Below are 83,347 nucleotides of genomic sequence, written 5' to 3' on the forward strand. Positions count from 1 at the left end.
ACACTCATCATTTTAACAGAAGGCAGAAGGGTGTTGCTTTGCTTAAGCATTGAATCCCACCCGCATAGCGGGCGGTTTTTTGTTCTCCAGGCTAAAACCATGCCAGGAGAACTTACTGAAGTATAATTAATAACCTCCTGTTAGGAGGTTATCTGAGTTTAATTTCTTTTATGTCCAGGCTTATGTCCAGTGACTTTACCGAGTGGGTCAGCGCCCCGGAAGAGATCAGGTCTACTCCGGCCTCAGCCGCGGCGCGGACGTTTTCCTCAGAGATCCCGCCCGATGCCTCGGTCAGGGCGCGCCCGGCTATCAAACCCACGGCTTCCCGCATCCTCCCGGGAGCCATATTGTCGAGCATTATTATGTCCGCCCCGGCAGCCAGGGCTTCTTTAACCCCGGCCAAATCCTCCACTTCGACCTCGATCCTGGCCGTATGAGGGCTCCCCAGCCTTGCCGCGTCAACGGCTTTTTTGATTCCCCCGGCAATTTTGATGTGGTTGTCTTTAATCAGCACAGCGTCAAAAAGGCCGAAGCGGTGGTTGTGCCCGCCGCCAACCCGCACCGCGTACTTCTCAATCATCCTCAGGCCGGGAGTGGTCTTTCTGGTGTCAACAATACTGGATTTATTACCCGCCACCAGCTCCACCAGACGGGCTGTCCTGGTGGCGATGCCGGAGAGGCGCTGGAGCAGGTTGAGAGCAAGCCTTTCCCCGGTCAGGATTACCCTTGCGCTGCCGGATACTTCAGCCAGCACCATGCCGGGTTCGATTTTTTGGCCGTCCCGCGCCAGCGCCCGGAATTCAATAGTGGGATCAAGTATTTGAAAAACCATTTCAGCCAGCGGCAGTCCCGCCGCAACACCGTTTTCCCTGGATATGATATACCCGTGCGAGACGGCGTCAGCAGGGACAATGCTGTTGGTGGTAATATCTCCGGACCCTATATCCTCGGTCAAAAATCTTTCTAATATTTTTCTCAGTTCCAGTGGGTTGAGGTCCACGCTATCTCCCTTCCTGCGATGCTATATGCCATATTTTTGTTCAAGAAACTGTACCGTGAAGTCTTCCAGGGAAATTTTTTGCGGGTCAAAACCGTCCACCAGGGCCTGGGCATATTCCCGATCAAAGATAAATACGCCTTCCCCCACGTCATTCGCAATGCCCAGGCGCACATTCAGGTAGCGGGCAAAGCCTTCTGTCAGGTTCTCTTCAATCCAGCCTTCCCATGTGTACGGCACATCTTCATTGAACTTGTCCATTAACTGATCGTCTTTTTTTAATTTCCCCGCCAGCAGCTTAAATGACCAGCCGCCTGTGAAGGTGCGGAAGAAAGGACGGCTCAGTTCGTTGAAAGCGATGGCCCAGATTTTATCCGGCTGGTCGCTCCAGCGGATGCCATAGAGCGAGTCTTTGTCCCGGCTAAAGCCGGAGGCTCCGATCAGCCGCATGTTGAGCAGCAGTTCGAGAGCTTCAGGTTTTTTCTTGAGGTTAACCCCCGTCTCTTTCTCCATAAACCCGACTATATCAAACCCGCTTTCCACTTTGCCGTTCGTAACTTCAACCTTCTGCTGCAGCGACGGTACTATCTGGGCATAGTGCGGCAGGGCGTAATTACTGCCGTACCAGGTATAAAAATCAACGAGAGTGCTCCTGTTTTTGGCGTAAGCGCGGTCATCTTTCATGAATTCTATTATTTCATCCAGCCCGGCGCCCTGCCTGCCTTCCTGGATAAGCTTCTCCGCCATGGGCTGGGGGTGGTACTCCAGCATTATTTCATGAAGCTGCGCCTTGCGGTTTTCATCCCAGCTGTTGTAAGTGTCGTACAGCCATTTGTAATGCGGCGCGTACGCCGGGTCCCTGTCAGCCTGTTCTTTCAGCCCGGCCCACATAGCGGGGCTTTTTACATTAGCCCGGTAAATTTCCTCTGAAGACTCAAAAAGAAACACACTGAAGTCCTCAACTTTTATAGTCAGAGGATTGGGCTTTCCATTAGTCTTGCCAAAATCTAATATTCCACAGCCGGCAAAAAGAAAAACAAGCGCTCCGGCAAGTAAGGCCAAGCCGGTAATTCTTATAAATTTTCTTTTCAATCCGCTCACACACCCCCTGAACGGCTAATTCCAAAAATCGTTAACTTATTTATATCCAAAATGGAAAAATTTAAAAGACAACCTGCTTTAATGTCCTTATTACATCCCATTTCTCACTTTTGGCATTAAAAAAAAGAAGCCAAATGTGGCGGTAGTCAGAAATTGGAACCCTAATATAATGTTCAAAACGGTCAAAATCATCTGTTCCAAATACAGGCGACGCCACTCTCACCAGGAGCGAGAGCTTATGGTTATGATTATAACCTCTCGCTTTTTGAGCCTTTTGTTCCAATAAATCATTAAGTTTTTCAATTAACTCAATTACTACAATGTCATTGTCCGGCCTGCTGTTGCTTTCATCAGACTTTCCCAGCAGTTCTTTAGCCTCATCCCCGTTGTAAAATAAATGGGTAACCTCAATCCCAATGGTATCCCCTGATGCGAGATCCCTGATAATTACATCGGGCTTGTCCGAGTGCTCAATAACTCTATAAGAAGTGGCATACAACTTGTTTAACGCGGCAACGAAATGCTCCGCGGCAGCTTGTTCCAGGAGCCACTTCTCATCCAAAACAATCACCCCGATAATTTAGATGATAAATATAAATTAAACCAAGTTAAACAATCTCCTGCTTGAAATATTAAAAAGATGTCCATATGTCATATATTCTCATATATTGTCGAACAAATATAGCGCGGTTTCTTAAATAAGGGCATACATGTACTCTTACAAAGGAAATTATAAAGAATTGTAGAAGAATTTTGATCAGATATTCTCAGCTGGGCTTTGCAAGGGACAGCTATCAAGGAGGTCCAAAGTGGCAAATTTAAAAGAAGTACTCCAGCTGGCCGAAATCCTGGGGGAAAGGCTGAAGGATGAGAAACCGGACGAGAGATTAATCTTAAGGTGCGTGGAGGCTGTATGGCCTTATATCTACCCTTACGGTCTCCTTTCCTATATGCAGAGCCATGCTGAAGATCCTCCCGAAAAAGCAGACCGCCTGAAGTCGGATAAGATTTTAAAAGCCGTCACCGGCTCGAGGAGGAAATGGCGCAGTTTTATCATGGGGATCTGCTACACCTACCGGGAAAGGCACAGCATCAAGAGAGCCCGGATCAGGCTGGTAAACAAGGCGATCAAAAAGGGGGCCCTGATGTCTGCGGCGGAACTGGAGGACCTGGCGGAAAGCTTTCGCAAACAGGCTTTGGAATGTGCCCGCATGTTAGAAGAGCTGAAACTGGACTTATTTCTTGACATGGGGGCGGCAGCCGAAAAGTCCAGGCTGGCAAAATCAATGCGTAATGATGGAAATATCCCCCGTTTCCTGCGCCTGAGTCGCTATATTGATTGCGGTTCACTGCTGCAGACGCTTCCGGCGGAAATTATGAAAGAATTAGAGTCCCGGTATGAAAAACCCACCTCCCGCACGCTGGTTTTTGATGCTCTGCAGGAATATATCGCCCTGGACGACGTGCTGTGGAAGCAGTTTAAAGACCGCCTGACCGAAAAGTTTAAAAGCATGAGTTAGCAGTACCGCGAAACATAATGCGTGAAAAAAAACTGTAACACAAATGTTACAGTCCTTTGTCCATATCAAGGTAATTAACTTTAACTACTGAGGATTTCTCTTTTAGTAGCTTCTGTTTTTGTTGAAACAGTCAAAACAGTATACCGGGCGGTCGCCGCTGGGCTTGAAAGGCACTTCCGTTTCGGCGCCGCAGCCGGCACAGACAGCGGGATGCATTTCACGCGGGGGACGGGCTCCCCGGTTACCAAAGCCGCCTCTGTTGTTTCTCTGCTTGCGGGCCGCCCTGCACTGGGGACAGCGGCCGGGCTCGTTGGTAAAGCCCCTTTCAGCATAGAACTCCTGCTCGGAGGCAGAGAATTCAAAATCAGAGCCACATTCACGGCAGGTCAGGGTTTTGTCTTGATACACGAAGATATCCTCCTCAATTTTAGTTTGCTCAATGGGGATTCACTTATCTTTGATCTCCATCACCATTAAGCGGCTAAGAAGGATAAATGAACTGGGCCTGACGGACCTTTTTATTGAGCTTATGTTATATTTTACCCTTAATACCCCTGAAAGTAAAACTAATTGTTTAATTATTTCATAATTTTAATATTATTGATCAATATTAAGTTATACAGGTGCTATAATTTGAAATTCTGATACATAACTGCGGGGAAACAGGAAGGGAGAAAAGAAAAGTGGAAAAACTGGTGAAGGTCGCTGCTTTTCTCGATGTCAATGAGGCTTACCTGGCTAAAGGGCTGTTGGAAAGTGAGGGCATAGAGGCCCTCTTGTTTGACGAACATTCAGCGGTAGTGGTATACACGCCTTATGCCCTGGGAGGATTAAGGCTGATGGTGAAGCAGTCTGACCTGGCCAGGGCAAAGAGTATACTGCCGTGCAAAGATCAGGCTGCAAAATAACTGCCGGGGCATATTACAAAGTCGTTTCTTCAAACGGCTCAATTTTCCGGGGCGGGCGGGGGCCGTAGTACTGGTAGTAGTTGCACTGGATCCGCCCGTTGTACAGCTTCCGTTTCTTGTCAGGCTTTCTGCCGAAAAGACGCTCAAAGTTGGGGTGGGCGGCAAGTATGTAAAAAGACCAGGTATCGAGGGCCTTAAAGGTCTTACCCGTCTCCCTGTACAGATCCTCTGCCTGTTTTGTATCACCAAGGCGTTCCCCGTAGGGAGGGTTGCAGATAATATAACCGTACTTGTGCTTTGAGCGAAGCCCGGAAACAGGGAGTTTTTGAAAAAACACTTTTTCTTCAACCCCCGCCTGCCGGGCGTGGTAGCGCGCCAGGCTCAGCACTTCGCCGTCTATGTCGGAACCTATTATATGAAGAGGCTGGGTGTAATAAGCCAGCCCTTTTGCTTCTTCCCTGGCTTTAGCCCACAGGGCTTTAGAGATAACGGGCCATTTTTCAGAGGCGAAGGCCCGGTGCAAGCCGGGAGCCAGGTTGCTTCCTATCAGTGCCGCCTCAATAGGGATCGTGCCCGAGCCGCAAAAAGGGTCGATCAGGGTATGTTCCGGGTGCCAGCGGCTGAGCAGGACCATGGCTGCGGCCAGGGTCTCCTTCAGGGGCGCCTGGCTGCCCAGCTTACGGTAGCCCCGTTTATGCAGCCCGGCGCCGCTGGTGTCGATGGTCAGTGTAACCATATCCTTTAACAAGGCGACCTCAATGGTGTACTGGGGCCCTGTTTCCTGGAACCATTCCCTTTTATACTTCTGTTTCATCTTTTCCACAACCGCTTTTTTAACGATAGCCTGGCAGTCCGGAACGCTGTGAAGCTGCGATTTGACAGACTTGCCCTGGACCGGAAAAGCGGCGTTCTCGGGAATCCAGTCCGGCCAGGGGAGGGCCCTGGTCTTTTCAAAAAGCTCATCGAAGGTAAGCGCCTTGAATTCGCCCATCTTTAACAAAACGCGGTCCGCTGTGCGCAGCCACAGGTTCGCTCTGCATACCGCAGCCTCGTCTCCCGCAAATGTAACCCTGGCGTCTTCCACCATCAGGTCTTCATAGCCAAGCTCTCTAACTTCTCTCGCCACCACAGCCTCAAGGCCGAAAGTCGCGGTGGCGATTAGTTCGATTTTACTCATAGATAATCCTCATATTAGTGTTATCTAATAAAATGACGGGTATTTACCCGTCCTGATATTATGGGATGCCCAAAACAGCCGATGTATATTCTATCTTGTAAAGCTTACCGCCTGAATATAATATGCTTCTGCCAGCGCTGGTACGTATCCGGGCAGTCGACCCGGTAGTGCCCCCCGCGGCTTTCCCTGCGGGCCAGGGCCGCTTCAGCCACCAATTCCCCTACCTGGAGCATATTTTTGACTTCCATCTGCTCAGCGTTATCAGCCCTGTGCCGCTTGAGGTAGCTCCATTGATCGAAAAATACCAGGGCTTCTCTCATTCCTTCGCTGCTGCGCACCGGACCCACCTTCTCGCCCATCAGCACCTCCAGTTTTTTGCGCAGGGCCGCGTAATCCGTTTTGGCCGGTTCAAGCAGCCAGTCGCAGGCAAACTCCAGGTGGCGGGGGTTGTAATCCTTTAGGAAATGTTTGGTCTCCTCTACTATCCTCCCGCCAAACACCAGTCCGTCCAGCAGGGAATTGCTGGCCAGGCGGTTGGCGCCGTGGACGCCGGGGCAGGAGACCTCGCCGCAGGCATAAAGCCCCCTGATGCTGGTCTCGCCCACCAGGTTTATCTTAACCCCGCCCATCATGTAGTGAGCGGCTGGCGCCACCGGAATGCGGTCAACTGTGATGTCCAGCTTGTACTCCGAGCAGGTCTTGGAGATATTGGGAAAGCGTAATTTTACAAGCTCAGGCTCCAGGTGGGTCAGGTCTAAAAATACCTTGTTGGAGTTGGTCGCCGCCATTTCCTTTAAAATAGCGCGCACTACTATATCCCTGGGAGCAAGCTCCGCCAGGTCGTGATAACGGGGCATAAAACGCTGGCCGCGGATGTTGCGCAGGTAAGCGCCCTCGCCGCGCACAGCCTCTGAAATTAAAAAGCGCGGGGCTCCCGGGAGATTCAATACTGTCGGGTGGAACTGGATAAACTCCATGTCCATGACTTCCGCGCCGGCCCTAAAAGCGATCGCTATACCGTCACCTGTTGCTATTTCAGGGTTGGTGTTGTGTTCAAAAATACGTCCCAGGCCGCCAGTGGCCAGGACGACCACCTTACCCCGGAAAACCCTGTATTCCTTGTTCTGCCTGTCATAGGCCAGTACTCCGTAACAGGTGTTATCCCGTACCAGGAGGTCGACAACATAATGGTTTTCCAGTACATTAATCTTATCGTCTTCCCGCACACGCTGGGTAAGTACCCGCTGTATCTCGGCCCCGGTAGCATCACCGCTGGCATGGAGAATACGCCGCTGGCTGTGCGCCCCCTCCCTGGTCAGGGCCAGGCCCTGGCTGTCACGGTCAAAGATGGCGCCCAGCCCGATCAGCTCCCTGACCCTGTCAGGACCTTCGCTCACCAGTGCCGCCACCGCCTCCGAATCGCACAGGCCGGCCCCGGCCACCAGGGTGTCTTCCCTGTGCAGCGCCGGAGAATCAGCGTCCCCGAGCGCGGCCGCGATACCTCCCTGAGCTTTATCCGTACCGGTATCCATCATGGTTTGTTTAGTCAGTACCGTTACCGATCTGCCTGCCTGGGAAGCTGAAAGGGCCGTATACAAACCAGCTATGCCGCTGCCCATGATAATATATTCTTCTTCCACCTGGGGCAGTTCCCGTGTGTCGAAGTTTACCATATAGTTGTCTGGCAAAAAAACCTCCCCCTTTAAGCCCAGCCGATAAATAAGTATGTAATTATAAAAATTTTTGCGCATGTTTGAAACGCGCGATGTCTTTATTATAACGGAATTAGACAAAAAAACAAGGAAGATCACACACAGCTCTGAGTTGCGGCGGTTTTTAAAGTAACTTTCTCCTTTAAATCGCCGGGTCAAACGCTAGCCTATATCGCCGTGGACTTCCCCATGTTTAATTTCAGTTATTTTGTTTTCGCCGTCAACCATTACGACAGTCGGGCTGTATGTTTTAGCCTCATTGCTGTCCATCATGGCGTAAGAAATAATAATTACCACGTCTCCGGGCTGCACCAGGCGGGCGGCGGCCCCGTTCAGGCAGATCACACCGGAGTCGCGGGGACCTTTGATCACATACGTTTCAAAACGGGCGCCGTTGTTGTTGTTGACGATCTGGACCTTTTCATGGGGCAGGATCCCGGCAGCCTCTATCAGCGCCTCATCTATGGTGATACTGCCCATATAGTTCAGATCAGCCTCTGTTACCGTAGCCCGGTGAATTTTTGATTTAAACATTGTCAGAAACATGACCCTCTCCCCCAATTTACACATGTAAAATAATATTGTCGATCAGCCTCGCCCGGCCCATCTTAACAGCCAGGGCCAGGAGCGCGGGGCCTTTTATGGCCTCCACCGGCTCCAGGTCCGGATGGCTGTATATTTCTACGTAATCTATCTCAGCCAGGGGCTCGGCTTTAATTATATCTATAACCAGTTGCCGTATTTTCGCTGCGTCCCTTTCTCCGGCCCTGACCTCCGCCGCCGCCCTCTTTAAACTCCTGTTAAGGCTCAGGGCGGCCTGCCGCTGCGCAGGATCCAGATAAATGTTGCGTGAGCTCATAGCCAGGCCGTCACGCTCCCGCACGGTGGGCACTGTTACAACTTCCACTTCCATGTTCAAGTCAGTGGCCATCCGTTTTATTACCAGTACCTGCTGGGCGTCTTTCTGCCCAAAAAACGCATAGTCCGGCTTCACTATGTTAAACAGCTTGGTGACCACTGTGGCCACACCGCGAAAATGGCCCGGCCGGGAAGCGCCGCAAAGCCTGTCCGTGATGCGTTCGACATCGACGTAAGTGCAGTACCCGGACGGGTATATCTCTTCCACGCCCGGATTGAAAATAGCGTCCACCCCCACCGTCTCGGCCATTCCGGCATCACGGTCCAGGTCCCGGGGGTAGCTTGCCAGGTCCTCTCCCGGTCCAAACTGGGCGGGGTTCACAAAGATGCTGATAATAACAGTGTCGCATTGTTTTTTGGCCTGGCTCATCAATTCGAGGTGCCCTTCGTGCAGGTAGCCCATGGTCGGGACAAGGCCAATGCTGTGTCCGTCGGCCCTAGCCTGCCGGACAAACTCCCGGATTTCCGCGATCGTGTGAAAAATGCGCATTTTATCCTCCAATATTAGTCGTGGGTCTTGGGACGTGAGTCGTGAGCATCACAGGCATTCCTTGTAGGGCGGGATTTATCCCGCCACAGGTTGTAGACAAAGTCTCCATGGTGTTGAATCCGCTTGGCTCCGTGCTTCGCGCCGAGTAAACTTAGCGCTTGCTTCGGGCTCAAATGGGCCGGCCTTCAACTCGCCATCCGGGCGATGAAGGCCTTTAACGTCCATGTCAGCTCACCCAATTTCACAACCTCAGCTTCGCTTAGTTTACTTACGACGCTGTCGCAATGGAGCAGTCGGTTTCAACACCATGGATTATCCAGTATTATTTTGTCAACACTCTGGGGCGGGATTTATCCCGCCATTCCAACCGGGGACATTCCTCGCATGCAGGAATGCCTGTGAGAAAGGGGTGTCACCATTCCGCTGAACGGCTGAAGCCGCACCTACCGCTCTGATGTATCAATTCTCACGTCCCACGTCTCATTTCTCACGTCTCAATACAGTTTCTTCAGCACTTCCTCGGACATCCCGAAACTGTGCTCGGGCCCGGGGAAAGTCCTCGCTGTTACCTCTTCCTTGTACTGTTTCAGCGCGGCGTCCATATGCTCGTGCAGGTTGACGTATTTTTTTACGAATTTCGGTGAGGAGCGGGGGTACAGCCCCAGCATGTCGTGGATTACCAGCACCTGCCCGTCACAGTGCGGACCGGCCCCGATGCCTATGGTCGGGATACTCAGAGACTCGGTTATCAGTTTGGCCAGCGGCGTGGGCACACATTCCAGGACCAGGCAAAATGCTCCGGCTTCTTCTATAGCCCTGGCGTCAGAGATAAGTTTTTTCGCCGCGGATTCATCTTTGCCCTGCACCTTGTACCCGCCCATCTGGTGGACAGACTGGGGGGTCAACCCCAGGTGGCCGACCACCGGTATCCCCGCGTTAACTATGGCGCGGACGGTTTCGGCAATCTCCCGGCCGCCTTCCAGCTTAACCGCCTGGGCTGTAGTCTCCTTCAGGAACCGCCCCGAGTTGCGCAGGGCTTCTTTCTTTGAAACCTGATAGGACATAAACGGGAGATCCGCCACTACCATGGCCCGGTCGGCGCCACGGCAGACCGCCTTGACGTGGTGGACCATCTCGTCCATGGTCACCGGCAGGGTGGAATCATAGCCCAGCATAACGTTGGCCAGCGAGTCACCCACCAGGATCATATCAATACCCGCGTCATCCACAAGCTTGGCCATTGAGTAGTCGTACGCCGTGAGCATGGTGATAGGTTTCCCTTCACTTTTCATTTGTCTTATGGTGGCTGTGGTAACCTTGCCGCTCATATACAACCCTCCCTGAAAATATCGTCTAATTTTTTCGCCTCTTCGGCGTTAATGCTTCCTTTTTCCAGGGCCACCCTGACTGTGAAGAGGCCAAGCCTGCTGTATAAATCAAGCTCCTGCTCTCCCACGTCTTTTAATGCTTTCAGGTGCCCCTCCAGGGTCGGGCCGTCACCCCTGGCCACAGGCCCGGTCAGGGCTTGCGGCGGTCCCACCTGGCTGATGTTGTTTATTGTACCCCTGACCAGGGGCAGCAATGCTTCAAACGACTCCGCCCGGGTAAGGCCGAAACGGCTGTAGAGCCCTGTGGCAAAGTGCATCAAAGAAACCAGGTAGTTTGAAGCGATACAGGCAGCTGCGTGATACAGAGGCTTATCCTCGGCAGCTATGGAAAAGCTTTTGCCGCCCAGGTCCCTGACAATCTGCCCGGCCAGGGGCAGCGCCCCCGGATCCCCCTCCAGGGCAAAATATGAACCGGGCAAATTTTCCATGGCCATCTTGATATCGGCAAAAGACTGGAGCGGGTGCAGCGAAGCGGCCAGCGCGCCTGAGCGGCGCGCGGCGCCCACCTCATCGGCTGAATGGGCACCGCTGGTATGAAAAACAACCTGTCCCGGCCTGAAACCTCCCCGCGCGGCGATCTCTTCCGCCACACCCGCAATCACGCGGTCCGGGGTCGTGATAAAGACAACATCCGCGCCGCTGGTTACTTCCTCCGGGTTAACAGTGGCAGGCGCCTTTAATTCGTCAGCCACGCGCCTGGCCGAATCAATGCTTTTGCTGGCCACTCCGGCCACCGGGTAACCCTGCCGGCTTAAAAGGAGCGCCAGGGCGGAACCAACCTTTCCGGCACCAACCACTGCAATTTTAGGTTTAGACACGGATATTATCTCCCTACCATAAGTTTGTGCCAAAACAAAAAGCCTTCCGGGGAGAAACCCGAAAGGCGTGAGTTATCTAACCTCCGTCTCGGTCCGTCCCGGCTCCAAGCGGTTAAATACCATAAATCAAAAAGCAATTTCACAACATACAGGTGCGGTTCACAAAGATACCACCCTGTTTCGGTTACATTTTAACATAGTAAATAATGCGGGGCAATTAATTTTTAAAAAAATTTAGAATAAAACCGGCTGGAATGGGACATGGCTGTTATCCAGACATGTAAAATAATGTTATAATAAGGCCGGCAATTCTTTTAACGGAGGAATAGTCATGTTTTTCGAGGAAATTTTAGACGCGATTGCTGCTCTTGCCTCGGCTAAAAACAAAAAAACATACCTGGTGGGCGGTTTCCTGCGCGACCTCTACCTGGGAAAACCGGGACGCGACCTGGATTTCGCGGTAAGCGGAAATGCCATGAGCCTGGCCCAGTCTGTTTCCGAAGTATTGAAAGGCGTGTATATCCCGTTGGACAGGATTAACAGAGTAGCCCGTGTAGTAGTGGAGCCCCACGGGGAAAAATGGCAGATTGACTTTTCCTCCTTCAAGGGGTTAAGCATAGAAGAAGACCTTTCCAACAGGGACTTTACCATCAACGCCACCGCCCTGGAACTGCCCGCGTATATCAAGCTGTCAGGGGAGAACGGCGGCCTGGCGGCCCGGCGCTCGGAGCGCTGGCGCTGGCATGAATTGCTGATGGACCCCTACGGAGGACTGGCTGATATTGAGAATAAAACCATCCGGGCTATTAGCAAATATGTTTTTGAGGCAGACCCGGTCCGCATCCTGCGGGGGGTGCGGCTGGCCGGCAAACTTGGTTTCAACATCAAACCGGAGACCCTGGACTTGATGGAGCAGAGCCGCTGGCTGCTGCAGGAGGTATCGGGGGAGCGGGTTTGGGAAGAATTATCGGCTGTTCTCGCCCTGCCGCAATCTTACCGCTGGATCACTGTTTTAGACGACATAGGCGCTCTCTCCGAGCTGTTTCCCACTGAAGAAATCATGAAGGCAAGCAGCCAGGACCAGAGCAAGGACAGTGCCTGGGCGCACAGCCTCAGGACTTACCAGCTGCTTGAAAAGATCTGCGGTGACCCCGGCCCGGAACTCCCGGCCACCGGCAGGAGTGAGGAACTGCGGGAATTGATCCTGCGGCATTTGGGACAATCCCTCACCTCCGGGCGCAGGCGCGTCCAGCTGCTAAAAATCGCCGCGCTGCTTCACGACCCCGGCCAAGCGGCGGCAGCCGTGGCCGCTGATGGCGGGGAGGATGCTCCTCCAGGCAGTTCAAAGGCGGGGCTGGCATATGTGAGCGAGTTTGCGCGGAGGTTGAAAATAAGCAGGACAGAGGAATCCTACCTGAAAAAAATCGCAGGCGGCCACGTATATCCTTTCCGCCTTTTTAAAGACATGCCCGCGGGACCGGCGGCCATCCACCGCTTCTTCTCCAAACTGGGCAAGGAAGCGCCCGATACCCTCCTGCTTTCCCTGGCCAATGCCTGCTCGTATGGCGGCGGTGGGGAAGGAGCGTTCGATCTCCCCGGTTACCGTGCGTTTATCGGGGACCTCCTCTGCAAATATTACTTTGAGGCAGAGGCCTACGTCCACCCGCCCGCCCTGGTAAAAGGGGAGGAACTGATGGCAGCGCTGGCTCTCCCGCCCTCAAAAAAAGTGGGCGAGCTGCTGGAAAAGATCACCGAGGCCCAGGTCAGCGGGGAGGTCGCAAACAGGGAGGAAGCCATAGCCTACGCCGCCGGCCTTTTGGATGATAAGGCCGGGGAGTAAGACAAGGGTTAAACAAGGCAGTCTAATATCTTATCTTAATTTATCTGTTTTTTTATACAAAATACTCAACCTTCGCTTCAGGGAAAAATTCCTGCGCCTGGCTGTGAAAATAATCTTTTACCTCGTTGAAAAGCTCCTTGGGATAGACGTACTTGCCGTAGCCGAACTGGCCGAACTTAAAAGTCCTGGACTTTTCCTCCAGGTCTAGGCCCGTGTTCGGGAAGACTTCCAGGATCGTGTTTTTAGCCCTTTTGGTAAAACGGTGGGTGATGAACTCAAAGGTGAGGTCGGCGGCATTGCCGCCCAGATCTGCCGCGACGGATTTAAATAAATCCCTGTAACTTTCCTTCCATCCCTCTTCCGCTATAATTGGCGCCACCAAAAATCCCAGCGGGTAGTCGGCCCTTGCCACTTTCTTAGCCGCCGCCAGCCTTTCGGCGAGGGTTGGGGTGGCGTGCTCGTACCGCCTGATCACCTCGCCTGTATTGATGCTGAAGCGAAAGCGGGTATGCCCATTGTGGGAAACAGGCAGCAGCGTATCGACGTCGGTAAACTTGGTGACGAACCGGAACCGGGCGAGTTCCTGCTCCCCGAAGAACCCGATTACCCTGGCCAGAATACCGGTGTAAGGCTCCACCGGGATCGGGTCAGAGGTGGCGGCTCCTTCAAATACTGTTATCTCGGGCTTCCTTTTTTCAATGTAACCGGCGGCGGCAGTTAAAATTTCCTCAGTATTAACGTATATGCGCACGTACGGCTTACTGCCCAGGTTGGTTAAAAGGTAGCAGTATTCGCACTTGCCGGGGCAGGAGGTGACCAGGGGCAGCTGATAATGGGCCGACGGTTTACATGTTTCAAAGTTCCTGGTGCGGCGCACTCCCACCACCAGCGTCCTTTTCCCTTCAAAATATCCCTCCGGCCGGGTCCTGCCAGGAATAGAGGTGACCCTGTTGTGGGAAGCTGTGAAACTGGTTTCAACTCCCTTCCCGTCAAAATATTTCAGAAGCCTGTCTCCCAGGGGATATTCCAGGGCTTCCCGCTCGAAAATTACTCTCTTCGGCTCAAATACCATACATACCACCCGCGCTTTTTCTTCTATTATGTCCACTAAATGTCCACAAAAAAAGAAGGCCTCCGCCTCCAAACCTTCTACCTAAAAAATTAATTATTTTTTATCCAATATTGATTCAACAAATTTTTTCAACTCTCTGATCTGTACTTAGAAGCCGGGCCAGCTCTCCCGCCCTCCCCCGGCCGGGCACGCAAAGTTGGGGGGCGATTTCCGCCAGCGGTACCATGACGAAAGCGCGCTCAGTCATGCGGGGATGGGGAACACACAGGTCGGCACTTTTAATTTTATCGCTGCCGTAAAGCAGAAGGTCCAAGTCTATCGTCCGCGGCCCCCAGCGCACGGTGGGCGTCCGTTCAAGCTTCTTTTCCGTTTCCTTTAACAGGGATAACAGCTCATGGGCGTTTAGACTTGTCTCAATCTCCGCCACTGTATTAAGGAACCAGTCCTGCTTGGTCACATAAAGCGGCGCGGTCTTGTATAACGAAGCAACTTTTATCACCTTAACAGCGGGGACTTCCCCCAGCAGTTCCAGCGCTTTTTTTATATTGGCCTCTTTATCGCCCAGGTTGCTGCCCAGGCCGATATAGGCTGTAGTCGGCATTGTATATCCTCCAAAGCATTTAGTACTATTTTTTATATAACACTTTATATTATTATACATTATTTCTGACCGGAAGGATTTGTAACAGGTTAAAAAGTTCTTTTCACTGTTTTTAAAGGCTGTCCTTCCCCCGCGTTATTTCCACAGCCACCCAGGTGAACCGGCCCGGAACGGGGGCCTGGGGCTTTTTCACGTGCACCTTGACCTGGGCCGCGGGGAACTGCTCCAGCAGGGCTTTGGCGACTGCCTCCGCCAGGGACTCGATCAGCTGGCGGGGACGGCCGCATACAATTGACTGTACCGTTTCAAAAACCCGGGCGTAATTAACTGTGCGGTCCAGGTCATCGGAAATTCCCGCCGGCCGCAAGTCCAGAAAAAGCTCAACATCCAATATAAATTTCTGCCCAAGCGTTTTTTCCTCGGGCCTGGTTCCGTGGTAACCGTAAAATTCCATTCCTTCGAGTATGATCTTATCCACGTTACCCCCTCCTTCATCAGGACACTCCCCGGCTCTGTAGGGCGGGTTTAACTTGCCATTACAATCGGGGACATTCCTCGGCCCATGAGCTAAGCTCCAAATAGAGGTGTGTCCCCTTTCTGCTGAACGGCTGAAGCCGCACCTACAAGTGATACGTCCTCATTCTATGTTAAGGAAAGAATTCACTACCCCTGATGGAAGCAAGATCGAACCTAAATATCCAAGTTCACTCGGCCCATAATGGCGTCGGCCATGCGGGCCACCCTGGCCATCTCTTTCACATCATGCACCCGCACAATGTTCGCGCCGTTGGCGATGCCGACCGCCACAGCTGCCGCTGTCCCTTCCACCCGCTCTTCCACCGGCAGGTTCAATACTTTTCCGATAGTGGACTTGCGCGACGGGCCGATCAGGACCGGCTGTCCCAGGCAGCGCAGCTCTTTCAGCCGCCGCAGCGTCTCCAGGTTTTGCGCCGCGTTTTTACCGAATCCGAGCCCGGGGTCAACAATGACCTTTTCCCGGGCGACTCCGGCCGCCATGGCAATACCCACGCTTTCCCGAAGTGATTCAGCTATATCACCGAGGAGGTCCCGGTATTCAGTACCTTTCTGGTTATGCATCAGGACCAGGGGAGCGCCGTACTTCGCGGCGATTCCGGCCATGGCCGGGTCGCCCCGCAACCCCCACTGATCGTTAATAATGCCGGCGCCCTCCTCCAGCGCCCGCCTGGCCACCTCAGCTTTGGTCGTATCTATGGAAACCGGCACAGTTATCTCGTTTACCAGCCTTTTTAACACAGGTATGATCCGGTCCAGTTCCTCCTCAACCCCTACCGGCGCGAAGCCTGGCCGCGTGGATTCACCGCCCAGGTCTATGATGTCGGCGCCGTCCTCCACCATCACCCTGGCTCTTTCCAGCGCCCGGCCAGGGTCGTGGAATTTACTCCCGTCCGAGAAAGAATCGGGCGTCACATTAAGGATCCCCATCACCAGCGTTCTTTCTCCCAGAATTATTGTCCTGCCGCGGCAGTCCAGCGCGTAAGGGGTAAAGCCCTCCTGCCCGTCCAATACGCCCCTGATCCGGTCAGCTAAAGCGGGCAGCCCGAACGGCTGGCTTTTTAGTTTGGCCAGGAAAGCCTCGTACTGCTTCAGTGTGCCCATCAGGAGCACCCTGGTTTCGGGGACGGAATTATCAACCACGCCCCGGGCGACAGCAGCCTCCCCGCCCTTGCCGAGCATTTCCTGCTTCATAATGTTGGCCTGTCTCGGCTGCACTCCGTCCAGCATTACCAGACGGTGCACCGCTTTCGGCGCCATCCACGCGCAGCCTGATTTGTCCGCGCCAACGGAAGCGACAGCCCGGTAGGCCTCTTCTTTATTTTCAACCATGACGCTGTAGACCCTGATCGCCAATCCATTACCCCCCGGATAAATATGCCGCCGCGCTGCACAGCTTGTCAAAATTATAAAGCGGCTGGCTTAGAAAATCAATCAAACCGGCCGCTTATGTGGATAAAACTTGCATTAATCTAAAATAATACTTTAGAGAATAAAAGAGGAGGCCGGAGCGATGCCAAAACGTGAGACTATCACTGAAGACGGTTTCAAGCGCCCTGAGCTGCCCGGAGACAACCACCGTCCGGCGGGCGTCCCCAGACCCCGCGAAGCAAAGTCACAGGAGGCGCAGCTGAAAAGCGTACACAAGCACGGCACTGATAAAGGATATAAACCGGGCATATCCGGAAAGCTTGGCCCGGCCAAGGGAAACTTCACCCAAAAGTAATGCGGCGTAAAACGCCGCATTTTTTTAGAAAAGCCCCCTCACATTGCCTGTATCAGTGTCCACGTCAATTCGCCTGTAGGCCGGGTCAGACCCGGTTCCGGGCATAAGCTTGATCTCACCGGCCATCGGGACGAGGAATTTTGCGCCGCCGAAAACCAGGACGTCGCGGATCGGGAGTATCCAGCCCCTGGGGACCCCTTTAAGGCTTGGGTCATGTGAAATGCTCAGGTGGGTTTTCGCCATCATCGTAGCAAAGCCGGCATAAGCGGGTTCTGACTCGAAACGCCTGGCCTTTGCCTCGGCTTCAGCGCTCCAGGCTACCCCGTCCGCGCCGTAAACCTCTCTGGCGATAACCTCGACCCTCTGCCTGAGCGGCATTTCCAGCGGGTATAGGTATTTAAAATCATCCTTATCATTGCAGGCGTCAACAACGGCGTCCGCCAGTTCCAGGGCGCCCTCCCCGCCTTTCATCCAGTGCTCTGACAAGGCGCAGCGGGCGCCGGCCTGCTCCACCAGGCGGCGGACGGCGGACACCTCTTCCCTGGTGTCGGTGTAAAACGCGTTTATGCAGACAACCGGTTTCACCCCGGCTTTTTTAACAATTTCAATATGGTGCAGCAGGTTGGGGATGCCTTTTTCGAGGAGGCCCAGGTCTTCCCTGGTGTATTCGTCCGGCAGGGGACGGCCCGGAACCACGTTCGGCCCGCCGCCGTGCATCTTCAGCGCCCTGATGGTGGCGGTGATTACAGAAACACTCGGGACTAACCCGCTTATCCGGCACTTGACGTTCCAGAATTTTTCAAAGCCGATATCAGCGGCAAAACCGCTTTCTGTGATATGGTAGTCAGACATCTTTATGCCGATGCGGTCAGCTATCACTGAAGACTGGCCGATAGCGATATTGGCGAAAGGACCCGCGTGCATGAACACAGGCTGGTACTCCACAGTGCTGACCAGGGTCGGGTTGATCGTATTCCTCATATAAGCAGTCATGGCCCCGGCCACCTCCAGGTCCGAGGCGGTTACCGGCCGGCCCTTTTTGTCATAGGCGACAATGATATTGCCGATCCTCTCCCTGAGGTCTTTCAGGTCCCTGGTAACTGACAGGATCGCCATCAGTTCGGAGCTGGCCGCAATGCCGAACCTGGATTCCATTTGGAAGCCGTCCATTTTGCCGCCGATGCCCATAATAATTTTACGCAGGCCCTGGGCGCAGAAGTCGATGATCCAGCCCATCTCAACCTGGTCCGGGTCGACATCCAGGCGTCTTAAATTGCGTTTGGCCAGTTCCCCGTCATCATAGTTCCTTTCGTGCTGCATCCTGGCGTTCAGCGCTACCATAGCCAGGTTATGGGCGTTCATGATGTCGTTTATATCCCCGGTAAGCCCCAGGGAGATCTCGGTCATGGGGATAACCAGGGCATTACCGCCACCGGCCGCCGAACCCTTGATATTCATGGTGGGTCCGCCTGAAGGCTGGCGGATCGCGGCGCTCACGCTGCGGCCCCTTTTGCTTAACCCCTCCACCAGGCCGATAGCGGTCGTTGTTTTCCCCTCACCAAGCGGGGTAGGGGTTATCGCTGTGACGTTTATATACTTACCGTCCGGCCGGTTTGAAAGCCGCTTAATGATCTTCATGCTGTCCAGCTTGCAGATCCTGCCGTAGGGTATTACTTCGTCTTTTTCCAGACCAAGCCTTTCCTGCCAGTCAGCCGGGGACGGCATGTTTTTTACCGCCGCCTCTGCAATTTCAAAGTCCTTCATCCTGGTAGGATCGTAAGGCATACAACTATCTCCTCTCATTTCTACCTTTGTGTTTAAAAAAATTTTGCCTATTCACTTTGTTAAAAACGTGTCAAGAGAACCGTCCCCTTGACACGCTAGAATTAACAAAACGTGTCAAGAGAACCGTCCCCTTGACACGCTTTTAACTTTTTACTCGTAAATCCAGCAGTCGATTTCCCGGCTGTAATCCAGCAGTTCTTCTTCCTTGAAGAACAGGGCTATTTCCCTCTGGGCGCTTTCCCTGGAATCGGAACCGTGGATGACATTCCGGCCTATATCTATGCCATAGCTGCCCCTGATAGTGCCCGGCGCAGCTTTCAGGGGGTTGGTCGCCCCCATCATTTCCCGCGCCGCGCTGACGGCATCCTTGCCCTCGATTACCATGGCCACAACCGGGCCGCTGGTAATGAAACCGACCAAGCCTTCAAAAAAAGGTTTGCCCACATGTTCGCCGTAGTGCTTTTCGGCTAGTTCCCGGCTGATCCGGAGCATCTTCAGGGCTGCGATTTTAAAACCCTTCTTTTCAAACCTCGCTATGATTTCACCGGCCAGACCGCGCTGCACGCCGTCAGGCTTAACCATAAGGTATGTACGTTCCATTATAAACCTCCATAGATTTATTTTTCAAAAAAACCCGCAGCTAAAGGCTGCGGGTTTATAAACTATATTATCCCGTTGGTCCGCTCTCCTTCACCCGCCTGCTTCATCAGTTCGGCAAACTCGGCCGCTTCAATTGTCTCTTTGTCAAACAGCGTCTTTGCCACCAGGTGAAGCGTCTCGATATGTTTTTCCAGAAGTTCTTTGGCCAGTTTGTAAGAGCGGTCTATGGTCTGCCGCACCTCTACGTCAATGGCGTTTGCCACTTCCTCGCTGTAATTCCGGTCCCTCGAGAGGTCCCTGCCGAGGAAAGGAGTGTCGGTCTTCCGCCCGTAAGTCATCGGCCCCAGGTCGCTCATACCGAATTCCATGACCATCTTTCTGACCAGGTCGGTGGAACGCTCCAGGTCGTTTTGAGCCCCGGTGCTGATTTCTTTCAACACCAGGTCCTCGGAGACCCTGCCGGCCAGGAGCATGGTCACCTGGTCAAGCAGTTGGGACTTGGTGGCGTAATAACGGTCTTCCTTGGGAAGCAGCAGGGTGTAGCCGCCTGCCCGGCCTCTTGGAATGATTGAGACCTTGTGCACTGGGTCCGTGTTCGGCAGTAAAAACCCGACTACCGCGTGGCCGCTTTCGTGATAGCAGACCAGCCATTTTTCCTTCTCGCTTATTACTTTTGACTTCTTCTCCGGCCCGGCTATTACCCGCTCAATAGAATTTTCCAGGTCCGCCATGGTTATTTTCTTGCGGTTCTGCCGCGCGGCTAAAAGCGCCGCTTCATTGGTCAGGTTGGCCAGGTCGGCCCCGGTGAAACCAGGTGTCCGGCGGGCCAGGACTTCGAGGCTTACGCCTTCTTCCACGGGCTTGCCGCGCATGTGCACTTTAAGGATTTCTTTCCGGCCGTTGACATCCGGCGAGTCGACCACCACCTGGCGGTCAAAACGCCCCGGCCGCAGCAGGGCCGGGTCCAGGATATCCGGGCGGTTGGTGGCCGCCAGGATAATTATTCCCTCGTTGGGCGCAAAGCCGTCCATTTCCACCAGGAGCTGGTTGAGCGTCTGCTCACGCTCGTCATGGCCGCCGCCAAGACCGGCGCCGCGCTGACGGCCCACCGCGTCAATTTCATCCACAAAAACTATGCAGGGAGCGTTTTTCTTGGCCTGGTCAAAGAGGTCGCGGACCCTGGAAGCTCCCACACCGACAAACATTTCAACAAAATCAGAGCCGCTGATGCTGAAAAAGGGCACCCCCGCCTCGCCTGCCACCGCCCTGGCCAACAGCGTTTTGCCTGTGCCGGGCGCGCCGAAGAGAAGCACGCCCCTGGGTATCTTGGCGCCCAATTCCTGAAACTTTTTCGGGTTTTTCAGGAATTCAACTATTTCCTCCAGCTCTTCTTTAACTTCATCAGCACCCGCCACATCGGCGAATGTAACCTTCTTCTTTTCATCGCTGTGCAGCCGGGCCCGGCTCTTGCCGAACGACATGACCCGGTTGCCGCCGCCCTGGGTCTGCTGCATCAGGAAAAAGAACAGGATTACAAAAAGTAGTATAGGCAGCAGGGTTGTCAGGAGACCGGTCCACCATCCGGGCTGGGGAGGCGGCTCACTGCTCCACTCCACTTTCTTGTCTCTCAGAAGTTCGTACAGCGCGGTGTCTTCAGCGGGACCCTTGGTTTCAAACTTTGCACCGTCGACTTTCTCACCTGTTATGGAATTGGTCTGGCCGTCTGACTGGATGGTAATGGATTTAACCTGTCCCTGGTTCACATCTTCATAAAACTTGCTGTAATTGACCGGTTCAGGGAGAGTTCTCGTGGGCGTCGTATATTTAAGCAAGGCGATAATAACCAGAACGATCAGCAAATATATGCTAAGGTTCTTTATTACCTTGTTCACTAAACCATTCCTCCTAAATAAATGCAATAACCCATAACAAACATTTTAACATATTTCAGTACCTGTTACAATCAAAAGCCAAATCTCCCGGAATTAGTTTAAGATGCAGCATTTTTCTGGTGCTGTCGCTAACTTTCCACTTCTCACCTGTCCTGATACCGCCTACCCAGATTATTTCCTTCGGTGTGCATACCAGGGGCAGGCGTTCCCTTTCTTCACGCGGTATTTTCTGCTTAATCAGGAAGTCCTTCAGCTTTATCTCTGAAACTTGGCCGTAGGGATGAAAAACATCGCCTGCCAGGCGGCGCCTCACATATACTACGGGCGGCAATTTATCAAAGTCCAGCAAAGCCTCGCTCCCCGGCAGGCTGCGCGGATTGCGCTCACTCTCTCCGGAGGATAACTCAGCGCAAACAGTGGCGCCGATCTCCGGTATATAGGTCGCACCCGGCACCCGCAGCTCATATATGTAGCCGGGCAGGGCCTTTTTCAGCGGAGCGCGCTTCAGCTCAAGGGCCGTATAGGTCCTGACGGCAAACACATTGCCGGGCATGACCGCCTGTGCGCCGGTGGCGCCGCTGCTGACCAAATCGAGCGCCGCTTCGGCATGCTGAAAATCTAAATGCCCCGCGCCGCCGGACACAACCTGCCAGGCCCGGCGCAAAACCCTGCGCCTGACTGCCAGCGGTGACTCAACAAGACGGTCCAGGCTTAGTGAGACAAGCCCGGTGTCTGATTTCAGAAGCGCTTCCTGAAGAGCTTTTTCCGCCAGGTGATCAAGATAGCTGTCTTCTTCCCGGCATATTTCGCCAAGCCTCATTAAAGCCGGGACAAGTTCCGGGTTGTATTCCTTTTCCAGCAGCGGTACCAGGTTTAACCTGATCCTGTTCCTGGTATAAACGGGCTTTAAATTGGAAGAGTCATGGCGGAAAGCCAGGTCCATCTCGCTGCAATAACTTTCGATCTCGGAGCGCCGCACGTTTAAAAGGGGCCTGATATAAATTCCGTCGCGCACCGGCAGGATCCCTTTCAGTCCTCCCGTGCCCGTTCCCCTTAAAAAATTAAACAGGATCGTCTCGGCCTGGTCGTCCGCCTGGTGGGCGAGGGCAATTCTGGACGCTCCCACCCGGCCCGCGCACTCAAGCAAAAATTTGAAGCGGACTTCCCGGGCCGCCACCTGGTTGGACAGGCGGCGCCGGGCCCGGTATGACGGCACATCGACAGATTCCACCGTGGCAGGCAGGCCATAACGCTGCGCGGTCTCGGCAACAAAAAAAGCGTCCTTTTCCGACTCTTCCCCTCGAAACATGTGGTTTAAATGCGCCACATGCAGGGATATACCCAGGTCATCCTTTAATTGATACAAGATATGCAGGAGAGCTGTCGAATCCGGTCCGCCGGACACAGCTACCAAAACCTTATCGCCGCGCTCCACCATCCGGTGCCGTGATATATAATCGCTAACCTTCTGGAGCAGGTCCATCTATGTTTACCTTTCCCATGAATAACACCTCGTTATTCCACACTGCCGTAAGCTTTTCCTGCTGTATTTCTTTAATCTACTGGCAAAATTACCTGCGGTCTCCAATAAACTTTGTCTTTTTTTATAATGAGCCGGTCTTATATGTAGTTTTACCGGTTTGCCGGATGATTTCACCTTTTATTATTGATACTTTTCCAGCGAACAAAACGGCTGCCAGCAGGCAGCTGATGCCGCCCCACATGATGGTGCCGGGCGCGCCGATGCGGCTGGCCAGCGCCCCCGCCAGCAGGCTGCCGAAAGGCGCCATGCCGAGAAACGACATGGTGTAAAGGCTCATCACCCGGCCTCGTTTATCGTCATCCACAATGGTCTGCAAAATGGTATTGTTGGATGCCATTTGGATCATCATGCCAAAGCCTGTCAGCAGCATCAGCGGCAGGGATATCCAAAAAACACGGGATTGCGAAAGCGCTGCCAGACCCAGGCCGAAAACACCCAAAGCTACCGGCAGCAGGTTGCCCAGCCCTTCCACGCTTTTGCGGACAGCAAGGTAAAGGGCGCCGATCACAGCTCCTATGCCTGAGGCTGTTATTAGAAATCCATATGTATCCGCCCCGCCGTATAAAACATCCCTGGCTATCACAGGTATCAGCACGGTATAGGGCATGCCGACGATACTGAAAGTCGCAGACAGGAACAAGATCGTCCGGATCGACCCGGAATTATAAGCGTAGCTGATCCCTTCCTTTAACTGCCGGAAGATGTTTGAACCCTGCTCCTCCCTCTTTCCGATATTTATTTTCATCGCCAGCAGGGCTATAATCACAGCTATATAACTGACAGCGTTAATTAAAAAACACATGCCTTCACCCAGCAGCGCGATCAGTATGCCGGCGATGGTGGGGCCAACCAGGCGGGCGCCGTTAAAAAGGAACGAGTTCAAGGCAATGGCGTTGGGCAGGTCCTCTTTTTTTTCCACCATTAAGACCACCAGGGACTGGCGGGCCGGTATGTCAAAAGAGTTCACCAGGCCGAGGAAGATACTTAAAACAATAAGATGCCAGACGGTTATCACGCCGGTAAGGGTCAGCCCGGCTGTAATAAAGGCCTGGATCATTGCGAGGGCCTGGGTCCCAATCAGGATATGGCGGCGGTTCCACCGGTCCGCCAGGACGCCGGCAATAGGGGCGAAGACAAAACTCGGAATTTGACCGGCAAATCCGACCACGCCCAGAAGAAGCGTGGAGCCGGTGAGGCGGTAAACCAGCCAGCTCATGGCTATCGACTGCATCCAGGTCCCAATTAACGAGATGCCCTGGCCGGTGAAAAAAAAGCGGTAATTCCTGCTGGAAAGGGCCCGTATAATATTTGTATTTGGAAGTGCCATTAATAACACCTTTAGTATTCTGTTGTTTTTTCTGCTTCTTTATTAATATCATAAAAACGCCATGGATTACAGGTGTTAAAAAAAGAAAGGACCCACCCGGTGAGACATATGAGGTGGGAGATGAGACGCGGGAAAAACTGAAACATGAGAGCTGTATTATTTACAGCTTTGGCAGCCATTAAGACGTGTGACCATGGAATGAGAGGTGAGATGCATACAAATAAAACATACAATGTCAGTGGAAAGGGGACGCACCACGTTGCAGGTGGCTTCAGCCGTTCAGCGGAATGGGGACACCCCTTTCTCACAGGCATTCCTGCATGCGAGGAATGTCCCCGGTTGGAATGGCGGGTTAAAACCCGCCCTACAAACAAAGAGGAATGGCCCCGCGTGCTAATTTTTATATTTTAGGTATCTCTGCTTTTCCACCCTGGCCACCAGGACGGTCATATCGTCCGGAGCCCTGGCAACTCCTCCGGCCCCGGTCTGGGCCAGCTTCAAAAAGAGGTCCGCTATCTCCTGCGGCTGCATATCATTAACGTCCGACAGTATCCCGGCCAGCCATTCTTCCCGGTCGCCGGTTCCCTTATAGGAGTCCAAAACCCCGTCGGTTACCATTACCAGCAGGTCGTCCGGCTCTAAAATCCTGCCTATGGTGGCCACTTCTATATCATCTATAATACCTACCGGCAGGGAGCTTGCTTTAATCAGCTCAACCTGCCCGCCGTGGACAAAAAATGTTGAGACAGCCCCGATTTTTACAAAATCAGCCTGCCCGCTGCACAGGTTGATCACAGCCATGTCCACCGTGGCAAAACTCTCGCCGGGCGAGCGTAAAACCAGGATTGAGTTAATCGTCTTTATAGCCAGGTCCTGCCCGAAACCGCATTCAAGAAGATGCCGCAACAACAATAAAGTCGTGCCGCTTTCCAGGGCCGCCCGCGGGCCGCTGCCCATCCCATCGCTCAGCGCCAGGGCAAAACGACCGCCCTTGAGGTGGAAAAAAGCGTAACTGTCTCCGGATACAATGCTCCCGTTCCTGCCAATTCCCGCCACCCCCAATGTAAGCCGGTAATTGAGGTCCGGATAAAACCTCAGGTGGCAGGAAACCTCCCCTCCCCTGGCGGTGCAAATGGAAGCGGCGGAGTAAAGCGGCTGTTCCAGCGCCCTTGACAGCAGCGGCATTATTATGTCCTTGCAGTTCATCCCCCCGCCGCATGACTGCAGCGCAAGGGACACCTCGATCCCTTTGCCGTCCTGGCGGTGTATTGACAGGCTGTCCACCTGCACTCCCGCCTCTTTCAGTTTTCTGCGCAGGGCGGGCTCCAATCCCCCTGCCTCAACCTCAAACTCGAGTTCCGCCGGCAGGCCGTCAATAACTTCGGAGATGCCCCTGAGCTGTTCAGAAACGACCTGCCTGCTTTCCATCAGGCGGTGAGACCAGTAGCGGTTCAGGTTGTAAGTTTCATAGAGGCAGCTTACGGTGATGGCCAGCTCTTTGGTCCGGGAGCAGCGCCTCTTGATCTCCTCCGGCAGGTTGTCAGGCGAGACCTGTCCAAACAGTTCCACCTGGGCCAGGAGATCAATCAGGCCCTGGTAAGTCTTGTAAAACTCCCTTTCCCAGCAGGTGCGGTAGAATGAACAGCTGCTGCATACCTTTTCGCTCACCAGGTTCAACAGTTTTTGTAGGTTTTGTTCTTCCCAGTTCTGGCCGGCGGTAGACGATACCTGTTCAAAAGTCCTTGAAAGCTCGTTGAATACCCTCGCCCAGCCCGATATCCGCTCCTTAAAAATTTCCTTGTAATAACCTTCTTCCGGGTGGCTCTCGGGCTTTTCCGCCGCCAAGCCCAGGGTGGATTTCAGATCAGTTATGAAAAACATGGGCACCAGTAAAAAAAGCAGCGTGGCGATACCGGTTTCCAGCAGCATGGCAACCATATTTTCGTAATCGTTGATAAATACGGTAAGAATAATATTGCCCAGGAGAAATCCCGTGGCCACTCCCGCTTTGCCGAAATTCTTGCAAACACCTGCCAGCAAACCGGCAAATGAATAGGCGCCTACCATGACCGGCCCATTTACATAAGCCAGGCCCGGGACAGTCCCCATGACAGCGCCGGCGGCCGCGCCGGAGCCGGCGCCGCCGATAACCGCCACCATCAATATGGTAAACTTGCTCAGGGTCCCCTTTAAAGTTACCGTTTCATAACTGAGATCACCAGTCCCGGCAATAATACCTCCGAAAATCAGCAGGATGCAAAATATTTCTTCCCCGGACAAGGGGCGCGAACTGTCGGGCTTCCGTTTAACAGCTTCAATACCGTGTACCATAACCGGGGCCAGTACCGCGGCGAATACAGCTTCAAACAGGATGCTGAAATAACCGTAGGAAGAGGGCGAGTTAAACGTTATCAATGATGTTTTTACCACCACAATCACGGCCAGCACCAATGACGGCAGTACCAGCCACGGCCTTTTTACATCCGGGGGGATCGACCTGACTAAAAACCAGAGACAGAGTACGGAAATGACCGATCCGGCCAGGGGTATGCCCCGGCTTACGGTAACAAGACCCAGGATTACGGCCGGTATCGCCAGGACCCCCCCGCGGCCGCAGGCCCTGACCGCGGCTGCCACCAGGGCCGTCCCAAAGGGCGACAGCTCGCCCAGCAAAACCGCCCGGCCCAGGAAAAAACCCACGCAGGCAAGAGCCATCGCTTCAGCGGTAAAGATCTCCACCGCCTTTTCTCTTACCTGGGGGAGACGCTTTTTGGCATTGTTTATACCGGCCCAGCGCCGGTGTTTCTTTTTGCCCTCCGGCACGCGGTGGTATGGATAAATATCCGGACTCTCAAACAAAAAATCACCCGCTTATACTATTTCTACAATATTATTATAGTATAAGCGGGTGGAAATTTTTGTCATCTTTGGTACCTTATTAATTATTTATTCCGACCTCTTCCAACGCTAAACCGTAAAGAATGTCGCATTCGCTGACAAGCATCGGGGAAAGGCCGAGGTTTTCCATGATTATCCTGACAATATTTACTCCCGCCACAATTATATCAGCCCTTTCAGGCTGGAGCCCCGGCACTTTTTTTCGTTCCTCAACAGTCATACCCTGCAGCATTTTCAGGATCCTGCCCACGCTCTGTACGCTCAGGCGATAACCGTGCACCCGTTCCGGGTCGTAAAGCGCAAGCTCCTGGTCCATGGCGGCCAGGGTCGTGATTGTCCCCCCCACCCCCACCAGGCATTCCGGTAAACAGCTCTTGACTTCCTCAAGGGGGGTCCGCAGGATATTATATGTCTCAGCCTCGTCCGCGCCGGCAGCTGTGAGCCGTACCGCCCCGGCTTTTACACTGGTAAGGTTAAGCCGGCCGCCACACATCCAGATGAATTCCGTGCTGCCGCCGCCGATATCAATGACCAGGGTGGAGCATGGATCGACTTGCAGGCCGGAAAGCACTCCCCGGTAGCTCAGGGCAGCTTCCTCCTCACCGCTGAGCACCCTTACCGCCAAACCAGTCCTTTTCTTAACCAGCCCCAGAAAATTCTCCCGGTTGGAAGCGTCACGCACGGCGCTGGTGGCCGCGGCCACCACCGCTTCCGCCCCCAGGTTTACTGCTTTTTGATAAAAAAGTCCAACCGCGTCAGCGGCAGCCAGCATAGTTTCAGGCAGCAGCTTCCCGCCGGCCATACCCTTGCCGAGGCGGGTGGTGGCCAGGCCGGTCTCAATTCTGTTTAATCTACTGCCGTTATATTCGGCTACCAGGAGCCTGGTTGAATTTGTCCCTATATCAATAGAAGCAACCCGCTTTATTATAAAACATCACCCCTTAAAATAATAAAAGCAATTCCGCGTGAGAATTGCCTCGCATATTTTTATTCCGTTTTTTTGCCGGAGCCGCGCCCGCCCCTTTTTGATTCCGTGTTTCTCTTCAAGACCTGCTGGCGCTCCTCGCTCTCTTTCATGAACTTGGCCAGTCTCTCTTCAAAGGAGGGCTGAAACTTTTTCTTCGGAGCACGAGCCGAAGGATTTGCCTGCTTCATCGAAAGCCCTATCTTGCCCTTCGGATCTACCGAAATCACCTTTACCGTGACTTTATCGTTTGCTTTTAGAAAATCATTTACGTCCTTGACATATACCTCGGCAATTTCTGAAATATGGACCAGACCAGTCTCTCCGCCGGGCAGCTCAATAAATGCACCGAAATTCGTAATTCCGGTAACTATGCCGTCCAAGACGCTCCCCAGCTCAATCGGCATAACTGACAAAATTCCTCCTTAAGAACTTCAAAAACCTAGTGTAATTATATGCGAACCGACTGGATAGTGTCAAGAAACATCTGGCTTATCACTGTTTAACTTTAGTCAGCTATTATATTTTCTTCGGAAGGGGCTTCAACCTCCTGGAGCTTGGTTCCCTCAGCAACGGTAACGATCCTGGTTTCACCCGGTTTGATCAGGCCGATTTTCTCCCTGGCAGTCTTTTCTATGTAAGCGTCGCTTTGCGCCAGGCGCAGCTCTTCACGCAGGGCGGCGTTTTTCTGCTGCATTTCCTGCACTTGCAGCTGTATGTTATGCACATCTCTCTGCATAACGTAAAGCTTGCTGAACTGGGAGCAAAACGATATAACAAGGTATACCAAAAGAAGGGACAGCACCACGGCCGGGAGCCTGCTTCTGGAGATGTTGAATGATTTTTTGGCCCTGGCCCTTGGCCGGGGGATTTCCGTCTCTTCTTCCCGGCGGGAATAAAATATGTCTTCTTTCCTCAGCGGCTGGCTCATGCTTTATCCTCCTCTTCCTCATCGATGCCAAAGAGGGCCAGGTTCTGACCCGGTATAATGATAACGACCTCGTAGCCTTTGGTCCTGGCCCGGTTATATAAAGTTGATACGGTACTGGGGCTTAGATTCAGCTGTTTGGCAATCTTGTCCGTCGAGTAGCCCATTTCTTTCAATGAAACTACCTGCCGCTCGCGGAAACTCAGCCTTTCGACGCCCCTTATTTCAATTTTCATAACCGCCGGCTCCTGCCTTTAATTACAAGCACACTACAAAATGTGTACAAAGTAATTACAAATCTTCTACATAAGAATAAGAATTCCTTCACGGTCAAGAAAAAAAATTATTTCGGTACCCGGTACCAAGTTAAGTTGGGCGCCTGGCTCTTAACTTATTCTGCTCCTGGTAAACACATTGACAGGATTTACAGGATTAAAAGAAATTAAACATGATAAATGTAGTAATAATACCTTGTCTTTTCTGCGTTTAGCGTGGATGTCCAATTTGTTAGAGGCAAAAAAAAGTGAGACAAGAAAACTCTTGTCCCATCAGTAGGTCGTATCCTGTTAATCAATTTAAATCTTGTTAATCCTGTCAAATTGTTTTTACGCCGCGTTAGCGGCATAATGCCTAATCAGTTGTAAAACGCCATTCGTCCCCGGCGAGACCGCCAAAATCTTCCCCTGAATCATCATCTTCCAGAAAACCCGACCTGATGGTTACTTCAAAAGTATCACCGGCGCCCAGTTCGTCCTCCAGGGTGATGATAAGGGTATCCTCGTCGATCTGGACTTTATCGACTTCCTCATAGCGGTCGCGGTCGACGTTGTATACCCTGACAGCGTCCAGCAGGCCCTTGCCTGAGACTGCGCTTATGTCGTTGTTAAAGGCAGCCCTGAGTACTCTCGTGTCCGGGTCCACATTGTCCTCCCCGTCTTCGGGGTCAAGGCTTTCCAGGTCCAGTTCATCGCCGTCGTAAGTACTGAACTCCCACTCGCCGCTGCTGATTCCGTCAAAATTCCATGCCGAATCATCTGACTCAATAATGTCCTGTTCAATTGTCACCCGGTACTGGCAGCCGTCTTCCAGGGGATCGTCCAGCCTAATTGTAAGCCTGTTATCGTTAATGGAAACACTGTAGATATCAACATAATCCCCGTCAGTTACATTCTTTACTTTAATTCCTTCTTTTACATCCTGCAGATCTTCAACCGCCTGAATGTCCATATTAAACGTGGCTACAAGCTGATTTGTATCCGGGTCCACATTGCTGTCTCCATCGTCCGGATCAAGGTTGGTCAGGTTTATTTCACTTTCATCGTAAGTGCTGAACTCCCACTCGCTGCCGCTGATCCCGTCAAAGCTCTCGTCCCCGTCTTCAGACTCGATAAGGTTTTTCCCAATTGTTACCCGGTATACACAGTCATTTTCCAGGGATTCTTCCAGCTCGATGGTCAGCCTGCTGCCGTCAATGGACACGCTTTCGATGTCGATATTTTCATCGTCAGTCACATTCTTTACTCTTATTCCCTCTTCTACGTCTTCCAGATCGTCGACAGCCTCGATATCCATGTTAAACCTGGCGACCAGCACATTGGTGTCCTGATCCACATTATCCTCCCCGTCTTCGGGGTCAAGGCTTGACAAACTGAGGTCGCTGTCATCGTAGTAATCCGGATATTCACTCATCATCCGGTAAAGGATCATCGCCATTTCAGCCCTGGTCACCGGCTTGTTGGGCTGGAAAAAGTTGCCGGGGTACCCGACCATGTATTTGTGCTTGAACATGACGCCGATATAAGGCCGCGCGTCCGCCGGTATATCATATATATCCTGGAATGACAGGTAGTCGCCGTCATCATCCAGGCCCATCGCCCTTATTGACCACACCGCCACTTCATAACGTTTGGCTGGCTTCCAGCCTGCAAAGTCTTCATCTTCACCAATAATACCCTCATCAAGGGCAAATTCGATACAGTCTTCACAATTCTGCTGCCATGACTTGTCCGGATCCGGGTCAAAGCCGGCAGCCCTGCTTATCATCATCAAGGCTTCGTACTTGCTCACAGGGGCGTTTGGAATATATTTCTTGTCGGGATAACCGGAAATAATCCCTATTGTACACATGTGCCGTATCGGCTTTTCCGCCCAATGTGAGTTGATATCAGTCAACTCAACTGCTTTCCAATTTTTTTTAGCCTTAAAATTCCACCCCTTGTTATTGCCCTTACCCGGGTTGGCGGATGCCGCCGCGGTGAGCCCCAGGATCAGAAGCATGACTAAAACTACTGTAAACGCGCTTTTCCTGAACAATAAATTAACCTCCTTTTAAGTGATATTTATATAAAAATTTCCATCACCACCCACGCCTTCAAATATATCCTAATTATATATACGCCCGCTTAAAAAAATATAGGGGCTGATCCAGGCCGGAATTCTAAATTTTTATTTCTGCGCAGCGTTAATGTTTAATGGCAGCTGGCAATACTATAGCTAGTTAACAACGATAAAATGAATTGGGGAAATGAACAGTGAAGATCAAATTTGCAGCGTTAATGGCCGGCCTTGTCCTCCTTACGGCTGCCTCACTGGCATCAGGCCTGAGTTATAAAGATACTGAAACGGTATATGCGCCCGAAAGCCTGATCAGGCTGCATGTGGTATCAAACAGCGACAGCAGCGAAGACCAGGAGCTTAAAAGAAAGGTCAGGGATGAAATCGTTACAGCTGTAGGCCCTGCATTTACAGAAGCCGAAAATATTGCCTCCGCCAGGTATATAGCTGAAGCTAACCTTGACCACATCCGCGAAATTGCCGCTCTCAAGATCCGGGCTGAAGGGAAAGACTACCCGGTTCAAGTGGAATTGAACAGCTTTTCTTTCCCCACCAAACATTACGGGCCTTTTATTCTCCCCGCCGGTGATTATGAAGCCGTGCGGGTGACTATCGGCGCCGGATCCGGGGCTAATTGGTGGTGTGTCCTCTACCCTCCCCTGTGCTTTGTGGACATGACCAGGATGATGGAGAACAGCTATCTGCCGGACAGCGCAGCTGCCCGTACTGATACCGCGCCGGCCAGCATGGATACCGGCAGCCAGCCTTCCGCCGTGGCTGTCCTGCAAATAACAACCAGCGGCAGTGAAGAAGAATACGCTGTTGCCGAAGAGCAGGTGACCGTGGAATACCGGTTTAAAATACTGGACTTCTTCAAAAGCATTGATTATTAAATACGAATACAAAGTTACTAATAAAAAGCCGTGACAACCGGCCGAATGCCGAATTAATTAAAACCTATTTTCAACCCCAACTGGGAAAAACCCTCCCGGTTTTTTCTTTTTTTTCCCATGCCTGTTTTAAGCTTTCCGTAACACTCCTTACAGATATACATAATCTATTATATGAGAAAGTTTGGTAAAAAAGGAGGTAGTTACATGTCCAGATGGAAAGCCCAACCGTTTTACAGGCAGACTGCCGAAAAAGCTGTTGATGTTAAAAATGAGCAGGCGGCCGAAAGTGTAAAGCTTGAAACTGCCCAGGACATCCAGGCGGCCGGGGTTTACCCGCCTGCCCGCCTGGCCCAGGCTTATGTAATATGGCAGAAGTACGGCCCTACTTTCAGCCCCGCGGAAGCATTGGAAAAGGGCACGCTTTTCCCGGAACTTTACAGCCCTTACCCTTACTAAAAAAGAGGTGAACTATGATATGAATGAAAGGTTAGTAATGCTGAGAGAGATACAGGAACTCGAGTTTACAGCGATTGAGCTGAACCTTTTTCTGGACACACACCCCCAGGACCGGGCCGCGCTGAGGGACTTCTACACGGTCAGAAACCAGCTGATGGAGGCCGTCAGGCGTTATGAGGAGATCTACGGGCCTTTGACCGCTACCGGCTGCAGCCCTAAAACCCAGCAATGGCTCTGGATCGAGAGCCCCTGGCCCTGGGAAATAGAATACGAATAAGAAAGGACTACCGATTATGTGGATGTATGAAAAAAAACTGGAATACCCTGTGCGGGTTTTCAGAAATGACATAGGCATGGCAAAATTTCTGATGGCCCAGTACGGCGGGCCGGACAGCGAGCTGTCCGCCGGGGTCAGGTACCTGACCCAGCGTTACACCATGCCTACCGACAAAGCTAAAGGGCTGCTTACCGATATAGGCACAGAAGAGCTGGCCCACTGGGAAATCGTCGCCACTATGATTTACAAGCTGGTCAAAGGCGTACCGGCCCAGCAGCTCAGGGAAGCCGGCCTGGGCGCCCACTTCGCCCAGCATGACCGGGCGGTCTACCCGGCTGACGCTGCCGGGGTGCCCTGGACCGCGGCTTACATCCAGGCCACCGGCGACCCTATCGCCGACCTGCACGAGGACCTGGCTGCCGAACAAAAAGCCAGGACAACCTACGAGCACCTGATACAGCTCACAGACGACCCCGGCATCAAGGACACCCTGCGGTTTTTGAGACAGAGGGAAGTAGTCCACTTCCAGCGCTTCGGCGAAGCCCTCAACGACATCCAGGCGATTATGGACAACAAGAAACTCTACTAACCTGCCGTTTTAGTGTATGAATGCATTAATTTTATTTATGAAAAATAAGGTTGCATATTCAATAAAAAAAAACTGGCTCTCCAATTACCCGGGAGTCAGTTTGGTTTTTTACGGGATTTTTGCTAAATTCCTGGTATGCTCTGTTCATCAATACCACATGAAGAAAGAAAGTCCTTGGGTCGTGGTCCGCCTGCTTACCGGCCTGATGCCGCGATCCCATGATTAGCCGCGATAATTTGATTATTCGATATTAAATAATTCATCAAATCTTTTTTCAAGCTCTTCATCGGAAATTTCTATTTCATCCACTTCCGGAGTTTCAATTTCCTCAGCAGGCATATCCATACACTCGTCACTGAACAGCCCGGCCACCTCTTCCGCGGAATGGCGCTTCAGGTAGCTGTACAGCTGGAAAACCGGCACCGGGCGCTTATCGCGCTTTTGCAGCGGCACGCTGGCCATATTTTCAAATTCATATTGGTCTATGTCGGCCAGCAAAGTGATGTACGGGTACTGCCGCCCGTGGAATACCAGGGCCTCCCCGCGCTCCTTGCTCAGCCTCTGCAGCTGGGAAACCGATATCAAGGGCATCAGTTCATCATACCCGGGAGCGGCAATCCTTTTTCTCCGGCCGCACAGCTCGCTGATTTCTTGCAGCAGCGGCAGCTCGCGGCTGGTCAGAAAGACCCAGTTGTCGCAGTTGCCCTTGATGGTCTGGGCGTCCTCAAGGTATTTCTTGCGAAGCTGGTGCTCGCTCTGCACAACCAGGCTGAAACGGATATTCCGGCTGCGGGCGGCAGAGATCATGGACGGCATGTCCGGCACAGCCGGGATAGAGGCGAATTCATCCAGCACAAAATTGGTCCGGATCGGCAGTGTGCGGTCCGGTTGTTCCTGGGCAACCCGGATCAGCAACTCATAACACTGTTTGATAAATATGCTGACCAGAAAGTGGTACGTGCTCTTCTCGTCGGGCATGATCAGGAACACCGCTGTCTTTTCCAGGCCGATCTGGTCCAGGTTAAACGTACTGTGTGAGAGCATTTCAGAGAGGTTTTGCTGGGCGGAAAAAATCCTGAACATCTGGTCAAAAGTGACCAGGATGCTGGACCTGGTCCTGTCCGCGGCATTTAACGTGCCGCTCAGGCTGATGGCCGCCAGGGACTGTTTGTTTAAACCGCTGTACAACTCGTCCAGCGGGCCGTCGTATTCAAACGCTTTCGCATATGTCCGCAGGTAAGTCAGGCTGCGCACATTCACCTCTTCTTCACGTGCGCATTCCAACAAGAACCACAGGAGCCCGAAACAAAAATTACCGGCCGCCTGTTCCCAGAAGGGGTCGATGGATTTGCTGGTCAAATTGCAGTACACAAAATCGTTGAGCGCTTCAGCCGCCTTGTCCTTCTCCCCCGCTTTGTAAAACTGGTACGGCAGGGCCAGGGGGTCCCAGGCGTCGCCGTAGGAGGGGTTGCGGAAATTGAGCACCACCAGCTTGTAACCGTTTTTCTTCAGGATCCCCGATGTCCGCTCATACAGCTCTCCTTTTGGGTCAGTGGCTATAATGGACTCCCCCGCTTTGGCCAGGATCTGCAGCAGCGGCATGCATAAAAGCCTGCTTTTCTTCGACCCGGTGGCGCCCATGATCAGTGAATGGGTATCGGAGCTGTCAACAAAGGCGACTTTGCCGTCGCTCAGCAGGGGTATCCCCCCGCCGCTAGGGTAATGGTGTTCATTTATTACTATCTCCCTGAGAGAGCTTTTCATCTCGTCATCGGTGGCCCACCTTGTGTCGTTATTAGCTGAGACGTTGGCGTACATGTTGTATTTGTATGCTTCATAGTTTTCAAATCCAGGCATTTGCCATCCCTCCATTTACCTGCCGTCAATCATAAAACCCATTTTTTTGGGAAGCGCTTTGTACTTGTTTAACTGACTGAGCCAGTATCCCCCGGGGGAAAAATGCCCTAAATCCTTGACCGCGATAATATTGTCATACAGAATACTGCTGCAGCATTTGTCGTATATGATCTCGTCAACCATCTGGTTGAGCGTGTTGTACCCGTCAAAGCCCGGCATCTCACGCGCGCTGGCTATAGTTTTTTTCAACAGGGCGCCGGCCTCTTCCGCCAGGCTGAACCCTTTTTCCCGCAGCACTTCATCGACATGCCTGAATAGCGCTTCGCTTTCCGGGAAGGTCAGCTTCAGCCGGCGGATGCGCAGGTAAGAGAGCAGGACCGCGTCGATTTCCTCGATCCTCTTCTCATCCAAAAGCGGAATATTAAAGATAAATAAAATACGGTCGTTGATATCGGAAACATACTCTAAAAACCTGATGAACCTGACGTCGTGCGGGTTTTCGGCCCACTCCGATATGTCTATGCAGGCCAGGCCCCGGTAGGTCCCCCGGAAACCGGCCGCCGCCTGGATATATTCCATAAGGCGGGTAAAGGATGGAAAGGAATCGGCATCCGCGGGACGGTCCAAAACAAATTCAAAGTATTTGATATCGCCAACAAACTCAAACAAGCCGGCTTCTTCCAGAAACTGCGCCACCAGGCCCAGCACTTTGGTGATGCCCGAGCCTGATTGTGTCGCCAAAAGGCAGTTAGGCAGCTTGACCCTGGTGCTCCCGGGCAGCCGGTTTAAATTTTGAGAGACTACCTGCCATTCATCAATAAGCTGTTTCAGTTCCTCCATGCCCTTCAAATTGCGAATGCGGTCCAGGGCCGGCGAAACTTTCTGATCGCACAAAAAAAAACCCCCTAAGCCTTACCGTACCTTCTTTTAATCAAAGATAAATCAAGTAAGTAAAATGTCGTATATAGTTGATTTCTGCCTGCCTTTGTTTTTTCCTGTATGTGAGTATGTAATTTTACTTATACTCAAGCATGGTAAAATAAGCCGGTAGGATTTTTATATGGCGAACATATTTTCTATCCAGTGACAGACATATGCCGGGAAATGGTTTAGAATTTATACCAGGAAGATTTGGTTTGAGGAGGATTTTTATTGTGAATATTTTAGTAGAACAGCTTAACCCCGGCCAGGAAGTGGACGGTGTTTTCGCGTTGAAGAGCAAGAAACTCCTGCCCCTGCGCAACGGGACAGGCCACTACCTGGCTGTGGTGCTGGGAGATAAAACAGGCCAGATCGATGGCCGGGGTCCTGCACCAACTTGATATGATCGACGCCGAGGTCGATATATTCAGTTCGGCCGTTGAAAGCCGTGAAAACCAGGATGACAGCTGGACAGGTTGGGTTAAAGGTTTGGGAAGGTATGTATTCTGTAACTAGACATATTCCTCAGCCTCCTGCAGCAGAAAGGCTCGGCCCTGGCCGGCCACACCAACGAGCTCAAGGACGCGCTGGTGGGCACGCTTTTTAAATACAAGTACAACCCCCAAACCCTGCCGGTTGAAAAGCTGCAGGAGCGTATACATATTGTAGACGAGCAGCTGGCGGACCCCGCCAAAGTAAGCGAAATATTCACCAGGCTGGTGCAGTCTTTGCGGGACTGCTGCCGGGTCAAGATCTGGTATTATGTCGCCCACAACGGACAGAACACCCAGCGGGTGGTGGAACCGTACGGGTTGGTTTGCAAAAGGCATAACTGGTACCTGGTCGCCTACTGCCTTAGGAGAGAAGCTATGCGCGTCTTCCGGGTGGACCAGATCACGGATATCGTCCCTTATACATCCGAGCGCTTTGATATGCCCGCGGATTTCTCGCTCAAGGAACATATGGGCCAGAGCTGGGGCATTATGAACGATGGTGAGATCTGCCGGGTCAGACTGAAATTCAGCCCCCAGGTCGCCCACAGGGTCAAGCGGTTGATTTACCACCCTTCGCAGGAAATCGAGGACGAACCCGCCGACGGCTCGGTGATCATGTCTTTTGAAGTTTGCGGCATAGATGAGATGAAAACATGGCTCGTGCAGTGGGGCGATACCGTTGAAGTGCTGGAACCCGGCTGGCTCAGGCAAGATATGTATGAAATGGCCGGCAGGGTGCTGGAGTTGTATAAGGTATAGTTTTATAAGAGTTATGATTTGGATTGATGGAGGTGCTGCCCTTGTCTGCAGTTCGTGAACTTAGTATAAAACCGTCCGGCACAAGAGTTTTGGGGTTCCTTCTCTATTAATGAAGCGATATTGAGGGGAAAGGTCAACATGCTTGCAAAAAACCCGAGCCCTAAATATTTTGTATAAATCATCTAATTTTTATGGGGGGATTTATTGGTCATAAGTAAAACCATTAATGAATAATAAAAAACGAAAATAAACAAATCAACATTATAGGGGGTTAAATTTTGTGATACAAAATCAGGTTAAAAAAATGCTAAACGAGTTAAAAGAATTGGATAGTACTTCCGTTAAAGTAGGTTTATTTGGACAACCTGGTGCAGGTAAATCATCTCTTATTAATTCTTTAACTGGTAAAGAAGTTGCAAAACCGGGAGTAGAAAATGACATGGTACCAGGTGAACCTTTTGAATGGAAAGGATTGCTTTTTATTGACTTGCCAGGTTATGATACTGAAAAACATCCAAAGGAAACTTATTTTAATAAATTTGATATACCTTCATTTGATTTATTCCTTTGTGTTTTTGAGGGTAAATGGAGACAGGCTGATAGTGAATTTTTTCAAAAAGTTTTAAAGATGAAACCTTGTCTTTTTGTACGAAATAAAATCGATACATTATGGGAAAAAGGATACACGACTGCGCAGCTTAAAGAAAGGATTACCGAAAATATAAAGAATTTGGCACATTCAGATATAAAGGTGTATTTCACAAGTTGTAAAACAAATGAAGGTCTTGAAGATTTGAGTGATTCAATTGAACAAATATTAGAGCCTACAAAAAGAGAAAAATGGTTAAGGGTGGCAAAATCATACTCACTAAATTTTCTGCAAGAAAAAAGAAAGGCGTGTGAAAAATATATAGCTATCTCTTCTGGTATCTCTGCAGTTAATGCACTTAACCCAATCCCAGGTACTGATATTGCTGTAGACTTCGGTATTCTAATAAAATGTTTTAAGGAAGTAAAGGAAGCATTTGGACTTGACGATCATACTTTAAAACAAATACATATTTTTGCACCTCATCTAACTGGTATTGCAAATAAGATAATAGAATATGTTTCTAAGGCAGGTCTGCAATTACTTCTTAAAAAGTTTATACGCAAGCAATCACTTAAAGAGTTTGTAAAATATGTACCATTCCTTGGCCAAGCTATAGCAGCTAGTGCTGGTTATATTATTACTTCGAATGCTGGTAAGATGTATTTGGATTACTGTTATAAAGCAGCGGAAGCAATACTTAAGAATGAATTAAAATATTAATTAGGATTTTTGTAATCGTCTCAAATAACAAGGTGTATAGAAAAAATAACCCTGGCTATAAAAGAGCCAGGGTTATTTATAGTCCACATTTTAAGAATTAAATAACATGGTTGCTTCGTCAACTAACCTGCTTTCATCTTTACCCTGAGGATGTTTTGCAATCACTATTTTAGATACAATCCTCTCAGAAACAAATTGTCCTCCAGCCTCTGCTAATCCATCAAACTCTTTATTTATCTGGAACTCATTAATCTTATTAAGAACATCCTTTGCCCAATCATACCCGGTCAAGAAAAGTATCCTTTTGGGCTTAAATAAATAGATTTCCTTTTTCAGAATGGCGGCACAATGTCTTTGTTGAATATTTATTAATTTGCCAGATGGGTTGCCGCCTTCATATGGAGCAGTCTTATATAAATTGCTCCAAGCAATATAACTGGGCCAGTGCTTATCATTATGCCCAATCTCTAACTTTTGCAGCGTCTTATGTATAACCCGCCAAAATGCCGATCTGTTTGTATTATACTGCTCCCCTCCCCGGGCCTTTGTTACCCATGAAAGAGGGCATTGTGGCTGGCTGGCCAGATAGGTTTGTCTTAAGTAATCCTTGCGCTTCATATTATCGAGCAGTTCCCCGGTGGTAATCTGCTCCTCCCAACCATTCACTGCCCTCCCTACCACCATAAGTTCATGGTTATACAGATTTCCTTTCATTGGGAAAAAGGTGGTTATGTTTTTTTCAGGGATGTTTCCCGCATTGAGCCCCAGGTTGTTAAGGTGCTCATCATAAATAATTAACAGTTCCTGCTCAATTGTATTCAGGTATGCTTGCTTAATCCCGTTATTAATAGCATCTGATTGTACGTTCTCCTGCATATTGTCCTCCGATTTATTATGTAATTACCTGCTCCTTGAAATATGGGCTCAGGTTGATAAACAGTTCTTTGATTTGCTCCTCGTCTAGCTGGCTCTGAAGGACATATTCCAGCAACTCCTCCTGCCGTGCCTGTCCCAGGCTGAGGCGGTAGAGCGACAGTATTTTAATCAGCCGCCCATACTTTGCCTGGTCCTTACTCAGAGGATACATCGGCACAATCCGCTCGATTTTAATCATCTTGTCATGGTCCGGCAGGCACCAATAAGGTACCAGTTCTGGACACATACCACGCTTTTCCTCCTGGTTGGCTCTTTCAAACATCTCGCACCAGATATCTTCATTAAAGCCTTTATAACCATATTTCTTTGCGATGTTTTGCCGTATGGCAAGACACTTGTACCGGTTGATCCGCCCCTCGCGCTGCTCCAGATCAATCGGATTGGCAGGCAGGTTCCAGTGCACAATTTTCCTGCAGTAGTAATGAAAATCCAGTCCCTCTTGTCCAATGGACGTGGTTGCCAGAACGAAGGGACGGAAGGGAGAATTAAAAGCCAGGCGCAGGCTATCCTTGCGCTGCAGGCTTTTGCCTTCACCCCTTGTGTCATAAAAACCGGCAGCATATCCTGAACGCATCCTTATAAAACGCAATTCCTCTTTTTCGCTGCCAGTTTTATGCTTTTCACCTTTTATGATCCGGTCGCGGAACTTCCGATATGTGTCCACATTATAACTTGCCGTGTGTGTTTTAAAGGAGGAGCACATTCTCTCACACAGCGTTTTCGATCGTTTTTCCTGTGAGGCATACACTAACCCGTTATCATCAGTGAGGATATGCGTATATTCGTCAAGCACCGCCTGCAAATTCCCATCAACGCAATACCGCAGCACATTTTGCCAGTGTGGATCGTAATGGCCATAACAGAGTTCGACTATGGCGGTAGCCTCCTGTAAATTGAACCGGCCGAGAAATGTCTTAGCAAGGCGTACCGACAAAGCCGGGGAGTCCGGCAGCTCCAGTCCGAATAAACGCAGGGCGCATACTGCCGGCGAAGCCATGGCCATCCTGGTCAGCACATTTACAAGGTCCCGCGGTTTCCGTCCAAGTTCCAGCTTATCTGCATTTTTCAGAATATCCTTCAATTCGTCAAAATGCTTTTCCAGAACATTCCGGTCATCATCTTCATCAGCAACCTCTGTCTCGTTATTTTTAAAGTCCCAAATTAAAGACGGTTGATTAAGCCAGGAACTAATCAGTTTTTCATGCCTGTCAAGAAGTAACGGCGCTATATAATACCAGCTTTCGTCATAACCGCCTTTTTTCTTAGGCGTAAAAACAATTGTATCCAGCAGCTCTTTAATCTTCTTGCGCAGTTCAGCTTCAATCTGTCTTCTGGTCAGCCCCTGGTTCAGCGCCTGAAGCGGGTTATATAGTTTCGCCAGAGTAACGCAGGGATACAGCAGAGCCATGAGCGCCATGGATGCAGGTGCGCCTTCACGCATGTTGAATTTAAGGCGGGGCGAAGGAAACCGCACTTTTTTTCTATAAGGGAAATAACTGCGGTTCTCTCGCTCGGGGTTGGGTGATTTTTTGACCAACTCACCTACTGTCAGTCGCTCAGCTTCATATGAAAGCATGGCCGCAACAGCCCTGGGTACCATCTCCCAGGCGGAAAACACCAGGATCTTTGAAAAATCTTTTAAGCCTGAGAACACCCCGCCCGGCTCATAGTATGGCTTGGAGGGAGGTATCCAGATCAGCCTTTCTGCGCCTCTTGGCAGGGCCTCTTCCTTTATCCTCTTCAGCCTTGTATTGGTGTTGGGCAGCTTTTTGTACCCGGCAATTAAATCCTCGTTTACCCACAGCTCCGGTTTTCGTGCCAGTTTCAGTTTGTCGGGATTTTTCTTGAAATAAGCGTAAACCTTTTCTTTGAGTTTATAATGCTCCATGAAGGAAAGGATATATGGGGCAGACTTTATATAATCTACTGGTATATGTTCCTTTAGACCTATATCCAGGAGCAGCTTATCGGCCCTGATGTAGGAAAGTATATCTTCTTCGGAAACATCCAAGGTGCTTTTCGCGGTCTCTATATCTACAAACTTGCCGGCGCCTTCGACTGACAAACGCTCCGTCCTGCATATACCCTGGTAGAGATTATCCTCGGCCCTGTTTTTTCTGGCGGTCAGGACCGTTAAATCTGTTGTGCCGATTTCGTTCAGTGATATTGAATAATCCCTCCACACCTGCCGGAATTCAGTCTTTTTTAAAGGGTCGCTTTCAAACAGAAAATCAGTCACCTGTATGAATTCGCGGTAGTGCTCGTCCGCCTGGTTTTCATTTATTTCCTCCAGTGTAGAGTATAGCTTGTAGGGAGTAGCCGAAAGCAGCAAGATCTTTACTTTTTCATTGTCGCGTTTAGTTGCGTTGAAAAAACGCCGGGCCAACATAGCGGTTTCATTGTCCGTGTCGGTCTTTATTAACTCCGGAAACCGCTGAAATTCATCCATGATAACCAGGTCAGCGTCCAACAGCCCTGCACTTATTTCGGCCATCATGCGGCGAAGCTTGTGGATGATTGGATAAGACCCGCTTTGCCTGCGTCCGCTCATTTGTATTTTGTTACAGAAATCTGTTATCTCTGACAGCAGACCATTATGCGTAGTAAAATAGCTGTCCACACTTACTAAAACAGTTTGGAGGTAACGCCCGCCACTATCCTTGTCGCAAGCGGCAACCTGGTTCTCGTACCAGTCTCTTGCCCATGCGTGCCAGCTCCTAGTGGCATTATCAATCATCAATATCTCAAATTCGTCTTTATATACGGCCAAAGGTTTATACCTGTGTAGTACAGCATAAATCAATGCGCGTTCCTGCACGCTGCCGCTGCCTCCGGTCATATTAAAAGATGTGTTCGGCGTAAGCGGGATCAACTGCATGTAATTTTCTCTCTTTTTGTGTTTCATCTCATCTTTAAAGATTTTTAGGTGCTGCATGGACAGCCGGGTATCTGAAAGGCCCTCCACGCTGTCGCTCTCATTAATTCTGAGCTTGGAGAGATTCTGCGCGGCAATACTCTGGTTGGAGCAGACATATACCACCTTGAATAAATCATCATTTAAAGTTTGCTTATGGTAAACAGCAGTCTTAGCTATCACACCCCTGGCGATCAGCGTTTTGCCGAGACCGACTTCATCTGCCACGAGCACACGGCTGCGCCCATTGGTAAAGAGAGAAAATATCCTTTCCACTGTTGCCCTCTGGAAATCTTTGAGGCCGGAGAGGATCTGCTTTTCCTTGTTCAATAACTCAGTCACGTCTTTATCCTCCTGCTCGCTTTTAAAAAGGTGGTGTATAACTTTTCAAATTCTGGCGGCACGATTTCCTTATCATTCAACCGCTGGATAATCGCGTCGACCTCCCGCAGTTTTTCGGGGGACTTGGCTGCGGCACGCAGCATGTTTTCATAGAGTACCGGCATGTCGTAACCATGCAAATTCCAGCCTTTTGCCGACGCTGCCTTTTGCCCGGCCTGCTCCAACGCGGCCAGCAGATAATCATCAGAAAGCAGAAAAGCGACGTAACGCAGAAAAGTGTTTTGGTCTTTGATGATACTCTTGAATACCATGCCGTCCCTTTCATCCGGGATACCTTCCGTGCGGATTTTAATGACCCGGCGCAGGCTATCTTCGCCAATTTTTGCTGTTATAATATAAAACTCACCCAGCTCTAATAGTGATAATCCGGGTAAAAGAGCCGTGCTCTCAAGCTTTACGGATTTACCCCCGCCAAGGGCGGCGATGGTCAAATCCACGTCAGCGGATATAAACCGTCTGTCAAACTGAATGTTGATATCATATTTGCCATTGTTTTCTATAACCAGGGCAGTTGTCCTGGAGCGGCAGAGCCTTTTTATAGCTTTTTGCAGACGTTCCTGTATATCTTCCTTTTCCACCGCACCTTCAGGAACGGCGATAACCCGCTCAAAAGGATTTTGCCTCTCATCGTAGTCCTTATTTTTTCTGCCAAAAAGCTCATCGATGATTTGCGAAATCCGGAAGCCCCATTTTTCATATTTAAGTCTCAGCATAAACTCTACATTGCCGTTCCAGGCGCTCTTGGAGCAATTGGCCGACCCGATATAGATATTGTGCTCGCCGTACTTTGTTTTGAAATAAATCTTGGCGTGTATATCCTGCTTTTGCAGGTCTGCAGCACCTTCTGATTCGCTGATAGCTTCCTCGCCGTCAACTACCGTGTCTTTGAGACAATAACATTCAAAACTGGATAGCAACTCGTTGGTTAGCTTAGTTATTTCCGGCCTGCGGGTTATCAGCGTTTTATGCGCGTTTTTAAGCGATAAACCGTCCAACTCCAGAACAGTATCCCTGCTGAGGAAAGGTGAAAATACCAGCAGGTCATGGTAATTGTCAAAAAAGCTCGTGGAATCCTTGTTATACCCCTCACCTATGCCAAGAGGGAAGAAGGAAAAATCAGAATAACGCTTGTCCCCCGTCTGAAAATGCACATATGAAAGCCTTTCGGCAATACTGCCGATTAACTTTTTCTTCTTTCTATCATTGGTGCTTCCCTGAAGATATGTTAAAAAATCTATTAGCGGTCGATTTTTAAGGGTTTTCTGGCCGCTGACTTCCCCCTCCAGAACAACCGCCGCATCCCAGCTGCGGTCAAAGGTCAGGTTGCGGCTCAGGACAATAAAACGATAAAGCTCCTTCTCATTGGCGTCCATATACTTGATCAGCCACACCTTTGGGTGAAAGGACTTTTCGTTTTTCAAGGATACCTCAAAAATACTGCTCTCCAGCAAAGCAAACACCGGGTTTGCTTTATTCGGCACTTTGATCTGCCCGCCCTCGCAAAACAAGGCAAACTTGTCCGCGCTCTTGCGCAGGGCCTCCAATACATATACCGGGTTTTCAAGCAGTGTTCCTTCCATTTCTTCCCCAAGGAACAGGGCGAGGGGCACACCTATTAAAGCTTCCAGGTCAAGAGAATACGTTGTTCCAATGGCAAATTCACATTTGTAGCCGGCAGGGGGCGCCAGAATATCTGCGTAATCAAGCCTGTCTTCGGCGGGTCTAAACATTTTTATCGCCCCCCAGTCCATTGCAGATATCCTCAATCAGCCGGCGAGTGTTGCGGAAGCGGTATTGCAGCCTCCTGCCTCCCAACCATACTCCATCCTGCCAGCTTGTATTTTCACTGTTCAGCTTGGCCCGTTCCTTGCCCTTCAGCTCTATTTCGCGGGCGATTATGTGATTATTCATAATTGCAACATCCCCGGATAGTACAGCTTTCTTCCATTTGTCTATAAAGGGCAGCAGTCTTGCACGATTTTGCCTGCTTATAGAAAGGCGGTTGACAGCCTCGTAAATATCATAATTTTGAATAAACCCATTGGTCACTGAATCATACCAGATATCCCATTCTTCATTTGCTTCATCATTCTGCCCGCCGGACAGGATCACATTGTAGCGGATATTCGCACCATAGATGAATTCAGCAAATCTCTGCGCCATTTCATAATCTTCGCGGATATCTTGCGGAAGCTCAATTTCCTTATCGATTATTGATATGTCATCATAAGTTATTACCTCGTAGAGATTGTTACGCAGTATATAGGCAAGCAGGGAGTCTTTTGAATGCTCGGATTTAATAATTCTGTCCCTTAGAAAACCTGCTTCTTCATCAGTGAGTTCAATAGTTACACTTTCACGCCATTTTTCGGGCGGCGGTGGAACTCGCCAAAATCCGCTGGCGCTGCAGTACATCTTGTCAGCGTCGTCAGTCCCCTCGCCTTTGTCTATATGTCCCGAGGCGGACAGCAATCTTTTTTCTCTTTTCAGAGCACAGACAGCACGTACATAGCCATTTAACGAAAGCCTTGAATAATTTTGAAAGATACCAAAGGTGTTAATCCCGTTCCAGTAGATGCTGGACGGCTTTCTCTGCAGTTTCTCGCCTGAGCGCCCACCGATAACACCTTCAGCATTGTCTTTCTTGAGTATACTTATTAATGCAATTTCTTCGATCGACAGTCTATCCATAAATACTTTGGGATTCATAATGTTTTCCCGCTCCAGCTCCATCATGATGTAGGGCACAAGCAGAAAATATTTTGCCCTGGTCTGAATCGTCGATGTGCCGGGAAAGAGTAAATCGGCGAAGCCGTCCCGCACAACACCGATTCCGAGCTCGTCCACCGCTTCCGGAGCAGATAGCAGGCTTAGAATAGAAAGAATTTTGTTCCTGTCACGGCTGCCGTAATCAATCCAGCCAATTTGTAATGTTTGAGGCATTTGTGTTCTCCTTTTTAAATACCAATAAAAAGTTTTTGTTAATTTACATGTGTCGCAAACTGTCTTAGTAATGAAGGAGCGTAGTTCATGCTAATATTAAAAATTATGTAATGTAAAAATGTTGCTTAATCCTGAGTTAATTTAACGCCCTAAGATCTTCAACCACTGTATTTAAAGCGCTGACAAACTTGTCTATATTGTCTAGCCTAAGGCCATTCCCCACCACTACGTACACATAGGTTGACTTTTTAATCAAGTCTTCACCTAAAAACGAAAGATTGTTTTGAAACTTCTCAAATATCATTTTGATATCCTCTGAAAGTTCAATCCTTGGCATGACAAACTGCAACGCATCAATACCCCAACTTGAATCTCTTGTGAATCCCCAGAGTATACTCTGCAGTCTTCCCTGGACCTTAACCCTGAATGAAAAGCCAACCTTCCCCCAATAAATAGTCTCGCCATAAATTGCCAGGACCTGGAATAAATTTTCCCAAACCTGCCTTGCTGCAGGATCGCTTTTCTCAAGAAAATTTTGCATCGTAGTCCGTGATGATGTGGGACGGGGCTTTGCTCCCGGAAGATAGGCCCTGGGCACAAATATTTCTTTGCCGTCACTTGAAAAATGGTCAATTTCAATGCCTGCAAAAATAGCGGAACTCGTCTGAGTCAAATACTTCATAGTCCGCCTCAAAATATCACCAATATGTGTGCTTGCAACTATACAATAAAAACTACCTTCAGACAAACAGCGAGAGATACCCTCCTTAAAATTTTCCCACCCGCTTTCGTCTTCACCACTTTCATTAGTCTCATCAGAGCCTTGTCCCCACATTTCCTTGAAAGCGTCACGGAGGTTGTTCTTCCTGTAGAATCTAGGATCGGTACATCTCGTACTATTAAAATAGTTGCTGCATACCCCTTCGAACTCCTCAAATGTCAGCCCCCATAGGTGGGACCCATAATCGAGAAGCTGTGCAATCACACGCCTTGAATCTGGATTTTCCGGCCCTTTCTTAAACTCGACAATCACGATAGTCCCCTTTTCATCAATACACATCAAGTCGATGCTGCCTGAAGGCAAAGATGTCTCACGACCTACGACGAGAAGGTTCAACAAATTCAGATCTTCAACGGGGATTAACTCTGGGTTCTTCTTTACAACTTCCTGCAAATCGTTTTCAGCCTTAATTTTTTCTTCTTGAACCAAAAACTCTTTCTGCCCTTCTTTCACAAGAAGATACCTGGTCACTTAACCCACCCCCTAAATTTATCGGTAACATTAGATACAATGTTACTTGCAGTAATTGTGGAAATTATTTATCAAACCCCAACCCACCTGTCCACATGCGTGAAATACAGCCCGGCTTCAAAAACCTTTTCTTTAGCTATCTCCTCCCAGAACCTCCGGTACATTTCCACTTGAGGTCGATAGTATTTAACTAGATTTGCAAGGCCTTCTTCGTTTTCTACCGTATCAGTCTTGTAGTCTACTATCACCCAACCACCGTCCTCAAGGAAAACGAGGTCAATAACCCCGGAAATAACAGTATCCCCTTTAAAACCTTGTTTCCCCTCTTCAACCTTCACTGAAAAAGGGACTTCCACAAACCGCTTTTTACTCTGCAGCATTCTTTTCCAAATAGTTGACTGCATAATTTTATTTATCAGGCTTAAGACCTGCTCTTTTTCCTCCGGCGCCCTATCTTCCTCTGCAATAACATTCTCAACAAAAAGATCCAGGTTAGCGGGCACTTTCTTAACAACGGATTCCAGTACTCTGTGAATCACCCTGCCCCAGGACTGCCCGCGGCCGGTACTTTTTCTCTCCGGACCTTCAATCCCCTCTTTTGACAGGGCGGTAACAGAAGCAACGCTGTAACTTGGTACGTTAATGGAGCTCTCCGGGCCAAGAAAACCATCCCTTGCTTTGATCAGGTCCTGTTTAGTAATCGTATCACCGCCCACAATCGCTGGCGCCGGGCTGACCTTAACCTCCTCCAATGCGGGAACGCCTTCCATGTGTTCTTCAAATAGCTTCCAGGGGCTGATTTCCGGCTTGTCCGGGTAAACGCTTATTACCAACAGGTTCTTTGCCCTGGTGGCAGCTACATAGAGCAAACGGGTTTCCTCAGCTTCAAGGTACTGTTTCTCTACAGCGGCTAACTCATCCCAGTTTAAAGGCTGGCCCAGTATTTCTTCGGTGTATCCTTGTTTCTTTTTAATTACATAGTAGCCGCGCGGCTTACCGCCAGTTCTATTAATATGTACAGAAGGCTCCCAGGTAACAATTAGATGGGCAAATGAGTCACTAAAAAAATGGAATGATAATGATAATTATGCAGTAATTATATTAGGTTATTGCTTTTTATCAGTACCTAAAGGAGAAAAAAAAGCAAAGAAAATTGCAGAAGAAATACTCATTGATCATTCTGACTGGTTAGATTACATGCAATCCGCATTTTATATTATGGAGAATACTACAAAGAGGCAAATTATTATATAGATATGTACAAAAATGCAATTAATCATTTACCAACTTATGAAAAGCTTGTTGAGAAAATATATTGGTCTATGATAATCGAAGATTCATTAGTTAATGATAATATTTGGGTACAATCAAGAAATATAGATAAGCAATTAGAACGTGAACAAATTTCCGAACAAAAAGCAAAGGACATATATTTGAATATATTGAAAATAAATCCCTATATAAGAGATTCTTTTGCGAACCTATGTCACATACTTTTTAAGGAAGATAATTTAAGTGAAGTAATCAAAATATGTGATTATATTATGGGAAAAATTGAAAATGACGAAGAAAATCAAGTTGACATTGAAGATAGAAAAATAATTATTTCAATGGCATTAAGTACAAAAGCATGGTCAGTTTATAAAAAATGTGGCTTATCAAACCTACCTTTAATTGAGTCGTTTTTTAAAAAAAGTTTAAAAATGCATGCTAATAATCCTTGGGGCCATTACTGGCGTGGTATGTATTTGCATAGAATTGAAAGGGAGTCCGGAAATGCAGAAAAAGAACTAAGAGAAGCTTATAGGCTTAGGAAAATATCTCCCTTCTCTTTTGGGTTAGCATTAGTTATTTGTGAAACCAATACTAATCGCTTTTCCTTATCTAGAAATGATGAAGTAATTAAGTTATGTGAAGAAGGACTTTTATTGTGCTCATCTGTCTCTTATTGGGGTTATGGTTTAATCTCTAGCCTTGATCTACTTAAATATATTGCAATATCACGTAAGAATCTTGGATTTGAAGGGGGAAAAATTGATAATGAAATTAATACAATCAGTGCTATGGAAGATATAGTTCAATTTCAATCACTTACCCAAAAAAGTTATTTTATATAAATTGAAATAAGGGGTATTTTTCTTATTTATAAAAATTATAAAGATTGCTTCAACTCATAACCTTATCCAGCAGCGCTGCGTAACTATCCACCACATCATACACAACTGAATCGGTGCTGATAGCCTTGAAGTGTTCACGGGCGCAGTGGATTTTTGCTTCTTCCACCATACGGAGCTGCATGGTGGACATGGAGCCCTTCGTTTCAGCGACAAAGTAAATATGCTTCACTTTGTCCTCATAAAAAGCGATGGCCCAATCTGGGTTATACTTTCCGACCGGTGTACTGATGTAAAAACCGTTCGGGAGCTTCACATAGACCGCAACCTCACTGCTGGTATCTACGTTTTCCGCGAAAGTTTTCTCGTTCGCTGAATCGTAAAGTATGTGGTCATACAAATGCTTTTTTGCCGCCATCGCGTTTACACCAAGTTGCCCTTTTAGCGTCGGCTCGGTGAAAATGGTGGTGTCATACACAGCATCCAGTTTGTCGTAGGTAATGTGCTGGATGATCACTGTAGCCTTTTGTTCGTTGATAATCTGCGCCGCCTTGATTATGAATTCCTCCGGATTATTGGCAAACTGGCCAAAAACAGCCTTTTTGATTCCGCGCAGGATGCTCACGACGGCTTTTCTGGTTAGCCCCGTTTCAGCAACAACTTTCCCCACGAGGTCATATTTCACCGCCGCGCTGGAGGTTATTTCGGCTGTGAAAACCTCGTTATCTTCCTTTACAAAGGCCGCGCCGGCCTGCAGCTGTTCCCGCGATTGGATGTCGGTCATCGTGCCGGACTCGACCTTGAAATGTATTTTGGAAACACGGAGTTCGCGGTTCAGGACCGATATCGCTTTTTGAACCAGTTCCTCCTGGTCAAATTCCACCACATACACGGACTTGGCGTTGATCTGAGCCCAGAGCTTCTGGAATTCCGGCAAGCCCAGCTTGGTTTTGTCCAGCTTCAGTTCGACATTGTTTTTCCGGGCGTTCTCCGGCTGCATAGCGCGTGTATCATAGATTGAGTCGATGATCGCTATAACAGCTTCTTTACAATCGTCGGCTTCCTCGGCAATCTTGATATTGCCGTTTCTCTTATCCTCGTAATACTTTTCCGTGAGGACGCCTTTCTTCACATATCCGCTGACAATGAGACCCTCGTAAATACTTTGAGACAGTTCTAAATCGATCACCTGCTGAGCGCCGCCAGCGTCCTTGATGACCTTGTTCATAAACAGTTCAGCCGTGACCATGCGCGGCCTGTCTGTCACAGCTTCGGCAAGTTCGTTTTGCAAGCCTTTGGCGAAGCTGTCATAACTTTCGTTGGCGACAACAGTAAGCACGTTGACGTTATGGACATCTTCACCCAACAGATTTGTATCCATACGTTCGCCGCTCTGGTTGACCGCCAGCCGCAAGCCGCGCCCGACTTCCTGCCGTTTGCGGACATCGCTGCCGCTCTGCTTCAACGTGCAGATTTGAAACACGTTCGGATTGTCCCAGCCTTCGCGGAGGGCGGAATGTGAAAAGATGAACCGTACCGGCTCACGGCGGTCAAGCAAACGCTCCTTATTTTTCATAATCAGGTCATAGGCATCCACGTCATCGGAGGTACGTTCTTTCCTATCGCCCAGCTTGCTGTCCACCAAGCGATGGCTCTTTTTATCGATGGAAAAATACCCGGCATGGATTTCGTCTGCTTTGATGCCGTCAAGATATTTCAGGTATTCATCGCTTTCGCCGATCTCGATCTGGAGGTTGCCTACTATCTGATTGTATTCTTCCTCAAACATATTGGCATAGAGACCATTAAAGGCTTGTCCGGCATCGTTGTACTGCTTATACTTTGCCACCTCGTCGATGAAGAAAAGCGACAGCACCTTGATACCTTTGTAGAACAGGCCACGTTCCCGCTCGATATGAGAGAGGATGGTTTCGCGGATTTGGATGCGTCGAAGCTGCTCCTCGCTGACCGCACCGACAACATCACCGGCAAAGAGCTTGATGCCGTTGGTAAATTCGATGGAACTGTCCCGCCCGTCGATCCGCAGTACGGTATATCCATTCTTGTATTCGGCCAGTTCACCGGAGTTAGGAAACAGGTTGAAATTTTCGCCGACAGTACGCCGCGTTTTGCGGAGAACTTTTGCGCCTTTAACGTCAAACTCAATGGTGGCGGTGGGGTTACCCTTTGAAAGGTTGATACTTTCCAGATACACATACCCCTCCGTCGCTGTGCTGCCCGTAACAGAAATGCCTTTAACGGCAATTTTCTTAACCAGTCTCTTGTTGTAGGCTTCCATGGCGTCCAGGCGGTAAATCATGTTGTAAACACTGTCCTTCTTGTGCGTCGCCGAATAGCGAATCGTGAACAGTGGATTGAATTCTTTCAAGCGTTCTTTGGTAGCTGCGCCTTCCACCGACTGCGGCTCGTCGATGATCAGGATGGGGTTCGTTTTGGCCAGGATGTCAATGGGTTTACGGCTCCTGAACTCATCCAGCTTCATGTAGATACGCCGGGCATCTTTGCCCCTGGCGTTAAACGCCTGTGAGTTGATGATCATCGTGTTAATGGCGCTGTCGGAAGCGAATCGGTCTATCTCGGTAAGCTGCGCGGAATTATAGATGAAATACCGGATTTTCTTGCCGTATTCCTCAGCGAAATGGTCCTCAGTAATCTGGAAAGACTTATACACACCCTCCCGGATGGCGACGCTGGGCACGACGATAATGAACTTGCTCCAGCCGTATCGTTTGTTCAACTCGTACATGGTTTTTATGTATGTATACGTTTTCCCGACACCAGTCTCCATTTCCACAGTCAGGTTGTACCGCCCCACCAACTGTTTGGAGGGCTCAATCTGATTGCTCCGCTGGATTTTATTGATGTTTTCCAGGATAACGCCGTCGTTCAATTCCGGCACGAGCCGATAGTTACCAAAGCCGGTAAAGCGTTCGGCTTCGTCCGTTGCCATCTGCTCGTTTTTTACATAACCTTTGTCCATCATGTAGGTGGGCGTGAGGCAGGGTTGCCCGGTGAACACATCACAAATTGCTTTTGCCGCGTCCGCCTGGAATTTCTGGTGTTTGAATTGCAGTTTCATTTGCCGTCACCTCCCGAACCGGTGCATTATTTGCACAAGTTGATCTATTAAAAAATCTTTAATGGTTGAACGGTTTCCAATTTGGAAACACATGATTTCATGTTTCTGTTTCATTTCAGATCACCCTCACGCTGGTGTTGGGCGCGAGCAGCTTGAAGATTTCCTCCACGTTTATTTTTTCAGGGCTGCCGGCAAAGCTGTTGTCGCGGAACACAGCGCGTAGCGGCTGGCGCATGGCGATTTCCTTAACTACCGTGTCGCTGATATGCTTGTCAAAACAGGCGATGAGGTCGCCGTCGTTATAGTTGTGTACGGTGAATCCACTTATTTTCTCCTGAGTGTGCGGCATGGAGAGGGGTAAGCCCCAGTCCAGAAGGCAGGCGTAGAGTAGGTCCATGTCGGTACGGTCATCTTTTATGTTGTCTTCCATCAGCAAAAGCAAGTCCTGGTTGTATTCTCCCGCCGCGTAATATACGTCCTGCATGTTGGTGGAATCCAGCTTGAGGACGCGGAAGCCGATGTCAAGGTTTTGCGCCGTCAGCCCGGCTTCTTCCTTGATCTTCCCTCCGGCTCGGCGAATGCGTTCCTTGCCGATTTCTGAGATGTTGGCATAGCCCGCTTTGGCTGCTTCGCTATCTGGAGCGCAGGGTTCGGGCAGCTGCACCATGATGAATTTGCGCTTACCGCCATCCTCAGCATTGAGTTGCATTACTGCGTGGGCGGTTGTGGCAGACCCAGAGAAGAAGTCGAGAATAATATCATCGTCTTTGGGATTAGTAATATATGAAATCAACTTTTTAATATCATCTGTGCTCTTTGGATTTTCAAACACACGAATATTATCAAATATCTTATTAAAATCCATAGTCGCCGTTTGTGCATAACTAAAAATCACACTTCGCATAACCTGCTGGTCTGCTTCAAAAAGGTTGCGACGAATTCGAGGCAAAGTTGTTTCGTCAGGCCCAAAAACTACTCTGCCATTTTTTATTTCTTCTTGCATCCTTTGTGGATTTGGAAACCTCCAACCAGCATCAGGAACCTTACAAGGTTTCCCAGTAATAGGATGAAGTACTTCATATTTTGGGCCACCACCCCCTGGCCAACTTATGTTTCCATCGTCTCTAAATGGCCCATGTTCATCAACTTTTGTAAACCGTGCCAAAGGTTTTCGCTCATCATCTTTAGGCCATGAAGCATACAATGCTTTTAACCCTTCATTAACTTTTTCCCAATCATCTTTATACATTTTTCGAAGCCGCATGAATTCAGCTTTTACTTCATCTACGCCTTCTTTAGGAGCGCGTAGTACCAAACCCATATCATAAATAGTTTGGGCACTCTTGAAGTATACAAGCATGTATTCATGCCCAACAGAAAAGTATTTAGCATCGTTTTTTCTATTCTTGTCATAGACAAGGCAAGCTACAAAATTGCGCTCACCAAAAATCTCATCAGTAATTTTCCGAAGTTGCGCCACTTCAGCATCATCAATACTCATAAGAATAATCCCATCCGCAGTAAGCAAATTTCGTGCTAACACGAGGCGTGGGTAGATCATGCTGCACCAGTCGGAATGGAAACGCCCGTTGCTTTCGGTATTACGAAAAAGACGATCTCCGTCCTCGTCGAATATGCCCAGTTGCTCGTCATACTCGTCCTTTTCGAGCGTGAAATTATCACGGTACAGAAAATCATTGCCCGTGTTGTACGGTGGATCTATGTAAATCATCTTTACTTTACCAAGATAACTTTCCTGAAGTAGCTTCAGCACATCGAGGTTGTCTCCCTCAATGTAGAGATTTTCGGTGGTATCCCAGTTTTTACTCTCCTCCACGCAGGGGCGCAACGTCTTACGGATAGGGCGCCCCGCCTCGGCAATAGCGGCTTTTTTCCCTACCCAGGTAAACTCATAGGCTTCGTCACCATACACCTCGACGCCCAGCAGGGAGCGCAGCAGGTCGAAATTCACCTTTCCCTCGGTGACAACACCGGGAAACACTTCAGAAATTTTGTTGATGTTCGCAGTTGCCATATCCGGAGATTCAAAGCGGGGTTTATCCATTTACAGTTCCTCCAGCTGTTTTGTTTTAATGTTATAGCCATATCTCTGAGGACTATTAAGTGTTTCCTTTGTATACAACTTAAGTTCCACTTTTTTAGAATTCAATTTATATATGTTAATTCCAAATTGGTATTTTCGATTTTTCATCTGCTCTTTTATTTTTCTGTCATCATCACTTTCTTCATCCGATGAGTTTTTCTTTATTTCGCAGTAAAATATATCGTTTCGATAATTATTCTTAGCACTACCGCGCTCGTGCAGTATAATATCCGGCGCAATCCAGGTATTATTATCAGAATGGTTCTCTTTGGGATTAGGCCTTTTGGTGTCGCCGTCATCATCCCTGTTGTATTCGCCATCAATATAAATACCGTATTTTTCAAGCCACGAGAATCGCTCGTGAAGATAGATCACTAATCGGTAAGCAATGCTTCTTTCATTTTGATTTTTTCCACCAAGAATTTTTAGGTCGATATCGATTAATTTGGTTAAAGCAATACCCCATTCAGTAATAAGTTCTACCTTGGATATAACAAAATCATTTCCTTGCACTCTCTCCCCAGTCCCTCCAATTCTTTCTTCAGTCGCTTCAACTCGCCGTTGAGCGCGACCTGGATATTAAACTGCTTTTCGCGGCGTACCTTGTTCTCCAGAATGACAATCTCTTTTTGCAGCTTTTGCCGCCGCTCATCGCGGGCGACCGCGTCTTTCAAATCGCCGCCTGGTTTGTCTTCCAAACTATCCCCGGCGATTTGTCGTATAAAGCTCTCATACACCGAATCCATGTTAAGACCGTCCAGCCGTAGCGATAATTCGTCCACAGGCTGCCATTCGGTGTGGTAATAAGCGCCTGGTTTGAAAGCCGCTAGCTTACCCTGGCTCTGTTCTTTATACCCGATCCAAGCCTGTACTTTACCCTCATGTACAAGGAGAAACAGGATATGGTAGGGGATCTCTTTGTCAATCAATAGCAGCACCCGCTTGTCAAGGCCGGGCTGGTTCAGGCGTATCTCTATGACTTCTATTTCATCGACCGTTTCCCCGGCGGCAATATTCACCGTGGAGGGTGCGATTTTATTCTTCCAGTAAATCACGTTGATCTGTTCCACAAATACTCGCTTGAGTTCCGCAGTAACGGACAGGTTTTCGTAGAACTTCTGTTTCGGTATACGCCGGTTGAATACCGTTCCTCTCGGCAAATCAATAATATGAGGCGCCTCCCATCAGCGTATTACGAGGAAGCAGATCAGCTCGAAATCATCCAGCCCTGATATAGTCGTATTCAAAGCGGACGTGCCCCCTCTCCTGAACAGGCTGTCGATATCGCTCTCTTCCTTCACGTCGATGATAGAGTTGATGGCTTCACTCAGCAATTCAGATGACCGGCGCATGTCCCTGCCGTCATTGGTTTCCTCGTTGAACGTGTGGCAAAGATCTACCAGCGGCGCTATCTTTCCCTTGCAGAGATACCGCATTTTATCCAGCATTTCTTTGGGCGAAAGATGGTCGCAGATAACCTCGCCGTCGTCCGCGATATACACCATATAGAACGGATGGAGGCGGTTCTGGTTGTCAATGTTCACACCACCGTTAATGTTTTTTAGCACAAATAAAACGCCGGGAGGAGCATCGTCCTTTGACTGTACCACAGCGTGGAGCCCGAATGGAATCTTGTCCAAATCACCGTTATTTTTAATGTAGTCAAGCAGGTCGAGCCGGAACTCGTTCAAACCTAAATCCATAATGGAAATACCTGTGGACATATCCTCTATGTCGACGACTTCCTCCTGCAGGCGCTTGAGCTGCGCCTTGCGGTATTCAAGGTCGCCTTTCTCCTCGGCGTTAATGAGGTCGTCGTCGCCGGAGGAAGCCATGACGGAAATTTTCATGCGGGTTTCCACACGGCTTTTCAGGTTTATATAATCATCCAGCGTCAAGTCCGGCCAGAAGTTCACAAGCTGTATTCGGACGTTGAGGCTGCCGATGCGGTCAATACGCCCAAAACGCTGGATAATGCGGACCGGATTCCAGTGGATATCATAATTAACAACGTAATCACAGTCTTGCAGGTTCTGTCCCTCGGAAATACAATCGGTGGCGATGAGGATATCGATGCGGTCAGTTGAATCCGGCATGAGCAGCGTTTTGTCTTTTGATACGGGAGAAAAACAAGTCAGGACATTATTGAAGGTCGCCCTGAACTTCGGAATGGTTGTCCTTCCGTCCACATCCCCGGTTATCATGGCGGTGTTAAGACCGTATTTGTCCTTTACAAACCCGCTCACATTCTGGTACAGATATTCGACTGTATCAGAAAATGCTGAGAATACAAGGACCTTTTTATTATTCTCGTTAATTGGATATTCAATTTTTTCTGAGATCAGACGCAGCAGGGTACGTAGCTTCGTATCATGTTCCGGCGTGATGTCAGCCACCATAAGCGTTAGCAGTTCCAATATGTCTGAGTCCTTTTGAAGCTCTGCGCGCCATGTAACATAGTCCATGTCGTTTAGGTCGATCTTCACTTTTCTGCCGGTGGTGAAAAAATCAGTGTTCTGATCATCATAATCGAAATCAGTATCGTCGCTGAGTTCGGTCATTTCGATATCGGCTCCCCCATCACTTTCGAATTTGTTAATTTCAGCAATCGTATTATCAATCAACTCTTGTATTCGCTGGAGCGTAAGACGGAAGGAATAGACGGAGCTTTCCAGCCGTTTCAGGAGGTTAATGCTCATCAGGCGGCGGATACCCTGCTCACGCCCGGCCCGGTTGATGTTGACGTTAGGGTCTACATATTTGTCCCTTCTGCTCTCAAAGATAAAATCTGTTGGTATGTAGACAGCCAGGTTCAACTTCATTAGCTCGTCATATATCTCGTTATAATTAATGGCGTTATCTAAATCGGTCAGGCTCGGCCGCAGAGATACCGGTTTGAGCCTTTCGGGGAAGCTGCCGATTTCGTTTATGATGTAGTACTTTTCTATATGCTTTCGTGAGCGGGCAATGGTCACGCTATCTAGCACTTCGAAAAAATCGAAGTCGAGCATTTTCAAAAGCGCCGCTGTCGTCCTCTTCCTCAGCTCCAGCTGGCTCCAGATGTTAAACACTCTTTGCGCGTTACGGAAAATTTCATCAATCGATTTAGATATATTCAGCTTTTCATTTATCAGGTTGGGATTGCCTTCATAGGCAAGGGCGAGCTGGTTGCGCAGGTCGACAAAACGGTTGTTCACCGGTGTCGCGGATAGCATGAGCACTTTAGTCTTCACGCCTGGACGGATCACCTTGTTCAAAAGACGGAGGTAACGGTTCTCCCTTGCATCATCACCGTATACCTCGCCGCCATTACGGAAATTGTGCGACTCATCGATAACGATGAGATCATAGTTGCCCCAGTTCAGGCGCCCTAAGTCCAGTCCGTTTGATTTGCCGTGATTTCTGGAGAGGTCAGTGTGATAGAGCACATCATAGCGCAGCCGGTCGGCGGCAATGGGGTTGTTTATATAGTTGTCCTTGTACGTGTTCCAGTTATCTGTCAGTTTCTTTGGGCACAGCACAAGGACCGATTTGTTTCTGTTTTCGTAGTACTTAATAACTGCAAGAGCAGTAAACGTCTTGCCGAGTCCCACGCTGTCGGCCAGAATACAGCCGTTATATTTTTCCAGCTTGTTGATAATGGCAAGGGCCGCGTCCTTTTGAAATTCATACAGCATGCGCCAGATTTTACTCTCTTTGAACCCGGTCGCCTCGTTGGGGAGCACATCCTCGGATATATCTTCGAGGAATTCGTTGAATATGTTGTAAAGAGCCACGAAATAAAGGAACTCAGCAGAATTTTCGTTGTAGGCGGCGGTGATGCTGTCTATGACCTCTTCGGTCACATCCTGTAATTTTGTTTTGTCATTCCAGACACTTTCAAACACCCGGATATATTCCAGGCTGTGGGGCGCAGGAAACTTGTTCACCATGTTGTAGCTGTTATTTCCGCGTTCACAGCCAATGTCCACGGTGGTGAAACCGCCAAGCGGCATATATGTAATCTGCTCGCTGCCGGTCTCTATATTGAGGAAGCCGCCCATATTTTCAGTCGTGGTATTTGATTTGAACCTGACCTTTTTACGAATCCAATCGGCGCATTCGCGGGCGATTACCTTTTGCGTCAGTTCATTGCGCAGCTTCACTTCAAATTCCGTTCCATAAAGGCTGCGCTCGCGGTTGAGGCGGGGGATATAAAATTCTCGCTTTTCTTTAGGCGCTTTTTCGGTGACGAATGCAGGCGATGTAAAAATGAAACGCAGTTCATCGATATGATCGAGTTGTTTCTTTAGCACCTGGTAGGCATATATGGAAAAACAGGCGGCAGCTATAGAAAGGCGGCATCCCTTCTCGACTGTGACAGTAAAATCATCTTTGACAGTTTTTGTGACGTTATCAAATATTTCCATAATACCGCTCCTTTATGGCTGTAAGATATCACTCTGATCCGGCGCCAATTCCATAATATCACTTAATTCAACGCAAAGAACGGTATACTCGTCTAACCGGTGCATATAAATCAGTGCAATTGTTCAGTTTTCACGATGTAGTAGACAACAATGAGTTTTCTATCGCGACGCTTCCTTTTAACTAACTGCTAATATAGATAATCGTCCAAAGCCCGTATTCTCTTTAAGATCATTCGAGCCAGCTATTTTTTGCGTTCGTATATTTACCTGAAAAGTATTGTCACGTACCACTTTTTCTTTGATTCCGTCAGGACTGAACCCTTGCAAGGCTAGTGACACCGCTTTTTTCAGTTCAAAAAAAGTAAAAGGGGCTTTTTTAAATTTTTGCGCTGTATATTTTTTCTTTCACTGTACTGCCTCTTTTTTTTACTGTTTTTTTCATTATATAACAAATATTTTTGTAAAGGTATGCTCAAGGTTCATATTTGTATCTTTATCAAATTAAGGAAGCCACAGGCGGGCGGAGATGGCCTGTGGCTCTTTTAGTTTAGCATATGGGACCATGATTATTAATGTCATTTTAACAACCAGATAGGTAAAAAATTCCAGAAGGTTATATTAACTATTGACATGTGTGATCCCTTATTATAATGTAAAATTTAACAATGATCAATCATAAATTTTTAATCTGTTTTTAAGGGAAGTGAAATGATGTTGTTATGTGACTGTGATATTCGCACAGCACTTAAAGACAAGCTACAAAAAGAATATGCCGGTACTCATACAATCATTGTCGATGAACTGCCAATCTGTTGGGGAGACACGAGGATAGACATTGCAATTGTTAATTGCAGTTTAATTGGATACGAAATCAAAAGTGATAGAGATACGTTAGATCGTTTACCAAGACAGGCTGAATTATACAATAAGATATTTGATTCGATAACGCTTGTGTGTAGTCAAAGATTAATCGCTAAAGCTAAGGACAAAATCCCTGAGTGGTGGGGCATCCAAATTCCCCATCAGAAACGTCTCGTAAATCAATGATCAAGTCAACTTCATCAATATTAATACCTGTTTCACCAATTATATCACGAGCCTCATCAGCAGCTGCATCATCTTCATTCTCCGTTATTCGTAGTGCGATATATCTAAATAATCCGTCTGTATAGGCGTCTTGAATTGCTATTAACAAATCTGGATCTATATCAACATTAAAAATGGGGATTAGTTCCAGCCCGAGTCGGTTCGCATTTCTAAAAAGCTCCAATGCTGGATGGTCAGTACCTGTGGGTGCATCGTCAAAATCAACTGTGGAAAGATCTAAATAGAAAGGCCGCCCAACTCCCCAATCGGTGGAAGCATTATTACAGAAATCTGTAACTTTTCGGTCATCGTAATCACAATTAAAGGGAAATTCAATGATTGGTGAAATTTGGTCTTTCACTGCAGGTGTCAAATTTACAAGTGCAGCTCTTTCACCAAGTTTCCAGCGTATTACCGGGTAATAGATTGCCATAATACATCAACCCCTCTTAATTGTTTTTTCATCCATTTAAGGTAATATTAGACACATGGAAAGTGTTTCCTCTTTTGGTGCCTTTGTTAATCTAAGAGATTTTTCTCCAACAAAAAAACCTGGACATCTTTTATCCAGGTTAACAAACCAATGCCTGAACTCGGCAATCTTATTAGTTTATATTTTACTTTCATCTCATTCTGCTCACAATATTATATAAAGCGCTTTCTAGGTGATTCTCCAACCCCGAACCCCAACTTTTTCATGGAGACGGAGCTTGAATCGATATTGCCATTCATCTCCGCTTTTCTGTTACACTACCCTAAACCCCGCCACACTCCCCCTGTCAGTCGGCTGTACCTCCAGCCTGGCGTCGATGCGTTCTTTTAATTCCGGTACATGGGAAATTATCCCCACCAGGCGGCCGCCTTTTTGCAGGTCAATCAGGGCCCGCATGGCAAAGTCCAGCGATTCGGGATCCAGGGTGCCGAAGCCTTCGTCCACGAAAATGGTATCCAGGTGGATGCCGCCCGAGTAGGACTGGACCACATCGGCCAGGCCCAGGGCCAGCGACAGTGAGGCCAGGAAGGTCTCCCCGCCGGAAAGCGTGGCCACGTTCCTGGCGGCGCCGGTATAGGTGTCGAAGACCTCCAGGTCCAGGCCGCCGGCTGCGTTTCTCCGGGCCAGCTCCGTGGTGCGCTGGAGGTGGTAGCGGCCGCGGCTCATTAATTTAAGGCGTTCGGTGGCGGCTATGGTGACGTCGTCCAGCAGCGCTCCCAGCACAAAGCGCTGGAAGGTCAGGCCGTATTTGTTTCTGCCGTTGGCTACTTCGGAGATTCGCCCGAACACCAGGTATCTGTCCTCCAGGCCCTTCAGCTGACCTTCGAGTTCCTGGAGCTTCTTCAGGCTCCTGTCTCCTTCCTTTACCTGTGTCTGAAGCCGGCCTTCCTTGATTAGCAGTTGATCATGCTCTTCTTTTGTTTCAGCTGCTTCCAGGGCCAGCTTGTCCAGGTCCGGCTCGGCTAAACCCTCTGCCGCTCCGGTAGCTCGCGCCAGGCGGTCCCTGGCGGCATGGAGGCTCTCGTCAAAACCTTTGATCTCTTTTTCCGTTTTTTGAATCTCTTCCGGCGTTTTCCTGGCTTCCCGGTATTCTTTCAGGCTGTCAAAGCACGCTGACTCAAGGCGCTTTTGGAATGAACGCATTTCATTTTCCGCCAGCGTCAAGGCAGCCTGCCAGTTTGCCAAAGCTTCATTCTCTGCCGCTGCTGCCGCGGCCAGGGCCTGCTTTGCTGCATCCGCCGCTTTTTTAGCGGTTTCATAGTTTGCCATAAGCTTGTCCCTCTTTTGCCTGGCTTCCAGCCGGGCTTTGCTCAAAGCTGCCGCGTCGCGCAGGTTTTCGGGAACGGATAACTCGCGTTCACGTAAAACAGCCCGGGCCGTTTCCAGCTCCGTATAAGCTTTCTGGTATTCTTTTTTGCATACTTCTAACTGCCGGCCGGCAGCCTCTTCCCGCTCCTTCAGTTTCTTAACCGCGTCCTCAAGGGCGGAAACAGTTCCTGCCGCCTGGCGGGCCTCCGACCAGAGCCCCCTGGCTTTGCCGGCTTTAGCCTGTAAAAAAGCCAAATCAATATGGGCGTTTTCGCCCAGTTCTTTTTCCAGGTCCTCTGTCCTGCTCTGGGCTGTTGATTTTACTGTCTTGATGTCGCTGAACTCATCCCTGGCTTTACTAAGAGCGGCCTCCAGGTCAATTACAGCCTGCCGGCGTGATTTCAGGTCCGCCTCCGAGGGCAGGCCGGCTCCGGGCGCGGCAGGATGCGGGTGGTCCGGTGAACCGCATACTGGGCACGGCTCGCCCCTGGTTAAACCGCCAGCCAGGATGGCGGCCTGCCCCTTGTTCCATTGTTCCTGCAGAACGGCCAGTTCTTCCCTGGCCGCGTTATGGCGGGCTTCGGCCTGCCGGTGTTTGTTTTCAGCCAGAGTGTATGATTTCCGGGCTGCAGCCAGGTCCCGGCGGAATTTCTCCAGGGACTGTCTTTTAGCGGCCGCCTCTTCGGCTGTCCGGCAGGCTGACTCCAGGGCTGCCGCCTGGTCTGCCGTGGTTTTCGCCTCTGCAAATGCCGCTGATTTTTCTTCTATTGATTTGCGGACAGCGTCAAGGGAATCCTGTGCGTTCCTTTGTCTCGTTTCAGCTTCATTTACTTTCTTTTCAGCATCGCTGACCGCCTGGTTCGCCCCGGCCAGGGCGGCGACTTTTTCCGAAAGGGCGTCCAACTGGGCCACTTTGAGTCCGGCGGCCTCCCGCTCCGGCCCCTTTTCTTCCTCTTCCGCCAGTACTTTTGCCGCGTTTTCGCAGGCTGACTCTGCTTCATTTTTTACAAACTTTTTGTTTTCCAGGTGAGTTGCAGCATTATCAGCTTCCTGCTGCCTGGTCTTCAGCAGGTTTTCCGCGTCCGCCAGGCCGGCTGCCCGGTTGGCCCGCGTTAATTCAGCACGTTTTGTCTCTATTTCCCCGGCATTCTGCTCCAGTTCTTTGAGAGCTTTTTCCGCACCCTCTTTCTCTTTCAGCTTTTCCCGTACCTGCCTGCCGGCTTCTAAACGGTCCTGCGCTTCTTTCAGGGCCGCGCGGCATTTCTCAATGGTTTTTTGCACTTCTGCCTGCTGCTCCAGGTTTGCTCTGTATTGCTGTTCCAGTTCCTCCCGTGTCTCCGCTCCGGCATTCTGCAGCACCCATGTTTTTTGATGCTTCAGCTGCTCGATTTCAGCCTGGAGCTTTTTGGCCGACTCTTTTAAGGACTCTTCAATGCGGCGGTAAAATTCCGTCCGGAACAGGATCTCCATGATCGCCTGGCGCTCTTTTGAATCTGCCGTCAGCAGCCTGCGGAAATCGCCCTGGGGGAGCATTACCACCTGGCGGAACTGGCTGCTTTTAAAGCCCAGCAGCTGCTCCACGACCTCGGTGACCTTGTTCCAGCCAACCGCCAGGACGGCGCCTTCTTCAGCGTCGTCAGTGACGCCGGTCCTCTTCCACAGGGTGGCGTTGGCCGTCATGATGGTGGTCCCTTCGCCCCGCTTTTTGGGCCGCTCCTGCTCGGGGAAGCGCAGTATGCGGTATGTATCAGCCCCTATGGCAAAGTCGAAAGTGATTTCGGTAGGTTCAGTTAAGTCCGCATGGCCGCTGCGCATCTGTTCGCCCTTGCGCTCCGCGCCGCTGGTGTCCCCGTAAAGGGCAAAGCAGATGGCGTCGAGAATGGTGGTTTTGCCCGAGCCGGTGGGGCCGTGGATCAAAAAGAAAGTCCTTTCGCCCAGCTCGGTAAAATCTATTACCTGCGTGCCGGCATATGGGCCGAAGGCGCTTATGGTAAGCTTAATTGGTTTCATGACTGCGCCTCCCTCTCCTGCCGGTAGAATTTTTCCAGGGTTTCAGCAAAAGCTTTATTCTGCTCCCCGGATAGGGGTGTTCCGGTGACCTGTTCAAAAAATGAGGAGAAAAGGTCTGCTTCGTTCAGGCGCCTTTGGTCGGCGCCGGGCCCGCGCAGTTCCCCTCCCGCGGTCAAACAGGGGCGTTCCAGGTGGAGCACGTTGGGGTACACCTGGCGCAGCTTGCCGATAGCGTCCATGATGGGGCCAGTATCCCGCAGGGTGACCATAATGTAGTCGTCCCTGCTCTCCCCGTTACCAGGCCCGGCCAGGATGTCTGTAAAGTATCCCTCCAGGCGGCGCACGTCCCGGCGGGGCGTCAGGGAAATTGTTTCAATCGACGTTTTGCCGGCGCCGTCCATTTCCACCAGGGTCACACATTTCCGGCGTGACGCCTCGGAGAACGAGTATTTCAGCAATGAGCCGGCGTAGCGGACATGTTCGCATCCTACATTCTGCGGCTGGTGCAGGTGCCCCAGGGCCGCGTAATTAAAGTGCTGGAATAAGGAGGCGCTGACCGTCCCGCTGCCGCCCACGGATAGAGGCCGCTCTGATTCGCTTTCCTCGCCGCCGGCGGCAAAGGCATGGGCTAAAATCACCTTGCGGGCCTCTGCGGGGATAGGCGCGGATAAATGTTGGATCAAAGAAACCATGGCCTGCTCGTGGTTGACCGCGTCCGGCGTACAAAGCCTCTCTCTTACCAGCGGGGGCTCGGCGTAAGGAGCCGGGCAAAAATAGACCGGGCCATACTGATCATTTATAACGACCGGTTTTAGCCCGTCAGTCAACTGTCCAATAAGGTGCAGTCCCTGCCTGGCCATCAAGCGGTTGCCAAAGCCCAGCCTATCCGGGCTGTCGTGGTTGCCGGTGATTAATATGATGGGGATCTGGTAGTCCATCAGGATGCGGGAAATGGTCTCGTCCAGGAGTTTGATCGCTTCCGTGGGCGGGACGGACCGGTCGTAAATGTCTCCGGTGATTAATATCACATCCGGCCGGGAATCACTGACTAGCTGTATAAATTGCTGCAGGACATGGTCCTGGTCAGCGGTAAGGTATATGCCGTGAAAGATGCGCCCCAGATGCCAGTCCGAGGTATGCAGGATTCTCATTTTTATCCCCCCTGGAAGTTATTTGCCTGGTTCTATAGTCAATATATCATTTAGAGCTGATCACGCTTTGTCAGCCAGAAGAAATTTCTAACAACATTTTTCTGCGTGAATACATATTTCGATGGATTTTCCGGGTAATCCTGCATTTTATGACTGGATATACCAGACAGCGGAATGGGAACACCCCTTTCTCACAGGCATTCCTGCATGCGAGGAATGTCCCCGATTATCGTTTAAGGGAAAATGGTGCAGTAAAAATAAAACTGACTCATTAACTGCTTAAGAGTCAGTTGGAACGGCGGGTTGAATCCCGCCCTACGGGTTGTCGGCAAAGTCCCCATGATGTTGAATCCGCTTTGCTCATTTCAATGGACCGTGTCAAGAGGACAGTTCTTTCTAAGAGGCTTTTTCTCTCGACCGTGTCATGAGGACAGTTCTGTTGACACGCTTTTGTCTCGAGATTTAATAATAGAAATCGTGTCAACAAAACCGTCCCCAAGACACGCTCGGCAAACCGTCCCCTAGACACGCTCCCACGGTGCATTGGAGCGGCGGGATGAATCCCGCCCTACAGATAGCGGAATGGGTTACACCTCTGTGGAGTGAAAGGAACAAGTGGGACTATGCTCTGTTACTGCTTACGTTGCATGATACCAGACAGCGGAACGGGGACACCCCTTTCTCACAGGCATTCCTGCAGGCGAGGAATGTCCCCGATTCCAAGCGAGGAATGTCCCCAATCCACTAAAACTTACCGAAATCCACATCTTCCAGGGAGACGATGTCTTCCGGATTTACCTTGTTGGCGGACGGTTTGGGGGCAGCTCCCGGCCTGGGTTTCTGGGCGGCCTTGCTCTTGTTGTGGGCCAGGTACGGTTTGCCCGTGTTTAGAGCTGCCGCCGCAAAGGCGGCACTGCCGGCCTGCTTCCTCAGCTTGAACTTGCTGAGCATCTGCCTGACCATGTCGGCCTGGCTGGACATCTCCTCGCTGGCCGCGGCAAGTTCTTCCGAGCTGGCGGAGTTCTGCTGGGTGACCTGGTCCACCTGGCCCAGCCCTTCGTTGATCTGGCCTATGCCCTGGGCCTGCTCCTTGGACGCGGACGCGATCTCGCTGACGAAGTCGGTTACCTTGCTGACTCCAACCACGATCTCTTCCAGCGCCCTGGATGTTTCTTCGGCAATCTTGGTGCCGTCCTCTGTTTTCTTGATCGAGCCTTCGATCATTTCGGCGGTCTCTTTGGCCGCCTTGGCGCTGCGCTGGGCCAGGTTGCGCACTTCCTCGGCCACCACGGTGAACCCTTTGCCGTGTTTGCCGGCGCGGGCCGCTTCCACCGCGGCGTTTAATGCCAGCAGGTTGGTCTGGAAGGCGATCTCGTCGATGGCCTTGATGATATTGGATATGTTGGCCGCTGAATCGTTTATTTCAGCCATGGCTTTAACCATGTAGCCCATCTGCACGTTGCCCTTCTCGGCGTTGCCCCTGGCCTCGCCGGCCAGCTGGTTGGCATTGATGGCGTTTTCGGCGTTCTGTTTGGTCTGGCTGTTCATCTGCTGCATGGACGATGTTATCTCTTCCATGGTGCTGGCTGATTCCGCGGCGCCCTGGGACAGTGACTGGCTGGAATCCGACACCTGCTGGGCCCCGGTGTTAACCTGCTCGATGGCGACGGCAACCTGGCTCAAAGTTTCGTTCAGACCTTCAATGGTGGTGTTTAAAGCGTCCTTGATGATGGCGTAATCACCCTTGTAATTGCCTGTCACAGCCACGTCGAGGTTGCCTTTGGCTACCTCCTGCAGGCACCTGACGGCCTCTTTCTTGATAATATCGTTGAGCGTTTCCAGGGAGCTGTTAAGCGCTTCCTTGATTATGGCGTGGTCGCCCTGGTAGGTGCCGGTGACCCTGGCGCCCAGGTTCCCTTCGGCCATTTCTTTGAGGCAGTCCGCCGCTTCGTTGATCGGGTGGATTACCGCGTCCATCATGTTGTTGACACCCGCGATGACCTTGCCGTACTCGCCCATATGTTTTGCGGCGTCGGCGCGGGCGCCCAGCTTTCCTTCCACCGCGGCTGCGGCCAGCATGGCGGTGTCGTTAACCAGCCCCAGAATCGCCTCGTGCATCCGGATCAGGCCTGGTATCAGCTCGTCATTATCAGACCCCCGACCGGCTTTTTTGAGCAATTCCAGTTCGCCGAGATCACCCCTGGATACCTTGATTACTGTTGCCGTTATTTTTTCAACTTGAGTATGGACACGGTTAAGGGCCGCCTTGAGGTCATTCCAGATGCCCGTATATTCCTTATCCACGGATTTGCTCAGGTCGTTGACCGCCATCAGGGCGAGCACGTCCATAATTTCCTTGACCGGCGCGGCTACAGCCTTCATCAGGGCGTTCATGCCTTCCATCAGCCGGCGGTATTCGCCGCTGTAACGGCCGGTATCGGCCAGTGTGTCCAGTTGGCCCGACGCGGCGGCTGCCGACATCCTATCCACATCGGCTATCAGCGCCTTGATGGCCTCCATCATTTTAACGAAGGAAGGCATCAATTCGTCCTGCTCGCTCCTGCGGCCGACCATTTTAAAGTCAGCAAGGTTGCTGAAATCTCCATTGCTGATTTTAGTAACTGCCTCGACAATAGTTGAAAGTTTTTCTGTTGTAGTGTTGGTGGCGTCTTTCATTTCCTCCCAAATGCCGTTAAAGTCCTTATCGATTTTATGGCCAAAATCGTTTACCGCTGTCCGTTCCAGCACTCTGATCAGCTCGCGCACCGGCTCAGCCGCAGCCTCCATCATACTGTTCAGGCCGCCCACCAGCCCGCCCCAGTCACCGCTAAAGGCTTTTGCGTCACAGCGGACATCCAGCCGGCCTGCTTTAACTGCCTGGACCATGTTGCCGACTTCATTAATTAAGCTTTGCAGGGTACCCCTGATCTGGTCCATCTTCAGGTTGGCGAACTCCTGCTTGCCCGGCAGCTTTTCCATGACCTTGGAGAAGTCGCCCTCCGCATAAGCAGCGACTACTTTCAAAAGTTTGGACATATTCCTGACGTGCGTTTTAACCACTTTGTTGACGCCTGTGGCCATGTCCCGGTAAACTCCCGCAAAGCTCTCTTCCGGGATATAAAAGTCAATGGCGCCTGCGTTATGGGCCTCGTATAACTGGTTCATCCCTTCCACAACATTGTTGATACTGTCGATACAGGTGTTCAGGTTTATTTTGATCTCGTTGAAGTCGCCGTTATAGTTGTCTGTAATCCTGGGCGGGATATCGCCTTTGCTGATCCTGTCAACATACTCAGCTGCCACGTTTAGAGGGCTGATTACAGCGTCGAGAGCGCTGTTAAACCCTTCGACAACCTTTCGGTAATCGCCTTCGTGCCTGGCAGCGTCCGCCCTGGCGTCCAGCTTGCCTTCCACCGCAGCCCCGGCCAGCCTATTAGTGTCGTCCAACAGTTTTTGGATGGCCTCATGCATTTTTATAAAACCAGGCGCCAAATCATCATTAGTACTCCTTCGCCCGGCCCTCTTGTACATATCGGAGTCGCTCAGGTCGCCCCGGCTGACCTTAATAATTGTATTTTTAATACTGGTCAGGTGTTCGTTCAGTTCGTTGGCGGCCAGGTTAAGGTCCTTCCAGATACCAGCGTGGTCCTTTTCTATCTTCTTGCTGAGGTCGTTTACCGCCATCTGGCGCATGTTATCCATTATTTCTTCAACCGGTCCGGCCACGGCCTCCATGGCATGGTTGAGCCCGTCTATTACCTTGCGGAATTCGCCCTGGTGCCTGCCGGCATCCGCCCTGGTTTCAAACCTGCCTTCCGCCGCCGCCCCTGCCAGCATGCCGGTGTCCGACACAAGGGCCTTGATTGCTTCCGCCATCCTGATAAAAGCAGGGGTTAACTGGTCCTTTTCGCTTCCAGGCCCGGTTTTCTTCAGGTTATCCAAATACCCGAGGTCGCCTTTTCCGATACCGTTGACAGTTTCCACAACCCCGGCCAACTGGTTGTTAACAGCGCATACAGTATTTATAAGGTCATTCCAGACACCGCTGTAATCCTTAAATTTCTTCGGGCTGAAATCGTTAGCCGCCATCTGGCTGAGGGCGGTATTCAGTTCATTAACCGGGCCCGCCGCTGCTTGGGCCAGCCCGTTCATGTCTTTTACCAGCCCGGCCCAATCACCGCTGAAAACCGTCTCGTTGCCGCGGACATCAGGTTTACCAGCCCTGACTGCCTGGACCAGCCTGCCCGATTCCTCGCGCAGCCCGGCAATTGTTTCAATGCACGCGTTCAAATTATCCTTAACATGTCTGAAGTCCCCGCTGCAGGCGCCGGTGATCTGCGGCGGCAGATCACCCCTGGCTATCCGGCCGGTGTACTCCGCCGAGACATTGAGCGGCCTTATTACTGTGTCAATAATTTCATTGGCTCCCCTGATAACGTCCTGGAATTCCGGGTCTACTTTGCATTCATCGCCCCTGGCGTCCAACCTGCCTTCTCCAATTGCCCCTGCCAGCCGTTTGCCTTCTTCCAGCAGTGAATCAACAGAGCTTTTCACAGACATTGTTGTTAAATAACTTAGGACGCCGCCGGCTAACAGGGCAACAGCACACAAAATTATATTGCCGGCAGTGCTCTTTGAAATACTCGCAACAAAACCTACTATTACGAGCAGCAATAGAAGAATTGAAAAACATATCCCTATCCTTGTTCCGATCTTTAGTTTCATTCTCCATACCCCCTGTAAAAGTAAAAGCAATTCTTGATCATGAAGGTTTTTATAATATCAGCTCCAATCGCCACTTTTCCCACCCTATATTTCTTCGTTTGTTTTTATTTATTACATTAAGATTGATTTATAATATATCTTATTAGCAAAACCGATTAATGCGGTGTAAACTTTTCCACCTTTTGGACAGAAGATCCGGGGCAAACAAAAACCAGGGCCGCCTGTGAGCGGCTGATTCAGCTCACCTACAGCCCCGGCATTAAAGACGCCCTGCGGTATTACAATAAAAAACTGGCTCTTTAATCAGATGAGAGCCAGTCAAATTTATTATTTATATCAAGTTAGTGGGGTGTTGATGCCCGTAGTTTTAGAAATTACCGTAATCCACATCGTCCAGGGACACGATATCCTCCGGCCTGACATTACCACCGGACTGTGCCGTGACAACTCCAAGTTTGGGCTTCTTGCCGCCCCTGCTCTTGTTGTGCGCCAGGTACGGTTTGCCCGTGTTTACTGCTGCCGCAAAGGCGGCACTGCCGGCCTGCTTCCTCAGCTTGAACTTGCTGAGCATCTGCCTGACCATGTCGGCCTGGCTGGACATCTCCTCGCTGGCCGCGGCAAGTTCTTCCGAGCTGGCGGAGTTCTGCTGGGTGACCTGGTCCACCTGGCCCAGCCCTTCGTTGATCTGGCCTATGCCCTGGGCCTGCTCCTTGGACGCGGACGCGATCTCGCTGACGAAGTCGGTTACCTTGCTGACTCCAACCACGATCTCTTCCAGCGCCCTGGATGTTTCTTCGGCAATCTTGGTGCCGTCCTCTGTTTTCTTGATCGAGCCTTCGATCATTTCGGCGGTCTCTTTGGCCGCCTTGGCGCTGCGCTGGGCCAGGTTGCGCACTTCCTCGGCCACCACGGTGAACCCTTTGCCGTGTTTGCCGGCGCGGGCCGCTTCCACCGCGGCGTTTAATGCCAGCAGGTTGGTCTGGAAGGCGATCTCGTCGATGGCCTTGATGATATTGGATATGTTGGCCGCTGAATCGTTTATTTCAGCCATGGCTTTAACCATGTAGCCCATCTGCACGTTGCCCTTCTCGGCGTTGCCCCTGGCCTCGCCGGCCAGCTGGTTGGCATGGATGGCGTTTTCGGCGTTCTGTTTTGTCTGGCTGTTCATCTGCTGCATGGACGATGTTATCTCTTCCATGGTGCTGGCTGATTCCGCGGCGCCCTGGGACAGGGACTGGCTGGAATCCGACACCTGCTGGGCCCCGGTGTTAACCTGCTCGATGGCGACGGCAACCTGGCCCAGGGTTTCGTTCAGGCCTTCAACGGTGGTGTTTAAAGCGTCCTTGATAATACCGTAATCACCCTTGTAGTTGCCGGTCACAGCCACGTCGAGGTTGCCTTTGGCTACCTCCTGCAGGCACCTGACGGCCTCTTTCTTGATAATATCGTTGAGCGTTTCCAGGGAGCTGTTTAGCGCTTCCTTGATGATGGCGTGGTCGCCCTGGTAGATGCCGGTGACCCTGGCGTCCAGGTTTCCTCCCGCCATTTCTTTGAGGCAGTCCGCCGCTTCGTTGATCGGGTGGATTACCGCGTCCATCATATTGTTGACACCTTCGATTATCTGCCGGTACCCGCCCTCATGCTGAGAAGCCTCAGCCCTGGTACCCAACTTGCCTTCCACCGCTGCCCTGGCCAGCATATTGGCGTCGTCCAGAAGCTTTTGGATCGCTCCGTGCATCCTGATAAAGCCCGGCACCAGTTCGTCGTTTTCGCTCCTGCGCCCAACCCTGTTGTACAATTCAGCGTCGCTCAAGTCGCCTTTGCTGACTTTTATAACCGTATTTCTAATATTGGTGAGCCGCGCGTTCAAGTCGTTGGTCGCATGTTTGAGCTCGTCCCAGATACCGGTGTATTCTTTATCCATTTTTTTGCTCAGGTCGTTAACAGCCATCTGGCGCAGGATTGAGATCAGCTCGTCAACCGGCGTGGCTACAGCTTCCATCAGGCCGTTCATACCGCCCACCAGCCGGCCCCAGTCACCGGTAAAGGACTGGGCGTCGCCGCGGGTGTCAAGCCTGCCTTCACCGACAGCCTTGATTAAAACGTCTGTTTCTTTAATCAGGCCGTTTACAGCATCGATACAACCGTTTAGATTGTTCTTGATCTCATTGAAGTCACCCTGATAGTTTTCGGTAATTCTCGGCGGGATATCGCCCTTGCTGATCCGGTCTATATACTCAGCCGCCACGTTTAAAGGTCCTATAACAGCATCAAGCGTGTTGTTAACCCCTTCTATAACTTTGCGGAAGTCGCCTACGTGTTTTGCCGCATCCGCCCTGGTGTCAAGTTTGCCCTTTACCGCGTCATTGGCGAGCATATCCGTGTCGGCCACAAGGTTGTGGATTGCTTCCATGGCCCTGACAAAAGCCGGGATCAGATCGTCATTTGCGCTTCTTTGCCCGACTTTCTTTAAATCTTCCAGGTCGACCAGGCTGCCATGGCTGATATTATTCATTACCTCCTGGATCCTTGTCATTTGCCTGTGTACCGCGTTGGTGCTGTTTTTCAAGTCGTTCCAGGAGCCCGAATATTCACTGACCATTTCTGTACTTAAATCATTTGTTGCCATCTGTCCTAAAACAACTAACAGCTCATTAACCGGATTAGCCACAGCCTGAATCAGGCCGTTCATACCGCCGACAAGTATGCCCCAGTCGCCGGCATAGGCCGCCGCGTTGCCGCGGGCGTCCAGCCTGCCTTCTTCCACCGCGTGGATTAAACCTTCCACTTCTTTGAGCAGCCCGCTTACCGCGTCAATGCAGCCGTTCACGTTGTTTTTGATCTCGTTGAAGTCGCCGTAGTAGGTGTCTGTGATGCGCGGAGGAATGTCGCCCTTGCTGATCCGGTCTATATACTCGGCCGCCACGTTCAAAGGCCCGACTACCGCGTCAAGGGTGCTGTTAAATCCTTCGATGACATTGCGGTACTCCCCTTCGTGCCTGCCGGCGTCGGCACGGGCGTCCAGTTTCCCTTCCACAGCCGCCTCAGCCAAAGTACCGGCGTCGTCCAACAGCTTTTGAATCGCGCCGTGCATCCGGATAAAGCCCGGCACCAATTCGTCGTTTTCACTCCTGCGACCAACCTTGCTGTACATTTCAGCATCGCTCAGGTCACCTTTGCTGACCTTAATTACTGTGTTTCGTATATTTGTCAGCCGCGCGTTCAAATCGTTAGTCGCATTTTTAAGCTCATCCCAGATGCCGGCATACTCTTTGTCCATCTTTTTGCTCAGGTCGTTAACAGCCATTTGTTTGAGAATAACCAGAAGTTCTTCTACTGGCGCGGCTACAATATCCAGAGTTTTGTTTACCCCTTCGATTACCTTGCGAAAATCGCCTTCATGCATGCTTGCGTCAGCCCTGGTATGGATATCGCCTTTCACTGCCGCATCAGCCAGTGTGTCTGTATCTTTCACAAGGCTTTTGATTGCTTCCATCGCCCTGATGAAAGTCGGGATTAGCCGGTCTTTTTCGCTTCTCTGCCCGATTTCCTTCAACCTGTCCAGGTCGACCAGGCTGCCGTGGCTGATATTGTTCAATATCTCCTGGATCCTTGCCATCTGCCTGTGTACGGCGTTGGTGCTGTTCTTCAGGTCGTTCCAGGCGCCCGCGTAGTCACCGGCCATTTCCTGGCTGAAATCGTTTGTCGCCATCTTCCCTGAGACAACGATAAGTTCGTTAACCGGGCTGGCCACAGCTTCGATCAGTTCATTCATACCGCCGACCAGTTTGCCCCAGTCGCCGGTATAGCACGCCGCGTTGCCGCGGGTGTCCAGCCTGCCTTCTTCCACCGCGTGGATTAAACCTTCCACTTCTTTAAGCAGCCCGCTTACCGCATCAATGCAGCCGTTCACGTTGTTTTTAATCTCGTTAAAGTCACCGTGGTAGGTGTCCGTGATGCGCGGCGGGATGTCGCCCTTGCTGATCCGGTCTATATATTCAGCCGCCACGTTAAGAGGCCCAATGACCGCGTCAAGGGTATCGTTCATACCCTGGATAATTCCCCGGAATTCAGAATCAACTTTACTGATATCGCCCCGGGCGTCCAGCTTGCCTTCCCTGGCTTCACCAACCAGCCGGCCGCACTCTGTCACCAGGCTGTCGATGCTGGCTGTGATGCTGCGTTTTAAGATAAATCCCGCAGTGATTGCCAATGCGCTTCCAATAATAATTGCCGCGGCCAGGACTATTGGGGACTGCGCAAAATAGACTGCCAATACGGCTGTTACTATAACAGCGGTTACAGTGCAAAATGCCATCACTATTTTTGTTCCAAGTCTCGCGTTGTTGTTCATTAGTACTTCCCCTTCCATTACTTATTGAAAAATTAAACTCTATACCATTACTCTAATTTCTATACCTGATTAAAGCACCAGGCTGTGCTTTAAGGTTAACATTGTCGTATGGAGCTCCCTTTTTTACTAATCATCTCCCTTATTCATATCAAAAAGCAGCTGGTGGGCGTTGAGCAGGATCTTCACGTGGTCGCCGACCTTGCCCATACCCTGGATGAAGCGGCTGCTTTCCCCGCTTTTTACCTTGGGAGACGGTTCGACCTGCGCTTCGGGGATGTCTAAAACTTCCGATACCCGGTCGACGATCAGCCCGACTGACTGTTCATCTATATTGATAACGATGATGCAGGTGCGGTCGTCGTATTCACGCTCCTTCAGGCCGAATCGCTGGCGCACGTCCATAACCGGGATGACCTTGCCCCGGAGGTTGATGACCCCCTTTATGTAGTGGGGCATGTCAGGCACCTCGGCAATGTTCTGGATGCCGATGATTTCCGTTACATACCTGATCTCAATTCCGTATTCTTCCTGGCACAAGATAAAAGTCAGGAACTTGTCCACCTGGGTATCTTCGTCCTCCTCGTAGTCCTCTTCCAGCAGGTCCGCGTCCAGTTTCTCTTTTAAAGCCATTTATTCTCACCTCCGTTTTTTCACAAATTGATTTTTGTTGGTCTGTCAAGCTTACTAGCGGTACCTTTCGCGACAGTTTTTCGTCTTTACAGGTCCCGGTATTCAACCCTGTACAGATTTACTAAAGTCTGGCACACTTCTTTTAAATATTTGTGTTCTTTAACCAGCTGAGAGTGTTCAACAGCCGCTTTTTTTTGTTCAAAAAGCTCTGCTTCCGCTTTTTCCAGGATTTCGATCAGATGCTCCTTTGCCACAGGTTTTTCCAGCAAAGCGTATGCCCTGCTGTTCAGCGCGGCGATGGCTGTTTCTATTTCCGCGAAACCGGTTATAATGACCACCACCGCTTTGGGGTTGATGGAAAGGACTTTTTTGAGTACATCTATCCCGCTTAAACGCGGCATTTTCATATCTGTAATAACCATGTCATATTGTTTTTGCCCATAACATTCCAGGGCTTTTTCCGGGACAGTAAACTGTTCATACTGGTGCCCGGCAGGCGCCAGGATACAGGCCAGTTCTTCCAGACAATCCGCGTCATCATCAACCAGCAAAATATTCATGACCTTCCCCCTTCCGCATACGGTTATATTCAAAGGCGTAATTGCAAATTTTTAAATCCTATATACCAGCTATTGGTAACGCAAAATAAATGCCACCAGTTATTACCATTAACTGGTGGCGTCGTCCCTTTAAAACCGGACTTTTTAAAATAATCTATAAACAAAATTATCATTTTGATAAAAACCACTTTATCATTTTGATAAAATTTTAGCCGGTGGTTATGTTCATCCTGTTAATCTTCCTGTATAAGGTGGCCTGGCCTATACCCAGGATGGATGCGGCTTCCGGGATACTGCCCCGGCAGTATTTGAGGGCCGCAATTATAGCCGTCTTTTCATATTCAACCATGCTGGGCGGGGGCTCGGCGCTTTCTTTATCCCGGCTGATAACATTATTAAACCCTATATTCCTGGCCTGCCTCAGGTGTGGCGGCAGGTGCCCGGGCCATACTGTCCCACCTTCGGCCAGCGCCACGGCGTGTTTAACGGCGTTGGAAAGTTCCCTCACGTTTCCCGGCCATGGGTATTCCATAATAATTTTGACTGCTTCAGCGGATAAAGACGGTATTTTCCCGGATTCAGAAGCCCGCTGGAGAAAATAATAGGCAAGGGCCAGGATATCGTCCCCGCGCCTGCGCAGCGGAGGCGCCTGCAGGCATACCGCCGCCAGGCGGTAATAAAGGTCCTCGCGAAAAGTCTTATTCCTGACAGCCGCCGCCAGGTCTATGTTCGTGGCTGCCAGCACCCTGACATCGGCGGTAATAAAACGTTCACTCCCCACCCGCTGGAACTCACCGGTTTCCAGTACCCTCAGAAACTTGGCCTGGAGGCTCAATGAAGCTTCTCCAATCTCATCGAGAAAAATCGTTCCCCTGTCGGCCAGTTCAAAACATCCCCGGCGCAGCCGGTCCGCCCCGGTAAAAGCCCCCTTTTCATGTCCAAAAAGTTCGCTTTCAACCAGGTTTTCCGTGAAAGCCCCGCAGTTAACGGGGACATACGGCCCGCTTGCCCTCATCGAAGCGGCATGTATAAACCGCGCCAGCAGTTCCTTACCGGTGCCGGTCTCACCACAGATGAGGACGCTCAGGTCCTTACCGGATATTTTATAGGCTGTCAGCAATAACTCCTGTATTTCCCTGCTTTCAAAGCCTGCAAAGCCAATGTCCTCCGCCAGCGAGGTTATTTTTTCAGGCAAATAGCCATCATCACTGCGCGATTCACCTATGGCCATGGCCAACAGCTTTCTGATCTCAGCCGGGTTGAACGGCTTTTCGATAAAATCGTAGGCGCCGCTTTTTATCGCGCTGACGGCCAATGAAACGCTGCCGTGCCCTGTCATCACTATTACCTGGCAGTGAGGCTGGATATGCTTTATCTTTTTCAGGAGCTCCAGGTCGCTTGCATCAGGCAGGATAACGTCGAGCAAAACCGCCTGAAATTTATCCGAGCTGATTTTTGCCAACGCATCCCTGCCGCTGGCCGCCGTATCTGCTGCATACCCCTCCAGGGCGCGCTGCAGCAGCCTTTGTACTTTAAGGTTGTCTTCAACTATTAATATCCGGGCCATATTTAGCTCCCCATATCCTTTAATTTACATCCCGCGCTGAAAAAGGATTTAATAATCTGCCTGCACTCTTTGAGTGATTCCAGGCTCTCAGAGACCAGTTCCCGGTCATCACAATCCATCATCCTGATGTTGCCTTCCACAACCATTAATAAATTGTTTAAATCGTGAACATTTTTCCTGATCAGGTTCCCCGTCTCAACAATTTCTTTCATCCTGGAACAGTCCATGGATCCGTAATCACCTCTTTTTAAATCACTTTTTCCCCGCATACAGCAAATTTTCCATTTGTTTAAGCAGATCGTTTTCAGTAAAAGGCTTATGCAAAAACCGGTATTTTGATAAAAGAGGCTCCTCCTTATCGCTGAACAAATAGCCGCTGGTAAGAAGCACCTTTATTGACGGGTTTATTTTTTTCATGATAATTAAGGCATCCCTGCCGCTGAGCCTTGGTATGGTCATGTCAAGCAAAACCAGGTCAATGTTTTTCCATCCCAGGCGGTAAAGGTCCACGGCCTCCTTGCCGTCTCCGGCTATGATAACCTGGAAGCCTTTTCTTGACAGTATCCTTTTAATAAAGTTTTTGACTATCCTGTTGTCTTCCACGACCAGTACCGTTTTGCTGCCGGATATGTGAGCTTTTCTGTCGGGAACCTCGTCCGGCGAAACCGGGAGAGGGCTGAGGACCGCACGCGGCAGGCATATGGTAAAGGTTGTCCCCTGCCCAACTTCACTGTGGCAGTTTATCCACCCTTCCTGCTGTTTGACGATACCGTAGACCATGGCCAGGCCGAGACCGGTGCCGTGGCCTGCTTTCTTCGTAGTAAAGAACGGTTCAAATACCTGTTCCTGGACTTCCGCAGGCATGCCGCAGCCGGTGTCCGCAACTGATATCCTCACAAATTCACCGGCACGGACATATGAAGGCTGGCTCTTTAAGGAGTTTTCATCTAAAATAATATTTTCTGTTTTGATGGTAATAGAGCCACCGTCCGGCATGGCGTCCTGGGCATTCAGGCAGAGGTTGATCAATACCTGTGTGATCTGGGTTCTATCTGCCGCGGCCGGCCATAAATTATCTTCAAGCCTGGTTTTTAGAATAATGCGGGGATCTATGGTGCGCTTAATAATTTTATAAGCTTCATTAATGTTATCGTTGACATTTACAACTGCGGACTTCATCAGGGACTTGCGTGAGAAACCGAGAAGCTTTTCTACAATATCCGCTGCCATCAGCGCGGAATCTTCGACCTCTCTTAACGCTTCATAATATTCACAATCAGGCGTAATATCTGTTAGTATCGATGAGGCGTTTCCGATTATTCCGGTTAAAATATTGTTGAAATCATGGGCAATACCGCCGGCCAGGCGCCCTACAGCCTCCATTTTCTGGGCCTGGATCAGTTGGGCTTCCACCGTCCGCAGTTTGGAAACGTCATGCCCGACCACAAGAAATCCCTGCTCTCCGTTTGTTGAGCTGTTGAGGATGGAGGCGTTCCACTTAACAAGGATTTCCCGGTTATCCCTGCCGAGTACAAAATTTTCACCTTTGGCGTAACCTTTTTCTTTAATTTCATTGATTATACCGGCTAATTTACCCTGTTCTTTTTTTGGGATCAAGGTGTCCAGCCAGTCTTTGCCCACAATTTCTTTTTCCCGGTAGCCGGTAAGGCGCTCCCCAAAATGATTAAATATTAATATTTTGCCGCTGGTGTCGATGACCAGGATTATTATACCGGATGTCTGCAGGATCTGCTCTGAAAATTCATTCCGCCTGGCCAGCTCGGTTTCAATCTCTTTCCTGGTGGTGATATCCATCAAGGTAACCACTACTCCCTCTACCTGGCCGCAGCGGTCAAAAAGTGGCACTGAATTTGACTGGACCCAGACGGTTTTATTCGCACCTTTGCGTTTAAAGCCAATTACTATACCATGAATTGACTTTCCGGATTCCATTACACTGGCTGTGGGAAGTTCTGCGAAACTTAACGGCAAACCATTCTCATCAAAGTAATCCAACCGGCAAAAAAAGTGGTCGGGGTCTTCTCCGTCCGGAATTTGATGGATGTCTAAAGCAGCTTTATTAATTTCAACAATGCGGTTATTTTTGCCCAAAACAATGACTCCGCCGCCAAAGGCATGGTACAGTGCCCGGTACCGTTCCTGGCTGGCGCGCAGTTCATTTTCAACTATGCGGTTTTGCGTGACATCCCGAATGGACTCAACTGCTCCAACAATATTGCCTTCAACGTCTAACAGGGGAGAGGCCTTTACCCAAACATAGGCGCCCCTGCCCTCAAACAAGGCAGGCGCGAATTCTTCGGCAAAAAGTGTATTTTTCTCTTTTTGGTAGTGCAGTTTATATTGATACCGGCCGCTTTTCTCGTCCTCAAAAACATGGTCGATTAATATCGGCCTTGCTACTCCGTAAAACGGTATGGCGTAAGCGTAATCACCGCTGCCGATAATATCCTCCTTGTGAATTCCGGTCATATCTTCAATAGCCCTGTTCCAGGCGATGACTTTTCTAGCCTGGTCGACGACAAATGTGGCATCCGGCAAAAATTCTATTATAGATAAGAGCTTTTGCCTGGTGTCCAGCAGTTCTTCTTCTGCCGCTTTTTCATCAGTCAAATCCACAAAAGATACCAGGGAATTTTTTGTTTCCGGGACCATTGCCGCCTCTGGATTGCAATTAATATTTTTCATAGTTACCTGCTCTCAAAATTTAAGACGTTTGGCAGTAAGAAAATGGTATGTTAAATAATTCGTATTTTTTGTGTTATTAGTTTAGGGTAAAATATTAGATTATTTTAATAAAACGGGTTAATGCGCAAGATACCGTCTATAACCTATGCCATGTTAATATTTAGTTTATAAATACAATATTACATAATACTACATATATCTCCATAATTCCTCGTTTAATATTAAAAAAGTAAAATTTACCATCACCGAAGCGCAAAAAAACCGGAGGCATCTGCGCCCCCGGCTTAAACCGTATTTTTTGTCACTGCTTCAGCACAACGTTTTTTACCTTGTCTTTTACCAGCTTCCCTTCCCCAACCAGTTCCTCGGCGACAAAGATAAAGGTGATAAAGTCCATTATACCCGCCTTCTCCATAACTTCTTCCATATTCTCCGCGCTGCCCAACTCCTTTACCGCCTGGTAAAGGCGCTCCTTCTTATCGTCAATAAACCGGCCTGTTTCCTCCAGAAATTTGTTGGTCCGGCATACGGATCCGTCAATTATCTTAAAATAACCCTTTTCGATCAGTTCGTCCAGGTTTTCATCTCCCTCGCCCGCGAACATCAACGTCTTAAATAGCGATTCATCCATGCTGCACCCTCCCTTTCACCAAAACCATTCGGCATTAAACAATGTCTTTCCTTTTTCTGATGGGGATTTTTTGTTAATCCGGTTAGCTGAATGGGGTCACATCTCACATAGGAACGGGGACACCCCTTTCTCACAGGCATTCCTGCATGCGAGGAATGTCCCCGATTTTATTTCCTTTACTCCTTTTTCTTCTTCCAGAAGGCAAGGCGGGCCATGGCCGGTCTAACAGCGCCTGTGCTACTTTTAATTATCCCCCCGGCAAAATTCCGAAAGCCGGTCTTAAGCCTGCGCCCGGTCTTTTTACAGTGCAGCCTTATAAACCGCAGCGGGTAGGTAATTAACAGTATGAACAGGCGAAAAGGGGAAAGGACGGCATTCCAGATAAAAGAAATAATTTTCACGATCAAGCTGCATACCCTGTGGATTATATAAAACTTTATCCTGACCAGGCGGCTGGCGGATTTGCTTAAAAGGTAATAGTAAAGCAGCGCCCCCAGGCCGAGTCCCAGGAAAACATACATCCGCATTTCTCCCCAGTTTGCCTCGAGCAGCAGCAAAAATACAATTACCGTCGTTATCAGCCAGTAGATCAGGTCGCCCAGGAAGGTGCCGATTTTTTTAAACCTGAACGCTCTCCTGATTTCACGGTAATAGTCATAACAAAAGGCAGCCAGTATTCCTATGCCGATTGTCATAAAAAAAGCACGCGCCTGGCTCAACAGCGGCTCCAAGAAAAGTCCCCCTTGTAAAAAAAAGCGCTTTACGCGCTTTCGCTCAATATTTTTTTATTTAAATATCCTTTTCAGAATACCCTTGCTCACGCCTTTGGCCTTGTTTTCCGTATACTGAAACGAGTTGAAATTCCCTTCCGCGGCCAGGCTGCCTGTGTCCTTACTGAGCTGGGTTATATTCAGCCCTTCACCTTTTAAAACCAGCATGCCCATGTTTGTCTCCAGGACTATCTCGGATTCATCAAAACTCTCTACCTGTTTAACTCCTTCCATCACAAGCTGTTTACGCCCGTAGACGGCCACGCTGTGCCTCGGCTTTTCCTCCAATTCTGTCACTCCCTTAAAAAGTGATCGGTCCTGAATTAATTCATCATATGCCGGTCCAAACAAAATATTACAAAAAAAAAGAGCCTTAAACGGCTCTCTATAAACATTTGTCCTGTGTCGCCACCCTGCATACTAAAATTCGTGTAAACAGGGCTTCTAAGAAGAATTTGCTGATAACGGTGGAACTTCTTTTGCCAGGGTGTCGTTGTTATCCTGTATTTCTTTTTGTTTGAGAGCTCCGCCGCAGTACGGGCAAAAAGGCTTGGTCAGCCACTGGACCCTGACCGAGGTAAAACTGATTTTGCCGCATACCGCACAGGCTACCTTATACAAGTATATTTCCCCCTACTTAACACCCACATGATTTCTAAAACTACTATATCTTTATAGACCATATTGCCAAATATGGCTATTAGGATTTTGCTGATTTTAGAATGGCAAACACCTTATTTTTTTAACATTCTTGTTGCCGCCTAAAGGCACTGAATAGACCGGGGAATTATGGCGACAGCTTTTAGAAACCTTTTACGCCCCCGACTTTTTTCTGGGCCAGGTGCAGCTGCCCCTGTTTTTTCGGGTACCCCTGTCCCGTCGCTGCCGGCATTCCTGCCATAGAAGTGTATGAGGAAGCCTGGTCTTTAAGCTTGAACTTGCCAAGCATCTGTTTAACCATCTCCACCTGGCTCATCATCTCTTCACTGGCGGCGGCCAATTCCTGAGATCCGGCCGAGTTTTGCTGGGTAATCTGGTCAACCTGGCTTAAACCTTCGTTGATCTGGCCTATGCCGTGGGCCTGTTCCCTGGAAGCCGCGGCTATATCGCTGATCAGGTCCGTTACCTTAGTGGCGCCGCTGACAATTTCCTCCAGGGCACTTGATGTTTCTTCGGCTATTTTTGTGCCTACCTCGGTTTTCTGGATGGAACCTTCGATCATTTCAGCAGTTTCCTTGGCTGCTTTTGCGCTGCGCTGGGCTAAATTCCTTACTTCCTCGGCCACCACGGTGAACCCCTTGCCGTGCTTGCCGGCGCGGGCTGCTTCAACCGCCGCGTTTAAAGCCAGCAGGTTGGTCTGGAAGGCAATTTCGTCGATAGCCTTGATTATTTTAGATATATTGGCGGCCGATTCATTGATATCGACCATGGCGCTGACCATCTGGGTCATCCGCTCGTTGCCTCTTTCCGCGTTGCCTCTGGCCTGATCGGCGAGGTTGTTGGCCTGGGCCGCGTTTTCAGCGTTTTGCTTGGTCTGCGCGTTCATTTCATGCATCGAGGAAGTGATCTGCTCCATCGTGCTGGCAGACTCGGCGGCGCCCTGGGACAGGGACTGGCTGGAATCGGAAACCTGCCTGGACCCCACGGCCATCTGGTCGATTGAGATAAATACCTGGCTCAGTATTTCATTAATAGAGTCTATAGTTCCGTTCAGCGCGTCTTTAATTATTGCGTGCTCGCCCTGGTATTCCCCTTTTACCGCTACATCGAGGTTGCCGCCGGCCATTTCTTTGAGGCATTCGGTGGCTTCGCCGATTGGCCTTACCATGGCGTCCAGCGTGTTGTTAACTCCTTCTATAACCTGGCGGAAGCTGCCGCTGTGCCTGCCGGCGTCGGCCCGGGTGCCGAGATTGCCGGCCACCGCGGCGCCTGCCAGCATGTTGGCGTCATTGACCAGGCTTTGTATGGCTTCGGTCATTTTGATCAGGGCGGGGACTAACTCGTCGTTGTCGCTCCTGCGGCCTATTTTTTTCAGCACTTCCAGGTCGGCCAGGTTGCCCTCGCTGACATTGCTGACTATCTCCACCACACGCAGTATGCGGGCGCGGACGTTGTTGGTGGCGTTCTTGAGGTCGTCCCAGGCGCCGCTGTACTCTTTCACCATGCTCTGGCTGTAATCGTTGTCCGCCATCCTTCTGAAGATAGACATCAGTTCATAGATCGGGTTGGCCACAGCCTCGATCAAACCGTTCATGTTATTGACCAGCTTGCCCCAGTCGCCGGCAAATCCGGCCGCGTTGCCGCGGGCGTCCAGGTTACCCTCCGTCACGGACTGGATCAGGTTTTCCGCTTCATTCAGCAGGCCGCTGATGGCGTCGATACAGCTGTTCAGGTTATTCTTAATTTCGTTGAAGTCACCCTTGTATTCCTCGGTGATCTTCGGCGGGATGTCGCCCCTGGCGATCCGGTCCACATACTCGGCCGCCACGTTCAGCGGCCCGATTACCCCGTCCATGGCTGCGTTGACGCCGCGCAGGATCTTGCGCCAGAC

66 protein-coding genes and 1 pseudogene are annotated in these 83,347 nt (G+C 50.0%); 13 read left to right on the forward strand and 54 right to left on the reverse strand.

The features are described 5' to 3' along the window. Positions 1-148 precede the first annotated feature (148 nt). The 3 genes from nadC to ACOBQJ_RS15260 form a co-directional block, all read right to left on the reverse strand. Positions 149-1,000 carry a carboxylating nicotinate-nucleotide diphosphorylase gene (gene nadC, locus ACOBQJ_RS15250; protein WP_421072631.1) on the reverse strand — a complete coding sequence of 284 codons (852 nt, stop codon included), beginning with the start codon at positions 998-1,000 and terminating at the stop codon, positions 149-151. 21 nt (positions 1,001-1,021) lie between these two features. Then, positions 1,022-2,089: a hypothetical protein gene (locus ACOBQJ_RS15255; protein ID WP_421072632.1), complete on the reverse strand. Its 1,068-nt coding sequence runs from the start codon at positions 2,087-2,089 to the stop codon at positions 1,022-1,024. A gap of 70 nt (positions 2,090-2,159) precedes the next feature. Continuing rightward, a complete protein-coding gene (locus ACOBQJ_RS15260; RefSeq protein WP_421072633.1) occupies positions 2,160-2,660 on the reverse strand; it encodes a hypothetical protein in 501 nt (166 codons plus the stop codon). A 247-nt stretch (positions 2,661-2,907) separates the two neighbouring features. On the opposite strand from ACOBQJ_RS15260, the gene ACOBQJ_RS15265 reads away from it, so the two are divergent. Next, a complete protein-coding gene (locus ACOBQJ_RS15265; protein WP_421072634.1) occupies positions 2,908-3,618 on the forward strand; it encodes a hypothetical protein in 711 nt (236 codons plus the stop codon). 102 nt (positions 3,619-3,720) lie between these two features. On the opposite strand, the gene ACOBQJ_RS15270 is transcribed toward ACOBQJ_RS15265, so the two are convergent. Further along, on the reverse strand, positions 3,721-4,026 hold the full coding sequence (locus ACOBQJ_RS15270; protein ID WP_421072635.1) for a zinc-ribbon domain containing protein: 306 nt from the start codon (positions 4,024-4,026) through the stop codon (positions 3,721-3,723). Between the two features lie 275 nt (positions 4,027-4,301). Between ACOBQJ_RS15270 and ACOBQJ_RS15275 the strand changes: the two genes are divergently transcribed. Next, on the forward strand, positions 4,302-4,526 hold the full coding sequence (locus tag ACOBQJ_RS15275) for a DUF2007 domain-containing protein (RefSeq protein WP_421072636.1): 225 nt from the start codon (positions 4,302-4,304) through the stop codon (positions 4,524-4,526). Positions 4,527-4,539: 13 nt separating this feature from the next. On the opposite strand, the gene ACOBQJ_RS15280 is transcribed toward ACOBQJ_RS15275, so the two are convergent. From ACOBQJ_RS15280 to ACOBQJ_RS15305, 6 genes are all read right to left on the reverse strand, one after another. After that, positions 4,540-5,703, reverse strand: coding sequence for a THUMP domain-containing class I SAM-dependent RNA methyltransferase (locus tag ACOBQJ_RS15280; protein WP_421072637.1), 1,164 nt, complete (start codon positions 5,701-5,703; stop codon positions 4,540-4,542). Positions 5,704-5,807: 104 nt separating this feature from the next. Beyond that, positions 5,808-7,391: an L-aspartate oxidase gene (nadB, locus tag ACOBQJ_RS15285; protein WP_421072638.1), complete on the reverse strand. Its 1,584-nt coding sequence runs from the start codon at positions 7,389-7,391 to the stop codon at positions 5,808-5,810. Between the two features lie 186 nt (positions 7,392-7,577). Continuing rightward, a complete protein-coding gene (gene panD, locus ACOBQJ_RS15290; protein ID WP_421072639.1) occupies positions 7,578-7,961 on the reverse strand; it encodes an aspartate 1-decarboxylase in 384 nt (127 codons plus the stop codon). Positions 7,962-7,977: 16 nt separating this feature from the next. Continuing rightward, entirely contained in the window at positions 7,978-8,823 is an 846-nt protein-coding gene (panC, locus tag ACOBQJ_RS15295) for a pantoate--beta-alanine ligase (protein ID WP_421072640.1), read from the reverse strand. A gap of 494 nt (positions 8,824-9,317) precedes the next feature. Beyond that, complete coding sequence (gene panB, locus ACOBQJ_RS15300) at positions 9,318-10,151, reverse strand: 3-methyl-2-oxobutanoate hydroxymethyltransferase (protein WP_421072641.1); 834 nt, start codon at positions 10,149-10,151, stop codon at positions 9,318-9,320. After that, positions 10,148-11,029, reverse strand: a complete 882-nt coding sequence (locus tag ACOBQJ_RS15305) for a Rossmann-like and DUF2520 domain-containing protein (protein ID WP_421072642.1) — start codon at positions 11,027-11,029, stop codon at positions 10,148-10,150. The genes panB and ACOBQJ_RS15305 overlap by 4 nt, the downstream gene beginning before the upstream one ends. A 331-nt stretch (positions 11,030-11,360) precedes the next feature. On the opposite strand from ACOBQJ_RS15305, the gene ACOBQJ_RS15310 reads away from it, so the two are divergent. Next, entirely contained in the window at positions 11,361-12,869 is a 1,509-nt protein-coding gene (locus tag ACOBQJ_RS15310; RefSeq protein WP_421072643.1) for a hypothetical protein, read from the forward strand. Positions 12,870-12,921: 52 nt separating this feature from the next. Here the strand turns inward: ACOBQJ_RS15310 and splB are convergent, their stop codons facing one another. The 4 genes from splB to folP form a co-directional block, all read right to left on the reverse strand. Next, a complete protein-coding gene (gene splB, locus ACOBQJ_RS15315) occupies positions 12,922-13,941 on the reverse strand; it encodes a spore photoproduct lyase (RefSeq protein ID WP_421072694.1) in 1,020 nt (339 codons plus the stop codon). 115 nt (positions 13,942-14,056) lie between these two features. Further along, positions 14,057-14,542, reverse strand: a complete 486-nt coding sequence (gene folK, locus ACOBQJ_RS15320; RefSeq protein ID WP_421072644.1) for a 2-amino-4-hydroxy-6-hydroxymethyldihydropteridine diphosphokinase — start codon at positions 14,540-14,542, stop codon at positions 14,057-14,059. Between the two features lie 112 nt (positions 14,543-14,654). Beyond that, positions 14,655-15,020, reverse strand: coding sequence for a dihydroneopterin aldolase (folB, locus tag ACOBQJ_RS15325; RefSeq protein WP_421072645.1), 366 nt, complete (start codon positions 15,018-15,020; stop codon positions 14,655-14,657). 212 nt (positions 15,021-15,232) lie between these two features. Continuing rightward, positions 15,233-16,432, reverse strand: coding sequence for a dihydropteroate synthase (gene folP / locus ACOBQJ_RS15330; RefSeq protein ID WP_421072646.1), 1,200 nt, complete (start codon positions 16,430-16,432; stop codon positions 15,233-15,235). Positions 16,433-16,589: 157 nt separating this feature from the next. Here folP and ACOBQJ_RS15335 point away from each other — a divergent pair, with 157 nt between their 5' ends. Continuing rightward, a complete protein-coding gene (locus ACOBQJ_RS15335) occupies positions 16,590-16,802 on the forward strand; it encodes a hypothetical protein (protein WP_421072647.1) in 213 nt (70 codons plus the stop codon). Between the two features lie 24 nt (positions 16,803-16,826). Here the strand turns inward: ACOBQJ_RS15335 and ACOBQJ_RS15340 are convergent, their stop codons facing one another. The 11 genes from ACOBQJ_RS15340 to ACOBQJ_RS15390 form a co-directional block, all read right to left on the reverse strand. Continuing rightward, complete coding sequence (locus ACOBQJ_RS15340; protein ID WP_421072648.1) at positions 16,827-18,587, reverse strand: formate--tetrahydrofolate ligase; 1,761 nt, start codon at positions 18,585-18,587, stop codon at positions 16,827-16,829. A gap of 150 nt (positions 18,588-18,737) precedes the next feature. Then, complete coding sequence (gene ndk, locus ACOBQJ_RS15345; RefSeq protein WP_421072649.1) at positions 18,738-19,187, reverse strand: nucleoside-diphosphate kinase; 450 nt, start codon at positions 19,185-19,187, stop codon at positions 18,738-18,740. A gap of 62 nt (positions 19,188-19,249) precedes the next feature. Further along, positions 19,250-21,079: an ATP-dependent zinc metalloprotease FtsH gene (ftsH, locus tag ACOBQJ_RS15350; protein WP_421072650.1), complete on the reverse strand. Its 1,830-nt coding sequence runs from the start codon at positions 21,077-21,079 to the stop codon at positions 19,250-19,252. Positions 21,080-21,134: 55 nt separating this feature from the next. After that, positions 21,135-22,562, reverse strand: a complete 1,428-nt coding sequence (tilS, locus tag ACOBQJ_RS15355) for a tRNA lysidine(34) synthetase TilS (RefSeq protein ID WP_421072651.1) — start codon at positions 22,560-22,562, stop codon at positions 21,135-21,137. A gap of 121 nt (positions 22,563-22,683) precedes the next feature. Continuing rightward, entirely contained in the window at positions 22,684-23,949 is a 1,266-nt protein-coding gene (locus tag ACOBQJ_RS15360; RefSeq protein WP_421072652.1) for an MFS transporter, read from the reverse strand. A 393-nt stretch (positions 23,950-24,342) separates the two neighbouring features. Next, entirely contained in the window at positions 24,343-26,808 is a 2,466-nt protein-coding gene (gene spoIIE, locus ACOBQJ_RS15365) for a stage II sporulation protein E (protein ID WP_421072653.1), read from the reverse strand. A 79-nt stretch (positions 26,809-26,887) separates the two neighbouring features. Further along, positions 26,888-27,775: a Ppx/GppA family phosphatase gene (locus ACOBQJ_RS15370; protein ID WP_421072695.1), complete on the reverse strand. Its 888-nt coding sequence runs from the start codon at positions 27,773-27,775 to the stop codon at positions 26,888-26,890. A gap of 59 nt (positions 27,776-27,834) precedes the next feature. Further along, complete coding sequence (locus ACOBQJ_RS15375) at positions 27,835-28,218, reverse strand: S1 RNA-binding domain-containing protein (protein ID WP_421072654.1); 384 nt, start codon at positions 28,216-28,218, stop codon at positions 27,835-27,837. 101 nt (positions 28,219-28,319) lie between these two features. After that, positions 28,320-28,742: an FtsB family cell division protein gene (locus tag ACOBQJ_RS15380; protein ID WP_421072655.1), complete on the reverse strand. Its 423-nt coding sequence runs from the start codon at positions 28,740-28,742 to the stop codon at positions 28,320-28,322. After that, positions 28,739-28,975: a sigma factor-like helix-turn-helix DNA-binding protein gene (locus ACOBQJ_RS15385; protein ID WP_421072656.1), complete on the reverse strand. Its 237-nt coding sequence runs from the start codon at positions 28,973-28,975 to the stop codon at positions 28,739-28,741. Before ACOBQJ_RS15385 ends, ACOBQJ_RS15380 begins: the two co-directional genes overlap by 4 nt. A 394-nt stretch (positions 28,976-29,369) precedes the next feature. Then, the gene (locus ACOBQJ_RS15390; protein ID WP_421072657.1) at positions 29,370-31,052 is read right to left on the reverse strand and encodes an Ig-like domain-containing protein; all 1,683 of its coding nucleotides are present in this window, start codon (positions 31,050-31,052) and stop codon (positions 29,370-29,372) included. Between the two features lie 218 nt (positions 31,053-31,270). On the opposite strand from ACOBQJ_RS15390, the gene spoIIR reads away from it, so the two are divergent. From spoIIR to ACOBQJ_RS15410, 4 genes are all read left to right on the forward strand, one after another. Next, positions 31,271-31,966 carry a stage II sporulation protein R gene (spoIIR, locus tag ACOBQJ_RS15395; RefSeq protein WP_421072658.1) on the forward strand — a complete coding sequence of 232 codons (696 nt, stop codon included), beginning with the start codon at positions 31,271-31,273 and terminating at the stop codon, positions 31,964-31,966. 204 nt (positions 31,967-32,170) lie between these two features. After that, a complete protein-coding gene (locus ACOBQJ_RS15400) occupies positions 32,171-32,422 on the forward strand; it encodes a spore coat associated protein CotJA (protein WP_421072659.1) in 252 nt (83 codons plus the stop codon). A 19-nt stretch (positions 32,423-32,441) separates the two neighbouring features. Beyond that, positions 32,442-32,699 (forward strand): spore coat protein CotJB, encoded by a 258-nt coding sequence (locus ACOBQJ_RS15405; protein ID WP_421072660.1) that lies wholly within the window; start codon positions 32,442-32,444, stop codon positions 32,697-32,699. Between the two features lie 16 nt (positions 32,700-32,715). Then, the gene (locus tag ACOBQJ_RS15410) at positions 32,716-33,288 is read left to right on the forward strand and encodes a manganese catalase family protein (RefSeq protein ID WP_421072661.1); all 573 of its coding nucleotides are present in this window, start codon (positions 32,716-32,718) and stop codon (positions 33,286-33,288) included. A gap of 240 nt (positions 33,289-33,528) precedes the next feature. Here the strand turns inward: ACOBQJ_RS15410 and ACOBQJ_RS15415 are convergent, their stop codons facing one another. Both ACOBQJ_RS15415 and ACOBQJ_RS15420 read right to left on the reverse strand, forming a co-directional pair. After that, the gene (locus ACOBQJ_RS15415) at positions 33,529-35,145 is read right to left on the reverse strand and encodes a VirD4-like conjugal transfer protein, CD1115 family (protein ID WP_421072662.1); all 1,617 of its coding nucleotides are present in this window, start codon (positions 35,143-35,145) and stop codon (positions 33,529-33,531) included. A 15-nt stretch (positions 35,146-35,160) separates the two neighbouring features. Further along, a complete protein-coding gene (locus ACOBQJ_RS15420; RefSeq protein WP_421072663.1) occupies positions 35,161-36,039 on the reverse strand; it encodes a hypothetical protein in 879 nt (292 codons plus the stop codon). A gap of 260 nt (positions 36,040-36,299) precedes the next feature. Here ACOBQJ_RS15420 and ACOBQJ_RS15425 point away from each other — a divergent pair, with 260 nt between their 5' ends. The 3 genes from ACOBQJ_RS15425 (at position 36,300) to ACOBQJ_RS15435 (ending at position 38,631) form a co-directional block, all read left to right on the forward strand. Next, positions 36,300-36,467, forward strand: coding sequence for a hypothetical protein (locus tag ACOBQJ_RS15425; protein ID WP_421072664.1), 168 nt, complete (start codon positions 36,300-36,302; stop codon positions 36,465-36,467). A 189-nt stretch (positions 36,468-36,656) separates the two neighbouring features. Further along, the gene (locus ACOBQJ_RS15430; protein ID WP_421072665.1) at positions 36,657-37,319 is read left to right on the forward strand and encodes a helix-turn-helix transcriptional regulator; all 663 of its coding nucleotides are present in this window, start codon (positions 36,657-36,659) and stop codon (positions 37,317-37,319) included. 280 nt (positions 37,320-37,599) lie between these two features. Continuing rightward, the gene (locus ACOBQJ_RS15435) at positions 37,600-38,631 is read left to right on the forward strand and encodes a GTPase (RefSeq protein ID WP_421072666.1); all 1,032 of its coding nucleotides are present in this window, start codon (positions 37,600-37,602) and stop codon (positions 38,629-38,631) included. 90 nt (positions 38,632-38,721) lie between these two features. On the opposite strand, the gene ACOBQJ_RS15440 is transcribed toward ACOBQJ_RS15435, so the two are convergent. The 6 genes from ACOBQJ_RS15440 to ACOBQJ_RS15465 form a co-directional block, all read right to left on the reverse strand. Continuing rightward, positions 38,722-39,507, reverse strand: a complete 786-nt coding sequence (locus ACOBQJ_RS15440) for a hypothetical protein (protein ID WP_421072667.1) — start codon at positions 39,505-39,507, stop codon at positions 38,722-38,724. A gap of 16 nt (positions 39,508-39,523) precedes the next feature. Then, entirely contained in the window at positions 39,524-42,823 is a 3,300-nt protein-coding gene (locus tag ACOBQJ_RS15445; RefSeq protein WP_421072668.1) for a DEAD/DEAH box helicase family protein, read from the reverse strand. After that, positions 42,820-44,613 carry a phospholipase D family protein gene (locus ACOBQJ_RS15450; protein WP_421072669.1) on the reverse strand — a complete coding sequence of 598 codons (1,794 nt, stop codon included), beginning with the start codon at positions 44,611-44,613 and terminating at the stop codon, positions 42,820-42,822. The genes ACOBQJ_RS15445 and ACOBQJ_RS15450 overlap by 4 nt, the downstream gene beginning before the upstream one ends. Further along, complete coding sequence (locus ACOBQJ_RS15455; protein WP_421072670.1) at positions 44,606-45,826, reverse strand: DUF6361 family protein; 1,221 nt, start codon at positions 45,824-45,826, stop codon at positions 44,606-44,608. The genes ACOBQJ_RS15450 and ACOBQJ_RS15455 overlap by 8 nt, the downstream gene beginning before the upstream one ends. 136 nt (positions 45,827-45,962) lie before the next feature. Next, entirely contained in the window at positions 45,963-47,078 is a 1,116-nt protein-coding gene (locus ACOBQJ_RS15460) for an endonuclease NucS domain-containing protein (RefSeq protein ID WP_421072671.1), read from the reverse strand. 71 nt (positions 47,079-47,149) lie between these two features. Next, positions 47,150-47,947: a PD-(D/E)XK nuclease family protein gene (locus ACOBQJ_RS15465; RefSeq protein WP_421072672.1), complete on the reverse strand. Its 798-nt coding sequence runs from the start codon at positions 47,945-47,947 to the stop codon at positions 47,150-47,152. Positions 47,948-48,334: 387 nt separating this feature from the next. Here ACOBQJ_RS15465 and ACOBQJ_RS15470 point away from each other — a divergent pair, with 387 nt between their 5' ends. Continuing rightward, entirely contained in the window at positions 48,335-49,195 is an 861-nt protein-coding gene (locus ACOBQJ_RS15470) for a hypothetical protein (RefSeq protein WP_421072673.1), read from the forward strand. A 49-nt stretch (positions 49,196-49,244) separates the two neighbouring features. Here ACOBQJ_RS15470 and ACOBQJ_RS15475 read toward each other — a convergent pair whose 3' ends face one another. The 6 genes and pseudogenes from ACOBQJ_RS15475 to ACOBQJ_RS15500 all read right to left on the reverse strand — a co-directional run. Then, positions 49,245-52,292: a type III restriction-modification system endonuclease gene (locus tag ACOBQJ_RS15475; RefSeq protein ID WP_421072674.1), complete on the reverse strand. Its 3,048-nt coding sequence runs from the start codon at positions 52,290-52,292 to the stop codon at positions 49,245-49,247. A gap of 115 nt (positions 52,293-52,407) precedes the next feature. Next, positions 52,408-54,357, reverse strand: coding sequence for a site-specific DNA-methyltransferase (locus ACOBQJ_RS15480; RefSeq protein WP_421072675.1), 1,950 nt, complete (start codon positions 54,355-54,357; stop codon positions 52,408-52,410). Beyond that, positions 54,358-54,909 (reverse strand): hypothetical protein, encoded by a 552-nt coding sequence (locus ACOBQJ_RS15485; protein WP_421072676.1) that lies wholly within the window; start codon positions 54,907-54,909, stop codon positions 54,358-54,360. Beyond that, on the reverse strand, positions 54,876-55,556 hold the full coding sequence (locus ACOBQJ_RS15490) for a DUF4391 domain-containing protein (RefSeq protein ID WP_421072677.1): 681 nt from the start codon (positions 55,554-55,556) through the stop codon (positions 54,876-54,878). Before ACOBQJ_RS15490 ends, ACOBQJ_RS15485 begins: the two co-directional genes overlap by 34 nt. 24 nt (positions 55,557-55,580) lie before the next feature. Then, complete coding sequence (locus tag ACOBQJ_RS15495; protein ID WP_421072678.1) at positions 55,581-58,805, reverse strand: helicase-related protein; 3,225 nt, start codon at positions 58,803-58,805, stop codon at positions 55,581-55,583. Between the two features lie 177 nt (positions 58,806-58,982). After that, positions 58,983-59,192, reverse strand: a pseudogene (locus ACOBQJ_RS15500) (BrxA family protein); the annotation flags it as partial. 324 nt (positions 59,193-59,516) lie between these two features. On the opposite strand from ACOBQJ_RS15500, the gene ACOBQJ_RS15505 reads away from it, so the two are divergent. Next, positions 59,517-59,852 (forward strand): sce7726 family protein, encoded by a 336-nt coding sequence (locus ACOBQJ_RS15505; RefSeq protein WP_421072696.1) that lies wholly within the window; start codon positions 59,517-59,519, stop codon positions 59,850-59,852. Here the strand turns inward: ACOBQJ_RS15505 and ACOBQJ_RS15510 are convergent. The 15 genes from ACOBQJ_RS15510 to ACOBQJ_RS15580 all read right to left on the reverse strand — a co-directional run. Beyond that, positions 59,785-60,324: a beta family protein gene (locus ACOBQJ_RS15510; RefSeq protein WP_421072679.1), complete on the reverse strand. Its 540-nt coding sequence runs from the start codon at positions 60,322-60,324 to the stop codon at positions 59,785-59,787. The two genes, ACOBQJ_RS15505 and ACOBQJ_RS15510, sit on opposite strands and share 68 nt — an antisense overlap. 312 nt (positions 60,325-60,636) lie before the next feature. Next, positions 60,637-63,702 (reverse strand): AAA family ATPase, encoded by a 3,066-nt coding sequence (locus ACOBQJ_RS15515; protein WP_421072680.1) that lies wholly within the window; start codon positions 63,700-63,702, stop codon positions 60,637-60,639. Beyond that, positions 63,699-64,853 (reverse strand): exonuclease SbcCD subunit D, encoded by a 1,155-nt coding sequence (locus tag ACOBQJ_RS15520; RefSeq protein ID WP_421072681.1) that lies wholly within the window; start codon positions 64,851-64,853, stop codon positions 63,699-63,701. Before ACOBQJ_RS15520 ends, ACOBQJ_RS15515 begins: the two co-directional genes overlap by 4 nt. A gap of 744 nt (positions 64,854-65,597) precedes the next feature. After that, the gene (locus tag ACOBQJ_RS15525) at positions 65,598-69,578 is read right to left on the reverse strand and encodes a methyl-accepting chemotaxis protein (RefSeq protein ID WP_421072682.1); all 3,981 of its coding nucleotides are present in this window, start codon (positions 69,576-69,578) and stop codon (positions 65,598-65,600) included. A 367-nt stretch (positions 69,579-69,945) separates the two neighbouring features. Beyond that, complete coding sequence (locus ACOBQJ_RS15530) at positions 69,946-73,932, reverse strand: methyl-accepting chemotaxis protein (RefSeq protein ID WP_421072683.1); 3,987 nt, start codon at positions 73,930-73,932, stop codon at positions 69,946-69,948. Between the two features lie 126 nt (positions 73,933-74,058). Beyond that, positions 74,059-74,562 carry a chemotaxis protein CheW gene (locus ACOBQJ_RS15535; protein WP_421072684.1) on the reverse strand — a complete coding sequence of 168 codons (504 nt, stop codon included), beginning with the start codon at positions 74,560-74,562 and terminating at the stop codon, positions 74,059-74,061. A gap of 86 nt (positions 74,563-74,648) precedes the next feature. Continuing rightward, positions 74,649-75,122, reverse strand: coding sequence for a response regulator (locus tag ACOBQJ_RS15540; RefSeq protein ID WP_421072685.1), 474 nt, complete (start codon positions 75,120-75,122; stop codon positions 74,649-74,651). Positions 75,123-75,330: 208 nt separating this feature from the next. Further along, positions 75,331-76,689, reverse strand: coding sequence for a sigma-54-dependent transcriptional regulator (locus tag ACOBQJ_RS15545; protein WP_421072686.1), 1,359 nt, complete (start codon positions 76,687-76,689; stop codon positions 75,331-75,333). Between the two features lie 2 nt (positions 76,690-76,691). Then, entirely contained in the window at positions 76,692-76,916 is a 225-nt protein-coding gene (locus ACOBQJ_RS15550) for a hypothetical protein (RefSeq protein WP_421072687.1), read from the reverse strand. Between the two features lie 25 nt (positions 76,917-76,941). Beyond that, complete coding sequence (locus tag ACOBQJ_RS15555; RefSeq protein WP_421072688.1) at positions 76,942-79,395, reverse strand: PAS domain-containing hybrid sensor histidine kinase/response regulator; 2,454 nt, start codon at positions 79,393-79,395, stop codon at positions 76,942-76,944. Positions 79,396-79,696: 301 nt separating this feature from the next. After that, a complete protein-coding gene (locus tag ACOBQJ_RS15560) occupies positions 79,697-80,026 on the reverse strand; it encodes a hypothetical protein (protein ID WP_421072689.1) in 330 nt (109 codons plus the stop codon). Between the two features lie 176 nt (positions 80,027-80,202). Beyond that, on the reverse strand, positions 80,203-80,757 hold the full coding sequence (gene yabQ / locus ACOBQJ_RS15565; RefSeq protein WP_421072690.1) for a spore cortex biosynthesis protein YabQ: 555 nt from the start codon (positions 80,755-80,757) through the stop codon (positions 80,203-80,205). A 54-nt stretch (positions 80,758-80,811) separates the two neighbouring features. After that, on the reverse strand, positions 80,812-81,084 hold the full coding sequence (gene yabP / locus ACOBQJ_RS15570) for a sporulation protein YabP (protein WP_421072691.1): 273 nt from the start codon (positions 81,082-81,084) through the stop codon (positions 80,812-80,814). Positions 81,085-81,240: 156 nt separating this feature from the next. Further along, entirely contained in the window at positions 81,241-81,417 is a 177-nt protein-coding gene (locus ACOBQJ_RS15575; protein ID WP_421072692.1) for a hypothetical protein, read from the reverse strand. A gap of 181 nt (positions 81,418-81,598) precedes the next feature. Next, on the reverse strand, positions 81,599-83,347 hold a 1,749-nt coding region (locus tag ACOBQJ_RS15580), incomplete at its 5' end, for a methyl-accepting chemotaxis protein (RefSeq protein ID WP_421072693.1).

Origin of the sequence: Pelotomaculum propionicicum, from assembly GCF_048984525.1 — a bacterium.
GTDB lineage: Bacteria > Bacillota > Desulfotomaculia > Desulfotomaculales > Pelotomaculaceae > Syntrophopropionicum > Syntrophopropionicum propionicicum_A.

What these genes read in the sequence shown, in the direction of transcription:
- ACOBQJ_RS15280 (WP_421072637.1), bottom strand. Translation starts at nt 5,703, where the DNA reads ATGAGTAAAATCGAACTAATCGCCACCGCGACTTTCGGCCTTGAGGCT.
- panD (WP_421072639.1), bottom strand. Translation starts at nt 7,961, where the DNA reads ATGTTTCTGACAATGTTTAAATCAAAAATTCACCGGGCTACGGTAACA.
- panC (WP_421072640.1), bottom strand. Translation starts at nt 8,823, where the DNA reads ATGCGCATTTTTCACACGATCGCGGAAATCCGGGAGTTTGTCCGGCAG.
- panB (WP_421072641.1), bottom strand. Translation starts at nt 10,151, where the DNA reads ATGAGCGGCAAGGTTACCACAGCCACCATAAGACAAATGAAAAGTGAA.
- ACOBQJ_RS15310 (WP_421072643.1), top strand. Translation starts at nt 11,361, where the DNA reads ATGTTTTTCGAGGAAATTTTAGACGCGATTGCTGCTCTTGCCTCGGCT.
- splB (WP_421072694.1), bottom strand. Translation starts at nt 13,941, where the DNA reads ATGGTATTTGAGCCGAAGAGAGTAATTTTCGAGCGGGAAGCCCTGGAA.
- folK (WP_421072644.1), bottom strand. Translation starts at nt 14,542, where the DNA reads ATGCCGACTACAGCCTATATCGGCCTGGGCAGCAACCTGGGCGATAAA.
- ACOBQJ_RS15335 (WP_421072647.1), top strand. Translation starts at nt 16,590, where the DNA reads ATGCCAAAACGTGAGACTATCACTGAAGACGGTTTCAAGCGCCCTGAG.
- ACOBQJ_RS15340 (WP_421072648.1), bottom strand. Translation starts at nt 18,587, where the DNA reads ATGCCTTACGATCCTACCAGGATGAAGGACTTTGAAATTGCAGAGGCG.
- ndk (WP_421072649.1), bottom strand. Translation starts at nt 19,187, where the DNA reads ATGGAACGTACATACCTTATGGTTAAGCCTGACGGCGTGCAGCGCGGT.
- tilS (WP_421072651.1), bottom strand. Translation starts at nt 22,562, where the DNA reads ATGGACCTGCTCCAGAAGGTTAGCGATTATATATCACGGCACCGGATG.
- ACOBQJ_RS15360 (WP_421072652.1), bottom strand. Translation starts at nt 23,949, where the DNA reads ATGGCACTTCCAAATACAAATATTATACGGGCCCTTTCCAGCAGGAAT.
- ACOBQJ_RS15375 (WP_421072654.1), bottom strand. Translation starts at nt 28,218, where the DNA reads ATGCCGATTGAGCTGGGGAGCGTCTTGGACGGCATAGTTACCGGAATT.
- ACOBQJ_RS15380 (WP_421072655.1), bottom strand. Translation starts at nt 28,742, where the DNA reads ATGAGCCAGCCGCTGAGGAAAGAAGACATATTTTATTCCCGCCGGGAA.
- ACOBQJ_RS15385 (WP_421072656.1), bottom strand. Translation starts at nt 28,975, where the DNA reads ATGAAAATTGAAATAAGGGGCGTCGAAAGGCTGAGTTTCCGCGAGCGG.
- ACOBQJ_RS15400 (WP_421072659.1), top strand. Translation starts at nt 32,171, where the DNA reads ATGTCCAGATGGAAAGCCCAACCGTTTTACAGGCAGACTGCCGAAAAA.
- ACOBQJ_RS15405 (WP_421072660.1), top strand. Translation starts at nt 32,442, where the DNA reads ATGAATGAAAGGTTAGTAATGCTGAGAGAGATACAGGAACTCGAGTTT.
- ACOBQJ_RS15410 (WP_421072661.1), top strand. Translation starts at nt 32,716, where the DNA reads ATGTGGATGTATGAAAAAAAACTGGAATACCCTGTGCGGGTTTTCAGA.
- ACOBQJ_RS15415 (WP_421072662.1), bottom strand. Translation starts at nt 35,145, where the DNA reads ATGCCTGGATTTGAAAACTATGAAGCATACAAATACAACATGTACGCC.
- ACOBQJ_RS15440 (WP_421072667.1), bottom strand. Translation starts at nt 39,507, where the DNA reads ATGCAGGAGAACGTACAATCAGATGCTATTAATAACGGGATTAAGCAA.
- ACOBQJ_RS15450 (WP_421072669.1), bottom strand. Translation starts at nt 44,613, where the DNA reads ATGTTTAGACCCGCCGAAGACAGGCTTGATTACGCAGATATTCTGGCG.
- ACOBQJ_RS15455 (WP_421072670.1), bottom strand. Translation starts at nt 45,826, where the DNA reads ATGCCTCAAACATTACAAATTGGCTGGATTGATTACGGCAGCCGTGAC.
- ACOBQJ_RS15470 (WP_421072673.1), top strand. Translation starts at nt 48,335, where the DNA reads ATGTACAAAAATGCAATTAATCATTTACCAACTTATGAAAAGCTTGTT.
- ACOBQJ_RS15475 (WP_421072674.1), bottom strand. Translation starts at nt 52,292, where the DNA reads ATGAAACTGCAATTCAAACACCAGAAATTCCAGGCGGACGCGGCAAAA.
- ACOBQJ_RS15480 (WP_421072675.1), bottom strand. Translation starts at nt 54,357, where the DNA reads ATGGATAAACCCCGCTTTGAATCTCCGGATATGGCAACTGCGAACATC.
- ACOBQJ_RS15495 (WP_421072678.1), bottom strand. Translation starts at nt 58,805, where the DNA reads ATGGAAATATTTGATAACGTCACAAAAACTGTCAAAGATGATTTTACT.
- ACOBQJ_RS15505 (WP_421072696.1), top strand. Translation starts at nt 59,517, where the DNA reads ATGTTGTTATGTGACTGTGATATTCGCACAGCACTTAAAGACAAGCTA.
- ACOBQJ_RS15510 (WP_421072679.1), bottom strand. Translation starts at nt 60,324, where the DNA reads ATGGCAATCTATTACCCGGTAATACGCTGGAAACTTGGTGAAAGAGCT.
- ACOBQJ_RS15515 (WP_421072680.1), bottom strand. Translation starts at nt 63,702, where the DNA reads ATGAAACCAATTAAGCTTACCATAAGCGCCTTCGGCCCATATGCCGGC.
- ACOBQJ_RS15520 (WP_421072681.1), bottom strand. Translation starts at nt 64,853, where the DNA reads ATGAGAATCCTGCATACCTCGGACTGGCATCTGGGGCGCATCTTTCAC.
- ACOBQJ_RS15525 (WP_421072682.1), bottom strand. Translation starts at nt 69,578, where the DNA reads ATGAAACTAAAGATCGGAACAAGGATAGGGATATGTTTTTCAATTCTT.
- ACOBQJ_RS15530 (WP_421072683.1), bottom strand. Translation starts at nt 73,932, where the DNA reads ATGAACAACAACGCGAGACTTGGAACAAAAATAGTGATGGCATTTTGC.
- ACOBQJ_RS15535 (WP_421072684.1), bottom strand. Translation starts at nt 74,562, where the DNA reads ATGGCTTTAAAAGAGAAACTGGACGCGGACCTGCTGGAAGAGGACTAC.
- ACOBQJ_RS15540 (WP_421072685.1), bottom strand. Translation starts at nt 75,122, where the DNA reads ATGAATATTTTGCTGGTTGATGATGACGCGGATTGTCTGGAAGAACTG.
- ACOBQJ_RS15545 (WP_421072686.1), bottom strand. Translation starts at nt 76,689, where the DNA reads ATGGCCCGGATATTAATAGTTGAAGACAACCTTAAAGTACAAAGGCTG.
- ACOBQJ_RS15550 (WP_421072687.1), bottom strand. Translation starts at nt 76,916, where the DNA reads ATGGACTGTTCCAGGATGAAAGAAATTGTTGAGACGGGGAACCTGATC.
- ACOBQJ_RS15555 (WP_421072688.1), bottom strand. Translation starts at nt 79,395, where the DNA reads ATGAAAAATATTAATTGCAATCCAGAGGCGGCAATGGTCCCGGAAACA.
- ACOBQJ_RS15560 (WP_421072689.1), bottom strand. Translation starts at nt 80,026, where the DNA reads ATGGATGAATCGCTATTTAAGACGTTGATGTTCGCGGGCGAGGGAGAT.